Annotated in this window: 117 protein-coding genes, 1 tRNA gene and 1 pseudogene (2 of these 119 running past the window's edge); 80 read left to right on the top strand and 39 right to left on the bottom strand. The window is 59.2% G+C overall.

Annotated features, from left to right (window positions below; genetic code table 11):
- Positions 1-270 carry the 3' end of an acireductone dioxygenase gene (locus ACF8MC_RS09590; protein ID WP_015376726.1) on the top strand. Its footprint begins 273 nt before the window's first position, so only the last 270 of its 543 coding nucleotides appear in the window; the start codon falls outside the window, past its left edge; it ends in the stop codon at positions 268-270.
- A gap of 17 nt (positions 271-287) precedes the next feature.
- On the opposite strand, the gene mtnA is transcribed toward ACF8MC_RS09590, so the two are convergent.
- Positions 288-1,316, bottom strand: coding sequence for an S-methyl-5-thioribose-1-phosphate isomerase (gene mtnA / locus ACF8MC_RS09585; protein ID WP_164105759.1), 1,029 nt, complete (start codon positions 1,314-1,316; stop codon positions 288-290).
- A gap of 146 nt (positions 1,317-1,462) precedes the next feature.
- Here mtnA and mtnK point away from each other — a divergent pair, with 146 nt between their 5' ends.
- Positions 1,463-2,662: an S-methyl-5-thioribose kinase gene (gene mtnK, locus ACF8MC_RS09580; RefSeq protein ID WP_074027412.1), complete on the top strand. Its 1,200-nt coding sequence runs from the start codon at positions 1,463-1,465 to the stop codon at positions 2,660-2,662.
- 73 nt (positions 2,663-2,735) lie between these two features.
- Here mtnK and ACF8MC_RS09575 read toward each other — a convergent pair whose 3' ends face one another.
- On the bottom strand, positions 2,736-2,888 hold the full coding sequence (locus tag ACF8MC_RS09575) for a Hok/Gef family protein (RefSeq protein ID WP_004930217.1): 153 nt from the start codon (positions 2,886-2,888) through the stop codon (positions 2,736-2,738).
- 284 nt (positions 2,889-3,172) lie between these two features.
- Positions 3,173-5,629, bottom strand: a complete 2,457-nt coding sequence (fadE, locus tag ACF8MC_RS09570; protein WP_164105760.1) for an acyl-CoA dehydrogenase FadE — start codon at positions 5,627-5,629, stop codon at positions 3,173-3,175.
- 246 nt (positions 5,630-5,875) lie between these two features.
- On the opposite strand from fadE, the gene lpcA reads away from it, so the two are divergent.
- Both lpcA and ACF8MC_RS09560 read left to right on the top strand, forming a co-directional pair.
- Entirely contained in the window at positions 5,876-6,457 is a 582-nt protein-coding gene (gene lpcA / locus ACF8MC_RS09565; RefSeq protein ID WP_004930220.1) for a D-sedoheptulose 7-phosphate isomerase, read from the top strand.
- Positions 6,458-6,554: 97 nt separating this feature from the next.
- A complete protein-coding gene (locus tag ACF8MC_RS09560) occupies positions 6,555-7,358 on the top strand; it encodes a class II glutamine amidotransferase (protein ID WP_019454310.1) in 804 nt (267 codons plus the stop codon).
- Here the strand turns inward: ACF8MC_RS09560 and dpaA are convergent.
- The gene (dpaA, locus tag ACF8MC_RS09555) at positions 7,293-8,063 is read right to left on the bottom strand and encodes a peptidoglycan meso-diaminopimelic acid protein amidase (protein WP_033637205.1); all 771 of its coding nucleotides are present in this window, start codon (positions 8,061-8,063) and stop codon (positions 7,293-7,295) included. The genes ACF8MC_RS09560 and dpaA overlap by 66 nt on opposite strands.
- 552 nt (positions 8,064-8,615) lie before the next feature.
- On the opposite strand from dpaA, the gene ACF8MC_RS09550 reads away from it, so the two are divergent.
- The 8 genes from ACF8MC_RS09550 to nqrM are packed head-to-tail and all read left to right on the top strand — an operon-like array spanning position 8,616 to position 15,722.
- Positions 8,616-9,965 (top strand): Na(+)-translocating NADH-quinone reductase subunit A, encoded by a 1,350-nt coding sequence (locus tag ACF8MC_RS09550; RefSeq protein WP_039567060.1) that lies wholly within the window; start codon positions 8,616-8,618, stop codon positions 9,963-9,965.
- A gap of 3 nt (positions 9,966-9,968) precedes the next feature.
- Entirely contained in the window at positions 9,969-11,210 is a 1,242-nt protein-coding gene (locus ACF8MC_RS09545; RefSeq protein WP_033637208.1) for an NADH:ubiquinone reductase (Na(+)-transporting) subunit B, read from the top strand.
- The gene (locus ACF8MC_RS09540) at positions 11,200-11,991 is read left to right on the top strand and encodes a Na(+)-translocating NADH-quinone reductase subunit C (RefSeq protein ID WP_049196495.1); all 792 of its coding nucleotides are present in this window, start codon (positions 11,200-11,202) and stop codon (positions 11,989-11,991) included. Before ACF8MC_RS09545 ends, ACF8MC_RS09540 begins: the two co-directional genes overlap by 11 nt.
- On the top strand, positions 11,984-12,613 hold the full coding sequence (locus tag ACF8MC_RS09535; RefSeq protein WP_033653338.1) for an NADH:ubiquinone reductase (Na(+)-transporting) subunit D: 630 nt from the start codon (positions 11,984-11,986) through the stop codon (positions 12,611-12,613). The genes ACF8MC_RS09540 and ACF8MC_RS09535 overlap by 8 nt, the downstream gene beginning before the upstream one ends.
- A gap of 6 nt (positions 12,614-12,619) precedes the next feature.
- A complete protein-coding gene (gene nqrE, locus ACF8MC_RS09530; RefSeq protein ID WP_004930235.1) occupies positions 12,620-13,216 on the top strand; it encodes an NADH:ubiquinone reductase (Na(+)-transporting) subunit E in 597 nt (198 codons plus the stop codon).
- Between the two features lie 15 nt (positions 13,217-13,231).
- Positions 13,232-14,455: an NADH:ubiquinone reductase (Na(+)-transporting) subunit F gene (nqrF, locus tag ACF8MC_RS09525; RefSeq protein WP_033637209.1), complete on the top strand. Its 1,224-nt coding sequence runs from the start codon at positions 13,232-13,234 to the stop codon at positions 14,453-14,455.
- A complete protein-coding gene (locus ACF8MC_RS09520) occupies positions 14,456-15,487 on the top strand; it encodes an FAD:protein FMN transferase (RefSeq protein ID WP_047569185.1) in 1,032 nt (343 codons plus the stop codon).
- Positions 15,488-15,494: 7 nt separating this feature from the next.
- Complete coding sequence (gene nqrM, locus ACF8MC_RS09515) at positions 15,495-15,722, top strand: (Na+)-NQR maturation NqrM (protein WP_004930244.1); 228 nt, start codon at positions 15,495-15,497, stop codon at positions 15,720-15,722.
- A 32-nt stretch (positions 15,723-15,754) separates the two neighbouring features.
- Here the strand turns inward: nqrM and ACF8MC_RS09510 are convergent, their stop codons facing one another.
- The 3 genes from ACF8MC_RS09510 to ACF8MC_RS09500 form a co-directional block, all read right to left on the bottom strand.
- Entirely contained in the window at positions 15,755-15,976 is a 222-nt protein-coding gene (locus ACF8MC_RS09510; RefSeq protein ID WP_049196489.1) for a hypothetical protein, read from the bottom strand.
- A complete protein-coding gene (locus tag ACF8MC_RS09505; protein ID WP_164105761.1) occupies positions 15,973-16,491 on the bottom strand; it encodes a type VI secretion system amidase effector protein Tae4 in 519 nt (172 codons plus the stop codon). Before ACF8MC_RS09505 ends, ACF8MC_RS09510 begins: the two co-directional genes overlap by 4 nt.
- Positions 16,492-16,879: 388 nt before the next feature.
- A complete protein-coding gene (locus ACF8MC_RS09500; protein ID WP_049196488.1) occupies positions 16,880-17,776 on the bottom strand; it encodes a glycerophosphodiester phosphodiesterase family protein in 897 nt (298 codons plus the stop codon).
- 183 nt (positions 17,777-17,959) lie between these two features.
- Here ACF8MC_RS09500 and dinB point away from each other — a divergent pair, with 183 nt between their 5' ends.
- Positions 17,960-19,021 carry a DNA polymerase IV gene (gene dinB, locus ACF8MC_RS09495; RefSeq protein WP_103774566.1) on the top strand — a complete coding sequence of 354 codons (1,062 nt, stop codon included), beginning with the start codon at positions 17,960-17,962 and terminating at the stop codon, positions 19,019-19,021.
- Positions 19,022-19,063: 42 nt separating this feature from the next.
- On the opposite strand, the gene pepD is transcribed toward dinB, so the two are convergent.
- Entirely contained in the window at positions 19,064-20,524 is a 1,461-nt protein-coding gene (pepD, locus tag ACF8MC_RS09490; RefSeq protein ID WP_033649935.1) for a beta-Ala-His dipeptidase, read from the bottom strand.
- Positions 20,525-20,863: 339 nt separating this feature from the next.
- Between pepD and gpt the strand changes: the two genes are divergently transcribed.
- The 13 genes from gpt (at position 20,864) to ACF8MC_RS09425 (ending at position 31,998) form a co-directional block, all read left to right on the top strand.
- Positions 20,864-21,322 carry a xanthine phosphoribosyltransferase gene (gene gpt, locus ACF8MC_RS09485; RefSeq protein ID WP_033637215.1) on the top strand — a complete coding sequence of 153 codons (459 nt, stop codon included), beginning with the start codon at positions 20,864-20,866 and terminating at the stop codon, positions 21,320-21,322.
- A gap of 141 nt (positions 21,323-21,463) precedes the next feature.
- Positions 21,464-22,711 (top strand): esterase FrsA, encoded by a 1,248-nt coding sequence (frsA, locus tag ACF8MC_RS09480; protein WP_033653332.1) that lies wholly within the window; start codon positions 21,464-21,466, stop codon positions 22,709-22,711.
- 60 nt (positions 22,712-22,771) lie between these two features.
- Positions 22,772-23,173, top strand: coding sequence for a sigma factor-binding protein Crl (crl, locus tag ACF8MC_RS09475; RefSeq protein ID WP_004930258.1), 402 nt, complete (start codon positions 22,772-22,774; stop codon positions 23,171-23,173).
- A gap of 116 nt (positions 23,174-23,289) precedes the next feature.
- Entirely contained in the window at positions 23,290-24,393 is a 1,104-nt protein-coding gene (gene proB, locus ACF8MC_RS09470; protein WP_033637217.1) for a glutamate 5-kinase, read from the top strand.
- A gap of 13 nt (positions 24,394-24,406) precedes the next feature.
- Entirely contained in the window at positions 24,407-25,660 is a 1,254-nt protein-coding gene (gene proA, locus ACF8MC_RS09465; RefSeq protein ID WP_015376739.1) for a glutamate-5-semialdehyde dehydrogenase, read from the top strand.
- Positions 25,661-25,841: 181 nt separating this feature from the next.
- Positions 25,842-25,917: transfer RNA gene (locus tag ACF8MC_RS09460), tRNA-Thr, on the top strand.
- A 162-nt stretch (positions 25,918-26,079) separates the two neighbouring features.
- A complete protein-coding gene (locus tag ACF8MC_RS09455) occupies positions 26,080-27,270 on the top strand; it encodes an integrase arm-type DNA-binding domain-containing protein (RefSeq protein WP_033649938.1) in 1,191 nt (396 codons plus the stop codon).
- Between the two features lie 735 nt (positions 27,271-28,005).
- Positions 28,006-28,269: an AlpA family transcriptional regulator gene (locus tag ACF8MC_RS09450; RefSeq protein WP_033649939.1), complete on the top strand. Its 264-nt coding sequence runs from the start codon at positions 28,006-28,008 to the stop codon at positions 28,267-28,269.
- A complete protein-coding gene (locus ACF8MC_RS09445; RefSeq protein ID WP_033649940.1) occupies positions 28,266-28,511 on the top strand; it encodes a hypothetical protein in 246 nt (81 codons plus the stop codon). Before ACF8MC_RS09450 ends, ACF8MC_RS09445 begins: the two co-directional genes overlap by 4 nt.
- 5 nt (positions 28,512-28,516) lie before the next feature.
- A complete protein-coding gene (locus ACF8MC_RS09440; RefSeq protein WP_071998180.1) occupies positions 28,517-29,062 on the top strand; it encodes a host cell division inhibitor Icd-like protein in 546 nt (181 codons plus the stop codon).
- Positions 29,059-29,322 carry a hypothetical protein gene (locus ACF8MC_RS09435; protein ID WP_085286334.1) on the top strand — a complete coding sequence of 88 codons (264 nt, stop codon included), beginning with the start codon at positions 29,059-29,061 and terminating at the stop codon, positions 29,320-29,322. The genes ACF8MC_RS09440 and ACF8MC_RS09435 overlap by 4 nt, the downstream gene beginning before the upstream one ends.
- Positions 29,319-29,654 (top strand): DUF5375 family protein, encoded by a 336-nt coding sequence (locus ACF8MC_RS09430; RefSeq protein WP_164105762.1) that lies wholly within the window; start codon positions 29,319-29,321, stop codon positions 29,652-29,654. Before ACF8MC_RS09435 ends, ACF8MC_RS09430 begins: the two co-directional genes overlap by 4 nt.
- 10 nt (positions 29,655-29,664) lie before the next feature.
- Positions 29,665-31,998 (top strand): primase-helicase zinc-binding domain-containing protein, encoded by a 2,334-nt coding sequence (locus ACF8MC_RS09425; RefSeq protein ID WP_164105763.1) that lies wholly within the window; start codon positions 29,665-29,667, stop codon positions 31,996-31,998.
- Between the two features lie 344 nt (positions 31,999-32,342).
- Here ACF8MC_RS09425 and ACF8MC_RS09420 read toward each other — a convergent pair whose 3' ends face one another.
- The 7 genes from ACF8MC_RS09420 to ACF8MC_RS09390 form a co-directional block, all read right to left on the bottom strand.
- Entirely contained in the window at positions 32,343-33,449 is a 1,107-nt protein-coding gene (locus ACF8MC_RS09420) for an SAVED domain-containing protein (protein ID WP_033647427.1), read from the bottom strand.
- Position 33,450: 1 nt separating this feature from the next.
- Positions 33,451-34,005, bottom strand: coding sequence for a 3'-5' exonuclease (locus ACF8MC_RS09415; RefSeq protein ID WP_033647425.1), 555 nt, complete (start codon positions 34,003-34,005; stop codon positions 33,451-33,453).
- Positions 33,995-34,474, bottom strand: coding sequence for a hypothetical protein (locus ACF8MC_RS09410; protein ID WP_225845534.1), 480 nt, complete (start codon positions 34,472-34,474; stop codon positions 33,995-33,997). The genes ACF8MC_RS09415 and ACF8MC_RS09410 overlap by 11 nt, the downstream gene beginning before the upstream one ends.
- Position 34,475: 1 nt before the next feature.
- Positions 34,476-35,702, bottom strand: a complete 1,227-nt coding sequence (locus ACF8MC_RS09405) for a nucleotidyltransferase (protein WP_033647422.1) — start codon at positions 35,700-35,702, stop codon at positions 34,476-34,478.
- Positions 35,703-35,836: 134 nt separating this feature from the next.
- The gene (locus tag ACF8MC_RS09400; protein ID WP_033647420.1) at positions 35,837-36,121 is read right to left on the bottom strand and encodes a DUF3892 domain-containing protein; all 285 of its coding nucleotides are present in this window, start codon (positions 36,119-36,121) and stop codon (positions 35,837-35,839) included.
- A gap of 643 nt (positions 36,122-36,764) precedes the next feature.
- Positions 36,765-37,232 (bottom strand): hypothetical protein, encoded by a 468-nt coding sequence (locus ACF8MC_RS09395; protein ID WP_033647520.1) that lies wholly within the window; start codon positions 37,230-37,232, stop codon positions 36,765-36,767.
- On the bottom strand, positions 37,229-38,032 hold the full coding sequence (locus tag ACF8MC_RS09390; protein ID WP_071998123.1) for a winged helix-turn-helix domain-containing protein: 804 nt from the start codon (positions 38,030-38,032) through the stop codon (positions 37,229-37,231). Before ACF8MC_RS09390 ends, ACF8MC_RS09395 begins: the two co-directional genes overlap by 4 nt.
- A gap of 385 nt (positions 38,033-38,417) precedes the next feature.
- Between ACF8MC_RS09390 and ACF8MC_RS09385 the strand changes: the two genes are divergently transcribed.
- From ACF8MC_RS09385 to ACF8MC_RS09350, 8 genes are all read left to right on the top strand, one after another.
- Positions 38,418-38,942 carry a fimbrial protein gene (locus tag ACF8MC_RS09385; RefSeq protein ID WP_033647419.1) on the top strand — a complete coding sequence of 175 codons (525 nt, stop codon included), beginning with the start codon at positions 38,418-38,420 and terminating at the stop codon, positions 38,940-38,942.
- 89 nt (positions 38,943-39,031) lie between these two features.
- Positions 39,032-39,577, top strand: coding sequence for a fimbrial protein (locus ACF8MC_RS09380; RefSeq protein ID WP_033647418.1), 546 nt, complete (start codon positions 39,032-39,034; stop codon positions 39,575-39,577).
- Between the two features lie 53 nt (positions 39,578-39,630).
- Positions 39,631-42,177: an outer membrane usher protein gene (locus ACF8MC_RS09375; RefSeq protein ID WP_164105764.1), complete on the top strand. Its 2,547-nt coding sequence runs from the start codon at positions 39,631-39,633 to the stop codon at positions 42,175-42,177.
- A gap of 7 nt (positions 42,178-42,184) precedes the next feature.
- On the top strand, positions 42,185-42,934 hold the full coding sequence (locus ACF8MC_RS09370) for a fimbria/pilus periplasmic chaperone (RefSeq protein ID WP_033647415.1): 750 nt from the start codon (positions 42,185-42,187) through the stop codon (positions 42,932-42,934).
- Positions 42,935-42,963: 29 nt separating this feature from the next.
- Positions 42,964-43,617: a fimbrial protein gene (locus ACF8MC_RS09365; protein ID WP_033647414.1), complete on the top strand. Its 654-nt coding sequence runs from the start codon at positions 42,964-42,966 to the stop codon at positions 43,615-43,617.
- A gap of 10 nt (positions 43,618-43,627) precedes the next feature.
- Entirely contained in the window at positions 43,628-44,122 is a 495-nt protein-coding gene (locus tag ACF8MC_RS09360) for a fimbrial protein (RefSeq protein ID WP_033647413.1), read from the top strand.
- A gap of 14 nt (positions 44,123-44,136) precedes the next feature.
- A complete protein-coding gene (locus ACF8MC_RS09355; protein WP_033647412.1) occupies positions 44,137-44,613 on the top strand; it encodes a fimbrial protein in 477 nt (158 codons plus the stop codon).
- Between the two features lie 14 nt (positions 44,614-44,627).
- Positions 44,628-45,155, top strand: coding sequence for a fimbrial protein (locus ACF8MC_RS09350; RefSeq protein WP_080281280.1), 528 nt, complete (start codon positions 44,628-44,630; stop codon positions 45,153-45,155).
- Between the two features lie 141 nt (positions 45,156-45,296).
- On the opposite strand, the gene ACF8MC_RS09345 is transcribed toward ACF8MC_RS09350, so the two are convergent.
- Entirely contained in the window at positions 45,297-45,677 is a 381-nt protein-coding gene (locus tag ACF8MC_RS09345; protein WP_154231750.1) for a hypothetical protein, read from the bottom strand.
- 194 nt (positions 45,678-45,871) lie between these two features.
- On the opposite strand from ACF8MC_RS09345, the gene ACF8MC_RS09340 reads away from it, so the two are divergent.
- The 4 genes from ACF8MC_RS09340 (at position 45,872) to ACF8MC_RS09325 (ending at position 48,753) form a co-directional block, all read left to right on the top strand.
- A complete protein-coding gene (locus ACF8MC_RS09340; protein ID WP_139818294.1) occupies positions 45,872-46,843 on the top strand; it encodes a hypothetical protein in 972 nt (323 codons plus the stop codon).
- Between the two features lie 201 nt (positions 46,844-47,044).
- On the top strand, positions 47,045-47,344 hold the full coding sequence (locus ACF8MC_RS09335; RefSeq protein ID WP_050438927.1) for an O-antigen ligase family protein: 300 nt from the start codon (positions 47,045-47,047) through the stop codon (positions 47,342-47,344).
- A 314-nt stretch (positions 47,345-47,658) separates the two neighbouring features.
- Positions 47,659-47,838, top strand: a complete 180-nt coding sequence (locus ACF8MC_RS09330; protein ID WP_139818293.1) for a hypothetical protein — start codon at positions 47,659-47,661, stop codon at positions 47,836-47,838.
- Positions 47,839-48,195: 357 nt separating this feature from the next.
- Entirely contained in the window at positions 48,196-48,753 is a 558-nt protein-coding gene (locus ACF8MC_RS09325) for a LuxR C-terminal-related transcriptional regulator (RefSeq protein WP_033647409.1), read from the top strand.
- Between the two features lie 839 nt (positions 48,754-49,592).
- Here the strand turns inward: ACF8MC_RS09325 and ACF8MC_RS09320 are convergent.
- Both ACF8MC_RS09320 and ACF8MC_RS09315 read right to left on the bottom strand, forming a co-directional pair.
- Positions 49,593-50,720, bottom strand: coding sequence for an MFS transporter (locus tag ACF8MC_RS09320; protein ID WP_047569141.1), 1,128 nt, complete (start codon positions 50,718-50,720; stop codon positions 49,593-49,595).
- Positions 50,721-50,860: 140 nt separating this feature from the next.
- Positions 50,861-51,997 (bottom strand): alpha/beta hydrolase, encoded by a 1,137-nt coding sequence (locus tag ACF8MC_RS09315; protein WP_033647518.1) that lies wholly within the window; start codon positions 51,995-51,997, stop codon positions 50,861-50,863.
- A gap of 187 nt (positions 51,998-52,184) precedes the next feature.
- Here ACF8MC_RS09315 and ACF8MC_RS09310 point away from each other — a divergent pair, with 187 nt between their 5' ends.
- Positions 52,185-53,069, top strand: a complete 885-nt coding sequence (locus ACF8MC_RS09310) for a LysR family transcriptional regulator (protein WP_033647407.1) — start codon at positions 52,185-52,187, stop codon at positions 53,067-53,069.
- A 615-nt stretch (positions 53,070-53,684) separates the two neighbouring features.
- Positions 53,685-53,903 carry a TM2 domain-containing protein gene (locus ACF8MC_RS09305; RefSeq protein ID WP_164105072.1) on the top strand — a complete coding sequence of 73 codons (219 nt, stop codon included), beginning with the start codon at positions 53,685-53,687 and terminating at the stop codon, positions 53,901-53,903.
- Positions 53,904-53,953: 50 nt separating this feature from the next.
- On the opposite strand, the gene ACF8MC_RS09300 is transcribed toward ACF8MC_RS09305, so the two are convergent.
- Positions 53,954-54,484: a hypothetical protein gene (locus ACF8MC_RS09300; protein WP_039567038.1), complete on the bottom strand. Its 531-nt coding sequence runs from the start codon at positions 54,482-54,484 to the stop codon at positions 53,954-53,956.
- A gap of 486 nt (positions 54,485-54,970) precedes the next feature.
- Between ACF8MC_RS09300 and ACF8MC_RS09295 the strand changes: the two genes are divergently transcribed.
- Positions 54,971-56,086: a hypothetical protein gene (locus ACF8MC_RS09295; protein WP_239506346.1), complete on the top strand. Its 1,116-nt coding sequence runs from the start codon at positions 54,971-54,973 to the stop codon at positions 56,084-56,086.
- A gap of 3 nt (positions 56,087-56,089) precedes the next feature.
- Here the strand turns inward: ACF8MC_RS09295 and ACF8MC_RS09290 are convergent, their stop codons facing one another.
- The 6 genes from ACF8MC_RS09290 to ACF8MC_RS09265 form a co-directional block, all read right to left on the bottom strand.
- Entirely contained in the window at positions 56,090-56,794 is a 705-nt protein-coding gene (locus ACF8MC_RS09290) for a hypothetical protein (RefSeq protein ID WP_164105071.1), read from the bottom strand.
- Positions 56,795-56,810: 16 nt separating this feature from the next.
- On the bottom strand, positions 56,811-57,986 hold the full coding sequence (locus ACF8MC_RS09285) for a hypothetical protein (RefSeq protein WP_164105070.1): 1,176 nt from the start codon (positions 57,984-57,986) through the stop codon (positions 56,811-56,813).
- Complete coding sequence (locus ACF8MC_RS09280; RefSeq protein ID WP_164105069.1) at positions 57,983-59,269, bottom strand: hypothetical protein; 1,287 nt, start codon at positions 59,267-59,269, stop codon at positions 57,983-57,985. The genes ACF8MC_RS09285 and ACF8MC_RS09280 overlap by 4 nt, the downstream gene beginning before the upstream one ends.
- A 54-nt stretch (positions 59,270-59,323) precedes the next feature.
- A complete protein-coding gene (cybB, locus tag ACF8MC_RS09275) occupies positions 59,324-59,848 on the bottom strand; it encodes a cytochrome b561 (protein ID WP_079656961.1) in 525 nt (174 codons plus the stop codon).
- 278 nt (positions 59,849-60,126) lie between these two features.
- Positions 60,127-61,728 (bottom strand): ABC transporter substrate-binding protein, encoded by a 1,602-nt coding sequence (locus ACF8MC_RS09270; protein ID WP_164105068.1) that lies wholly within the window; start codon positions 61,726-61,728, stop codon positions 60,127-60,129.
- Positions 61,729-61,856: 128 nt separating this feature from the next.
- Entirely contained in the window at positions 61,857-62,237 is a 381-nt protein-coding gene (locus tag ACF8MC_RS09265; RefSeq protein WP_047569126.1) for a helix-turn-helix domain-containing protein, read from the bottom strand.
- Positions 62,238-62,321: 84 nt separating this feature from the next.
- On the opposite strand from ACF8MC_RS09265, the gene ACF8MC_RS09260 reads away from it, so the two are divergent.
- The gene (locus tag ACF8MC_RS09260; RefSeq protein ID WP_060456773.1) at positions 62,322-63,089 is read left to right on the top strand and encodes an NAD(P)H-dependent oxidoreductase; all 768 of its coding nucleotides are present in this window, start codon (positions 62,322-62,324) and stop codon (positions 63,087-63,089) included.
- Here the strand turns inward: ACF8MC_RS09260 and ACF8MC_RS09255 are convergent.
- Positions 63,086-63,334, bottom strand: a complete 249-nt coding sequence (locus ACF8MC_RS09255) for a hypothetical protein (RefSeq protein ID WP_019454278.1) — start codon at positions 63,332-63,334, stop codon at positions 63,086-63,088. The two genes, ACF8MC_RS09260 and ACF8MC_RS09255, sit on opposite strands and share 4 nt — an antisense overlap.
- Before the next feature lie 193 nt (positions 63,335-63,527).
- On the opposite strand from ACF8MC_RS09255, the gene ACF8MC_RS09250 reads away from it, so the two are divergent.
- The 3 genes from ACF8MC_RS09250 to feaR all read left to right on the top strand — a co-directional run bounded on the left by ACF8MC_RS09250 (position 63,528) and on the right by feaR (position 65,720).
- On the top strand, positions 63,528-63,932 hold the full coding sequence (locus tag ACF8MC_RS09250) for an Exc2 family lipoprotein (RefSeq protein ID WP_049196454.1): 405 nt from the start codon (positions 63,528-63,530) through the stop codon (positions 63,930-63,932).
- 107 nt (positions 63,933-64,039) lie between these two features.
- A complete protein-coding gene (locus ACF8MC_RS09245) occupies positions 64,040-64,681 on the top strand; it encodes a DsbA family protein (RefSeq protein ID WP_041033539.1) in 642 nt (213 codons plus the stop codon).
- A gap of 139 nt (positions 64,682-64,820) precedes the next feature.
- Positions 64,821-65,720, top strand: coding sequence for a transcriptional regulator FeaR (gene feaR, locus ACF8MC_RS09240; RefSeq protein ID WP_060429514.1), 900 nt, complete (start codon positions 64,821-64,823; stop codon positions 65,718-65,720).
- 33 nt (positions 65,721-65,753) lie between these two features.
- Here feaR and ACF8MC_RS09235 read toward each other — a convergent pair whose 3' ends face one another.
- Positions 65,754-67,253 (bottom strand): aldehyde dehydrogenase family protein, encoded by a 1,500-nt coding sequence (locus ACF8MC_RS09235; protein WP_033653317.1) that lies wholly within the window; start codon positions 67,251-67,253, stop codon positions 65,754-65,756.
- A 159-nt stretch (positions 67,254-67,412) separates the two neighbouring features.
- Positions 67,413-68,051, bottom strand: coding sequence for a leucine efflux protein LeuE (gene leuE, locus ACF8MC_RS09230; protein ID WP_016928933.1), 639 nt, complete (start codon positions 68,049-68,051; stop codon positions 67,413-67,415).
- Between the two features lie 237 nt (positions 68,052-68,288).
- On the opposite strand from leuE, the gene ada reads away from it, so the two are divergent.
- A complete protein-coding gene (gene ada / locus ACF8MC_RS09225; protein ID WP_047569114.1) occupies positions 68,289-69,344 on the top strand; it encodes a bifunctional DNA-binding transcriptional regulator/O6-methylguanine-DNA methyltransferase Ada in 1,056 nt (351 codons plus the stop codon).
- Positions 69,341-70,054, top strand: coding sequence for a 2OG-Fe(II) oxygenase (locus ACF8MC_RS09220; protein WP_164105067.1), 714 nt, complete (start codon positions 69,341-69,343; stop codon positions 70,052-70,054). The genes ada and ACF8MC_RS09220 overlap by 4 nt, the downstream gene beginning before the upstream one ends.
- Here the strand turns inward: ACF8MC_RS09220 and tehB are convergent.
- Complete coding sequence (gene tehB, locus ACF8MC_RS09215) at positions 70,049-70,912, bottom strand: SAM-dependent methyltransferase TehB (RefSeq protein WP_164105066.1); 864 nt, start codon at positions 70,910-70,912, stop codon at positions 70,049-70,051. The two genes, ACF8MC_RS09220 and tehB, sit on opposite strands and share 6 nt — an antisense overlap.
- Before the next feature lie 177 nt (positions 70,913-71,089).
- Here tehB and ACF8MC_RS09210 point away from each other — a divergent pair, with 177 nt between their 5' ends.
- Positions 71,090-72,193: a DUF1615 domain-containing protein gene (locus tag ACF8MC_RS09210; RefSeq protein ID WP_048321304.1), complete on the top strand. Its 1,104-nt coding sequence runs from the start codon at positions 71,090-71,092 to the stop codon at positions 72,191-72,193.
- Between the two features lie 53 nt (positions 72,194-72,246).
- Here ACF8MC_RS09210 and ACF8MC_RS09205 read toward each other — a convergent pair whose 3' ends face one another.
- Positions 72,247-73,926 carry an alpha-keto acid decarboxylase family protein gene (locus tag ACF8MC_RS09205; protein ID WP_164105065.1) on the bottom strand — a complete coding sequence of 560 codons (1,680 nt, stop codon included), beginning with the start codon at positions 73,924-73,926 and terminating at the stop codon, positions 72,247-72,249.
- Between the two features lie 674 nt (positions 73,927-74,600).
- Between ACF8MC_RS09205 and ACF8MC_RS09200 the strand changes: the two genes are divergently transcribed.
- The 4 genes from ACF8MC_RS09200 to ACF8MC_RS09185 all read left to right on the top strand — a co-directional run bounded on the left by ACF8MC_RS09200 (position 74,601) and on the right by ACF8MC_RS09185 (position 76,756).
- On the top strand, positions 74,601-75,029 hold the full coding sequence (locus ACF8MC_RS09200) for a universal stress protein (RefSeq protein ID WP_033647383.1): 429 nt from the start codon (positions 74,601-74,603) through the stop codon (positions 75,027-75,029).
- Between the two features lie 207 nt (positions 75,030-75,236).
- The gene (gene pagP / locus ACF8MC_RS09195) at positions 75,237-75,827 is read left to right on the top strand and encodes a lipid IV(A) palmitoyltransferase PagP (protein WP_025301698.1); all 591 of its coding nucleotides are present in this window, start codon (positions 75,237-75,239) and stop codon (positions 75,825-75,827) included.
- Between the two features lie 126 nt (positions 75,828-75,953).
- On the top strand, positions 75,954-76,442 hold the full coding sequence (locus ACF8MC_RS09190; RefSeq protein WP_015376789.1) for a DUF2501 domain-containing protein: 489 nt from the start codon (positions 75,954-75,956) through the stop codon (positions 76,440-76,442).
- A 50-nt stretch (positions 76,443-76,492) separates the two neighbouring features.
- On the top strand, positions 76,493-76,756 hold the full coding sequence (locus tag ACF8MC_RS09185) for a DUF333 domain-containing protein (protein WP_164105064.1): 264 nt from the start codon (positions 76,493-76,495) through the stop codon (positions 76,754-76,756).
- 29 nt (positions 76,757-76,785) lie between these two features.
- Here the strand turns inward: ACF8MC_RS09185 and ACF8MC_RS09180 are convergent, their stop codons facing one another.
- On the bottom strand, positions 76,786-77,310 hold the full coding sequence (locus ACF8MC_RS09180; RefSeq protein WP_223307172.1) for a hypothetical protein: 525 nt from the start codon (positions 77,308-77,310) through the stop codon (positions 76,786-76,788).
- Complete coding sequence (locus ACF8MC_RS09175; RefSeq protein WP_225845530.1) at positions 77,252-77,542, bottom strand: hypothetical protein; 291 nt, start codon at positions 77,540-77,542, stop codon at positions 77,252-77,254. Before ACF8MC_RS09175 ends, ACF8MC_RS09180 begins: the two co-directional genes overlap by 59 nt.
- Positions 77,543-77,575: 33 nt before the next feature.
- On the opposite strand from ACF8MC_RS09175, the gene ACF8MC_RS09170 reads away from it, so the two are divergent.
- The gene (locus ACF8MC_RS09170; protein ID WP_033647381.1) at positions 77,576-78,358 is read left to right on the top strand and encodes a DeoR/GlpR family DNA-binding transcription regulator; all 783 of its coding nucleotides are present in this window, start codon (positions 77,576-77,578) and stop codon (positions 78,356-78,358) included.
- Positions 78,359-78,360: 2 nt separating this feature from the next.
- Positions 78,361-78,744: a VOC family protein gene (locus ACF8MC_RS09165; protein WP_033647378.1), complete on the top strand. Its 384-nt coding sequence runs from the start codon at positions 78,361-78,363 to the stop codon at positions 78,742-78,744.
- On the opposite strand, the gene ACF8MC_RS09160 is transcribed toward ACF8MC_RS09165, so the two are convergent.
- Positions 78,745-79,653, bottom strand: coding sequence for a LysR family transcriptional regulator (locus tag ACF8MC_RS09160; protein WP_033637243.1), 909 nt, complete (start codon positions 79,651-79,653; stop codon positions 78,745-78,747).
- Between the two features lie 125 nt (positions 79,654-79,778).
- Here ACF8MC_RS09160 and ACF8MC_RS09155 point away from each other — a divergent pair, with 125 nt between their 5' ends.
- The 6 genes and pseudogenes from ACF8MC_RS09155 (at position 79,779) to ACF8MC_RS09130 (ending at position 84,299) form a co-directional block, all read left to right on the top strand.
- Positions 79,779-80,660, top strand: a complete 882-nt coding sequence (locus ACF8MC_RS09155; protein ID WP_033637244.1) for a pirin family protein — start codon at positions 79,779-79,781, stop codon at positions 80,658-80,660.
- Between the two features lie 117 nt (positions 80,661-80,777).
- Positions 80,778-81,388 (top strand): annotated as a pseudogene (ycaC, locus tag ACF8MC_RS09150) (isochorismate family cysteine hydrolase YcaC).
- Between the two features lie 310 nt (positions 81,389-81,698).
- A complete protein-coding gene (locus ACF8MC_RS09145; protein ID WP_033647376.1) occupies positions 81,699-82,874 on the top strand; it encodes a type I restriction endonuclease in 1,176 nt (391 codons plus the stop codon).
- A 231-nt stretch (positions 82,875-83,105) separates the two neighbouring features.
- The gene (locus ACF8MC_RS09140; RefSeq protein WP_033647375.1) at positions 83,106-83,435 is read left to right on the top strand and encodes a hypothetical protein; all 330 of its coding nucleotides are present in this window, start codon (positions 83,106-83,108) and stop codon (positions 83,433-83,435) included.
- 73 nt (positions 83,436-83,508) lie between these two features.
- Complete coding sequence (locus ACF8MC_RS09135) at positions 83,509-83,961, top strand: thiol-disulfide oxidoreductase DCC family protein (RefSeq protein ID WP_060387334.1); 453 nt, start codon at positions 83,509-83,511, stop codon at positions 83,959-83,961.
- A gap of 86 nt (positions 83,962-84,047) precedes the next feature.
- Complete coding sequence (locus ACF8MC_RS09130) at positions 84,048-84,299, top strand: hypothetical protein (protein ID WP_033647371.1); 252 nt, start codon at positions 84,048-84,050, stop codon at positions 84,297-84,299.
- Here ACF8MC_RS09130 and ACF8MC_RS09125 read toward each other — a convergent pair.
- The 3 genes from ACF8MC_RS09125 to ACF8MC_RS09115 all read right to left on the bottom strand — a co-directional run bounded on the left by ACF8MC_RS09125 (position 84,290) and on the right by ACF8MC_RS09115 (position 86,592).
- Positions 84,290-84,838 carry a GNAT family N-acetyltransferase gene (locus tag ACF8MC_RS09125; RefSeq protein ID WP_033647370.1) on the bottom strand — a complete coding sequence of 183 codons (549 nt, stop codon included), beginning with the start codon at positions 84,836-84,838 and terminating at the stop codon, positions 84,290-84,292. The genes ACF8MC_RS09130 and ACF8MC_RS09125 overlap by 10 nt on opposite strands.
- Before the next feature lie 96 nt (positions 84,839-84,934).
- Positions 84,935-85,681: a DUF2076 domain-containing protein gene (locus ACF8MC_RS09120; RefSeq protein ID WP_048321305.1), complete on the bottom strand. Its 747-nt coding sequence runs from the start codon at positions 85,679-85,681 to the stop codon at positions 84,935-84,937.
- A 125-nt stretch (positions 85,682-85,806) separates the two neighbouring features.
- Positions 85,807-86,592, bottom strand: coding sequence for a helix-turn-helix transcriptional regulator (locus ACF8MC_RS09115; RefSeq protein ID WP_033647368.1), 786 nt, complete (start codon positions 86,590-86,592; stop codon positions 85,807-85,809).
- Between the two features lie 117 nt (positions 86,593-86,709).
- Between ACF8MC_RS09115 and ACF8MC_RS09110 the strand changes: the two genes are divergently transcribed.
- Positions 86,710-87,480 (top strand): class I SAM-dependent methyltransferase, encoded by a 771-nt coding sequence (locus ACF8MC_RS09110; protein ID WP_033647366.1) that lies wholly within the window; start codon positions 86,710-86,712, stop codon positions 87,478-87,480.
- Positions 87,481-87,537: 57 nt separating this feature from the next.
- On the opposite strand, the gene aqpZ is transcribed toward ACF8MC_RS09110, so the two are convergent.
- A complete protein-coding gene (gene aqpZ, locus ACF8MC_RS09105; protein ID WP_025301712.1) occupies positions 87,538-88,233 on the bottom strand; it encodes an aquaporin Z in 696 nt (231 codons plus the stop codon).
- A gap of 426 nt (positions 88,234-88,659) precedes the next feature.
- Here aqpZ and ACF8MC_RS09100 point away from each other — a divergent pair, with 426 nt between their 5' ends.
- The 3 genes from ACF8MC_RS09100 (at position 88,660) to ACF8MC_RS09090 (ending at position 91,476) form a co-directional block, all read left to right on the top strand.
- Entirely contained in the window at positions 88,660-90,021 is a 1,362-nt protein-coding gene (locus ACF8MC_RS09100; protein ID WP_164105063.1) for an esterase-like activity of phytase family protein, read from the top strand.
- 371 nt (positions 90,022-90,392) lie between these two features.
- On the top strand, positions 90,393-90,677 hold the full coding sequence (locus tag ACF8MC_RS09095; RefSeq protein WP_033637254.1) for a YdgH/BhsA/McbA-like domain containing protein: 285 nt from the start codon (positions 90,393-90,395) through the stop codon (positions 90,675-90,677).
- Between the two features lie 241 nt (positions 90,678-90,918).
- Positions 90,919-91,476 (top strand): class I SAM-dependent methyltransferase, encoded by a 558-nt coding sequence (locus ACF8MC_RS09090; protein ID WP_164105062.1) that lies wholly within the window; start codon positions 90,919-90,921, stop codon positions 91,474-91,476.
- On the opposite strand, the gene ACF8MC_RS09085 is transcribed toward ACF8MC_RS09090, so the two are convergent.
- Positions 91,477-91,938, bottom strand: coding sequence for a GNAT family N-acetyltransferase (locus ACF8MC_RS09085; RefSeq protein ID WP_033647358.1), 462 nt, complete (start codon positions 91,936-91,938; stop codon positions 91,477-91,479).
- 216 nt (positions 91,939-92,154) lie between these two features.
- On the opposite strand from ACF8MC_RS09085, the gene ACF8MC_RS09080 reads away from it, so the two are divergent.
- The 4 genes from ACF8MC_RS09080 to aroL all read left to right on the top strand — a co-directional run bounded on the left by ACF8MC_RS09080 (position 92,155) and on the right by aroL (position 96,592).
- Positions 92,155-93,270 carry an ABC transporter substrate-binding protein gene (locus ACF8MC_RS09080; protein ID WP_164105061.1) on the top strand — a complete coding sequence of 372 codons (1,116 nt, stop codon included), beginning with the start codon at positions 92,155-92,157 and terminating at the stop codon, positions 93,268-93,270.
- Positions 93,263-95,386 (top strand): TonB-dependent siderophore receptor, encoded by a 2,124-nt coding sequence (locus tag ACF8MC_RS09075; protein ID WP_164105060.1) that lies wholly within the window; start codon positions 93,263-93,265, stop codon positions 95,384-95,386. The genes ACF8MC_RS09080 and ACF8MC_RS09075 overlap by 8 nt, the downstream gene beginning before the upstream one ends.
- A gap of 53 nt (positions 95,387-95,439) precedes the next feature.
- Entirely contained in the window at positions 95,440-95,958 is a 519-nt protein-coding gene (locus tag ACF8MC_RS09070) for a GNAT family N-acetyltransferase (protein WP_048321307.1), read from the top strand.
- 109 nt (positions 95,959-96,067) lie between these two features.
- Positions 96,068-96,592, top strand: a complete 525-nt coding sequence (gene aroL, locus ACF8MC_RS09065) for a shikimate kinase AroL (RefSeq protein WP_033637260.1) — start codon at positions 96,068-96,070, stop codon at positions 96,590-96,592.
- Between the two features lie 36 nt (positions 96,593-96,628).
- Here the strand turns inward: aroL and ACF8MC_RS09060 are convergent, their stop codons facing one another.
- On the bottom strand, positions 96,629-97,372 hold the full coding sequence (locus tag ACF8MC_RS09060) for an AraC family transcriptional regulator (RefSeq protein WP_164105059.1): 744 nt from the start codon (positions 97,370-97,372) through the stop codon (positions 96,629-96,631).
- A gap of 96 nt (positions 97,373-97,468) precedes the next feature.
- On the opposite strand from ACF8MC_RS09060, the gene ACF8MC_RS09055 reads away from it, so the two are divergent.
- The 12 genes from ACF8MC_RS09055 to ACF8MC_RS09000 all read left to right on the top strand — a co-directional run.
- Entirely contained in the window at positions 97,469-97,873 is a 405-nt protein-coding gene (locus tag ACF8MC_RS09055) for a nuclear transport factor 2 family protein (RefSeq protein ID WP_039567012.1), read from the top strand.
- 47 nt (positions 97,874-97,920) lie between these two features.
- Positions 97,921-98,121: a YaiA family protein gene (locus tag ACF8MC_RS09050; RefSeq protein ID WP_004940491.1), complete on the top strand. Its 201-nt coding sequence runs from the start codon at positions 97,921-97,923 to the stop codon at positions 98,119-98,121.
- Between the two features lie 144 nt (positions 98,122-98,265).
- Positions 98,266-98,766, top strand: a complete 501-nt coding sequence (locus ACF8MC_RS09045) for an RNA polymerase sigma factor (RefSeq protein ID WP_164105058.1) — start codon at positions 98,266-98,268, stop codon at positions 98,764-98,766.
- A 76-nt stretch (positions 98,767-98,842) separates the two neighbouring features.
- Positions 98,843-99,796, top strand: a complete 954-nt coding sequence (locus ACF8MC_RS09040; RefSeq protein WP_164105057.1) for a FecR domain-containing protein — start codon at positions 98,843-98,845, stop codon at positions 99,794-99,796.
- Between the two features lie 156 nt (positions 99,797-99,952).
- Complete coding sequence (locus tag ACF8MC_RS09035; protein ID WP_164105056.1) at positions 99,953-102,652, top strand: TonB-dependent receptor; 2,700 nt, start codon at positions 99,953-99,955, stop codon at positions 102,650-102,652.
- 78 nt (positions 102,653-102,730) lie between these two features.
- Positions 102,731-103,300 (top strand): heme acquisition protein HasA, encoded by a 570-nt coding sequence (locus ACF8MC_RS09030; RefSeq protein WP_033647344.1) that lies wholly within the window; start codon positions 102,731-102,733, stop codon positions 103,298-103,300.
- A gap of 72 nt (positions 103,301-103,372) precedes the next feature.
- Complete coding sequence (locus ACF8MC_RS09025) at positions 103,373-105,154, top strand: type I secretion system permease/ATPase (protein ID WP_033637266.1); 1,782 nt, start codon at positions 103,373-103,375, stop codon at positions 105,152-105,154.
- Positions 105,151-106,482, top strand: coding sequence for an HlyD family type I secretion periplasmic adaptor subunit (locus tag ACF8MC_RS09020; RefSeq protein ID WP_033647342.1), 1,332 nt, complete (start codon positions 105,151-105,153; stop codon positions 106,480-106,482). The genes ACF8MC_RS09025 and ACF8MC_RS09020 overlap by 4 nt, the downstream gene beginning before the upstream one ends.
- A gap of 2 nt (positions 106,483-106,484) precedes the next feature.
- Positions 106,485-107,276: an energy transducer TonB gene (locus tag ACF8MC_RS09015; protein ID WP_033653291.1), complete on the top strand. Its 792-nt coding sequence runs from the start codon at positions 106,485-106,487 to the stop codon at positions 107,274-107,276.
- A 253-nt stretch (positions 107,277-107,529) separates the two neighbouring features.
- A complete protein-coding gene (locus ACF8MC_RS09010; RefSeq protein ID WP_033647338.1) occupies positions 107,530-108,303 on the top strand; it encodes an IclR family transcriptional regulator in 774 nt (257 codons plus the stop codon).
- A gap of 219 nt (positions 108,304-108,522) precedes the next feature.
- On the top strand, positions 108,523-110,079 hold the full coding sequence (locus tag ACF8MC_RS09005) for an OPT/YSL family transporter (protein ID WP_060420419.1): 1,557 nt from the start codon (positions 108,523-108,525) through the stop codon (positions 110,077-110,079).
- Positions 110,080-110,113: 34 nt separating this feature from the next.
- On the top strand, positions 110,114-110,199 hold the beginning of the coding sequence (locus tag ACF8MC_RS09000; RefSeq protein ID WP_033647333.1) for a DUF1177 domain-containing protein. Its footprint extends 844 nt past the window's final position; only the first 86 of its 930 coding nucleotides appear in the window; the start codon lies at positions 110,114-110,116; the stop codon falls past the right edge of the window.

The raw sequence follows: 110,199 nt of genomic DNA, 5'->3' as shown, positions 1-110,199 counted from the left end.
AAATTCCTGTCCGAACATACGCACGGCGAAGATGAAGTGCGCTTTTTCGTCGAGGGCGCAGGGCTGTTTTGCCTGCATCTGGACGGCAAGATCTTCCAGATCCTGTGTGAAAAGAACGATCTGATCTCGGTGCCGGCCAACACCCGGCACTGGTTCGATATGGGCTCGGCCCCGCATTTCACCGCGATCCGGGTGTTCGACAACCCGGAAGGCTGGGTGGCGCATTTCACCGGCGACAAGATCGCCGATGCTTATCCGCGTTTGGACTGAGTGCCGATGGGCGGGCGTTAACCCAACGCCCGCTGGAAAATCCCCGCTTCAACCTGCTGCGGCGTAATCACGCCGCTGTCGAATATCCATCCGCTGATGAGCTTCGCCGGCGTGACGTCGAACGCCGGATTGTAGACCGGCGCATCGTTCGGCGCCCACTGGCAGGCGCCGAAGCTACCTGAAACGCCGGTGACTTCGGCCGCCGCGCGCTGCTCGATCGGGATGGCTGCGCCGTCCGGGCAGTGCGGATCGTGAGTGGTGTGCGGGGCGGCCACGTAGAACGGGATGCCGTGATAGTGCGCCAGCACCGCCAGGCTGTAGGTGCCAATCTTGTTGGCAACGTCGCCGTTGGCGGCGATGCGATCCGCGCCGACCCATACTGCATCGACCTGGCTCTGCGCCATCAGGCTGGCGGCCATCGAATCGCAGATCAGGCGATAGGGAATGCCCAGCTCGCCCAATTCCCAGGCGGTCAGACGGCCGCCCTGCAGCAGCGGCCGGGTTTCATCGACCCATACCTGTTGCACTTTGCCCTGCCGGTGGGCGCGCAGCAGCACGCCGATGGCGGTGCCGACGCCGGCGGTGGCCAATCCGCCGGTATTGCAGTGGGTCAGCAGGCGGCTGCCGGGCTTGACCAGCCCAGCGCCGTGATCGGCGATGCGATCGCACAATCGGCGATCCTCTTCCACCAACCGCAGCGCTTCGTTCACCATCGCCGGCGCCCAGTCAGGCTCCGCCAGCGCCAGCTTCATGCGATCCAGATTATTCATCAGGTTGACCGCCGTCGGGCGAGCGGCACGCAGCGTGTGCAGCGCCTGTTCCAGCTCGGCGCGCGGCAGACCGCGTTCCGCCAGCAGCGCCAACAGCAGGCTGGCGGACAGCCCGATCAGCGGCGCGCCGCGCACCCGCAGGCTGTGAATGTGCCCGACCAATTCCTCCACGCTGTCGCAGGCGCGCCACCGCTTTTCCTGCGGCAGGGCTTGCTGATCGAGGATCCAAAGGCGGTTGTCCTGCAGGGTCAAGCTGGTGGTGTTAAGCGCTTGCATCGGCGGTTAATTCCTTGTTGCGTGGTTATTGCATCTGAAACGCTATTCTGCCAACATGACTTCCAGATGTATAGACGTCCAAATGCTTTTACGTCTAAATAAACAGAATCGCTGGGGTCAGTGAGAGAGAACAGAGGGGTTGGGGAATGTCGCTTTATCGTACGTTTACGGCTGCCGATGCCGTTGAATATGCCCGCCAATACGGGCAGGTGGCCGATCCGCAGGCGCTGGTGAGCGCCGACGAGATCGGTGACGGCAACCTGAACCTGGTGTTCAAGATCCGCGATCGCGAAGGCGTGAGCCGGGTGATCGTCAAACAGGCGCTGCCCTACGTGCGCTGCGTGGGCGAATCCTGGCCGCTGACGCTGGATCGGGCGCGCATCGAAGCGGAAACGCTGCGGGTTCACGGCGGTTTCTGCCCGCGGCATACGGTAAAAGTCTTGCATCACGATCCCGAATTGGCGGTAATGGTGCAGGAAGATCTCTCCGATCATCGCATCTGGCGCAGTGAGCTGGTGCAGGGCAACTATCACCCGCTGGCGGCCGGGCAGTTGGCGGAATACCTGGCGCAGACGCTGTTCCACACCTCCGATTTTTATCAGTCGGCGCAGCAGAAGAAGGCGGAGGTCAGACGTTTCACTAACCCCGAACTGTGCCAGATCACCGAAGACCTGTTCTTTACCGATCCCTATATCGACCATGAGCGCAATCAGTTCGAGGTGGCGCTGTTGCCGCAGGTGCAGGCGCTGCGCGAGGATGCGCCGCTGAAGCTGGCGGTCGCCGGCCTGAAACATCGCTTTCTCAGCAAGGCGGAGGCGCTGTTGCACGGCGATATTCACAGCGGTTCGATCTTCGTGGCGGAAGGCCGGTTGAAAGCGATCGACGCCGAATTCGGCTTCTACGGCCCGATCGGTTTCGATATCGGTACTGCGTTAGGCAACCTGCTGCTCAACTATTGCGGGCTGCCGGGGCTGTTCGGGCCGCGCGACGCCGCCGCCGGGCGCGAGCAGCGCCTGCAGGATGTGCGCGAGCTGTGGCTGATCTTCGCCGATCGCTTTTTGGCTTTGTGCCATCAGCAAAGCCGGGATGCGGCGCTGGCGACGCCGGGTTACGCCGAGCTGTTCCTGCAACAGGTCTGGACCGATGCGGTCGGGTACTGCGGCACCGAACTGATTCGGCGCACCATCGGCCTGGCGCACGTCGCCGATCTGGACAGCATCGCCAACGCTGATATGCGCCTCGACTGTCAGCGCCATGCGCTGGGATTGGGGCGCACGCTGATCGTCAATGCGCCGCAGATCGAGCATATTGACGCCCTGTTGGCGCGCATTCGTCAGCAGGGCTAAAAAGGCGGATGCTCGTGGATCTTGCCTGACACCATCAGCCAACGGGCGGGGCGAACCCCGCCGTTGGGTTGCCTTACCGTTCGGATTCGTAAGCCAAAGTGGCCGCAACCTCCGAGTCTCCCAGCCTGATGCGCAGTTCGCACAGCGAACCGCGGGTTAGCCAGATGAACGCGATCAGCGTCATACAGACGATCACCAGTTTAAGTACGACCCGTTTTTGCTGCATTTTTGACCTCCCTATCCTTGCCTTGCGGCGGGTAAGAGGCTAACCTGATGTTGTTGGGCATCAGAGTGGCCTCGGGTTGATAATATCGACTCGGGGCCTTTCTCTTTCTCTCCTTTGCCAAGGCTCCGGACAGAAAGATCCAGAGCACCCGTCGCGCAGTCTACTCGAACTTCCTTCCCGTGAAATCCGCCGTTGCGCCAACCTGCGGCGCGGTGCGCAGTTTGTCATGAAAGCAAAAGAAAAAGGGGCGATGATGATCGCCCCTTGGATGCGTGAAGTGAACGTTAAGCCGCTTCGGTTTGCTGTTGGCGCTTAGACTGCGCCGCCGGCTTTTCCGGCTTGGCGGCCGCCAGCGCATCCGGCGCAAAGTCGTCCACGTTGATGGAGCGCAGGCGGCTCTCTTCGGCTTTCACCAGGATCTTCGCCTCGTCGGCGCTGATCTTGCCTTCTTCCAGCGCGCGCTCCGCCAAACGATCCAGACGGGTGAACGGCAGGTTTTTGCCGGCCGCCTTGCACAGACGCTCGTGAATCGGCTCGGCGGCCATCACGTCGGCCAGCGCCGCTTCCAGCAGGCCGATTGGGTTATGCTCGCTCGGCGTCAGGTACTGACCGCGCCCCAGACGGCTGCGGGTGGCGGAAGGCACCTGCAGGATCTTGGCCAACTGGTGATCCAGACGGTCGGACGGTGCGGTATGCACGCGGCCAAACGGGAAGACCACGAAGCGCAGCGCGCCGGCGATAAAGCTGTTCGGGAAGTTGCGCAGCAGATCATCCAGCGCCTGTTCGGCTTTATGCAGGCTGTCTTGCACGCCCCAATGCACCAGCGGCAGATCTTCTTTCTGACGGCCTTCGTCGTCAAAGCGTTTCAGCACGGCGGAAGCCAAATACATCTGGCTGAGGATGTCCCCCAGGCGAGCGGAGATGCGCTCGCGGCGCTTCAGGCTGCCGCCCAGCACGCCCATGGAAACGTCCGACAGCAACGCCAGGTTGGCGCTCAGGCGGTTCAACTGCTGATAGTAACGACGGGTCGCGTCCTTGGTCGGCGTGGCGCTGGTGCGGCCGTTGGTCAGGCCCAGCCAGAAGCTGCGTACCTTGTTGCTGCCGACGTGGCCCAGATGGCCGAACAGCGATTTATCGAAGGCGTTCAGATCGTTGTTCTGCGCCGCCGCCATTTCATCCAGCACATAAGGATGGCAGCGGATCGCGCCCTGGCCGAAGATCATCATGGTGCGGGTCAGGATGTTCGCGCCTTCCACCGTGATGGCGATCGGTGCGCCCTGATAGGCGCGAGCCAGGAAGTTGGATTCGCCCAGCATGATGCCTTTACCGCCGGCGATGTCCATGGCGTCAACGATCGACTGCTGGCCGCGGTGCGTACAGTGGTATTTGACGATGGCCGACAGCACGGCCGGCTTCTCGCCCTGCACCAGCGCATAGGTGATCAGCGAAGCGGCGGCGTCCATCACATAGGTGTTGCCGGCGATGCGCGCCAACGGCTCTTCGATGCCTTCCATCTTGCCGATGGAGATCTTGAACTGACGGCGAATGTGCGCGTAGGCGCCGGTCGCCAGGGCGATGGATTTCAGGCTGCCGGTAGAGTTGGACGGCAGGGTGATGCCGCGACCTACCGACAGACACTCAACCAGCATCCGCCAGCCCTGGCCGGCCATTTTCGGGCCGCCGATAATGTAATCGATCGGGACGAACACGTCGGTGCCGCGGGTCGGGCCGTTCTGGAACGGCACGTTCAGCGGGAAGTGGCGGTTGCCGATTTCCACGCCCGGCGTGCTGGTCGGGATCAGCGCGCAGGTGATGCCCGGGGATTCGTTGTCGCTCAGCAGGCGGTTCGGGTCATGCAGTTTGAACGCCAGGCCCAGTACGGTGGCGACCGGCGCCAGCGTGATGTAGCGCTTGTTCCAGGTCAGGCGCATGCCCAGCACCTGCTTGCCTTGCCAGTCGCCCATGCACACGGTGCCCACGTCCGGAATGGCGCCGGCATCGGAACCCGCTTCCGGGCTGGTCAGCGCGAAGCAAGGGATCTCGTCGCCGCGCGCCAGGCCCGGCAGATAGTGGTTTTTCTGTTCTTCGGTACCGTAGTGCTGCAGCAGTTCGCCCGGGCCGAGGGAGTTCGGCACGCCGACGGTGATCGCCAGGATGCCGGAAACGCCGGCCAGTTTTTGCAGCACCATCGCCTGAGCGTAAGGAGAGAATTCCAGACCGCCGTACTCTTTCTTGATGATCATCGCGAAGAAACGGTGTTCTTTCAGGTATGCCCAGAGTTCAGGCGGCAGATCGGCCAGTTCGTGGGTGATCTGGAAGTCGTTGGCCATGCGGCAGGCTTCTTCCACCGGGCCGTCGATAAACGCCTGCTCTTCTTCCGTCAGGCGCGGTTTCGGGTAGCTGTGCAGCTTGTTCCAGTCCGGCGCGCCGCGGAACAGATCGCCTTCCCACCAGGTGGTGCCGGCGTCGATCGCTTCCTTCTCGGTGGTGGACATCGGCGGCATCACTTTGCGGAAGGCGCGCAGCGCCGGCGCGGAGAGCAGGGAACGGCGCACAGAGGAAAGGTTCAGCGGCAGCAGCACGATAGCCAGCGGCAGCAACAGCCAGAAGCTCCACAGGCCGATAGCGCCCATGGCGGCGGTGTACGCCACCAGGATCAGGCTGCTGAGGGTAAGGTTCACTCGGTGGTAGAACACCACGCCGAGGAGAGCCAGGAAAACGACGATACTAAGAACCATCATAAGAAGCTCCGAAGTAGTAAGAGGTCTGACCTGTTGTGTGTATGTAATAGGTTTTAGTACAAGGCAGAATTTTTATCAATGCGTTTACAGTTTAATTACAACTCAGGTCACAAACTGACAGCACCAATCATCAAAAACCTCTCCGCTTCCTTAACCGGCGCGCTGTTTGGCTGAGAATGCTTCTCGCTGTTTCCGCGATCCGGTACACTGCGGAGCGGAAGATTTGACGATAACAAGAGGTTCCTCATGTACCACGACCTTATTCGCAGTGAACTGAACGAAGCGGCTGATACCCTGGCGAAATTTATCAATGACGACGCCAACATCGACGCCATCCAACGCGCCGCGGTGCTGCTGGCGGATTCCTTCAAAGCCGGCGGTAAAGTGATTTCCTGCGGCAACGGCGGTTCCCATTGCGACGCGATGCACTTCGCCGAAGAGCTGACCGGCCGCTACCGTGAAAACCGCCCGGGCTACCCGGCGATTGCCATCTCGGACGTGAGCCACCTGTCCTGCGTCAGCAACGACTTCGGCTATGAGTACGTGTTCTCTCGCTATGTGGAAGCGGTAGGCCGCGAAGGCGACGTGCTGCTGGGCATTTCCACCTCCGGCAATTCCGGCAACATCATCAAGGCCATCGACGCGGCGCGCGCCAAGGGGATGAAAGTGATCACCCTGACCGGCAAGGACGGCGGCAAGATGGCGGGTTCCGCCGATGTGGAAATTCGCGTGCCGCACTTCGGCTACGCCGACCGCATTCAGGAAATCCACATTAAAGCGATTCACATCTTGATTCAGCTGATCGAAAAAGAGATGGTTAAGGCTTGATAGCCTGCGGGGAGCTGCGGCTCCCCATGAATAAGACGGCGGGCGCCGCATGCTGCGCCCGTACTGCCTGTGTCAGTGTGGTTAAGGAGTGCTGGCGATGTGTGAACTGCTCGGGATGAGCGCAAACGTACCGACCGATATCTGCTTCAGCTTTACCGGCCTGGTACAGCGCGGCGGCCGCACCGGGCCGCATAAGGATGGCTGGGGCATTACCTTCTATGAAGGGAACGGTTGCCGCACATTCAAGGATCCGCAGCCGAGCTTCAACTCGCCGATCGCCCGCCTGGTGCAGGACTATCCGATCAAGTCCTGCGCGGTGGTGTCCCATATTCGCCAGGCCAATCGCGGCGAGGTGGCGCTGGAAAACACCCACCCGTTCACCCGCGAACTGTGGGGCCGCAACTGGACCTACGCGCACAACGGCCAATTGAAAGGCTATCGTCAGCTGGATACCGGCACGTTTCGCCCGGTCGGCCAGACCGACAGCGAATACGCGTTCTGCTGGCTGCTGCATCAGCTGGCGCTGAAATACCCGCGCACCCCGAGCCAATGGCCGGCGGTTTTCCGCTATATCGGCCTGTTGGCGAGCCAGCTGCGCAAGAAGGGGGTGTTCAACATGCTGTTGTCGGACGGGCGCTTCGTGATGGCCTATTGTTCCACCAACCTGTATTGGATCACGCGCCGCGCGCCGTTCGGCAAGGCGACGCTGCTCGATCAGGACGTGGAAATCGATTTTCAGCAGCAGACCACACCGAACGATGTGGTCACGGTGATCGCCACCCAACCGCTGACCGCCAACGAAACCTGGCACAAGATTGAGCCAGGCGAGTTCGCGTTATTTCACTTCGGTGAGCGGCTTGTTCTGAGCGAAGGGATTGGTGTTGGGCGTCGGGCTGGCTGACGCGTACTGCGTCATCATGCCGCCGCTGCTCATCAACGGTTGACCCAAGACGTACTGGCCATTGACCACGCCCATTGTCGGCGGCTGGTGGTTCTTCGCGAAGTAATCGTAGCCCGGCTTCAGCTGGCGCCAGAAGGCGATATAGCTGGATGACGCATGGCGCTTGAGGTTTTGCTCGGTCATGCGGAACGGGTAAATGCTGATGTTGACGCGGCTTTGGCCATAGGCGAAGGCGGCTTCGACGTAGCGATAGATCTCGTCCATATAGGTGTTGGTCATCGCGTAACAGCCAATCGATTTACATTCGCCGTGGATCATCAGATAAGCGCCGGAATAGCCCTGCGACTTATCGTAATCATTAGGGAAACCGATATTGATCGCCCGATAATACTTGCTGTCGGGTTTCAGATGGCGCGCGTCAACGCTATAAAAGCCTTCCGGACTTTTAAAGTCGCCTTCACGGCGTTTAGGACCCAGCCCGCCGGAGAAATTACAGATCGGGAACGTGTTGACCAGGCGGAATTCATTGCCCATTTTGGCATACAATTCCAGCTTGCGTTCCTCTTTGAAGATCTGAATATAGACCGGCGAACCCAATAATTGCTGTTTAACTACCGGCGCTTCGGGTACCTGCTCGCTGGCGCTGCAGGCCGTGATCATCGGCATAGAAACAAGCATCGCAAACAACAGCGCGATTTTGCTCATTATTATTCCTGCTTATATTTATTTGCCGGCGCAATGACGTTGGTCGGCATGCCACTGATATTGTTTTTACTGCTGCAAAACACCGCCAGATTACCAGCGCGTTTATTTTTAGCAATACGTGATATGTATAAAAAAACGACAAAGCTCGATAAAAGTGAAATGACCTGCAGATTTTAACGATAAGTAGTGAAAAACAGGCGAAATTTAATTGCGTTTGCTTGACCCAAGTCACGACGGAACGCAGAACAATGTTGCGAACAATGTTAATATTCCCCCTTCAATTTAACGCGCTGTGGCGATTGAAGCGGCAGGAGTTATGGCATATAACCCGGCCATTTTGATGGTTATTTGGCTACAGGCCGTTAACATATCGACCGTCGCGCTAACAACGGAAAGGGGGAATCAAGGGAATGCGCGTTACCCCAGTTTTTCACTGCGAGAAAGTTCATGTTGGGCGTGCCGTCATGCGCACTGCCCGGCAATCCTGGCATCGTCAGCACCCGCCTCTGGGGCCGGGCAGACGTGTAAACCAAACTACATCGTATAAATCCTATGATTAAGATCAGAAAAGGGTTAGATCTGCCGATAGCCGGAGCCCCGGTTCAGGCGATCCAAGACGGCCCGAACATTCAGCATGTTGCCCTGCTTGGGGAAGAGTATGTCGGAATGCGTCCCTCCATGCTGGTGCAGGAAGGCGATACCGTTAAGAAAGGCCAGGCGTTGTTCGAAGATAAGAAAAACCCCGGGGTTTTCTTCACGGCTCCCGCCAGCGGCCGCATCGCCGCGATTAACCGCGGCGAGCGGCGCGTATTGCAATCGGTGGTGATTGCGCTGGAAAACGGCGGCGATGACCAGCTCGAGTTTGCGCATTACCCGCTGGGTGAACTGGCCCAGTTGCCGCGCGAACAGGTCGAGAGCGAACTGATCGCCAGCGGCCTGTGGACCGCGCTGCGCACCCGCCCGTTCAGCAAAACGCCGAGCCCCGGCAGCGAACCGCGCGCCATTTTCGTCACCGCGATGGATACCCGGCCGTTGGCCGCCGATCCGCAGGTGATCATCGCCGAACAGCAGGCGGCGTTCAACGCCGGGCTGGTGGTGTTGGCGCGCCTGACGGCGGGCAAGGTGCACGTATGCCACGCCGCCGGCGCCTCCGTTGGCCAGCAGAGCGGCCCGCAGATCGCCTACAGCGAATTTGCCGGCCCGCATCCCGCCGGGCTGGTGGGCACCCACATTCACTTCCTCGAACCGGTCAGCCTGAAGAAAACCGTTTGGCACATCGGCTATCAGGACGTCATCGCCATCGGCACGCTGTTTACCACCGGTCAGCTCGATACCCGCCGGGTCGTGGCGCTGGCCGGGCCGCAGGTGGCGCAGCCGGCGCTGCTGCGCACCCGCCTGGGGGCCAGCCTCGATGAGCTGACCGCCGGCCGCCTGAAAAACGGCGAGAATCGGGTGATCTCAGGTTCGGTGCTGAACGGCATGCACGCCACTGGGCCGAACGCCTGGCTCGGCCGCTTCCACTCGCAGGTGTCGGTGCTGGAAGAAGGGCGCGACAAAGAGCTGTTCGGTTGGATCGTGCCTTCGCCGAACAAGTTCTCCATTACCCGCACCACGCTGGGCCACTTCCTGAAGAACAAACTGTTCGCCTTCTCGACCACCACTAATGGCGGCGAACGCGCCATGGTGCCGATCGGCAACTACGAGCGGGTGATGCCGCTGGATATTTTGCCGACGCTGCTGCTGCGCGATCTGCTGGCGGGCGACAGCGACAGCGCGCAGGCGCTGGGCTGTCTGGAGCTGGACGAGGAAGATCTGGCGCTGTGCACCTTCGTTTGCCCCGGCAAGTATGAGTACGCGCCGGTGCTGCGCGAGGTGCTGACCAAGATTGAGCAGGAAGGATAACCGATGGGCCTGAAGAATTATTTTGAGAAGATAGAGCATCACTTCACGCCGGGCGGCAAACTGGAAAAGTGGTACCCGCTGTATGAAGCGACTACCACGGTGTTTTACACCCCCGGCACGGTGACGCGCGGCGCTTCGCACGTGCGCGACGCCATCGATTTGAAACGCATGATGATCCTGGTGTGGCTGGCGGTGTTCCCGGCGATGTTCTGGGGCATGTACAACGTCGGCCAACAGGCGATCCCGGCGCTGCACCATCTGTACAGCGGCGACGAGCTGCAACAGGTGCTGGCGGGCGACTGGCATTATCGCCTGGCGCAGTGGCTCGGCGCCTCGCTGGCGGCCGACGCCGGCTGGGTCAGCAAGATGGTGCTGGGCGCCTGTTACTTCCTGCCGATCTACGCCGTGGTGTTTGTCGTCGGCGGCTTCTGGGAAGTGCTGTTCGCCATTATCCGCAAGCATGAGGTCAACGAAGGCTTCTTCGTCACCTCTATCCTGTTCGCGCTGATCGTGCCGCCGACCCTGCCGCTGTGGCAGGCCGCGCTGGGTATCACCTTCGGCGTGGTGGTGGCCAAAGAGATCTTCGGCGGCACCGGGCGCAACTTCCTCAACCCGGCGTTGGCCGGCCGCGCCTTCCTGTTCTTCGCCTACCCGGCGCAGATCTCCGGCGATCTGGTGTGGACTTCCGCGGACGGTTTCTCCGGCGCGACGCCGCTGGCGCAGTGGAGCGCAGGCGGGGCGCACAGCCTGAGCAACGTGGCCACCGGCCAGTCCATCAGTTGGATGGACGCCTTCCTCGGCAACATTCCCGGCTCCGTCGGTGAAGTCTCCACGCTGATGATCCTGATCGGCGGAGCGATTATCCTGTTCGGCCGCGTGGCCTCCTGGCGCATCGTCGCCGGCGTGATGCTCGGCATGGTGGCTTCCGCCCTGTTGTTCAACGCCATCGGTTCCGATACCAACCCGATGTTCGCCATGCCGTGGTACTGGCATCTGGTGCTGGGCGGTTTTGCCTTCGGCATGATCTTTATGGCGACCGACCCGGTTTCCGCCTCCTTCACCAACAAGGGGAAATGGTGGTACGGCATTCTGATCGGCGTGATGTGCGTGCTGATCCGGGTGGTCAACCCCGCCTATCCGGAAGGCATGATGCTGGCGATCCTGTTCGCCAACCTGTTCGCACCGCTGTTCGATTATCTGGTGGTGCAGGCCAACATCAAGCGGAGAAAAGCCCGTGGCGAATGAAGCGAAAAACGACGGCATCGGTAAAACGCTGCTGGTAGTGCTGCTGCTGTGTCTGGTGTGTTCAGTGGTGGTGGCGGGCTCCGCCGTCGGCCTGAAGTCCAAACAGCAGGAGCAAAAGCTGCTCGACAAGCAGCGCAATATTCTCGATGTAGCCGGCCTGTTGCAGCCGAAAATGGAGAGCGAGCAGGTCAAGCGCCTGTACAGCGAGCGCATCGAACCGCGCCTGGTGGATCTCAACAGCGGCGAGTTTGTCGCCGGCAAGGCGGCGTTCGATCTGGGCGCCGCGCTGCGCGACGACGCCAAAAGCGTGGCGCTGGCGGCGGGCGACGATCCGGCCGGCATCAAGCGCCGCAGCAACCAGGCGGAAATCTACCTGGTGCGCGACGAAAGCGGCCAGGTGAACAAGATTGTGCTGCCGGTATACGGCACCGGTCTGTGGTCGATGATGTACGCCTTCGTGGCGTTGGATAACGACGGCAACACGGTCAAGGGCATCACCTACTACGACCAGGGGGAAACCCCGGGGCTGGGCGGCGAGGTCGAGAACCCGTCCTGGCGCCAGCAGTGGGTCGGCAAACAGCTGTTCGACGACAACGGCCAGCCGGCGATCCGCGTGGTGAAAGGCGGCGCGCGTCAGGGGGATGTGCATGGGGTGGACGGCCTGTCCGGCGCCACGCTGACCTCCAACGGCGTGCAGCATACGTTTGATTTCTGGTTGGGCGAGCACGGCTTCGGCCCGTTCCTGAAAAAAGTTCGTGAAGGAGCGCTGAAAAATGGCTGATTCCAAAGAGATAAAGCGGGTCCTGCTGGGGCCGCTGTTCGACAATAACCCGATCGCCCTGCAGGTGTTGGGCGTCTGTTCTGCGTTGGCGGTGACCACCAAGCTGGAGACGGCGGTAGTGATGACCATTGCGGTGACGCTGGTCACGGCGTTCTCCAGCTTCTTCATCTCGCTGATCCGTCACCATATTCCCAACAGCGTGCGCATCATCGTGCAGATGGCGATCATCGCCTCGCTGGTGATCGTGGTCGATCAGCTGCTGCGCGCCTACGCGTTCGAGATCTCCAAGCAGCTGTCGGTGTTCGTTGGACTCATTATCACCAACTGTATCGTGATGGGGCGCGCCGAGGCTTACGCCATGAAGTCGCCGCCGATCGAGAGCTTTATGGACGGCATCGGCAACGGGCTGGGCTACGGGGTGATCCTGGTGCTGGTCGGTTTCCTGCGCGAGCTGATTGGCTCCGGCAAGCTGTTCGGCGTCCCGGTGCTGGAAACGGTGCAGAACGGCGGCTGGTTCCAGCCGAACGGCCTGTTCCTGCTGGCGCCGAGCGCGTTCTTCATCATCGGCCTGCTGATCTGGGTGCTGCGCACCCTGAAGCCGGCGCAGATCGAAAAGGAGTAAAGGCCGATGGAACACTATATCAGCCTGTTTGTGCGCGCGGTGTTCGTCGAGAACATGGCGCTGGCGTTCTTCCTCGGGATGTGTACCTTCCTGGCGGTCTCGAAGAAGGTCTCGACCGCCTTTGGCCTGGGCATCGCGGTGACCATCGTGCTCGGCATTTCGGTGCCGGTGAACAACCTGGTCTACAACCTGATCCTGCGCGACGGCGCGCTGGTGGAAGGCGTCGATCTGAGCTTCCTCAACTTCATCACCTTCATCGGCGTGATCGCGGCGCTGGTGCAGATTTTGGAGATGATCCTCGATCGCTTCTTCCCGTCGCTGTATAACGCGCTCGGCATCTTCCTGCCGCTCATCACCGTGAACTGCGCCATCTTCGGCGGCGTGTCCTTCATGGTGCAGCGCGACTATAACTTCGCCGAATCGGTGGTGTACGGCTTCGGCTCCGGCACCGGCTGGATGCTGGCGATCGTCGCCATGGCGGGGATCCGCGAGAAACTCAAGTATGCCAACGTGCCGGCGGGGCTGCGCGGCCTGGGCATTACCTTTATCACCACCGGACTGATGGCGCTGGGCTTCATGTCCTTCTCCGGTGTTCAGTTGTAAAGGCGGGAAGAATTTATGGAAATTATTTTAGGCGTAGCAATGTTCACCACCATCGTGATGGTGCTGGTGTTGCTGATCCTGTTCGCCAAATCGAAGCTGGTGAACACCGGCGACATCGCGGTGGAGATCAACGGCGATCTGGATAAGAGCTTCCATGCGCCGGCGGGCGACAAGCTGCTCAACGTGCTCTCCAGCCAGGGGATCTTCGTCTCCTCGGCCTGCGGCGGCGGTGGTTCCTGCGGCCAGTGCCGGGTGGTGATCAAAGAGGGCGGCGGCGATATCCTGCCGACCGAGCTCTCGCACATCAACAAGCGCGAAGCGAAAGAGGGTTGCCGCCTGGCGTGCCAGGTGAACGTGAAGCAGAACCTGAAGATCGAGCTGCCGGAAGAGATCTTCGGCGTGAAGAAATGGGAGTGCGAGGTTATCTCCAACGATAACAAAGCCACCTTTATCAAAGAGCTGAAGCTGAAGATCCCGGATGGCGAAGACGTGCCGTTCCGCGCGGGCGGCTTCATCCAGATCGAAGCGCCGGCGCACGACATCAGCTACGCCGACTTCGACGTGCCGCAGGAGTATCGCGGCGACTGGGACAAGTTCAATCTGTTCCGCTACCGCTCGACGGTGAACGACACCACGGTGCGCGCCTACTCGATGGCCAACTACCCGGAAGAGAAGGGCATCATCATGCTCAACGTGCGTATCGCCACGCCGCCGCCGAACAACCCGGACGTGCCGCCGGGCATCATGTCTTCCTATATCTGGTCGCTGAAGGCGGGTGACAAGGTGACCATCTCCGGGCCGTTCGGTGAATTCTTCGCCAAGGAGACCGACGCCGAAATGATCTTCATCGGCGGCGGCGCGGGCATGGCGCCGATGCGTTCGCACATCTTCGATCAGCTCAAACGCCTGAACTCGAAGCGCAAGATCACTTTCTGGTACGGCGCGCGTTCGCTGCGCGAGATGTTCTATGAAGACGACTTCAACCAGCTGCAGGCGGAGAACGACAACTTCACCTGGCACGTGGCGCTGTCGGATCCGCAGCCGGAAGATAACTGGACCGGCTACACCGGCTTTATCCATAATGTTCTGCTGGAGAACTATCTGAGGAATCACCCGGCGCCGGAGGACTGCGAGTTTTACATGTGCGGGCCGCCGATGATGAACGCCGCGGTGATCAAGATGCTCAAAGATCTGGGCGTCGAAGACGAGAACATCATGCTGGATGACTTTGGTGGCTAAATGCGCGCATTGGCGATGAAGAACTGGCTGACGGGTGTGGCGCTGAGCGCCACCCTGCTGCTGACCGGCTGCGGGCCGGAACAGGTGGATCTGACGGGTAAAACCATGGGCACCTCGTATTCGATCCGTTACGTGGCCGGCGACGATACGCCGTCGGCGCGCGAGATGCAGGCGGAGATCGACAAACGGCTGGAACAGGTGAACGACCAGATGTCCACCTACCGGCCGGACTCCGAGCTGAGCCGCTTCAACGCCAGCCGCGATATTGACCGGCCGTTCCCGGTTTCGCCGGCGACCGCCAAGGTGGTGCGTGAAGCGCTGCGCATCAACCGCGTGACCGATGGCGCGCTGGACGTGACCGTCGGGCCGCTGGTCAACCTGTGGGGCTTTGGCCCGGAAGGGCGGCCGGATAAAGTGCCGAGCGAGGCGGAGCTGGCGCATCGCCGCGCCTGGACCGGCGCCGAAAAACTGTCGGTGCAGGGCAGCGCCCTGGTGAAAAGCATCCCCGAGCTGTATGTCGACCTGTCGTCGATCGCCAAAGGGTACGGCGTGGACGTGGTGGCGGAGTATCTGCAATCGCAACACGTGAAAGACTACATGGTGGATATCGGCGGCGAAGTCCGCACCCGCGGGCGCAATGGCGAGCAAAAGCCGTGGCGCATCGCCATCGAGCGCCCGACCGCCGGTACGCAGCAGCAGGCGCAGCTGGTGATCCAGCCGGGGGAGATGTCGATCGCCACCTCGGGTGACTATCGCAACTACTTCGAGCAGGACGGGGTGCGCTATTCGCATACCATCGATCCGATCACCGGCCGGCCGATCAACCACCGTTTGGTGTCGATCACCGTGCTGAGCCCGGCCTGCATGACCGCTGACGGCCTGTCCACCGGCCTGAACGTGATGGGGCCGGAGCGCGGCATGGCGTTGGCCAATCTGCTCGGCATTCCGGTGTTTATGATCGTGAAAACCGCCGACGGGTTTGAGGAGCGCTATTCCGACGCGTTCAAACCCTACCTGAAAAAGCGTTCGTGAGGTTGCTATGTTGACGGTATTCGCCGCCACCTTCGTGTTGTTCCTGCTGATCGTCGGCGGGATGTCGTTGGGTTACGTGTTCAAACGCAAAAGCCTGCAGGGCAGCTGCGGCGGCATCACCGCATTGGGGATGGAGAAAGTCTGCGACTGCCCGGAGCCTTGCGATGCGCGCAAAAAGCGCGAAGCCAAAGCGGCGCAGCGGCGCGAGCAGCTGGACAAGCACCGCATTCTGTAGCTGTAGCGAAAACCCGGCCTTGGCCGGGTTTTTTATTTGGGGGAGGTATTTGATTTTGAATAGGCCAGGTTGCCGAGTATACCACCCACGAAACAGCACAACACTAGGCCAATCGCCAGCAACTCGAAGTTAGCCGACATCTGATCCTCGCCCTCAACGTGGCCAATAATCCAGTCTGAGAGAAAGGGAAAAGCCAGGAGCATAAGGCCGATACCTATTATCGCACCGGCAATAATTGCTGCTATCCGTTTCATATCACCTGCCAGAACCAGACTTCTTTTGATTTAAAGAAATCGCTAAAACGCTCATCCCAAGAAAGCCCCCATTGAATACGAAAATAGCTCGATAGTGTGGTTAAACGAGAACCGTTCCACAGATCTATATGATCTCCCGAGCGATTGCGAAAGTTTTCATTCCCTCGCTGCCAGTAATCTTTAAAAAAGATAATGCCGGTTTTGCCTTTCAGCACCCGTTCAAACTGGTTGGGTGTGACTTTTACCATGCGTCCTAGCCCCGGTATCGGTGTTCGTGCTAAGGCATTTGCCAGTTCTTCAGCACGCAAAATATGGCCCTCACTTTTCTTGTGTAGCCAACAAAAGTTCACGCCTGACAACTTACTGACATCATACCCACAATGAACCAAAGCTGCACCGATGCGTATAGCACACTGATCATCAAAGGCTTTATCACCATGGACAGTGCGGCATGGATACTCATCCCCATTGATTTGAGGATGCTTTTCCCAAAGTTTGTTAAAAGTTATCGACATATAATTCCTTTTAAATCATTCCATTATTCTCTAGCCCTCTGATGCCATAGCATATGTTGATACCCGTAGAGCTATTTAGATGACTGGAGGTGCTATTTAGAAAAGTCTAAGAAAGACAGATCGTTGGCGTGTTTCCAAAGATGGCCAGATCCTAGAGTATTGTCGTCACTAATGGTGATGTTTTGTTCGAAAAATAGACGTTGATCGCATTATGAGAAGAGGATATTTATGCACCGAATATTATGTGGCTATACGTTTTATTTTTAATATATTTAATTGATAATAAATAAAATATTAATATTGATTGATCGTGAAATCCCGGAGAAATTCCCTTCATTGGGGAGCGTGAGTATCCTTATTTCCTCAGATTTTCTCCGGTGTTCTATTGTTACTTCGCCTTGCGGAAGCTTTTTGCCTCGGCCGGTGAGTTGACCATCACGCCGTCGGCGCCCAGCGCCAGCGCCTGCTGATAATCCTGCGGCGAGTTGACGCCGAACAGGATGATGTGCGCCGGGCCCTGCGAGCGGAAACAGTCCATCGACTCTTTATCCCAGGTCAGAAACGCCTTCGAACGCCCTTCGCCGAGGGTATATTTCTCCACCACTTCCACCTCGCGCTTCAGCTCCAGCCCGTACCAGCGCGGCTGGCGGTTGTCCGGTTTGACATCGCACTGGTGCGCCATGGTGACGTTGGCCAGCAGCGTGCGGGTCTCGTCGCGGCTTTCGAAGCGCGGGATGGCCGGCGGCAGCGCCTGCAGGTATTTGGCGTCGGTGGAGTAGACGCGGATGCGGTTCAGGCTGTCGGTGCTTTCCAGCGTCGCCAGCAGCGCCCGGCCAAACTGCGCCGGATCGGCGTCCGGGGATTTGATGTCCAGATAGAAAGTCACGCGCGGGAAGGCCTTCAACACCTCATCCAGCCGCGGAATGCCGATGCCCTGGCCGCGGAACGGGTGCGCATCCCCCTTGGCGAAAGCCCAGCCGGCGTCGATCTCGGCCAGCTGCGCGGCGGTATAGGCAGAGACCGGGCCCTGTCGGTTGGTCAACGTTTTCAGATCCGAAGGGCGATACAGCACGATGACGCCGTCTTTGGATTCTTGCAGGGTGATCCAGATGGCGTCGGCGCCGTTTTTCAACGCGGTTTCGATGGCGATGCGGGTGTTTTCCGGCGCATCGGCGGTGCCGCCGCGGTGGGCGACGATCGCCGGCGCGTGACCGGCGGCGGCGCTGGCCGCCAGCGCGCTCAGCGACAGCGCGGAAGCCAGCAGCAAATGAGAAAATCTGATCATGTAGGGTACCTTTTCGTTGTCGTTGTGGTGAGCCGCACGGGATGGCGGAAATCATACTATTGAAAAATTAAGCTTTTTTAACAACGCGGAAATATCTGGCGGAAACGGCGCTTTCGTCGAACCCTGCGGCCTTGAGCTTTCGGTATCTGACTGTATACTTATACAGTGTTAATGGAGGGTGCGATGCGTAAAATCATTCATGTCGATATGGACTGTTTCTTCGCGGCGGTGGAAATGCGCGACGATCCCAGCCTGCGCGATATCCCGCTGGCGATTGGCGGCAGCGCCGATCGGCGCGGGGTGATCAGCACCGCCAACTACCCGGCGCGGCGCTACGGCGTGCACAGCGCCATGTCCACGGCGATGGCGCTCAAGCTGTGCCCGCACCTCACCCTGCTGCCGGGGCGCATAGCGGCTTACAAAGAGGCCTCGCTGCATATCCGTGAAATCTTCGCCCGCTATACCCCGCTGATCGAGCCGCTGTCGCTCGATGAAGCCTACCTCGACGTGACCGACAGCCCGCAATGCAACGGTTCGGCGACGCTGATCGCCCAGAAGATCCGCCAGGCGATCGCCGACGAGCTGAACCTCACCGCGTCGGCCGGCGTCGCGCCTATCAAGTTTCTCGCCAAAATCGCCTCCGAGATGAACAAGCCGAACGGGCAGTACGTGATCACGCCGGCGCAGGTGCCGGCGTTTTTGCAGCAGCTGCCGCTCAGCAAGATCCCCGGCGTCGGCAAGGTGACCGCCAAGCGCCTGGAAGAGGTGGGGCTTATCACCTGCGCCGACGTGCAGCAATACGATTTGGCGCAGCTGCTCAAGCGCTTCGGCAAGTTCGGCCGGGTGCTGTGGGAGCGGTGTCAGGGCATCGATCGGCGCGAAATCTCTCCTGAGCGGCTGCGCAAATCGGTGGGGGTGGAGCGCACGCTGGCGGAAGACATTCACGACTGGGAAGACTGCGAAACGCTGATTATCGACAAACTCTATCCCGAGCTGGAGATGCGGCTGCGCAAGGTGAAGCCGGATCTGCACATCGCCCGGCAGGGCGTGAAGCTGAAGTTTCAGGATTTTCAGCAAACCACCCAGGAGCACGTGTTCCCGGTGCTGAACCGGCAGGATTTGCTGGAGGTGGCGCGGCAGGCGTGGCGCGAGCGGCGCGAAGGGCGCGGCGTGCGGCTGGTGGGGCTGCATGTGACGCTGCTCGATCCGCAGCTGGAGCGGCAGCTGGCGCTGCCTTGGGAATAAAAAAGCCGGCAAGTCGCCGGCTTTTTGCGTTAAGCGCGCGGCTTATGCGCGCTCAGGGATCGCTTTCAGCAGCGAGGTCAACAGCTTCCAGTACAGACCGACGCTTTCGATATGCACTTGCTCATCCGGCGAGTGCGGGCCGGTGATGGTTGGCCCGATCGATACCATGTCCATGTTTGGATACGGTTTTTTGAACAGACCGCATTCCAGGCCGGCGTGGATCACCATGATGTTCGGCGTCTTGTCGAACAGCTCCTGATACAGCTCGCGCACCAGGTGCATCACCGGCGAGTCGGCGTCCGGCTGCCAGCCCGGGTAGCCGCCCTTCGGCGCCACCTTAGCGCCGGCCAGCTGGCCCAGCGCGGTCAGCATCTCGACCACGTAGTCTTTGCCGCTGTCGATAAGGGAACGGATCAGGCAGATGATTTCCGCTTCGTTTTCGCTGGTGGTGACCACGCCGACGTTCAGCGAGGTTTCCACCACGCCTTTTACCGCGTCGCTCATGCGGATCACGCCGTTCGGCGTACCGTTCAGCAGCGCCAGGAAGCGCTGCTGGCTGTCGGCGCTCAGCGCCTGCGAAGCGCTGGTGGTCGGCTCCAGCAGCACGGTGATGTTCTTCTCTTTGGCGGAGAGTTCGTTCTGCAGCACCGCCAGGAACTCCTGGCTCAGCGCTTTCAGCGCGTCGGCCTTGTCCGCCGGCACCGCAACCACCGCAGAGGCTTCACGCGGGATGGCGTTGCGCAGGGTGCCGCCGTTCAGATCCAGCACGCGCAGGTTCAGCGCCGCCGCATGGGCGAACAGGAAGCGCGCCAGCAGCTTGTTGGCGTTGCCCAGACCGACGTGGATCTCGGCGCCGGAGTGGCCGCCTTTCAGGCCCTTGAGGGTCAGCTTCAGGGTTTGATAACCGGCCGGCACCGCTTCGCGCTGCAGCGGCAGGGTAGTGATGAAGTCGATACCGCCGGCGCAACCCATGTAGATTTCGCCTTCTTCTTCGGAGTCGGTATTGATCAGGATATCCGCCTGCAGCCAGTTCGGCTGCAGCCCGAAGGCGCCGTCCATGCCGGCCTCTTCGGTCATGGTCAGCAGCACTTCCAGCGGGCCGTGCTCAACGCTGTCGTCGGCCAGCACCGCCAGGGCGGAGGCCATGCCGATGCCATTGTCGGCGCCCAGCGTGGTGCCGCGCGCTTTCACCCACTCGCCGGCGATATAAGGCTGGATCGGATCCTTGGCAAAGTCGTGCACGGTGTCGTTATTCTTTTGCGGCACCATGTCCAGGTGCGCCTGCAGCGCGACCGGCTTGCGATTTTCCATGCCTTTGGTGGCCGGCTTGCGCAGCAGGATATTGCCGACCCGATCGCGCTCGGCGTGCAGGTTCTTTTCTTTGGCCCAGGTGAGGATGTGCTGCGCCAGCGCTTCTTCATGATAAGAAGGGTGGGGGATAGAACAGATCTTGGCGAAAATATCCCACAGCGGCTGTGGCGAAAGCTGAGACAATTCAGACACTATAAGTCTCCTGTGACGGCAGGCTCCGACAGGACGGGCGTGCCGCGCGGTTAAGGTGAGCGGGTATCTGTGCGTCGTGGCACGATCACCAGAGAATATCACTTTATTTCCGGCGGTGCGCGCACCGTATTGTGCGGTTTAAGCGCTTGATCACACGGCTTCGCTGCGAGAACGTTCGCTTTTTCAGCATCAATCACCGAAAAGCCGCGCGGCGGAAATCGCGAGGTTTTCCTCGGTACAACTGGAATTCAACGCGGCCAGTCTCTATAATCTCGCGCAACCTTTTTTCCCCTGAACTATAAAGTAAGCCGCTTCACCAGCCGGCTGGGACACGATTCTATGAGCGAAAAATACGTTGTTACCTGGGATATGCTGCAAATGCACGCACGCAAGCTGGCGCACCGCCTGCTGCCTGCCGACAAATGGACGGGCATCATTGCCGTAAGCCGCGGCGGCCTGGTGCCGGCGGCTCTGCTGGCGCGCGAACTGGGCATCCGCCATGTGGATACCGTCTGCATTTCCAGCTACGACCATGACAACCAGCGCGAAATGAAAGTGCTCAAGCGCGCCGAAGGCGACGGTGAAGGCTTCATCGTGGTGGATGATTTGGTGGATACCGGCGGCACCGCGAAAGCGATCCGCGATATGTACCCGAAAGCGCATTTCGTCACCATCTTCGCCAAACCGGCGGGCCGTCCGCTGGTGGACGACTACGTGGTCGACATCCCGCAGGACACCTGGATCGAACAGCCGTGGGATATGGGCGTCAGCTTCGTTCCACCGATCGGCGGCCGCTAAGCCCAGCCAGTTCCAAGCAAACGCCCGGTTATGCCGGGCGTTTGCGTTATTTTGGTTTCTCCCGCCAGAGTTAGGTACACTACCTCCAGTTAAGTAGGCCTTTTGCGGCCTATCGCCAGATTTACGGAGGCTGTTGTTACCATGGCACAGGCCAACCTTTCTGAAATTCTTTTCAAGCCCAAATTCAAACACCCTGAAACCTCGACGCTGGTGCTGCGCGCGCGCAACAAAGTGAGCGCCGCCATGCATTCCGCATTGGAAGGCGACACCACCGGCAGCTGGTACCGCATGCTGAATCCGCTGCTGTGGGCCTGGCGTGGCGTCAGCCCGATCGAAATCCACGAAGTGCTGGCGCGCATCGCCGCCTCGGACGCCGAACGCAGCAATCCGCAGCGGCTGGATACCGTGGTGGGCTACCGCAACGGCAACTGGATCTACGAGTGGATCCATCAGGGCATGCAGTGGCAGCAGCGGGCGACGGAGCAGCAGGATCCGCTGCTCGGCGGCCAATACTGGCTGAAGGCCGCGAGCCTGTACAGCATCGCCGGTTACCCGCACCTGAAGGGCGACGAGCTGGCCGAACAGGCGGAGATGCTCGCCAACCGCGCGTACGAAGAGGCGGCGCTGCTGCTGCCGTATCAGTTGAAAGAGCTGGAGTTCCGCATCGAAGGCGGCGCCAGCGTCACCGGCTTCCTGCACATGCCGGAGAAGGGCGAAGCGCCGTTCCCGACGGTGCTGATGTGCGGCAGCCTCGATACGCTGCAGACCGACTATCATCGCCTGTTCCGCGACTACCTGGCGCCGCACGGCATCGCCATGCTGACGCTCGACATGCCGTCGATCGGCTCCTCCTGCAAATGGAAGCTGACGCAGGATTCCAGCTACCTGCACCAGCAGGTGCTGATCCAGCTGGCCTCGGTGCCGTGGGTGGATCATCAGCGGGTGAGCGCCTTCGGCTTCCGCTTCGGCGCCAACGTGGCGGTGCGGCTGGCCTACCTGGAGCCGCAGCGGCTGCGCGGCGTAGCCTGCCTGGGGCCGGTAGTGCATCGCCTGCTGTGCGACAGCAGCACCCAGCTGAACGTACCGGACATGTATATGGACGTGCTGGCCAGTCGCATGGGCATGGCCAACGCCTCCGACAACGTGCTGAAGGTGGAGCTGAACAGCTACTCGCTGAAAATGCAGGGGCTGCTGGGGCGCCGTTGCCCGACGCCGATGATCTCCGGCTACTGGGAGCGCGATACGCTCAGCCCGAAAGAGGAGTCGCAGCTGATCGTCACCTCCTCGGTGAGCGGCAAGCTGGTCGCCATCCCGCGCACCCCGGTTTACGACAGTTTCCACCGGGCGTTGCTGCAAATGTCCGGCTGGCTGAAGGACAAAATGCGTTAATTAGTTGCTAAATTTTAACAGTTTGTTAAAAAGAGTGGTCTACATTGAGGAGGTTAGAGAATGACGTTACCGAGTGGTCACCCTAAAAGCCGACTAATGAAACGTTTTGCCAGCTTGGGGCCGTACCTGCGTGAAGGGCAATGTGAAAACGACCGTTTTTTCTTTGATTGTTTGGCCGTCTGCGTCAATGTAAAGCCAGCTCCGGAGAAGCGCGAGTTCTGGGGCTGGTGGATGGAGCTGCAGGCGGAAGAGGCGCGCTTCACCTATTCGTACCAATTCGGCCTGTTCGACAAAGAAGGCGACTGGACGGCGCAAAACATTAAGGATGATGAAGTGAACGCCAAGCTGGAAGACACCCTGCGCGACTTCCATCGCCGCTTGGGCGAGCTGCTGGCGACCATGGAACTGGGGCTGGAACCCGCCGACGATTTCAAAGAAAAACTGATCAAACTCTCCGCCTGACCCCGTTTGACCACGTATTGTGCTGATTTCGCGTTGTGCCTGTTGGCATAACGCGTCTCTCCTGTTACAAAGACCTTTGCACTCTTCTTCTCATCATTACACACGGCAGAAATACTATGAACGGCAGCCAGACATTGGTTGTGAAATTGGGCACCAGCGTGTTGACCGGCGGATCGCTGCGTCTGAACCGCGCCCACATCGTCGAATTGGTGCGCCAGTGCGCGCAGCAACACGCCGCGGGCCACCGCATCGTCATCGTCACCTCCGGCGCCATCGCCGCCGGGCGCGAACACCTGGGCTACCCCGAGCTGCCCGCCACCATCGCTTCCAAGCAGCTGCTGGCGGCGGTGGGGCAGAGCCGCCTGATCCAGCTATGGGAACAGCTGTTTTCCATTTACGGCATCCACGTCGGGCAGATGCTGCTGACGCGCGCCGATCTGGAAGACCGCGAGCGCTTTCTCAACGCGCGCGACACCATGACGGCGCTGCTGGACAACCGCATCGTGCCGGTAATCAATGAGAACGACGCCGTCGCCACCGCCGAAATCAAGGTGGGCGACAACGATAACCTGTCGGCGCTGGCGGCCATTCTGGCCGGGGCCGACAAACTGCTGCTGCTGACCGATCAGCAGGGCCTCTACACCGCCGATCCGCGCAACAACCCGCAGGCCGAACTGATCCGTGAAGTGCACGGCATCGATGACGCGCTGCGCGCCATCGCCGGCGACAGCGTCTCCGGCCTGGGCACAGGCGGCATGGGCACCAAGCTGCAGGCGGCCGACGTGGCCTGCCGCGCCGGCATCGACGTGGTGATCGCCGCGGGCAGCAAACCGGGCGTGGTGGCGGACGTGATCGAAGGCAAACCGGTGGGCACCCGTTTCCACGCGCTGGAAACCCCGCTGGAAAACCGCAAACGCTGGATCTTCGGCGCGCCGCCGGCCGGCGAGATCACCGTCGACGATGGCGCGGTGGAAGCGATGATGGCGCGCGGCAGCTCGCTGCTGCCGAAGGGCATCCGCGACGTGAAGGGCGACTTCTCGCGCGGCGAAGTGATCCGCATCCGCAACCTGGCGGGGCGCGATCTGGCGCACGGCGTCAGCCGCTACAACAGCGACGCGATGCGCATGATCGCCGGGCACCACTCGCAGGAAATCAGCGAAATCCTCGGTTATGAATACGGTCCGGTGGCAGTGCACCGCGACGATATGATTGTCAGTTAGTTAAGGAGTGAGCATGCTGGAGCAGATGGGGAAGGCCGCCAAGCAGGCCTCCTGGCAGCTGGCGGTGCTGAGCACGGCGAAGAAGAATCAGGTGCTGTCGGTGATGGCCGACAGGCTGGAGGCCAACAGCGAAGCGATCCTGCTGGCGAACGAACAAGATATGGCGCAGGCGCGCGCCACCGGCATGAGCGAAGCGCTGCTCGATCGCCTGCTGCTGACCCCGGCGCGGCTGGCGGCGATCGCCAACGACGTGCGCCAGGTGTGCCGCCTGAACGACCCGGTCGGCCACGTGCTGGACGGCAACCTGCTGGACAGCGGGCTGAAGCTGGAGCGCCGCCGGGTGCCGCTCGGCGTGATCGGCGTGATTTACGAGGCGCGGCCCAACGTCACCATCGACGTCGCCAGCCTGTGCCTGAAAACCGGCAACGCGGTGATCCTGCGCGGCGGTAAAGAGACGCATAACACCAACCAGGCGACGGTGAAAGTGATCCAGCAGGCGCTGGAACAGTGCGGCCTGCCGGCGGCGGCGGTACAGGCGATCGACAGCCCGGATCGCGCGCTGGTGAACGAGCTGCTACGCCTGGATCGCTATGTCGACATGCTGATCCCGCGCGGCGGCGCCGGCCTGCACAAGCTGTGCCGCGAGCAATCGACCATCCCGGTGATCACCGGCGGCATCGGCGTGTGCCACACCTACGTGGATGCCGACGTCGATTTCGACAAGGCGCTGACGGTGATTGAAAACGCCAAGATCCAGCGCCCGAGCGCCTGTAACTCGCTGGAAACGCTGCTGGTGAACCGCAGCATCGCCGCCGAGTTCCTGCCGGCGCTGAGCGCCAAAATGGCGGCGGCGGGCGTGACGCTGCACGCGGCGGAAAACGCGCTGCCGCTGCTGCAGGGCGGCCCGGCGACGGTGGTGCCGGTGAACGCGGAGGATTACGACGACGAATGGCTGTCGCTGGATCTGAACGTATTGCTGGTGGACGATATCGATCAGGCCATCGACCACATCCGCACCCACGGCACCAACCACTCCGACGCGATCCTCACCCGTTCGCTGAGCAGCGCAGAGCACTTCGTGCGCGCGGTGGACTCTTCGGCGGTGTACGTCAACGCCAGCACCCGCTTCACCGACGGCGGCCAGTTCGGCCTGGGCGCGGAAGTGGCGGTGAGCACCCAGAAACTGCACGCCCGCGGCCCGATGGGCCTGGACGCGCTGACCACCTACAAGTGGATTGGCTACGGCGACGATCTGGTGCGCAGCTAAGGCCGGATTGAAGCAGTAAAGACGTCAGGGCGCAGCGTGCTGCGCCCTGAGTGTTTTTGGGGGGCACGGCAGTATCACTGCTTGCAAAACAACCAAACGCCCCGGCGGCTATTGACTCATTTCGCGCGCAGGTCTACCTTGTTCAACGCACTTCCGACTTGCCCCGCAGGCCCGGTTCGATGCCGATATAGCTCAGTTGGTAGAGCAGCGCATTCGTAATGCGAAGGTCGTAGGTTCGACTCCTATTATCGGCACCACTCCCTCTTCCTGTAACGTCCGTAGTCATCCTGAAATTTATTAAATAACAATGCATTGATTGGGTTTTATGTCCGTGACTGTCCGGCGCTGTCCTGTGGAATCCAATATCAGGTGTGTGTAGAATTGCGTGTACTTCTGTTCGGTCTTGAATTTCTATACACATGCGACTTAATAACTTACAAATCCGGAATGCTAAACCTACCTCTAAACCTTACACGTTGAGTGATGGGTTGGGCTTATCCCTTTTGGTTGAACCCAATGGCAGCAAGAGCTGGCGCTTTCGTTATCGCTTTGCCGGTAAGCCTAAGATGATTTCATTCGGCGTCTATCCTGCCGTTTCGTTGGGCGATGCTCGGTCAAAGCGCGATGAATCCAGAAAATTAGTTGCTGAGGGGCAGAACCCCAGCACAGTGCGTAAAGAGAAAAAGTTGGCGCAGCTATACGGGAATGCGAACACCTTTGAAGCGATAGCGAAGGAGTGGCATAAGTCCAAATTGGCGACGTGGTCAGAAGGCTATGCGACCGATATCATGGACGCGTTCAACATTGATATTTTCCCCTATCTGGGGCAGCGCCCCATATCAGCGATAAAGCCGCTTGAGCTACTCACAGTGCTTCGCAAAATTGAGGCGCGTGGGGCGCTTGAGAAAATGCGTAAGGTCAGACAACGCTGTGGTGAGGTCTTCCGATATGCCACGGCAACCGGGCGGGCGGAGTTCAACCCGGCCGCCGATCTCTCCAGCGTTTTGATTAGCCCAAAATCTACTCATTATCCTTTTTTATCCGTTGATGAAATCCCCGGATTTCTTGCGGAGCTGGAGGCCTACTCCGGCAGTCGGTTAGTACAACTGGCGACGAAGTTGCTGATGTTGACCGGGGTCCGGGGTATTGAGCTGCGCATGGCAAAATGGCATGAGGTTGATCTGGATAACGCGCTTTGGGAAATCCCGCAAGAGCGCATGAAAATGCGTCGAGCCCATCTCGTACCATTATCGATGCAGGCGGTGGCTATCTTGAATGAGCTGAAGACGCTTACAGGTAACTATCGCTATATTTTCTCGGGACGGAATGATGTGAACAAACCGATGAGCGAAGCGAGTATCAACCAGCTTCTCAAACGTATCGGTTATCACGGTCGGCTCACGGGCCACGGCTTCAGGCACATGATGTCCACCATTTTACATGAGCAGGACTTCAATACCGCCTGGATAGAGATACAGCTCGCGCACGTGGACAAGAATGCCATTCGCGGCACTTACAACCATGCCCAGTACCTTGAGAAGCGTCGTGACATGTTGCAGTGGTACGCCGATTTTATCGCGGGCCTTGCTCGCCAGTCTCACCGCCAATAAATCGTTAAAACCCCCTGGCGCGCAATGCTACCCCCGCCACGCCTGCGCGCTTTATGTGTCGCTTTTTATGCACCTGCATGGGAGGCCGCCGGCCGCGCCCTTGCTGGCGCGGCAGGGGATATAAAATGCATGCTCTTACATGCGAAATCATGCACCTTATGCATGCACGAGCAATTTGACACCAGCTAGCCAGGAAAAAATCCTTTTTTGATGACGAGGTGAGAGGGTGTAGCGACTGGCGTTGTCGTGCGTCACTGCAAACCGGTTGCCGAAGGCCGTTTCTAAAACGGGGGAGATGTGCCGAGCGTTGACGATAATCGTATCAGAGTGTTTTTAGTTTTATCCCTAACTCTTCATACTGTTCACAAAAATAAAAAAGAAACATAAATCAGTAGTTAGTGGGGTGAAGAGTGTCGGCTGTATCCGTTCACCCAGTGTCCACGCCTGTTCACCGGCGCTCGCGAAGCCTTTTCCTTGGCTAGCGGTGTTTGGCGGTTTTTCCCTATTAATCAACCGCCCATTCATCGCTCAGTCTTTTCGGCCGGTTTGCCAACAAAGGTCAATAAAGGCCAATATAGGCCAATATGTACACTTGATTGAAAAGTAAGCATAAAATCTGTTCCACCACACAACAACGCCTTGTTGCTACCCCGGTAAATATTCACATAATAGGGCGCTACCGAAGTTCACACAGTCCCGGCCAGCGTTGGCCGGACACAAAAAGGTAGCGTTTTTATGTTGACCGTTTCCACCCCCACTCCATCTACCCCGTCACCGGTGCTTTCTGGCGGTTACACCCCGCGCGAGCGCTTTATCCGCCTGCCGGAAGTGCTCTACACCACCGGTCTGTCCCGCTCCACCGTGTACGAGATGATGAGCCGCCGGCAGTTTCCGATACAAGTTTCCCTCGGCGGTAAAAACGTCGCCTGGCTGGCCTCCGAGGTCGAGCAGTGGATGGACGAGCGTATCGCCAACCGTCACCAGGGGGCCGCCGTATGATGAAGCTAACCTTGGGTCGCCAACATTTCACCCTTGATGAGCGTGACGCGCTGTTTGTGGCGGAAGCTATCCTGTTACAACGCAAAGAGCCTGGCGTCGTTTTGCCGGAGCACCGCAGCGAAAAACACGGCGTTATTCGTCTGGCGAGTCGCCAGGCTGAACCGCGCCTGTTCCGTGCCGGGCCGGTGCCGCTGACCTGCGCGGCTGCCGATACCCGCAACGACCAACTGACCGACTGTTGATCACTATGCGATCGATTGAACGTCCGGGGGCGTCTTACGGCTTGCCCCTACGTCCGGCCCTGCGCTATAGTCCTCCCGCTGCCGCAAAATCGGCAGCCGGGCGTGGAAACCCGTGTTTAACTATGGCGACACAACACGCGCCACGCGTGTTTTTTTATGTCGCAGCCTTAGTGCGCTCATTTTTTGCGCGGTGCATGTTATGCTACCGCAGCAGTCAATCAATGGTGGCTCAGGCGGGGCTGACTTCGGTCAGGCCGGTTTACATAGTTACCGGTATTTCCACCCCCGTCTGGGCTACCACCCATAAGCGTGGAAACTTCGGTGGTAGCTGTTATCAGCTAACTATGGAGGCTACCGCTATGGCTACGACCCTCACCCCGACTCACCCGACATTCTGCTTTTTGTTTGCGGCCGTACGCCGTTCTGCGCTGACGGCTTCGCCCCGTATCGTGCGCACCGTGGCGGATAGCGAACGCAACGCCCGCCGCCTGCTGGCCCGTGATTACGTGTTGTCCTTTGCCGGTCGTCTGCCGGTTAAGGCGGCAGCATGAACACCCTGGCCGACCACTACTACCGCGATACCCATTACCCTATCCCGCATGCCGATTTTCTGCGTCTTCAGCATGCGCACGCCACCGGCGTGCTGTTCCTCGACCTGCTGGACACTCTCGACCTCGGCGGGCAGCGCCCCGATGCCGTGCAACAGGCATCGTTTGCCTCGGTCATTGCCTTGCTGACCGACCAGCTCGGCCATGTCGTCAACACCTGTGAAACCCTAATCCTTGCCCGCATGGAGGCTACCGCCGCATGAACACTGCATCCTGTTTACCGATTGAAGTCCGTACCGCCGTTTTCCGCCGCGCCGTGGCGCAGGCCTATCTGGACACCTGCGACTTTTACCGGGTGAGCCTGGGGTACACGCTGGACGAGCTGCAGATGACGATTGCCCTGCGTCTGGAAGGGCACTTTGTGCGTCAGTACGGCGCAGAGGACGGCATGGATATGGCGTGCACCATGCTGAGCGACATGGTGCAGCCGGACGTTCTGGTGGCCGCGCCGCGCCTGACCGAGCTGGGGCAAAAGATGATGGACGAACTGTGCTGCGAGCGCCTGTCGGCGGCACAGAACGCGACCGTACACTGAGGAGAAGAGCATGAGCGCCCAGTTCGTTTCCCAGACCGTACGCACCGCCACCGGCCACTGGCCGGTGATACTCCCGGCCCTCGGCATCGCCTTGCAGCCGAACGGCAAGCCGCAGCCGTGTCCAACCTGCGGCGGCAAAGACCGCTTCCGTTTCGACAACCAGGACGGGCGCGGCACCTGGTTCTGCAATCAGTGCGGGGCCGGTGACGGCCTCAACCTGGTGGAAAAGGCCCTGTCACTGTCTGCCCGGGCTGCCGCCGAACAGGTGGCTGCCGTGATGGGAGAAAACACCAACGCTCTGCCACCGGCCGCTGAGAGCGGTCATTCACCACAAGACAAGGCTGAGGCCCAGCGCAAGGCCGCGCGACAGGCACAGGCTCTGGTGGCTGCCGCGCAGTCCCAGACCGGCAACGCCTACCTGAGCGCCAAAGGCTGGCCGGAGGCAGAAACCCTGACCTTGCACGGCAAGCCGCTGCGCGTCGGCGGTATCACCTTCCAGCCCGGTGACCTGTTGCTTCCGCTGCATAATGCCGGGGGTGAGGTGGTCAACGTGCAGCTGATTAACGCCAATGGTGACAAGCGCATGCTGGCAGGTGGGCAGGTGAAAGCCGCCTGCCACACCCTCTGCGGCCCGGACAACGCGGTTATCTGGCTCACCGAAGGCTACGCCACCGGTCTCACTGTGCACCGCCTGAGCGGTGAGACGGTGTGCGTGGCGCTGAGCGCCAACAACCTGGCGGCGGTGGCAGAGCAGCTGCGCAGCCATTACCCGGATGCACGGTTGCTGCTGGCGGCCGATAATGACCGCAGCGGCACCGGGCAGACCCGCGCCGCCGAGGCGGCCACACTCACCGGCGGCACTCCGGCACTGCCACCCACAGAGGGCGACTGGAACGACGTCTACTGTAATCAGGGAATTGAGGCCACGCGCGCGCAGCTCCGGGCGTTCAGCCAGCCGCTGCAACCCAGCCCGTTCGACACGCTGAGCGATGCCGATTTAAAAGCCATGAGTGCCAGCGAGAAAGCTGAGCTGCTGGCCGAGCACTACGGCAACACCCTGGCGGTGCCGCCGGTGGGGGAAGAGCTGTGCCGCTATACGCGCGGCGCCTGGCAGGTGCTGCCACAGCGACAGCTGAGCCGGGAGATTGCCGCACTGTTCCAGAAGGTGCGCGCGCCGTTCTCCGCCGCCGGTATCAACAGCATTCTGGACACCCTCAAACTGATGGTGCCGCAGATGGGTGACCCGGCCCGCCGGTTGATTGGTTTTCGTAACGGGGTGTTTGATACCGTCAGCGGGCAGTTTAGCGCCCACCGGCAAGAGCACTGGCTGCGCACCGTCAACAGCGTAGACTACACGCCGCCGCGCGCCGGGGAGAACCTGGCCGACCATGCACCGCACTTCTGGCAGTGGCTGACGCGGGCCGCCGGGGGCAATCACGACAAACAGGAGCGTATCCTCGCGGCGCTCTTTATGGTGCTGGCCAACCGCTACGACTGGCAGCTGTTCCTCGAAGTGACCGGGCCCGGCGGCAGCGGCAAGAGCGTAATGGCAGCCATCGCCCGGCTGCTGGCAGGTAGTGACAACACCACCTCCGCCACCATCGACAACCTGGAGTCGGCGCGCGAGCGGGCCAGCGTGGTGGGTTACTCGCTGATTATCCTGCCTGACCAGGAGAAATGGAGCGGTGACGGGGCGGGCATCAAGGCCATCACCGGCGGCGATGCGGTCGCCATCGACCCCAAATACCGCGATGCCTACGCCGCCCACATTCCGGCGGTGATACTGGCGGTGAACAACAACCCGATGCAGTTCAGCGACCGCAGTGGCGGTGTCTCCCGCAGGCGGGTGATTATTACCTTCCCGGAGACGATACCGCCGGCCGAGCGTGACCCACAGCTGCTGGACAAAATCACCGGCGAGCTGGCGGTGATTGTGCGTCACCTGATGCAGCGCTTCGCCAACCCGAACGAGGCCCGCACCTTGCTCCAGGCGCAGCAAAGTTCGGACGAGGCGCTGACTATCAAGCGCCAGGCCGACCCGCTGGTTGATTTTTGTGGCTACCTGACCGTACTGGGCACCCCGGAAGGGATGATGATAGGCAACGCCAACATTACCCCGCCGAACCCGCGCCGTTACCTGTACCACGCCTATCTGTCGTTTATGGCGGCCAGGGGCTACCAGCACGTGATGAACCTGACGGCCTTTGGCCTGGCGGTGCCGCAAACGCTGAGAGAGTATGAGAAAACACTGCTCAAGCGTAAAACCCGACTGGGCATGCAAACCAACGTGGTGTTGAGTGAAGAGTGCGAAGCGGACTGGCTGCCGAAGTGCGGGGCGGTGTGATGATGAGCAGGACGATCGGCCGGGCCGATCAATAGACCATTATTGATCTGCCGAACCCATTGGACGCTCACTCGTCGCGCCGCCTATAGTGGCAGTGAAAAATATGCAGCAACACCAGGGTATAACCCCGGCCGCAGCGCGGCCGGTATCATAACGACAAGCGCTCCCCAAACCGGCTCAGGCCGGTTTTTTTACGCCTCCCCATTGAGTCGCTGCCGGGCGGTCTGTTTATTGCTGCGATATCATCGTCGCCTGTGTAAACACGATCCAATATAGCGACGCTGCCTTCCCCTCGCCTGGAGAGTTTCTTGAGGCACGCGCTGCACCATAGGGTTGTTCTCCAGTCAGTTGAGTGGGGGCGCAGCGGGAGGCGTAACGACCACGCCCCGGCGCTGCCCCTGCGTCGGCATCATAACCCCCCAGGGATAGGCCGGCTGCTGGGCTTTCTCATACTGATAAACAATGAGCTGCGCCAGATTGCGGTGGTCATAACGGCGGCCGAAATTGAGCGCAATGCTGCTGGGGGCGGCCAAAATCACGTGGATGCGTTCGGCGCCACACGCCGTCAGCATTTTTACCTGTTCGATAAATTGCAGCGCCAGCCGGGTTTGTTTGGACAACGACCAGTGATTACCGAGCGTTGTCGCGTTCAGCGAGATATGTGACAGCGGGTAAGCGGGGAAGGTTTGACGTATGGCCGTAATGTCGGCCTGGTAGGACACCGAGACGGCCAACACGACATCTTTGGCTGCTGTGGTGACGAGGCTTTCCATCAGGGTAAAATCGGCGCGGTCGTCATCGGCATTGTTATCAATCAGCCGCCAGGCTTCTTGCGCTCTGTCCCAGTCAAAGACGCAGACCGGGCCATTGTCATCGAGAACGGCGCCAATGTAGAAGGTGAACGGAACCGGCAATTGCCCGCCATACACCAGCGTCAAGTCCTGATGGTCGATACCGTCAATCCGGGAGGCGATATTGCTGGCCAGCGTGCTGATATTGTCGTCAAAGGCCTCTTCCGGGTGACTGATTGCGCCATCTCGCACCCGCTGTGTCATATCGAGGGTTAATGCGTCTATCTTTCTGTTGAAATAACGGGATACCGTTTTATGCAGCGGCGTTGTCGCGACTTTTCGCAGTGCTCTGCCTTCTATGACCACCACCTTTTTGCGCACCGTGATTTTAGCTTCCCGGTAGGCGTCGACCAGCAGCCAGACAAATCCCCCCAGGACGATGAACGCCGCCACAAAATTGACGACAGAGTCCGTGATGACATTCCCTTCCGAGACGGTCAGTGAGAAGCGGGCGTCGCCTTTCTCCAGCGTTAACGCCTTCCCCAGCGAGTTGTTCGCACCCAGGATCCCGGCGCCCAGCAGCATGATGAGGTATTGAATTTTCCGCTGGCGGGTTTTCCAGTCGATCAGCTTGATCAGAGCATACTTTATCGTTTCCATGTCAGTGCTTCTCCCTCATGTATTCGTTTATCTTCAAAAACATCTCGGCCTGATACAGCGCATCATCCAGTGCGTTGTGACTGCCGTGATTTTTGAGATTAAATCGGGCGTCGATACGGCTGGAGCGAGTGTCCTGCCAGTCGCAGCCGGTGGCGCCCATGTACAGGGCCTTGATATCGAGAGCGGTAAAACCAAAGGGGTTATGGCCGAGATAAACGTGAAAGTAGTAATTGATGAATGACCAGTCGAACGCCGCATTGAAACCGACGAAAATCGGTTTACTCGTTGCGTCGGTGACGGACGTTAACCAATGGGCAAATTGCTGCATGGCCTCTTTCGGGTCGATACCACGCGTTATTTGGGTGTGCAGATTGAAACCGGTGACGGCCAACGCTTCGGGATCGTAATGCAGATTTAGCGGCTGCACTTCAATGTAAAAGCGTTCCGCCGGGCGGTCGATGACGCAGGCGCCAATAGAGAGCAGGCTGCACACGCCGGGTATGGGCCCGGCGGTTTCAATATCGACCGAGATAAAGCCTTCATGTTCAACGTTCATTTTTAACCTCACTGACTCGTGGGTGCTTGCCGCCGCCTTCCCAGTCGCGGGTGTACAGCCACTGTTCAAAGTAAAACAGCCAGAGCGACGCCCAGGGAATGATCGTGTCGCTGATTTTTAACTGGGCGCGCCATTCGCTGAGCCCGTTGTCGGCCTGTGAGCCAGGCAAAAACAGGCACAGCCTGGCGCCGGGGATATGTTTATCGGCGGGATACAGGTGCGGGATGGTTCGCGTACCGGCCAGCGCAAAGAGATCCGGTTCTGTCACCACGCAAATCGGCGGGGTACGCAGGCTGTATCTGACAGTGACCTTGTAGCGGCGGCTGAATAGCGAGGGCTGCAGCCACCCTTCCCAAAGCAGCGTGCGGTCGTGATTGGTAATGCGCAGCAGTTCATAAGGGCCGCTCGCTTTCAACGCGCGATATTGCTGGGCAATGCTCAGCGGTTTGCAATGATGCCGGATAACCACGTTATTCACCGTAGAAGGTATTTTTAGGCACGCCGGCATTGGCCGCCGTGCTGGCGAGGCCGGTGGCGATCAACCCGCCGGTGTTCTTATCAAGATGCAGGCTGCCTTGCTCTCTGGCTGACTGCATATGCTCCATCAGGCGTTGTCTGACGCTATCGACCGGATCTTTACCAAAGCTGTCTTCGAGACTGAGGAACAGGTTATCTTCCCCCACGCTGGCGGCGATGGTGTTAAACGTCGCCAGGGCCGCGGCATGCCAGTGGTAAAAGGCTTCGCTACGCTGAGGCCCCTCATCCTGCTCTGAGCGGTTCCACTTCTCGGCGAAGTTTTCCTCCGGCATGTGCGGGTTGTTGACCTGTATCTCTCCCTGTGTCGACACGATGAAATCCGGCATCAGTTCCAGGACGTCTAACAGAATATCCAGGTCGTTGTCGTAGGCGCGCCTGTCAGCAATGATATGGTTGTAGGCATGGCAAGCCAGCGTGGTGATGATGACTGAAATCGGGCGGCAGCGCTGATGGATATCATCCTGATCGACGGCCCATTCGTCACGGTGGCGTTTGAGAATTTGTACGATGCGATTAAGCAGTTTTTTGTCGGTACTGTCCGGCAGTGGGAGTAACGCCTCGGTGCCCACGCGGCTGGCGGAGTCCGTGAGCAGGGCAATGCGCAGCGGTTGCACGCTGGCGCTGCTCTCGAACCACTCGGCGTAACCGCTGGGGTTGGACTCCTTCCAGGCGGTTTTCGCATCAACGACCCACAGCGGCTGGCCCGGACGTTCTGCTACACCGGTGTGATCGCGGCCCGGCGTGATATCCAGATGATAATCCCCGGCATAGTTGATACGGAATCCACGGAGTAAATCGCTTAATAGGTCTTTATAAGTGTTATGTGACTCCAGTCGCTGGCGAATGGCTGATATCACGCCGGTATAATCTGCCTGGGTGGCATGGGGCAGATAACAAATCAGGTCAATATCGTATTGCTCTTCATTTTTGGGCTTAACGGTGGTGTTGAGCCGCACGCTGCCCTGCGGGTAAATAACGGCGTCTTGCAATAGCGGATCGTCGCCTTCAGAAAGGAAGGTGCCGACCCCGTTATAGGCGCTTTCGATGTTGGCATACTGGGTTTTGGTGAGATCCAGCGTTTCAATCATTTGCGATAATAAATCGGCGATACGCTGTTTTTTTCCTGAAGGCAGGCTTCTGGCGGTAGCGGAACTGTACATAGTATTTCCTTATGCTATGAGGGCCGGTGTACTGCGGGCGTGAGAACGCCACAGCGGCCAATAATAAAAAGAGGCGAAGCGATAAGTCGCGGAGGGCCAAGGCCACTGCCGTTAATTATGAAGCTTGGGTTACCTCAGGGGCATTCCGGCAGGCTGAGCAGGTTATTGGGCTGTTCGCCGTCATTTTGCGTCTTGAGGTATTTATTCCCTGCCGCGCTGGTTGAGACAATCACCCAGACGGAATGGCCATTTGCGGTGACCCAAAAACGCCAGGTGCCCGCCTCGATACCGGCAATGGCATCTGCCTGGGGCAGTGACCAGCGGGTGCCATCGGCATTGACGCCGCCGATAGCCTGAATGCGCTCATGTGCGTTTTGACGATCGGATTTTCTTATACAGGTGACTTGATTGTCTGACATAACAACTCCTTGGTTAAGGGGGGACATTTACGTAAGGCATAAACAATGGAACCGAGGTGTTTTGCGTATACCCTATGCTGAAATAGTTGCTGTAAAGGCATCGTCGTTAATGAAATGACGCTTAATAACAAAACCTTTTACGGGGCATGACTTTTAAATATACTCCATGAATTAATCATGTTTTTTGTTTTTCATAAAGTCAATGTAAGTGTGTGTTTTTTATTTTAAGTTATATAATTTTTATAATTTAATTTTTGGTGTTTAAGGTTTTCGTTTGATTTTGGCGGTGGTTTGGTTACTGGTGATGAGATTTATTTGACGTTTTGTTCTCTGCGCAACTCCAACTTTTATATCCTTATCAAGAAAATAAATTATATTTTTTAGATAACGCCACGTCTTGACGTGGTTGCTGCAGTATGGCGATAGTGTAGCGAACGTGACGATACTAACAGCCCTATCGGCAGCTGAGTGCAGATGAAAAAACGAAGCTTTCATTCTTAGTCTATGGGTATCCACTTAAAGACGATGATGAAGAGACCTCATCGGAATGAGGCCCGTAGAGGAAACACCGAACAGATGAACTGCCGATAAGCGTCGGTCATTCAGGTGATAACCGACGTTAGTTAAGCTATATGGCGGGCAACTAGTGCTCAGCGGCGCAGATGAGATAGCCGGTATTAAGGGATTTCACCAGTATCAGGTTGTCTTTCAATCGCCATATTTCAATTTGAAAATCGATACCTGGTAGTTCCGGCAAAATATCCGCCAACCAAATATCGTCGGGGGTGAGGTCGCTAGGGTGCTTAGTCACTTTAACAATATTGGCTTGATTGACGTGGTTGATCTTTTGTGGAACCAATGTGAAATAGGCGGTTCTGGAAAGTAAATAACTGTTGTTATCAGTTTTTACTTTTCCCAGTAGGGAAAAAAATCCTTCGTGTTCATTTTTCAAAAATAGGGTGATTCGCCCATCGAACAGTGTGAAATTATTGTCTTTTTCAATATGGGTTTTGTAATGCGATGTGCATTTGAATGGCTCCGCCGCACTCATGCTGAATGAAAAAAATAACAAGAAAAGTAGCGAGTTGAGTGCTAAAAGAAATCTTTTCATTTTGATGTATTTCTCTGGCTTTTGATGTTGAAGCAAGTATTGTAACGGTCGTTATCTGATTTGCTACAAACAGAAATTAGATCGGCTCGGACGGTGCGTTTACCTATCCTATCCTCAAGGTAGAAAACATCACTCGGAAAGCTTGTACAATCCACCTCTTCCCTCTTTAACACGGCATTCACTTCAGATAGAACATCATTTTTCTGAAACACCTGGCCTATGATATAAACGTTACAGTTATCAATTTTTGCTATTTTATGATAGGCATGGCTATCATTGCTGATATTTTTTAAAAAAAATATGCATAGGATAACTAAAGTAATTCCTGTCAAAACGGAATACACTTTGCGATGAGGAAATGATGTTATTTCTCGATCGCCCAGCTTTACCAGAACCGTTTTCGGGGCTGCATCTTCACTAATTTCTGATACCTTTTCCTCTTCTACTGATTCTGATGAAATAACAGCCGGATCCATAATGTCAATCTTAGATTCAAATCTGAAGCCCAGTTTTGGAATGGTTATGATCAATTCATGTTTGTAACCTAACGATGAAAATGCCTTGCGTAATTCACTGATGTAATTATTTAATCCCGCATTTGATGCTGTAAATCCATAGGTAAGCCATACATTTTCCAATAACGTATCTCGGTTAACGTTTACTCCACTGTTTTGTATTAGTGTCAGCAGTAAACGAGTGGCAGGTTTAGTCAGCCTGGTCACTATCTGCGTATTTTCATACAGGTAAAGTGTCATTTCATTTGAATCAAAAACAACGGTTTTGTTGACTATGTATTTCATTTTTATAAGTTTTATATTTGATTTCAGGTGAGTGTGTCTGTCGCTATCCTATCTATTGGGTTCGAATTTTCAAGAAAAATCTCATTATTTATGAGGCTCGCAATTTCGATTGAAAATTTATGTTTATTATCATGAATTAAGAGTCTGCAATGAATGCTTTTTTTAATCATTTTTGGAATAAAAAAATAATAAATGCATTATTAATGGTTTTTTATTTTGAATAAATATCATTATTTAGTTTATTTTGCTGATTTTGTTATTGCTGGAGTATCATCTTCACATCGCCAAATCAGGGAGGGTGTGCACTCGATGCTCTCCTTGTCGGCGAAAAAAGAAGAGTAGGACTCTTTCCTTATCAATTTTTTGTACATATGGAATTAACACAATGAAACTGAACAAAATCATGCTGGCTGCAGTAATGACTCTGGGTACTATTTCTATGGCTAACGCGGCTAACCAGGGTGGCGGTTCTGTGACCTTCAAAGGTTCCATCATTGATGCGCCATGCTCTATCGAGCCAGGCTCTCTGGATCAAACCGTTAAACTGGGTGATATCGCTTCCGCACAGCTGAAAAACGGCGGCAAGTCTACCCCGCAGGATATCCTGATCAAGCTGGTCGGTTGTGATGTGCAAACGGCTAAAACCGTAACCACCACCTTCAGCGGCACTGAGTCTGAAGCGGCTCCTGGCCTGCTGGCGATGAAAGGCTCCGCACGCGGCGCCAGCATCGCCATCAACGACATCGACGGTAAACTGCTGCCGCTGACCACCGCCAGCAAGGCACAAAAAATTGAAGACGGTCAGGCCACCCTGCGTTTCAGCGCCCACCTGCAGGGCGACGGTGCCTCTGCTGCCATCGTCCCGGGTGAGTTCAACTCTGTCGCCGACTTTACCCTGGCGTACCAGTAAGCCCACGGCGATAAATTCGCACGGTTAATTTAATTGCATGCGGGGCAACCCGCATGCTGCTTATTAACGCGTTATGTGGAGACGTGGGTATGCACTCACAGCGTGGCAAAAGGATATTGCACAGCGCGGTGCTCGTTAATCTGTTGCTGTGTTCCTCCCTGGCGCAAGCCGCCAATCAGGGGCGTGGCGAAGTGACCGTGAATGGCAGGATTATCGCCTCGGCCTGCGCCATTGATACCGAAAGTCTTGACCAGACCATCACCCTGGCGACATTGCCTGTCAGCCAGATTATTCGCGATGGTCAGAGCAAACGGCATGAGTTCAATATTAAGCTGGTGAACTGCACATTAGAAAGATTTAATCCTGCGCTGGATGACTGGCGCTATTTTGCCGTGACGTTTGACGGCAAAGACGATGCCGGATTATTTGGCATAGACGGTAATGCAAAAGGTATTGCCCTGCAAATTACCGATAAGAAGGGGAATGTCGCCATGCCGGGAGTACCCATGGCAAAAAATGACATTCAACCCGGTACGATGGAATTTAATTATGGTCTGCGGCTGATGGGCAATAACCAGGTAGTGAAAGCCGGGAGTTATTACTCCACCGTGCGCTTTAAAATGGATTACTACTGAATCTGCCTGACGCTGCCACGGCGAATTAAATAATTATTGATAAGGGTCTACGGATGTCAATTACTCCGTCATATGGCTGTATAGGGAAAATACGACCGCGGATCTTGGGGCTGTTGATCGCCTTTATTCTGGCGGGGAACGCTGTTTGCGCTGTAGCGGCTGATATTGAATTCAATACCGACGTATTGGATGTGACGGATCGCGCCAATATTGACCTGGAGCAGTTTTCCCGCGGCAACTTTATTATGCCCGGTGATTATTTGTTTACCGTGCATATCAATAAACAAACCCTGCCCGACCAGCCGGTGGTGTATTACCCGCCGGATGACGATGCCAAAGGCAGTGAAGCCTGCATTACCCCGCAGCTGGTTGAACAGCTGGGGCTGAAAGAGAGTGCTCTGCAAAAAGTCACCTGGTGGCACCAAAACCAGTGCATGAACCCTGAGAGCCTGGAGGGCATGGAGGTGCGGGGCGATTTGGGCGCGGCGGCCTTATACCTGAGTATTCCGCAGGCGTACCTGGAGTACACCGCCGAGAACTGGGACCCGCCGTCGCGCTGGGACGAAGGCATCCCCGGCCTCCTGTTTGACTACAACCTGAACGGGCAGGCTCAGCGTCAGCAAAAGCAGGGCACGCAGAGTTATAACCTCAGCGGCAACGGCACGCTGGGCGGCAACCTGGGGGCCTGGCGGCTGCGGGCCGACTGGCAGTCGCGACTGGACCGCCAGAGTGGCGCCGTAAAATCGACCCGCTCCAGCTGGGACTGGAGCCGTTACTACGCCTACCGCGCACTGCCGAAACTGGGCGCCCGGCTGACGATGGGGGAGGACTATTTAAACTCCGATATCTTTGACAGTTTCCGCTTCGCCGGCGCCAGCCTGGTGACCGACGACAACATGCTGCCGCCCAACCTGCGCGGCTATGCGCCGGAGGTGACCGGTGTGGCGCGTACCAACGCCAAGGTGGTTATCCGCCAGCAGGGGCGCGTGTTGTATGAGACCCAGGTGGCGGCGGGGCCATTTCGTATCCAGGACATCAACGACGCGGTCAGCGGCCAGCTGGACGTGCGGGTGGAGGAGCAGGACGGCAGCGTGCAGGAGTTCAAGATGGACACCGCCAGCATCCCGTACCTGACCCGTCCCGGGTCGGTGCGTTACAAGCTGGCGGCCGGCCGCCCCGCAGACTGGGAGCACCACAGCAACGGGCCGATGTTCGGCACCGGCGAGTTTTCCTGGGGCGTGAGCAACGGCTGGTCGCTGTATGGCGGCGGCGTAGCGGGCGGTGATTACAACGCGCTGGCGCTGGGGGTGGGGCGCGACCTGATGATGTTCGGCGCGCTCTCCTTCGACGTCACTCAGTCGCGTGCCAGCCTGCCGCAGGACGGCACGTTGCGCGGCGGTTCATACCGGTTGAGTTATTCCAAGCGCTTTGACGATTACGACAGTCAGGTGACCTTCGCCGGCTACCGCTTCTCGGAGCGTAATTACATGTCGATGAGCGAGTACCTGGATGCACGTACGTACGGTACGCGCCACAACAGCAGCAAGGAGATGTACACCATCACCTTTAACCAGCAGTTCCGGGACCTGGGGTTGAGTGCCTATCTCAACTACAACCACCAGACCTACTGGGACCGGCCGGCGAACGACCGTTACAACCTGACGCTGTCGCGCTATTTCGACCTGGGGCGTTTTCGGAATATCAGCCTGTCGCTGACCGGTTACCGCAACAAGTACAACGGCACCAACGACGATGGCATGTACCTGTCGCTGTCGCTGCCGTGGGGCCGCAACGGCTCGCTGAGCTACAGCGGCAGCTACAACCGCAACGATACCACCCAGCAGGTGGGGTACTACGACCGGCTCAATGAACGCGACACCTATCAGGTGAGTGCCGGCAGCGCGCGCAGCGGCGCCACCGCCAGCGGCTACTACAGCCACAGTGGTGACATCAGCCAGATGAATGCCAGCGCCAGCTATCAGGCCGGCCAATACAGTTCGTTCGGGTTATCGCTGCAGGGCGGTGCGACCGCCACCCTGAAAGGGGCGGCCCTGCACCGCAGCAGCATCAGTGGCGGTACTCGCATGCTGCTGGATACCGACGGCGTGCCGGGCATTCCTGTGCGCGGCTACAGCACGCCGACCCTGAGCAACGCGTTCGGCAAGGCGGTGGTGGTGGATGTGGGCAGCTATTACCGCAACCAGTTCAGCATCGACCTGAACACGCTGCCGGAGAACGCCGAGGTCAGCCAGAGCGTGGCGCAGGCCACGCTGACCGAAGGTGCCATCGGCTACCGCCGCTTTGAGGTGATTGCCGGTGAGAAGGCGATGGCGGTGATACGCCTGGCGGACGGCAGTGCGCCGCCGTTCGGCGCCACGGTGCGCAACGGCAAGGGACAAGAAGTGGGCATCGTCAACGACAACGGCGAGGTGTACCTGAGCGGCATCAATGCCGGTGAAGGGATGCGCGTGAGCTGGGGCGGTACCGAGCAGTGCGGCATTACCCTGCCGCAGACACTGGCGCCGGGCCAGTTGGCCAATCTGTTACTGCCTTGTGGCCCGGTGGCCGACGGCAAGGCGTTAAACACGAGTGAAGAGTAGAGAAGCAATGAAAACCAAACATGCAGTGACATTAATTGCCGGCGGCCTGGCGGGCCTGCTGGTTGCCCAGCAGACGAGCGCGGCCATCGCGCTGGATCGTACCCGTGTGATTTTCAATGGCGACGACAAGTCGGTGAGCATGAGCATCAGCAACGAGAACAAGCAACTGCCTTACCTGGCGCAGGGCTGGATTGAAGATGCCGACGGTAAAAAAATCAGCAGTCCGTTGACGGTGCTGCCGCCGGTGCAGCGGCTGGAGCCGGGTGCCAAAAGCCAGGTGAAGGTGCAGGGGTTGCCGGCGGCCAATACGTTGCCGCAGGACCGGGAAACCCTGTTCTACTTCAACCTGCGTGAAATTCCGCCGAAGAGTGACAAGCCCAACACGCTGCAGCTGGCGCTGCAAACGCGCATCAAGCTGTTCTACCGGCCGAAGGCGATTGCGGTAACCAACCCGGAATCGGTCGCACCTTGGCAGGAAAAGCTGACGCTGACCAAGCAGGGCGATGGCTATCAGGTGAATAACCCGACGCCGTATTACGTGACGCTGGTTGACGCCAGCAGCAAAAAAGGCGGCGCCAGCGCGCCGGGCTTCGAGCCGCTGATGGTGCCCCCCAAGGGCAGTGCGTCGCTGAAGGTAGCCGCGTCTGCGCTGGGCAACGCACCGGTGCTGACCTATGTCAACGACTACGGCGGTCGCCCGCAACTGACGTTTAGCTGTAACGGCGCGAGCTGCCAGGCGGTGGCAGGCAGCAAATAAGGTTCACGAAACTCACAGGTGGGGAAGCGATGCGAACAAGAACCCGGCGATGGAACGGCGGTTATTACCGTCATGAGTGGTTGTATGCCCTGGTGATTACGCTGGCGGCGCTGATGGTGCCGCTGTGCCTGACGGTGATGCTGTGGCTGCTGCCCTCGACGCGGGCGGCGGACAACTGGCAGGTGGACGGCGCCCATGGCGTACTGCATGTGCGCGGTGAGCTGACCGAAAGCGCTTGCCGGCTGGAGATGGCCTCCGCGTACCAGGCGGTCTCACTGGGGAATACCGCCACGGCGCAGCTGGCGCAGGCCGGTGACCGCGGCGTGCCGGTGAACGTGCAACTGCACCTGCGCGACTGCCTGCGCACCGCGTCGAACAACCGCGATGTGCGTACCGGCAACCGGGTGTGGAGTGCCCAGCAGCCGGCGGTGTCGGTCAGTTTTATCGCCCCGGCGGATGCTGACAACCCGGCACTGGTGAAGGTGCGCGGCGCTGCCGGGCTGGGGCTGCGCATCGCTGACGAACGCGGCAAAGACGTTCGCCTCGGCAGCCGCGGTGCGCCGCTAGCGCTGGCGGTGGGGCAACAGGCGCTGAACTATACCGTGACGCCGGAACGCACCCGTGCGCCCTTGCTGCCTGGCGCCTATGCGGCGGTGGTGGATTTTCAGCTCAGCTATGACTAGGGGAAGCAGCATGACGGCAACGTTCAGACGGTACTGGCTCGGCTGCGGAGTGGCGGCGTTACTGTTGCCTGGCCTGCTGGTGCAGGCGGCGACGACCATCAAAGTGACGGTGACCATCGTCGCCCAACCGCCCTGCGTGATTAACAACAACAACCTGATTGAAGTGAATTTCGGCAATGACGTCATGACCACCCGTATCGACGGCAGCTACAAGAAACAGCCGGTGGTGTATTCGGTGGAGTGCAAAAATGCGCCGAACAACGCGATGAAACTGCAAATCCAGGGCAACAGCGCCGGCTTTGACAGTGAGGTGCTGAAAACCAACAAGGACGGCCTGGGGGTGGCCCTGCTGCGCAATGGCAATCGGCAGCCCATCAACAGTTGGATTAACTTTACCTACCCGACGAAGCCGACGCTGGAAGCGGTGCCGGTGAAACGGGCCGGGGCGACCCTGCGCGGCGGCAAGTTTTCTGCCGGGGCAACCATGAAGGTGGAATACCAGTGAAAGGAGGGGAGGCAATGGCGCGCTATGGCTGCATTTTGCTGCTGATGGCCCTCGGTGGCCCGGCGACGGCGGCGGACAACATGCGGTTCTCCGGCGTCCTTATCGAACCGCCGCCGTGCACCATCAACGACGGCGGTGAGGTGGATGTCGACTTCGGCAACCGTGTGGGGGTCAGCAAGGTGGACGGCGTTAACTACCAGCAACCGGTGAACTACCGGATTAGCTGCACCCCGGGAGCCGGGGCCTGGAACATGACGCTGGAAGTGGTCGGTACGGCGGCGGATTACGATACGGCGGCCGTGGCGAGCAACATGGATGACCTGGCGGTTCGCCTGCTGCAAAACGGCAAGCGGTTCATCCTCAATCAGCCAATTCCTGTCAGGCTGAACGCGCCGCCGACGCTTAAGGCGGTGCCGGTGAAACGGCCGGGTGCCACGCTGAAGGAAGGGGCGTTTGAAGCGACGGCGACCCTGCTGGCGGTGTACCAATGAGGCGGAGAACGGCCATGATGAACAAGAAGGGCTGGTGTGCAGCGGCGCTGTTACTGCTGTGCAGTGTGCCGGCCGGCGCGGCGGAGAATATGCGGCTGCACGGTGCGCTGGTCGCGGAACCCTGTGTGATACCGCCGGGAGACGAGACGGTGGTGCTGGATTTTGACACGGTGATTGACAAGTACCTGTACCTGAACACCCGTACTCCCGGGCAGACGTTTGAGCTGCGCCTGGCGCAGTGCGACCTGAGCCTGGGCAAAACGGTGAGGGTGACCTTCAGCGGCGCGGAAAGTGCGGGACTGCCGGGACTGCTGGCACTGAACGGCGCCAGCCAGGCGAGTGGCATCGCCATCGGGATGGAAACCCCGCAGGGCGAGCCGTTGCCGATTAACCAGCAGGGTAAGGCACAGACGCTGGTGAGCGGTGCCAACACACTGACGGCGCGGGCCTATGTGCAGGGTGAGCCGGAAGCGCTGAAGCACAAATCCATCGAGCGCGGGCCGTTCAGTGCGGTGGCAACGTTTAGCCTGGAGTATGAATAACCGCGGGACGGCATGGCAAGCCGCCTGGCGCTGGCTGTGCCAATGTCGTCGCCATGCGCCGCCCAATGCGGATATCTGGCATCTGCGCTTTCACTGGGCGCAGCAAGAGAAGCAACTCTGGCAGCAACTGCAAAACGGGCGTTACCGACTGGCGCCGATGCAGGTATTGCGGGGGTGGTGGCCGCAGTTGGGTGCAGTGGTGCGCGCAGGATGCACTGATATTGAAGTGGACCGCGCTGCTGCCAAAACCGGCTCGTTGCCTGCATTTGCGCGGGCATGGCGGTAGCGGAAGTCCGGGAAGCTCTGGCCGGTGGAGTATACACCTTTGTCTACCGAACGGATATTCGCGGCTATTACCGACACATCCGTAAACAGCAGGTGATTAATCAACTGAAATGGCAGGTGGCCGACCCGGTGCTGTTCGATATGATGCAGCAATACGTGCATTACTGCGCCGAGGAGGGCGGTGAGTTTTATACCCCGCTCAGAGGCATCTACCGGATAGATAAAATACTGAGACATGACTCATGTGAAACATTTCCTTTATGTTGTGGTGCTAGTACTCCGGCGTAACGTATAGGGAAGCTGAGTCAACAGTAAGAACCGTGAAGTGTGGCGGCTGCACCAAATGTGCACCATTTTTCGTGAGGGTTTTAAACAACCCTCAATGTGTTTCCATCGTATATGCGAAATTCCCTCGATACAGAGATAATACTATGATTCATACCATGTCCACAGCGTTTCGGCTTTTTGCTTGTCGCTGCTTATTACCATGTGCATTTTTAATTATTCTGGGAGTTACGACTCCGTCACACGCTATGATGTGTATCAAAGATGGAGGGGGGAGCAACTGGGAAGCGGAAGATATCGGGGTGTTAGCTATCCCAGCAGATTTGCCGGTAGGCACGGTCCTGTGGACTTCTAGTACCCGAACCCGATCGGTAACATGTGATCCTGAGCTCAGTCCGGTTGGAGAGTTTGTTCATTTTTATGGTAACCCCCGAGATAAGAACATAATGAACGGCGTTGGTATGGGGATTATTTATAATGGAAGGGACTTGGGGGTTGTTTCGTCTGGACATAAGATAGCGACGGATGTGTGGGTGGCTCCAAGACAACCAAAGCGTGCGACGTATAAATTTCAAGTGTATTTAAAAAAAACAGGAAATATTTCAGGGAGTAGTGCTAGTGAAATTGCTGTATTTCAGCTTGATGGCAAGCAAGGGCTGAATGGAGGTGAGGGGAGTAATTATCGGTATATCTTGACAGGGCTTAATAATATCAAGGTAACCCATTGTTCAGTATCGATTGTTGCTCCTATGGAGCTGGATTTTGGCAGTATTTCCCCTTTGAATACTGGTGTGGTTGCGAGCCGGGACTTTAGTGTGACAGCGACTAAAAATTCGGCATGTACTGCAAATGATAAACTGGGGGTTAAGTTGGTTCTTTCACCAGTGTCGGGTGACTTATTTGATAATGATACTACTTTGGGTTTAGGGGGGGAGGTTTATTTTGGTTTAAGTGAAGGCGGTCGTAAAGTGAAATTTAACGAGCCAATTTCATTTTGGGATAACATCCAGAGTGGGAGGCAAAAAACTGTTGTTTTCAAGGGTGATATCTCGGTGAAAGATAAATTCAAACTTGGTCGTGTTAGTACGTCAATAGTTTTGAATGTAAATTATATATAATTTAAGTAGGTGTTCTTATTTCAGAGGTAATGGGGAAAAGGAAGAGGAGGGGCTACATTGGTATTTTGAGGGCTGAATTATGAAATTTCGAGGGTTTATTTCTGCTTGACGTTTGCGTTGGCGGCGTTTGTGCTGCCGTGCTTCCATCTCTCTGCGCTGAGGGGGGAACGCTGGCGACGTCGTGCTTCGGCGGTGGTACTGATGCTGCTGCCGATGGTGTTGGTGTGGTTACAATTACGCACCGGTTGGCTGGCTGGCGTTTTGGTGTTAGGCGTAGTTCTTCTGTACTTTACCCGTCGTCATCCGCGGGATGTAACGATTGCTTCAGTACTGATTGTAGGCGGTGTCATCGCCGCTGTCATGTTGCTGTGGTTGGGTAGCGATATGTGCTACGCCAGCCACGGCGGCTCCAATCAGGCACGCTACTCGATGCTGAGTTCTACGTTGGCGATGATAGCCGAGAAACCGCTGCTTGGTTGGGGGAACGGTGGCTTCGAATAAAGCTTTCAGCATTTTCGCCTGGCGCAAGGTTTATCTACTCACGGCGTGGGGATTACCCGACATCCGCATAACGAGCTGTTGCTGTGGTGGGGGGGGAGGGCGGGATTGTTGCTCTGCTGGGTATGTTGTTACTGGTGTGGGCGGGGCTGAAATTAGTTGCGCGCGCCTACTGGCGCGACAAACGGGCTTTCGCCTGCGGCAAAGCCACTTCCGGAGAAGCGTTGGGGCTGTGTATAGCTCTGTTGCCGATAGTGTTGCACTGCCAGACGTAATACCCTTTCTACCTTTCTACGCTGCATTGGTTGGTGTTTTTGATGCTGCTGGAGATGCTCGATCGTATGGTCAGCCCACGTTTAGGCAAAGGTGGAACGCTGAAACGATGGAAGTACCTAATGCTGTTGATGTCGCAGTCGGGCATGGCCGTTGCGGCTGCGGGATTGTACTGCGGTCAGATACTCACCCAAGCGGAGCGTACTGAGTTGCAGGAGATGTGACACGTAGAGGCGATGCCGGCGTGGTTAAGCTGGACACGGGCTGAAAGGGGGAAGTTTGATCGGCAACTGGCCACGCTGATGACCTTCAATCTTTCACAGGAAGAGCAGTTGTTAGAGAGCTATGTGAAGTGGACTCAAACGTATTTGAATCATCGTATAGACAGAACGTTTATGCGAATCTGCTGGTTATCTTGTACCGGCAGCAACAATTCGTGCGTGCGGACGAATTGAGACGCGAGGCGGCGCTATTATTTCCCTTTGACAGGCGTTTTGAGCGGCGTGGTTTCTAACCGGTGGGGGAATAAACATCATTCCACATTTCAGCATTGTATTTTACTGATTAGTGTATTAATCGATATGAAAAAGATTATTTTGATCAGTCAATGTCAGTTTACGTGCCTGGCGTTAAAGACTGTTTTTGAGAATAAGATAGGCTATACAATTGAGTATCTCAGCTCTGGTTATGAAATTGATAAAGAATGTGCCAATACAACAATTTTGATTCATGTAACAGATGAGAATTATTCCGAGTGGTTGGTGTTAATGAGAAGTCGGCAATTTTTCTGGTTAAGAAAAGCTATATTCATTACGCAGAAGCGCCTGGCGACACTCATGAATTATTTATCAATAAAAACACTGCGATTTATTGATGAGCGCGCAAGCGTTCAGGCATTTGAACGAGAAGTTGTCGAGGGGAGTGGGGGGGGGGCTGATATAGAAAAAGGCGAGCTGTTATCACAAGCTGAATATACCGTGCTGCGGTTCGCAGCATCAGGAATGAGTTTAACGGCAATCGCTTTCAGAACCCGAAAAAGTATCAAAACAATCAGCAGTCAAAAGATCAGTGGTTTGAGAAAAATGGGATTAGAGAATACGCCTCACTCACTGTTTAATCTGTTTAATTTATTTTACTGATAATTTAATTGTGAGCAATGGCTGCATACGAGGAATCTCGCGTCATTTTAATATGAGAGAGGTTACTATTATGTTAAGACATCAATGGGTGGCACAAAAACGCACGACTTGGTATTGCACTATATTGTTCATGCCGGAGTGGTGTATTCACCGGACGTGTTTATACAAGAAGTGCGCGAAATGGAGGGGGTATTTAGCCGTATTTTACTCGCGAAACAGGAGGGTAAACTTAAGTCTTAGCGTGGGGGACTGGAGCGTTTCTCATTGGTGGATGTGTGCGACGTTCGTCGGCGGTGTTTTTCAGCGTTAAAAATCGATGTTGAAGCGCTTATAGCGTCAGGTAAAAATTATAACGACATCTGCCCCCAAACCGGCTCGGATCTGGGCTGTGCACCCTAATGTGAACAGCGAAGTGCAGTGATAGGATAGCTATTAACGTGACAATGCATTGAAATTAAAATGTAAATTAAGAGGTGTGAACAGGTGTACAGTTTTCCCGGAAATCTTTTTTGCGACGATGGCTGGCGCGCTCCGCCGTTTGCAATCTAAACAGCGGTTTCATCCTGTGCTTGCTGTGTATATTTATAGGTGTAGAGGTTACATGTGTTTCATTAAATTCTTTTAAAATCATAGTTGTAGTTAGTTAATTTAGTTCCTATTATCGGCACCATACTCTCTTCCTACCACATCCTTGATTATCCCTAAACGCTTTGAATTACAATGAATCGATTGGTTTGTTGTCCGGTAAAAACCGGCGCGCGCGTACTTCTGTTCGGTCTTGAATTTTCGGCTAGCTTTCACTGCCATGGCTGAGAGTTCGTTTGAACAAACTGATTACGCTAGTACGTATTGCTATTTTGACGGGACGTAAGAAACGCCATCGCTACCGCACCAAGAAGTAATAAGCCACTCAAGCCAAAAGTACTTCGCCATCCCAGGCTGTCAAACATCATGCCACCTGCCGTTGAACCAAGGGCAATCGAGAGCTGAATCACCGCAACCATCAGGCCGCCTCCGGCTTCCGCATCCTCGGGCAGCGTGCGTGTAATCCATGTCCACCATCCCGTTGGCGCGGCGGTTGCCAGCATGCCCCAGAGGCCTAACAGCAACGAGACAGCCCAAACGTGATGCCCGGCAAGAATCAGGGCGATGGCAATGACAGCCATCAGCCCAGGAATGGCCATCAGCGTTAGATAGAATTTCCTATTGAGGAATGCCGGGACAACCAGCGTGCCAATAAAACCGGCTACACCGATAACCAGTAAAATTAACGACAAGCCAGAGAAATCAACCCGCGTCACCAATTCCAGAAACGGACGCACATAGGTAAATAACGCAAACTGCCCCATAAAGAACAGGCCACAAGCCAGCATGCCAATGGAGACAACAGGGCGACTGAGCAGGCGCAATACGGATCCGCGTGACGCAGGGTTATTATTGCCGTTCATACCCGGCAGACTCACGCACTGCCAGATAAAGGCAGCGGCCGCGACGGGGACCAGGCACAAGAAAGCGCCTCGCCATCCGATGGTCGCTCCAAGATAGCTACCCAGCGGCGCTGCCACTACCGTCGCCAGCGCATTGCCGGCGTTGAAAATAGCCAGCGCACGCGTAACCTGATGCTGTGGCACCAGACGAATTGCCGTTGCCGCAGACATCGACCAGAATCCACCGATCGCAATACCTATCATCGCGCGGCCTGCCATATACATCAGATAGTTGGAAGCCAGTGCGATAACGAGCCCCGACACGGCCATCAGAATCGTCATCCCCAGCAGTAAGTACTTGCGATTCACATTTCCAGCCAACGTCGAAAGCGTCAGGCTGGTCAGGACGGCCAGCGCGCCGGAGATGGCAATTCCCTGTCCCGCCAGCCCCTCCGTCACGTCTAAATCACGGGCAATCGGCGTAAGCAGGCTGACGGGCATAAATTCCGATGCAATCAGCACAAAGACGCACAGGGTCATGGCAAAAATGCCGCTCCAGTAAGCGGGCTGATTATTCGGTGATGGTGTTTGGCTAAGTGCAGACATAGTCAGATTTCACGGAAGTCAGAATAAAAGCCACCCGCGTAGACAGGCGGCTTTTAATGTTGTCAGTAGAGGGGCTATTTCAGATTGGCTTTGAAAAATTGTTCGAACTTAGCGAAAGGTATTTTACCGGCCGCATTGTCGTACAGGTCCACATGATTTGCACCGGGGACAATCACCAGCTCTTTTTCTTTACTGCCGACCGCCTTATAAGCATCTTCGGCAAAATAGCGTGAATGGGCTTTTTCACCGGTCACGATAAGCGTCGGGATAGTAATTTCGCTGGCGTAGCTCAGCAGCGGCATATTCATAAACGACAGGGGCATCGTTGCCGTCCACGCCCCGGTCGAGTTAACGGAGCGTTCGTGGAAACCGCGCGGCATGCGGTAGTAATCAAAGAACTCCTTCAGCACCGGATGCGGATCGGCCGGCAGGGTTTCTGGCAGAATGCGCTCACCCGCGCTGACCTTGCCATTGCTGTCGACGTTAATATCATGGCCACCTCGTGCGAACGTTCCGCTTTCCGCATCCTTCCAGCGTTGTTCATTCAGATACTGCAGAACGGCACGACGGTCGGCGGTCGAATAACGGTCTTTGCCATCACCTACGCCATGGCCCATCGCCCGGCTCATGTCGTACATCACGCTGGTGGCCACCGCTTTGACGCGGGTATCCATCGCGGCGTCGTTTAACGCCATGCCGCCCCAGCCGCAAATGCCGAGCAGCCCAATACGGTTGCGATCCACCTCTTTTTGCAGCCCCAAGAAATCTACCGCCGCGCTGAAATCTTCCGTGTTGATATCCGGCGAGGCGACGTTACGCGGATAGCCGCCGCTTTCCCCCGTATAAGAAGGGTCGAACGCCAGGGTAACAAATCCCTGTTCCGCCAGCGTTTGCGCATACAGGCCGCTGGATTGCTCCTTCACCGCGCCAAAAGGCCCGCTGACGGCAATCGCCGCCAGCTTGCGATCGCCACGATCTTTGGGGAGATAAAGGTCGCCCACTAAGGTGATCCCATATCGATTCTGAAACGAGACCTTACGATGATCGACTTTCTGGCTCTCGGCGAACGTCTTGTCCCATTTATCGATCATCGAAACAGGAGCATTCGGATTGACTGAATCAGCATAACTCATTGTCGTGACTCCACTTAATGATGCGAATAACAGCATGGCAGGCATTGCGGTTTTTAGCGTGCGGGTGAAGGCTTTCATAAAAATCCCCATGAAAAACAAGATAGAGAGACAGGTTTCCTACGGACAACGCTGCTGTGCTTTGTTTTGATGGGCTCATTATAGTGAGCAGAATTAATGCTGATTAGAGGGAGATAATTGCTAAGATTAATACCATATTGTTATAAATTAATGTTGAGACTGGCGTCATTCTTGGGGGAGTAAATCAATGGCAAAAAGGGAGAACTACAACGAGCTCTACCTGTTTATGCAGGTGGTACGGGAAGGCAGTTTTACCGCTGCGGCTCACAGGCTTGGCCTGGCTCAATCGGGGATAAGCCGTTCTGTTCGCGAGCTTGAAGAAAGGTTAGGTGTCCAGCTACTGGTGCGCACCACGCGTAAGCTATCGCTGACGCAAGCGGGTGAGCAGCTCTATCAGAAAACGGAGTCCGGATTTGATACCTTAGATCTTGGGCTTGCGACACTGGCGCATTATCGTGAGACCCCTTCCGGCACGGTCCGCATCAATGCCAGCCAGCACGCGATTGATAAATGCCTGCTGCCAAAGCTTGCGGTATTTAAACAGCGCTATCCTGATATCAGGCTCGAACTCATGAATGAGAGCCGGTTTGTCGATATTATCGAGGAAAGATTCGATGCAGGCGTCCGTCTTGGGCCTGAAGTAGGCCAGGGTATGGTCGCGGTGCGCATTACGCCCGATATGGAGATGGCGATTGTGGGGACTCCTGAACATTTTCGTCGTTACGGTTTTCCACAAAATCCTGCAGATTTAAAGACACATCCCTGTATCGCCTATCAGCTTGCCGACGGCAGCCTATACCAGTGGGAACTCCATCAGGATGATAAAAAAATCACTCATCGGCCGGAAGGGCAATGGGCCTTATCTGACAGCTATATGGAGGCAGAAGCCGCTCGGCTGGGCCTGGGGCTGGCCTATGTTCCTGTCGAGTTGGTTGCCGATGATTTAGAGCGTGGGGTGCTAATCAGGGTATTACAGCGTTACAGCCTGCGAATGGAAGGGTTATTTCTTTATTATCCCCATCGCAATGTATCCCCCGCCCTAAGAATGGTCATTGAGACATTGAAAATTTGAGAGTTGCGATGGCCGCTCCTGCACTGTGCAGGATGGACGGCAAAGCCGCTTGTATAAAGCAGACTTAGTTGACATCAAAATGAATGATGGAAATGAGGTAAACCGATTGGCGAAATACAACGCCGTATGAAGGACGATGCGTCGGGCGATAGGGGCGATCAATATGTAATGGCTGAGCGGCCTGGCCTATTAGATGCTCACTTGCCACACCGGCTTTGACGCCATTGGTTCAAATAGGCGAACCCTGGTGTACGGTAGGGTGATGGCTGTTAATCGGATAATTAATTGAATTAAATACTAAATTCCGATTGCCAACAGAGAGTGCAATTTTCCTGTCACTCTTTTTTGCAGCGGATTAAATATGGCGCTGTTAATAACTTATGCCTCAGGGATAGTACGGAGGGATAGCGCATAGTCAAATCAATGCGATCTCCCATTTGTCTACCGTTTCGCCGGTTAAACAACCGTTTAATTAATTACTGTTATAATTACTCCCGTTGAGCCTTGCAGGAGTGAATGTTTTTCTCCGTAAGCATTGCGATGCGGCGCTCTCTGGAGCGGCATCCGTTTTTTGGACATGCCGGTGGTTCGGTGAGAAGTAAGGAGAAGTGTACTATGAGCAGAAAAGACAAGCTCGCGGGGGCCCTGCTGGCCATCTTCCTGGGTGGGCTGGGCATTCACAAGTTTTACTTAGGGATGAAGTGGTGGGGGCTGTTCTACCTGCTGTTCTGCTGGACGGGGATCCCGGCGATTGTCGGCTTTATCGAAGGCATTATTTATCTGTTCCAATCGGAAGAGAAGTTCAACCAGAAATATAATCCTGGTCTGATTTAATGCTTTGCTGACGGCGCTTCCTGTTAAGGGAAGCGCCGTTTTTCATTCTGTTATTGTTTCTTCATCATCTTGCCGCGCATCTCTTCGCTCATCATTTTATTCGAGCTGGAGATCACGCAGTTATATTGCTTGCCTTGGTTAATGACCATAAAGGTGCTGACCGGATTTTTAAAATCCTTGTCGATGGTGAAATAAATATAAGCCTGCGGCAATGCGGCCGGTTTAAAGGCGCCGAAGGCATACACATCCGCCAGGCCCAGCGCGGAGAGATCGACCGTCAGTTCCATCGGCTGTTTGTCGTTTGGCGATGGGAACATCGATTTAGCCGACATCATCATGGTGCTGCTGTTGATGGTGTAATCGGTTTTGACCTTCATGCCCATATATTTCGATTCCGGCATGGAAAGTTCTTTTTTGCAGGCTGCGTCGTGCTGCGGCGCCGGGCTGCCGTTTTCCATCACGGCGTGCACGTGTTCCAGCGTCACTTCCGCGTTGCCGGTGGTAGGCTGCGCATCGGCCGCGTAAGCCGCGCCGCTGAAGGCGGCCACAGAGGTAAGGATAATGCCTGTAACGATTTTCATTGTCGCTCTCCGGAATGCTAATAATGATATTAATTGCGGTGTGTAGCCTATTGGCCTGATAAAACGCAAAGTTACTCGTTCCGTGAAGATCAAATATCCTCGGAATTTTTATAGTAAATAGTGTTTCACCCACGCGGTGCGCGAGGTTGGTTTAATTATCTTGAGGGCCTTGCTCTTCTGTCTTTCAGTATGTTTACCTGCATATAAAGAGTATGTCTAAACATAGTCAATGTTTAGAATATGCACAAATTATTGCGGTTTTTTCCCGTTTTAATCCTTTGCCTTTTAATACGGGTTTAAATATTGTATTGAGATACAGAGAGTTATCTTTTCTACGTTAAAATCACTCAGTGAAGCGTTATTTATGTGATCTTCATGGTCACAGAAATAACGCTGAAATTATTGCCTTTCTATTTAACGGCTAATTATTCATGGCATAGGCTTCAACCCTGCTAACCGCCTGCGCTAGAATCAGGCGGTTTGCTCTTGAAAAAGGATATCGCCATGGCCGCCTGGGCCTTTTTGATCGTCGGTTGGCTGTTGATTTGGCGGGATTACCCGATTTTCGGCGCGTTGTGCATCGCGCTGTTCGCCGTGCTGCAATGGGCGAAATACGCCGCAAAAGGCGCGCAAGACCCCGAAGAGGCCGCAGAGTGGCGCAAGACCGACTGGCGTTCGCAGCCGATTGAAATGACGCACGCCGGCGACAGTGACCGGCAGATTGGCGGCGTGGGGGAGCTGGGCATGGGCGGCCCCAGTTTTTGGACGCTGCTGCTGCGCGACGGAGCGATTGTGCATGGCGCCTGTGCGGCGCCGCAGGACGTGGACGGCGGCAGGTTGCGCCTGATCCCGACCCGCAGCCGCGAGGGCGAAGGGCTGACGGTGTACGAGCCTGCCGCCCGGGCGATGTACGCGCTGCCTGCGCTGACCGATCGTGAGCTGGAAGCAGTGGCCGGCGGTTCCGCCGAGGCGCTGGCGCGGCTGCGGGCGAGCTGTCGGCAGGCGGCGGCCACGCCGCTGCGTCAGGTGCGCGGTCTGTGGGTGCCGCAGTGGGCAGAGGATCCGGCGGATCGTCTGGAGATCGCCTTGCCCAGTGGCCGCGCGCTGGCGGCGCGCTCGACGTTACCGGCGGATTTGCGCCATGCGGACGATCCTGCCGCGCTGCTGCACGCGCCGCCTTATGAGCTGTTGCTGGATAACCGGCCGACCGATCGCTTGGTGTGCGATCTCGAACGCGTGGCGGAATCGCCGACGGGCGACGGCTTGAGCGTCGGCGGCTGCCAGTTCCGCGGCGAGCATATCGTCGACGGTCTGTACCATCTGTACTTCGCCGGCGAGTGGTTCAGCCTGCTCTCCTACGCGCACAAACCGGCGGGCGGGCGCGGTTCGGACACCACCTTTTTTGTCGAGCGGGTCGAGCCGCAAGACGGCGGCGTATTCGTGATTGAATGGGATGCCTACAGCGTGGGGCCCGACGGGCGTGCGCCGCGCGTAGCGGCGCCGCCGGTATTGGTTATCGCGGTAAGCTGGCAGGACGCGCCGCTGCGGCTGCCCACGGCCAATAACCGCGTGACCGTGCGCTTGCCCAACGCCATGGCGTAAGGCTTAAGGCAGCACCCTGACTTCGCCGTTGTGCAAGGTCAGCACGGCGATCGGGCTGCCGGGGAAGCACACCCTAAAGATCCAGTCGCTGGGCCGAAACGCCGCCGCAGGCAGCCCGGCCTGCCACTCTTCCCACTGCGGGGCCGGCTTATCCGGCGGTAAAGAGAAAGAGACCAGCCAACCCGCTTCGCAGCGCACCCTTTGGCCGCTCGGGCGGGTGAAGGTGTGCGCGCTCGCCAGCTCCATTACCGGCGGTAAAACCTCGAAGGCAATGATCGGCACGCCGGCCACGCTCTGCGGCCGAGGAAAACGCACGGCGGTCACGCCGTCCATCGTGATGGGGCTGTCTTCGGTGCCGGGCAGGCGCGGCTCCTGCCGGTTTACCCAGCTGCCTTTCGTCAGCGTGATTTCACCGAACGGTTTGGCTTCGTCGAGCGTCAGGTAGCTGCGCCGATTCCAGCGTTCTTCCGCCCGCTGGCTCTTGAGATCCTGGATGGCGATGTCGATCAGCATCAGCACGAACGCCACCGGGTAGATCGCCAGCGCCGAGGCCAGCAGATAGCCGCCCCAGGAAAGCGGCGGACGTGGGCGGCCGCAGCGGGCAGAAGCGTAGCGCCAGCCCCACCAGGCGAGCAGGATGCCGGCGAGCAGCAGCGCCAACAACAGCGCCACCAGCCCTGCAACGCCGGCGCCATAACCTAACAGCATGGCAAGTTCCTCATGTTCACGGCGTGGTGGAACGGTAGCGAACGAAGTAGGGCAGCGCCGGGGGCTCCCCGTCATCGCCATAGTGGCTTTCCGGTTCGATCACGGTTTGGCGTGCGTCGTCGCGCCCGTTGTAGCGGTACTCCAACGGCTGGCGGTAGCGCACGTCGGATGAGCGCAGATCGAAAATCAGCGAAAGGCGCGCATCGCCGTTATCCGTTTGGGTGACCAGCTTGTCGTTGCCTGCCCACAGCTGATACAGCGATTTATCGCCGGTCTCCAGCAGCACCTTCAACTGCCCGTCGGATTGATAACGCAGGAGCTGATACAGCCCTCTTTCCAGCGTCTGTGCGATCAGGTAGATGCCGCCATCCGGGGCCTGCGCGCTTTCCGTCACGCGCACCGTGAGCCAATGCGGTTCGGCCACCTCGCCGGTTTTGCCGTTAACGGCGATGTGCAAGGCGCCGGAGCCGAGCACCGGATTCATCCAGAACAGCACGCGATCGCCGTCAACGGCGGTAAAGATCTCGGGTATGGATTTGCGCTTGCCGGAGGCGTAAGCCGTCGGTGAGTCCTCCTCGCCGCGCTCAAAACCCAGCAGCTGTCGCGCTTCCAACAGCGCCGGCAGATCCAGCGTTTGCCGCCAATGGGCGCCAAAGTCCGGGCTGTAGAATACGCCTTCGGTGCTGATGAGATACAGCGCGCGTTTACCCGGCAGCGCCACCAGTTTGCCGCCGATAAAGGAAGGCCGGTTGTCGTCGCCCTCCGGCCAGGGGATCAGCGCCCCGATGGTGCCCTGTTTCACATCGACCAGCCGGCGCCCCTTGGACAGAAAAAGCACGCACTCCTGCCCGCCGCAAACCGCATCGTGGATAGACTCGTCGAGTTCCCCCAGCATCTGCAATCCCTGCGGGCCGCTGAACAACACCTGGCTGAGATAGTCGGCCGCCCAGCCGTAAAAGCTATTGTAGGCCCCGCGCTCACTCCTTTTGCTGATGAGCAGCAGGGCGCCGTCCTGCGCCGGGTAGCTGTGGATGAGATCGTAATGGGCTATCGTCGGCAATGCTTCGTCGCTCTGGATCCATTGCCACTGCGCATAGCGTTGTTCAGGGGCGAGGAAATAGACACCCAGCGCGCTGGCCAAAAACAGCGTCAGGATAATAAGGGGTCTTTTATAAAGCGCTAACGTCATCATTTCAGCTCCGTCACCTGTTCCTGCCGCCATAGCCTGCGGCGCAGATTGCGCAGGTATTTGAACGTTTTAAACGTGCGGTGCTGGTCAAAAGAGTAAAGGCGGCAGATCTGGGCGAAGCCCTCGATCAACAGCGCCAGGCCGCTGACCATCAGCATCATTAAGAGAAGAATCGGTGGCAATTCGCTGCCGAGACGCTGCAGGGTCCAGGCATCCAGGTAAAAGCCCGCCGGGGTATCGGCGTTATCCGCCACCGCCAGGCCGAGCACAAAGCACGTCACGATCGCGCCGAGAATGAAGACAACGCGCGCGCACAGGTTAAGGCCGGATTCGGTGAAGTAGCGGCGGCCGCCGATGAGGTAGGTCTGGCGATCGCGGTGGTTGATGATCCCACGCACCGTAGGCAACTCGGGGACGGTGTCGTTCTCGCAATACAGCACCTGCAGCGGATCGCCTTTGGCGATGAAAAGCGGATGTTGCCGACGAAATACCGGATGCAGTTTGGTATTGGGGACGTTGAGCGCACGGGTCGTCAACGCGAAGTGCGTCTCCTTCTGGCGCCACGCATAGGTGTCCAAATACTGCACCTGCCGCGGGATCTCATAGTGGCGGAGTTCGTAGCTCAGGGCGTTGACCGTCTCGATGCCGGAGGTCTCGACGCCGTCGGGGAGGGGGACGTCGGTTTGCTGCGCTGCGGGCACTGACGTGGCGTCTGCACTGACGGCCCGGTATTTGATGCCGGGGATTTTCAGGCTGAGCGATCCGGGCGGCGTGACGTCTTGCCCCTGCAGCACGCGATCCAGCGCCTTGAGCAGGCGCCTGCGGCCGCGATGCCCGATCAGCAGCAGCTCCGAACCGACGAACAGCACCATGCCGATGCCGACAAGGCCGGCGATTACGGCGATAAAGAACAGAACGATGGTCAGCCAGGAATCTTCCCCGTCCATGATGAAAAAGGCTGCCGGAAAACCGCCGGCCAGCGCCGCGCCCAGCACCAGCAGGGCGAAGTATTTCAGCTTGTATTTCAGCGTTCTGTCGGGCTCCAGCCGGCCTTTTGTCTCGTGCAGCAGCCAGTGCAGCCAGTAGCTGCCGTCCTGCAGGCGATGGGCGCCGATCTTCACCCGATCGCCGGCGGCGAGCGTGGCCAGCAGATTTTCGCTGTCGCTGAAGTCGTCACGGTAAAAAAAGAACGTTTGGCCGGCGGCGATGATCCTCACCAGATTGTCCGGCGCCGTCTGTTGGCAGGCACATTGTTCGACGGTCACATTAAAAAATTGGGTTTGCATGTCATTCCCTGTCGGCGGGCGTGGCCCGAAAATTCATCCCTGGCGCCAAATTATTCAGCGCTTTTTCATCAACGGCAGCATGCGCACCAGCGCATTGTCCTTGACGATGTAGTGGTGAAACAGCGCGGCGGCGGCATGCAGGCCGATCAGCCAGTAGCCGAATGACGCCAGCGTTTTGTGCCAGCCGATAATCATCCGCGCCTGCGGCCGATCGGCCACGTCGGCGAACGGCATCGGCAGGCCGAACAGATACCACTCCTTGCCGCCCAGATAGCGCGAATACACCCCCAGCACCGGCAGCGTCAACAGCAGCAGGTAAATCAGGGTGTGCGTCAGGTGCGCCAGGCCGGTTTGCCACTTCGGCGGTTTGGGCGCGATGGCGGGCGAAGGGTGGCGCCAACGCAGGAACAGGCGGGCGATCATCAGCGCGAACACCGTTACGCCGCAGCTGAAGTGGGTGACAACCAGCACGTACCAGGGGGCGCTGCCCGGTTCGGCAAAGCCGCGCAGCTCGATGGTGACGCAGGTGATGACCAGCAGGATAGCCACCAGCCAGTGCAGGCGAATTTGCCACGGCATGTAGGTGTTCTGCACCGGGTTGCCTTTTGATGTTAAAGGGTCTGTGCGCCGATGGTAACGAAATGTTACAGGTGAGGAAAGCGCCCGTGTGCAGTTTAAGCAAAATGCCAGGGGTTAAACCACTTATTAAGCTATGAATTTAGTGGGTTAAGTGCCTGGCGGCAGAGGAGGCAGTTGGCATCGTAAGTTGTGAAGCTAATGGACGATAGATTCAGAGGCTGGCAGCTTAATAAGTGGCGAAGCAAATAGCGCCGCAGCCCTCGCGGCGGCGCCCGGGATCAGTTCAATTTGGCCTTGGCGAAATCGCTGCCGTTCACGTCCACCACATAGCCGCTCAGGTTGCTGCGGGTGGCGTAGAACACTTTGCCGGTGGCCAGCGGCAGCCACGGCGCCTGTTTGGCGAAGATCACCTGCGCCTGTTGATACAGCTTGGCGCGCGCCTGTGGCTGGTTCTCCAGAATCGCCTGCTGGATCAGCCGGTCGTAATCCTTATCGCACCAGCGCGCCACGTTGGCGCCGCTCTGCACCCCGGCGCAGCCGAGCAGGGTGGCGAAGTTGTCCGGATCGCCGTTGTCCGACACCCAGCCGTACAGCGCGCTCTGCTGTTCGCCTTTGCGCAACCCGGCCAGATACTGGCCCCACTCCCAGGTGACGATCTTGGCTTTCACGCCCACCTTCGCCCAGTCGCTCTGGATCATCTCGGCGATGCGCTTCGAGTTCGGGTTGTAGGGGCGCTGCACCGGCATCGACCAGATGTCGGTCTCAAAGCCCTGCTCCAGCCCGGCCTGCTTCAGCAGCTCGCGCGCCTTCTGCGGATCGTAGGCGTATTCCGGCAGTTGATCGTTGTAGCCCAGCATGCCCGGCGGCAGCAGTGAGTTGGCCGGCGTGCCGCTGTCTTTGAACACCGCGGCGACGATCGCTTTCTTGTCCACCGCGTAGCTCAGCGCCTGGCGCACCAGCAGGTTGTCGAACGGTTTTTTCTGGGTGTTGAACGCCAGATAGCCGACGTTCAGCCCGGTGATGTCGTGCAGCTGCAGGTTGCCGTCGGCCTTGATGGCGGCGAACTGTTCCGGCAGCGGCGCGGGGATGATCTGGCATTCGTTGGTTTTCAGTTTGGCCAGCCGGGTTTGCGGATCCGGCGTAATCGAGAAGATCAGATGCTTGCTGGCCACTTCGCCCTGCCAGTAGTGCGGGTTGGCGATGTAGCGGATCAGCGAATCCTGTTTGTACTGCTGCAGCGCGAACGGCCCGGTGCCGATCGGCCAGTTGTCGACGTATTCCAGCGTGCCTTTTTTCAGCATCGCGTCGGCGTATTCGGCGGACAGGATCGAGGCGAAATCCATCGCCCAGTCGGCGACGAAGGCGGCGTTGGGCTGGCTCAGCGTGAAGCGCACGTGATGCTCGTCCACCGCCTCCACCTTGGCGATCAGCTTGTCCAGGCCCATGTCGGTGAAGTATTCATAGTTGCCGCCGGAGACCTTGTGATACGGGTTAGCGGGATCCTTCTGCCGCATCACGGTGAACACCACGTCTTCGGCGTTGAAATCGCGCGTTGGGGTGAAGTATTTGTTGCTGTTGAATTTCACGCCCTGGCGCAGGGTAAAGGTGTAGGTCTTGCCGTCCGGGCTGACGCTCCACTCGGTGGCCAGCGAAGGGGCGGGGGTTTTATCGCTTTCGCGCAGCGTCACCAAGCGGTTGTACAGCACCTGCGAGGTGGCGATAAAGGTCGGCCCGGAGCTGGCGAGCTGCGGGTTGAACGATTCCGGCGAGGCGACGGTGCAGTACACCAGCGCATCGGAAGCGGCCAGCGCGCCGCCCGCCGACAACAGGCCGCAGCCAGCCAGCACCAATCCGGCGATAGGGTGTTTTAAAAACGTCAAGGCAAGATCCTCAGGTGGGGGGGGCCGTTAGCGGCGAATTGATTTAACTATAGATAACGGATGGCGCGACGGGTAACAAGCACCTCAGCTGCGCATTCTGTGCGCCCCGCGTTGCCAGGCAAACCGCTTTAATCGGCCGCGCGCTTGCGGTCTGCATCATAGCGCTCGCGGGCGGCGTCCAACTCGGGGAAATGGTATTCCGCCCACCTGTCGAGTGCCGTCAGCGTCTCGACCAGCGAGCAGGCGACGGCGCTGAGCCGGTATTCCACATGCGCCTGATTCCTTTCACTTAAATCCAAGCGTTCGAGCAGCCCGTTGCGTTCCAACTGGCGCAGCGTTTGCGTCAGCACCTTCTGTGAAATGCCGTCGATGCGGCGCAGCAGTTCGCCGTTGCGCATCGGCCGCTGCGCCAGCGCGGGCAGGATCAGCATCACCCACTTGCCGGAAATCAGCGCCAGCGCATCGCGCGCGGAGCATTTACTCGAATAGACGTCGCCGGGATAGGCCATGGGGGGTTACCTTCAGGTGCGTAATTGCCAAGGGTGCGATAAAGCCACAGCATAGCAGCACCACCTTACAGCGGGAGACACAGGATGAACGTGCTGATTGTGCTGGCTCACCCCGAGCCGCATTCTTTCAATGCCCATTTGGCCGAACAGGCGCGGCAGGCCTGGCTGGCGCAGGGGCACCAGGTGAAGACGGTCGATCTGTATCAGGAGGGGTTTGATCCGCGTGAAGGCGCAGACCATTACCCCAGCAGAAAGCAGGCGGACAGATTTGATGCGATGCAGGAGCAGCGCCATCACTGGACGACTCAGGCGCTGCCGGCGGAGATCCGGCGGCATATCGAGCTGCTGCGCTGGGCGGACACGCTGGTGCTGCAGTTCCCTTTCTGGTGGTTCGGTGCGCCGGCCATCCTCAAGGGCTGGATGGATCGGGTGTTCGTTTACGGTGGGATCTACGACAGCCGCCACCGCCATGAAAACGGCGTGATGCGCGGCAAACGGGCGCTGCTGACCGTCACCGCCGGCGCCTCCGCTCAGGCCTGCGCGCCGAACGGGCGCGACGGCGATATGCGGCTGATGCTGTGGCCGATCATGCATGCGTTGCACTATATCGGCTTTAGCGTGCTGGAGCCGTTCCTGGTTTATGGCGTGCGCGGCGGGCTGACGGGCGAGGCGCTGCAGGCGCAGAACGCCGCTTTGGCGCAGGTGACGCAGGCGTATCGGGCTGGCTTAGGCGATCTTGCCGCCTGGCCGGCGGTGCGGTTCAACCGCAATGACGATTTTGACGCCGATCTGGCGCTGAAGCCCGGTGCGCCGGTCTATAGCCCGTTCGTGCGCCACCGCGATCCGGTTTAGAAACCGGCCTTCAGCAGTTCCTCGCGCAAGTCGTCGATAATCGCCGGTTCGATGTCGGGGAACTGCTGCTGAATATCGGCGATGGCTTCGGCCACGCTCGGGCCGGCAAAGGTGCCGGAGAAGGGCAGCAGCGGCAGATTGGCGTCGCTGTCCGGCAGTTCGCCGCGGATAGTGCCGGTGATCATGCCCGCTTTTTTTTCCGCCGTGAGGTCGTACTCCCCCACGTTTTTGTCGATCGGTTTCATTGGCCGCCTCGCTGTCGGTGAGTGTTTACCCTGTTCGGTTAAAGCATAGTGTTTCAGGCAATGAATACCAATCAATGTATATAATATTAATATAAAACAATGTGATGCGTATTTTGTCGTTTGACGTTTACCGGGGGCCGGCGCTATGCTCTTGGCGCTAAAGGAACCTTCCTCACTGACAGGGACAGACGACATGAAAAGACTGAAAAGCGCGGCGCTGTTGTTGCCGCTGTTGGCGCTCAGCGCCTGCACCCACCACCTCAGCAGCGCGGAGCGGCATGCCAAGCACTACGTTTATCAAACGCGCGACGACTTCGACCCGCAATTCCGCACCGATGTGAACGGCAGCATTAAAAACGCCGTGCCGATGTTCGAACAGTTCTACCAGCAGGGGAAAAAGGATCGCGCGGCGGGCGTGGCGCGCAGCGAGGCGCAGAAAAAGGCCGATTATCTGGCCAGCCCGGAATTCCTGCAGAACATGGAACACAAAACCATTTTCATCAATCGCGCCTACAGCGGCTCCGACAATCCTAAACGCCGTCAGGTGCTGTCGCAGGAAGCGGTGGGCGCCTACTGGGACGGTTACGAAGGCCGCTGACTGAATCCCACATAAACAGAAGGTAATAAAAACTGGCCTTCTGCCGGTTATTTGATTATAAAAACCGCCGCTAAGGACGATGTTCATAATCGAAACCAGGAGTGTTTATGTTGGCAAACGTTAAGCGTTCGTTCGCCGCCGCCGTCGTATTGATGTTGGCGCTGCCCGCGGTTCAGGCCGCGGATTACCGTGCGGGCGAGCAATACACCCGGCTGGATAAGCCGGTAGCCGCCGCGCCTGCGGTGGTGGAGTTCTTCTCCTTCTACTGCGGCCCTTGCTATCAGTTCGCCGAGACCTACCGGGTAGGCAGCACCGTGGCGCAGGCGCTGCCCGCCGGTGAGAAAGTCACCAAGTATCACGTCAGCCTGATGGGCAAATTGGGCAATGAGCTGACCGAAGCCTGGGCGGTGGCGACGGTGCTGGGCGTGGAAGACAAGATTGAAGGGGCGATGTTCGACGCGGTGCAGAAACAGCGCGCCGTCAATAGCGCCGAAGATATTCAGCGGGTGTTCACGGCGGCCGGCATCGATGCCGCCACCTATGAAAACGCGCGCCACAGCCTGCTGGTCAAAGGGTTGATCGCCAAGCAGAACGAAGCGGTGAAGGCGTTCGAGGTGCGCGGCACCCCGTCGTTCTACGTAGCCGGTAAATACAAGATAGACAATGCCGGCATGGCCAGCACCAGCGTTGAAGGCTACGCCAAAGAGTACGCGGCGGTGGTGCGGCATCTGTTGGATACGCAGCCTTAAGGCGATTCCTCCTCCGGCGCCCGATGATCTGTGATCGCGGCGCCAAATCCCCGGCTCGCCATTGATTGTGTGTTAACGGATTGTTATGGTGGTTTTCTGTTCAACGGCGCAGCACCGCTGCTGTTTGAAGGGAGAGATCATGACGGCATTGGCAACGCTCCGGGACGTCGGCTTCGAAGAGTGGCTGGGCAAAATCAACACCGCCTGCGGCAGATTCTGCGCAAAAACGCTGGGGCCGGGCTTCAGCGGGGCGATGCAGGAATTCCGCGCCCATGCGCTGCGCCTGAGCGTGGTCGACGTGTCTCAAGCCCGGCTGTACCGCACGCCGCGCGAGATCGCCCGCAGCGACGGCGCGCACTTTTTTACCGTCTTCCAGCTGCGCGGCAGCGCGTTGATGGAGCAGGGCGAGAGCCAGACGGTGCTCTCTCCCGGCGACATCACGCTGATCGACGCCTCACGGCCCAGCAGCTTTACCTTCCAGCGCGATTCGCGCCAAATCTCCCTGTTGTTGCCGCGCGGCTGCCTGCCGGTGCCGCCGCCTTGCGCCCAGCGTCTCGGGGCAGAGCTCAGCGCGGTGCGCCTCAGCCGCCAGCTGGTGCTGAGCAGCATGCAGGATCCTCAACTCGCCGCGGCGGAAAGCGAGGCGGTGCTGAATGCGCTGGCGGCGCTGCTGCGCCCGGCGCTGGCGCTCGAACAGGCGCGCCCGGAGGGGCAACAGCCGGTTTTCGACAAGGCGCTGGCGTTGATCGACAGGCATATTCAGTCGCCGCAGCTGCGCCCGGAATGGGTGGCGGCCGAGTTGGGGGTGTCGCTGCGCAGCCTGTATCGGCTGTTCGCCCGTCAGGGGCTGGTGGTGGCGCAGTACATCAGGAACCGCCGGCTGGATCTGTGCGCGCAGGCGCTGCGCAGCGCCGCCGGGCAGGAGAAGCTGGCCGGAATCGGCCTCGACTGGGGTTTTGCCGATCACAGCCATTTCTCGACCGCTTTCAAGCAGCGTTTCGGCATGTCGCCGAGCGAGTACCGTCGGCAGTATCAGTAAGTCAGGGCGCGGGCCAGGCCCGCGCCGCTTCACTCAATAGCGGATGCAGACCGATTTCGACTCGGTGTAAGCGTCCAGCCAATCCGGGCCGAAATCACGGCCGCTGCCCGACTGTTTGAACCCGCCGAACGGCATGTTAGGGTCGATCAGCGTATGGGTGTTGACCCACACGGTGCCGGCCTGAATGCGCGGCGTCAGCGCCATCGCCTGCTGCAGGCTGGTGGTCCACAGGCTGGCAGTCAGCCCGAAGTCGGTGTCGTTGGCCTTGCTCAGCGCCTCTTCGGCGCTCGCCACCCGAATCAGGTTGACCACCGGACCGAACACTTCCTCGCGCGTCAGGTTCAGCCTGTCGTCCGGGTTGATCACCAGCGTCGGCGGAATGTAGAAGCCGTTGGCATCCGGCCCGGCCGCGCCGCCGATAAGCTCGGCGTTTTTCGCCCGGGCGTCGTCCAGGTAGGCCGCCACCTTGTCGCGGTGCGCGAGCGACACCAGCGGGTTGATTTGCGCGCCGGTATCCATGCCCGGCCCGACCGACAGCGATTTCACCGCCTGTTCGAAACCGGCCACCAGCTGGTCATAAATCGGCGCTTCGATATAAATCCGCGAGCTGGCGGCGCACACCTGCCCCTGATTGAGGAAGCTGCCGAGCATCAGGCCTTCGATCACCTGCTGCGGATCGGCATCTTTCAGCACGATGGCCGGGTTTTTGCCGCCCAGCTCCAGCGTCACGCGGGTCAGGCGATCCGCCGCCGCGCGCGCGATGCTTTTGCCCACCGGCGTGGAGCCGGTAAAGCTGACTTTGGCGATCAGCGGATGTTCGGTCAGCGCCTTGCCGCACACGGTGCCGCGGCCGGTGACCACGTTGAACACGCCCGGCGGCACGCCGGCTTCGCTCGCCAGTTCGGCGATGCGCAGCAGGGTGAGCGGGGTGGTTTCCGACGGCTTGATGACGATGGAGCAGCCCGCCGCCAGCGCCGGCATCACTTTCCACATGCCGATCATCAGCGGGAAGTTCCAGGGCACGATGCCGGCGACCACGCCGATCGGCTCTTTACGGGTATAAACCTGATATTTAGCGCCCGGCGGCATCGGAATGGAGACGTCCAGCGTCTGGCCGGTGATTTTGGTCGCCAGCCCGGCGGTGTAGCGCATCCAGTTCAGGGTGCTGCCGACTTCGAAAGCGCGGGCGATGTTGATGGACTTGCCCTGTTCCAGGGTTTCCAGCTGCGCCAGCTCCTCGGCGTGCTGTTCCACCAGATCGGCGAAGCGCAGCAGGATGCGTTCTCGTTCTACCGGCAGACGCTGCGCCCAGACGCCTTCGCTGAAGGCTTTGTGGGCGGACTGCACCGCCAGCGCGACGTCGTGTTCGTTGGCGTCGGCGGTGGTGGCGATCTGCTGCCCATTGGCGGGGTTATACACCGCCAGGCGGCCTTCCGCGGCGGACGCGCGCCACTGGCCGTCGATATACAGCCCATGCTGACGATCGAGAAAACGCGACACGCTATCCAGCACGGCTACGGTATTGTCAGACATACATCCTCCGATCAGGCTCATCAGGTTATCGTTAACCCTGCAAGTCTAGATCAGCGGGAAAGCGGCGGCTTTGGTCTGCCTGACATTCGGTTTGCCCTGCGTGTCATTTTGCCGTGACGGAAGGGTAAACCGCGGCCGGCGGGCGCCGGCCGGGAGGGATCACGAGCTCAGGGTCGCCAGACGGGTAGCGAAGCCGAGGAACAGCAGGCCGATGAGGCCGTTGCCGAGCTTCGCCAGGCCTTTCTTGTGGTTGAAGAAATGCGCCAGCATCGCGCCGGAGAAGATCAGCGTGCTCATGTAGATAAAGCTGACGGCTTCGAGGATCAGCGCCAAAATGGTGAACGACAGTCCGGTGTGCGCGTAGTTGAAGTCGATGAACTGCACGAAGAACGACACGTAAAACAAGATAGCTTTCGGGTTGGTCAGGCTCAGCGTCAGCGATTTGCGCAGAATGCTGTGGCCGCCTTCAATCTGCTGCTGTTGCGCCTGCGCCTTCTGCACGAAGGTGGCGTAGAGGATTTTTGCGCCGAGGAACAGCAGGTAAATCGCGCCGAGAAAACGCACCAGGGTAAACAGGAACGGCGTGGTGCGGATCAGCGAAGCCACGCCGATATAGGCGCAGAAGATCAGGATCGCATCGCCGATGAACACGCCGAGCGCCGCGGTGTAGCCGGCGCGCACGCCGCGCGATACGCCGGTTTTCAGTACGTACAGCGTATTCGGCCCCGGCAGAATGATGATGAAGACCACTCCGGCCAAATAGGTCCATAAATTCAGGACGCCAAAACTCTCTAACACAATAACCTCTCCATGCGCGCAACTAACAGGCAAAAACACTGGCCACGCCCGTGACCGGCCGCGATCCTAACGCTGTGCAACCGGGTTGGCAACGTAATAAACTTCATGTTGTTGGTTAAAAATTGTCGAAACATTGTTGAAAACGTCGGCGCCGAATTAAAAAGCAAGAGCCGACGTGTTTCGCCAACGGCCCGTCACTATGCTGGTTAACATCGAAACCGCAGTGAGGAACGGATGATGAAAAACGTAATCGACAGCGCCGACCCGCGCTGGCTGGCGATCGTCAGCCGCGATAAACACGCCGACGGCCGCTTTATCTATGCGGTGAAAACCACCGGCGTGTATTGCTCGCCTTCTTGCCCGTCACGCCAGCCGAACCGGCAAAACGTGGAACTGTTCGACGATGCCGAGCAGGCGGAGGCGGCGGGTTATCGGCCCTGCAAACGCTGCCGCCAGGGGCTGACGCCGTTGACAGAGCAGCATGCGCGGCAGATAGCCGAGGCCTGCCGCTATATCGAACGGGCGGAGAAAGCGCCGTCGCTGCAGGCGCTGGCGCGTCACGTCGGGTTGAGCCAATACCATTTCCACCGGCTGTTCAAAGCGATCACCGGCCTGACGCCGAAAGGCTATGCCGACGCGCAGCGCAGCCAACGGCTGCGCACCGGTCTTACGCAGCAGGAGACGGTGACCGACGCGATTTTCGACGCCGGCTATGGCGCCAACGGCCGCTTCTACCGGCAAGCCAACGCCGCGCTCGGCATGACGCCGAAGGCCTACCGGGCGGGCGGCAAAGGCATGCGCATCCATTTCGCCGTCGGGCGCTGTTCGCTGGGTGAGATCCTGGCGGCGCAGAGCGAGGTGGGCATCTGCGCCATTCTGCTGGGGGACGATGCGCAGCGGTTGGTGCAGGATCTGCAGGACAAGTTCCCTAATGCCGAGCTGATCGGCGGCGATGCGCAGTATGAAGCGCTGATGGCGCAGGTGGTGGGGTTGATTGAAGCGCCGGAGAACGGGTTGGCGCTGCCGCTGGATATTCGCGGCACCGCGTTTCAACAGCGGGTCTGGCAAGCGCTGCAGACGATACCGGTCGGCGAAACTGTCAGCTATGCCGACATCGCCCGGCGCATCGGCGCGCCCAAAGCGGTGCGCGCGGTGGCCGGCGCCTGCGCCGCCAACGTGCTGGCGGTGGCGATCCCCTGTCACCGGGTGGTGCGCAACGACGGCGCTTTGTCCGGCTATCGCTGGGGCGTCGAGCGCAAGAAAGCCTTGCTGGAAAAAGAGGCGCAGCGATGAGCCGCTCGCTGGCGGCGCGGCTGGCCGAATTGGACTGGGCGGCAATCGAACGCGAACTCGATGCGCAGGGCTGTGCGCGGTTGCCTGGCGTGCTCAGCCAAAACCTGTGCCGCGAGCTGGCGGCGCTTTACCCGCAGGATGCGCATTTTCGCAGCCGCATCGTGATGGCGAAGCACGGTTTTGGCCGCGGCGAGTACCGCTATTTCGCCTATCCGCTGCCGCTTCCGGTGGCCGAGGCGCGCAGCCTGATGTATGCGCGGCTGGCGCCGGTAGCCAACCGCTGGAATACCTTATTGTGCCTGGCGGCGCGCTATCCCGCCGAACACGAAGCCTACCTGGCCGAATGCCACCGGGCCGGCCAACGGCGGCCGACGCCGCTGCTGTTGCGTTACGAAGCGGGGGATTACAACTGCCTGCATCAGGATCTGTACGGCGAGCGGGTGTTTCCGCTGCAAGTGGCGTTTTTGCTCTCCGCACCCGAACGGGACTTCACCGGCGGCGAATTCGTGTTGACCGAACAGCGGCCGCGGATGCAGAGCCGGCCGGAGGTGGTGCCGCTACAGCAGGGCGACGCGGTGGTGTTCGCCGTGCATCATCGCCCGATGGCGGGGGCTAAAGGCTATTATCGGGTCAATCTGCGCCACGGCGTCAGCCGGGTACGTTCCGGCCAACGCCACACGCTGGGGGTGATCTTTCACGACGCGCTATAGCTTGCGCGCCAGCAGGGTGGCGAAGCGCAGCGAGATACGGTTGCCGGCGGCATCGGTCTTATGCAACTGGCCGACGTCCTCGTTGTATTTGAGGATCTCCCAGTCGCGATAATAATGCTGCAGTTCACCCGGGCTAAAAGTGAACGGGAACGGCAGCGGGCAGGGATAATCCTCGGTATCCATCGCCGCCACGATCAGGTTATGGCCGCCGCGCACGGTGCTGTCCTGCATGTTTTGCACGATATGCGGAATTTGCTGGCGTTCGAGAAACATCATCACCACGGTGGACAGGATGAAGTCGTATTCGCCGCTGAAGCGGTGGGTATTGAGATCCTGCACTCCGGCGCTCAGGCGGGTCAGCTGCTCGGCGTCGATGATCTGATTGAGGCGGTCTATCGACGGCGCGTGCTTGTCCCAGGCGGTGACGTCGAAACCTTTCAGATTGAGATAGAGCGAATTGCGGCCGCCGCCGCAGCCCAGATCCAGCGCCTTGCCCGGCGCGATGCGCGCCGCCGCCTCGATCACTTCGGAGTGGGTGCGCGTCAGTTCGTATTTCTTGTGGTAGTAATCTTCCGCCGTGCAGTAAAACGCCAGCCGGCAGGTCATGTCGTCCGAGAAGGAAACGATGCGATGCCACTGCTGCGGTGCGATAAACGGCGGCTGGCTTTCGGGGCTGAACTGCCAGGTCTCGGTGGTGGCGCCGTCCTCGGTCATCATGGCGAACGTCAGGCTGCCGCTCAGTACGGTGAGCTTCGCCCAGGTGCCGCTCTGGGTGTTGTGGCGCTGGCGGAAGGCCTCCGGCAGCGTGTCGCTGTTCCATTCCGGCAGGGTTTTATAGCAAAGCAGCTGCTGCTCCATAAGGGGCTCCTCTGGCTGGGCAAGCAAAGTGATTTATATGATGTATGTAAAATACATCTTTATCGAGCGTTTGAACATAGCGGCCTGACGGAAAGGCGTGGCATATCTTTATACTGGATTGTGCACGGCGGCTGGGCTAATTTCAGTGCTGTTCATGTCATCACGTTCAGGGAAAAGATGCCGATACCTCGTTTATTCCACCCGATATCCTTCCGTTTGCTGAGCCTGGCCGCGCTGCTGGCGTTGGCGGGCTGTACCAGCAAAACCACCACCACGGCGCCGACGGCGCGCCCCGCCGACGTCAAAGCCCGGCTGCTGACGCTGATCCCGGCCAACGCCGGCGATCGTCAGGGCTGGGCCACCGATATTACCGCCGCCTTCGCCGCGCAGGGCATCGAGCCGAGCGATGAGAACCTGTGTTCGGTGCTGGCGGTGACCGAACAGGAGTCGACGTTCCGGGCTAACCCGCAGGTGCCGGGGCTGCCGAAGATCGCCTGGAAGGAGATCGACCGCCGCGCCGATCAGATGCACATCCCGAACTTTTTGGTACACACCGCGTTGAAGATCTCGTCGTCGAACGGGCAGAGCTACAGCGAGCGGCTGGATAAGGTGCGCACCGAGAAGGATCTGAGTGATATCTTCGATGACATGATCGACCGCGTGCCGATGGGGCAGAAGCTGTTCGGCCATTTAAACCCGGTACATACCGGTGGCCCGATGCAGGTGAGCATCGCCTTCGCCGAGGCGCACGCCAAAGGGTACCCTTATCCGGTCGACGGCTCGATTCGCCGCGAAGTTTTCAGCCGGCGCGGCGGCATGTACTTCGGCATTATGCATTTGCTGGGATATCCGGCCGATTACAGCCGGCCGATTTATCGCTTTGCCGACTTCAACGCCGGCTGGTACGCCAGCCGCAACGCGGCGTTCCAAAACGCGGTCAGCCGGGCGAGCGCCATTCCGCTGGCGCTGGACGGCGATCTTATCGACTTCGGCAGCGACAAGCCCGGCTCGACCGAGCTGGCGGTGCGCACGCTCGGCAAGCGCCTGAACATGAGCGACAGCGCCATTCGCCGGGCGCTGGAGAAAGGCGAGACGGCCGACTTTGCCGACACCGATCTGTATACGAAGGTCTTTGCGCTGGCGGGCGGCAAGCTGCCGCGCGAGATGCTGCCGGGTATCCAGTTGGAAAGCCCGAAAATCACCCGCAAGCTGACCACCGCCTGGTTCGCCAAGCGGGTGGATGAACGCCGCCAGCGCTGCATGGCGCGCGCCGGCGGGTAACCCAAAAGAAAACGCCGCCGGTGGCCTGAAACCACCGGCGGCGCGATCGCGCATCAGGCGCTGCGGCGCGGGTTGGTCAGGCCGAAGTTAAAGCTGTTGCAGCGGTTGCAGAACTCTTTCATCACCGGCGGCGTGTCCATCATCGGCACTTTCACCTCGATAAACGCCAGCCGATCCTGCCGCGAGGCGCGTTCCAGGGCCATTTCCAGCTGTTGCGTGGTTTCCACCGCCACGCTGAACGGCTGCGCCTGGGTATTCAATACCGCCGGCAGTTTGGCGTAGTCCCACGGGCCGATGTCGTTGTAGGACGAGTTTTCGCCGAGGATATACCGCTCGATGGTGTAACCGTCGTTGTTGATCAGGAAGATGATCGGCTTTTGCTCGCAGCGCAGCAGGGTAGACACTTCCTGCGCGGTGAGCTGGAAGGAGCCGTCGCCGATGAACAGCAGGTGACGGCGCTCAGGCGCCGCCATCAGGGTGCCGAGCAGCGCCGGCAGGGTATAGCCGATCGAGCCCCAGATCGGTTGGTTGACCACCTTGACGCCGCCCGGCATGCGCATGCCGCCGATGGCGGCGCCCGAGGTGCCGTTTTCCACCACCACCACGTCATCTGCCCGGATAAATCGCTGGATCCGTTGCCACAGATAGGCCTGGTCGATGGGGGCGTCGCTCGGCGTCGCCAGCTTTTCACGCGGATCGGGCAGCGGCGCCAGGGGCTGTACCGGCGCGTCTTCACTCAGATCCAGCAGCGCCTGCAGCAGATCCGCCGTCGCCACCGCCGGGTAGGAGGTGTTGTCCAGCTTCAGCGAGAACGGCTGGATATCTACCTGAGCGGCGGCGGGAATTTGCTGCGAGAAATAGCCGGTAGTGGAGTCCACCAGACGCACGCCGAAGCTCAGCACGCAGTCCGAGTGGGCCATGCGTTCATACAGTTCGGGGCGCGACAGGTTGCCGCTGTAGCCACCCATCCAACCGGCGGTATCTTCCGGAATGATGCATTTGGCGGTCGGCATATTGGTCAGCGGAATGGCAAAGCGGTGAGCGACCTCGATCACCAACCGCTGCAGCTGATAGCGATCCACCATTTGGTCGACCAACATGATCGGGCGCTGCGCGCGTTTTATTTTGGTTAACAGCGCCATCGCCGCTAATTGCACATTATATTTATCGCTGGCCGGCAACTGCGGCGCCGCTGCGGCTGCGGTGATTTCAATTTCGACGTCGCAAATATCGGAAGGCAGCTGTAAATACACCGGTTTCTTCTCTATCCAGGCGCGGGAAATAACGCGCGGAATTTCCTGCGCGGCATTTTCCGGCGTAATCAAGGCTTGAGCAACGGTGAATTGTTTAAAACAGTTCATGACGTTGTCGAAATTGCCGTCGCCCAGAGTATGGTGCAATAGCTGATGATTCTTCATCGCGTGCAGCGGCGGCGTGCCGGCGATGCAGACCACCGGCGAGGATTCGGCATAGGCACCGGCGATGCCGGACAGCGCGGCCAGATCGCCGACGCCGTAGGTGACGATCAGCGCGCCGGCGCCCTTCATTCGGGCATAGCCGTCGGCGGCGTAGGCGGCGTTCAATTCATTGCAGTTGCCGATAAACGCCAGCCGGTCATCGCTTTCCAGCAGCTCCAGCAGGCTGAGGTTATAGTCGCCGGGCACGCCGTAAATACGATCGACGTTCAGGGCGTGAAGCTGTTGCAGAATGAATGACCCGATAGTTATTTTCATTGATTGCTCCGGATTATTTATCTTTATTTTGTCAGGCGAAAATCAGCAAAAATAAATTGCTGGCGATGTTGTGTCGTTAGCATTAACAGTTATTTAAAGCGTCGGCTTGTTCAAGAGACTGTGGGCAGGCGGTAAATAGGCGGTTTGTATTCGGCGCTTTACGCGATTGGGAAATACATAAAAAGTAGGGTTATCGTGTATTGGGAGGAGGCGGTATTTTTCATTGGCGGTATATCGACAGAAAAGCGGCGGCGCATTGGCATTTATCATGATGCAGGGCGAATCATCCGGTACTTTTGACGCCGCGTTAAATCCCATTGAGCGACACAACGCTTTTTGCCTGGGAAAGAAAAACCGAAGCTGACGTGAAGGGGGATTTTGGTGATCCGCCGCACGCTTATTTCATGAAACCATCACGCAACCAATTAAAAACAAAAAATTAACAACAATCGTTTTTTATTCGTCGGTTTCCGTCAGCTTTGCTTTACGGGGGCGGCGGTGCGCGCCACGTCGGGCCGGCGTTAAAATACGCCGTTGCGGGCGCTAAGATAACGTGGTGGCCATCACATTCCGTGGGAAGTGATACGTAAACTTTTCTCCACGTGCGCGCAGATGGCGTATACCTACCAAAGAGGGCGGTGCCCCAGTGGCACTGACTGACGGGGGAAAGAGCGATGAAAAGCTATCGACATATTCTGGTACTGATTCACGATGAGCGCGATGGGCTGCCGTTGCTGCGTCAAACGGTGGCGATGGTGCGCGGGCTGCCGATCGCCATCACCGTCGGCCACCTTAACGCCGACTATGCGGAGCTGGAGTACGGCAGCGATGCGCTGGTCAAAGATCGCCAGGCGCAGGAGGTGATCGCCGCCAAGGCGATGCTGAGCCGGTTGGTGAGCGCCGTCGATGCGCCGGTTGCGGTCAAGGAAATCGTCACCATCCGGCGCTTTAAGGACGTCAACGATTTCATTCATCAGGCCGGCATCGATCTGGTGGTGGTCGGGCACCAAAACCGCCTGTTCGGCCTCTATTCCTCATATTCTCTGGAATTTGTGAACCGTCTCGATGTCGATGTGTTGGTCAAGCATCTTGCCCGCGAGTAGCGTGCGACAAAGCGGACTTTTCCCACGGCTTTGCCGCCTTAAAGGCGATAGCATGCGGATATTGGTACAATTTGTTATGAATTATTGGGCATTTTCCGATGCTAAACTTAACCAAAGCACAACGGGCGTTGGATAAATTAGATACAGCTTGATCTTGCCTGGGCTATCGGTAAAAATCTGCGGCCGTATTTTTACAGGAGCTTTACGATGTTTCTCAAACGGACTCTTTTGGCATGTTCTCTGGCGTTGATATTTCCTGCACTGCCTTCTTACGCTGAGGTTGGTACAGAAAGTGGCAATACCGCGCAGGCTGAAAAACCGGGTCTATGGCAGCGTTTTACCGATAACGTGGCGGAGACCTGGAACAACTCGCCTAACCACGATCTCTATATCCCGGCCATTACCTGGCACAACCGTTGGACTTACGATGATGAACATATCGATAAGTACAACGAACGCCCGTGGGGCGCCGGTTACGGCATCTCCCGCTACGACAGCGACGGCGACTGGCACGGCATCTACATCATGGCGTTCAAGGACTCCTTCAACAAGTGGGAGCCGATCGGCGGCTACGCCTACGAGAAGATCTGGCGCCCGCTGGATGACAAGGATTTCCGCCTGGGGCTGGGTTTCACCGCCAGCGTCACCGCGCGCGACAACTGGAAATACATTCCCATCCCGGCGCCGCTGCCGCTGGCCTCTATCGGCTATCAGCGGCTGACGTTCCAGGCGACCTACATTCCCGGCACCTATAACAACGGCAACGTGTTCTTCGCTTGGCTGCGCTGGCAGTTCTAAACTTCCTGAATTCCGAAAAACGGCGCGGCGGCGAGATTAAAGGAACTTGTCGCCGCCAGCGGCGTCGGAAGGGTATCCCGGCGCGCTGCGCCGATTGCATGCCGTTATTACAGGAGTTTCACCACTATGATCACCAAACATCGTTTACTGCTGGCTTTGGCGCTGTCCGCTACCCTGGCCAGCGGCGCCACCCAGGCCGCCGGGCTGATGGATTCCCTCAGCAGCGCGGCGGGCGAACTGAGCAAGTCGGGCGGCGACAGCAGTGGCGGCATGTCGCTCTCCTCGTTGACCGGCCTGCTGAACGGTGGCGACAAGGCGTTGAGCTCCAGCAGCATGACCAATGCCGCCGGCATCCTGCAGTACTGCGTGAAAAACAACGTGCTGTCGGCTAACGGCGCCGAAGGGGTGAAAGATCAGCTGCTCAGCAAGCTGGGCATCACCAGCACCGAAAACGCCAAGAGCCAGGATTATCAGCAGGGCCTGGGCGGCTTGCTGCAGACCGGCGAAGGCAAGAGCCTGGATCTGAACAGCCTGGGCACCTCGCAGATCACCGAGAAGGTGAAGCAAAAAGCCTGCGATCTGGTGCTGAAACAGGGCAAATCCTTTATTTCATGATAAGTGAACGGCGGAGCGCTCCGCCGTTCTTTTTTGCATAAGCTGGAAAAATGAAAAAAACGTTGATGCTTTCCCTGTTGGCAGGGATGACGATGTTGCAGGGGTGTTCCGTGAAATCCAACAATGTGCCACCGCCGCCGCAGGTGAAACCGATCGGCATGGCGAACCCGGCCGACGTGTACTGCACCCAAATCGGCGGCAAGCTGAACGCCAAAGAGAACGCGGCGGGACAGTATTCCACCTGCACCTTGCCGAGTGGGCAGGAAATTGAAAGCTGGGAGCTGTTCCGCCGCGATCATCCGGTGAAAAAGTAACCCTATGCGGCGCCGGTTCCGGCGCCCGATCAGAATTGGCGATCGCCTATCGACTGCAGTTGCAGGCTGCCGTCTTTTTGTAGCGTCAGCGGCATGCGCCAATCGCGCTGTTTATCCAGGTTGAATGGCCGGGAGCGGAACATGCAGCCGGTCTTGATGTTCTTGATTTTCATCACGTGTTCCGCGTCCGCATTGATTTTCACCTCGAAGCTGCCGGCGGGCGGAATAAAGACTTCCGCCAGCTGCTGCGGCGCCGTCGGCGTTTCCAGCTTGACCAGCACCGCAAAATCGTTGCCCTGATTATCCAGCGTCAGCCGATGCAGACCGGCCGTGGGCAGCCGCGTCGGCTGATGCAGATAACCCGCTGAGGCGGGCCACGGCTGCCCGGCATTGTCATGCAGCGGCCCGCCGCACTGTTCACGCGCCTCGCGCAGCGGCATTTCGCGCTTTATTGCGCGGTTGTAATCGGCGGGGGCGGCGAGGCTGAACTCGTCGTCATATTGGTGGGCGCGCAGATAGCGCTTGGCGCCGAGCACCCCAACGGCGACCAGCATGAAGAATAAAAATATCCTCAGGCGATTTTTGAAAATCAGCCCGAACAGCTTCCCGGGGAGTTGAAACAGCCACCTTGCGATCGTCAATAACATCGTTTTCCCTTAGCGTCCAAGCCGTTACGTCTGCGGTAACTTCGCTTGCCTCAGTATAGCCAACATCCCGCAGGCGAAAATCCTGCCCGGCGATTTTTCTTTCGCTCACGGTTGTACGTTTATGTTTGTTTGTGTACATTTGTGATCACTTTAGCGTCACCGGATTGACACGATGTCCAAACTGCTACCGAATGAGCGCCACCAGGCCATTCTCGACACGCTTCGCCAACAGGGGCGGGTGCTGGCGCTGGAGATGGCGCAGCGGCTGAATACCACCGAAGCCACCATCCGCCGCGATCTGCGCCAGCTGGCGGCGCAGAATCTGTGCAAACGCATCTATGGCGGCGCGCTGGCGCCGACGCCGGCCGAGGGGCCCGTTGCGGCGCGCATGGCGCTCAGCGGCGATGAGAAGCTGGCGCTGGCGCAGACCGCGCTGGGGTTGATCGGTGAAGAACAACTGATCTTCCTCGACGCCGGCAGCACCCATCTGTATCTGGCGGATCTGTTGCCACGCGATCGGCGTTTGACGGTGGTGACCAATGCGTTGAGCATCGCCGGCAAAATGCTGGAACGGCCGGGGCTCCGCACCATTCTGATCGGCGGCGAGCTGGATGCGCAGGTTGGCGGCTGCGTGGACGCCAAAGCCGCGGAAGAGATAGACGGTTTCCATTTCGATCTGGTGTTCACCGGCATCTGCGCCTACGACCCGGACGGCGGCTTTTCCGCGCTGAGCTACCAGGACGCCACGTTCAAAAAGCGGCTGCTGACGCGTGCCGGCAGCGTAGCGGTGCTGTGTACCCGCGACAAACTCAATACCTACGCCCCTTACCCCTTCCTGCCCGCCGGGCGGGTGGATCATCTGGTGACGGCGCGCGGCGCGCACCCGCAGCTCGAGCTGCAGGTGGCGCAGGGCGGCGGCCAGGTTTGGCACAGCGATTTACCGACCGGAGAATGATGATGAAAATAGCCCATGTAGCCCTGTGGACCCGCGACATCGACGCGCAGCTGGCGTTCTGGCAGCGCTATTTCAACGCTGAGGCGGGCGAGGAGTACGTCAGCCGCAACCGGCCGGGGTTTGTTTCCCGCTTCGTCAGCCTGGCGGCCGGGCCGACGCTGGAGATCATGCGCGTGCCGACGCTGTTGCCGGCGCAGGCCCAGGAAGAGCGGGTGGGCTGGGCGCACATCGCGCTGTCGCTGGGGGATGAGCGGCAGGTCGATCGGTTGGCGCAGCGCGCGCAGCAGGAGGGCATCCTGCAGTCCGCGCCGCGCTGGACCGGCGACGGCTTCTACGAGGCCGTCATCCGCGATCCGGACGGCAACGCGATTGAAATCACCGCCTGATCACTCCTCTTCGATGCTGGTGAACTGCTCGCCCAGATAATCGAGCAGCAGCCTTACCGCCGGCAGCAGCCCGCGGCGCGACGGGTAAACCGCATGCACCACGCCGCCCTGCGGCTGCCAGCCGGGCAGCAGCTGGACCAGTTCGCCGCGCAGCATGTCGTCGCGCATCATCATCGCCGGCAGCTGAACGATGCCGGCGCCGGCGATGGCGGCGGTGCGCAGCATCAGCATGTCGTCGGTGACCAGCCGCGGCGTGTGTTCCCACTCCACCCGTTCACCCTGCGGGCCGGTCAGCCGCCATTGGTGCTGAGCGCGCGCGGGGCCGAGATCGAGCGTCGGGTATTTACGCAGGTCTTCCGGCGCGTGCGCCGGTCCGAGGGTGCGCACCAGCGCCGGGCTGGCGGCGACGCACCAGGTGCGCTGCGCCAGGATCTTCAGCACCAGATCGCTGTCTTCCAGCGGCGGCGGCCGCACGCGGATCGCCAGATCCAACCCTTCCCCCACCACGTCCACCCGGCGGTTGGTGGCCTCCAGATGCACCGTCACCTTCGGATAGTCGGCCATAAAGGCCGCCACCATGCTGCCGACGCGGGTGTGCAGGATCGCCACCGGGCAGGACATGCGCACCGTGCCGCAGGGCTCGGCGCGCGTCTGTTCGATCGCCTGCTGCGCCGCTTCCGCTTCCACCAGCATCGCCTTGCAGTGCGCGTAATAGTTTTGGCCGACCTCGGTCACCGAGAAACGCCGCGTCGAGCGCTGGATCAGGCGCACGCCCAGGCGCTCTTCCAGCAGCGCCACGCGGCGGCTGAGCTTGGATTTGGGAATGCCCAACGCCCGGCCGGCGGGGGCGAATCCTTGGTGATCGACCACGCTGGCGAAGAAAAACAGATCGTTCAGATCGGTCAGCATCCTATCCCTTATCGTTCTACCAGTAGAACGCTGAGTGTACATCTTGCCTACTACTGCAGCAAACCCCGACGGATTAAACTTCTGCCATCAACTTAAGGCCGTGAGGCCTGAAACGGGAGTTCAAGATGAAAAAAATCCTCGGTATTCACAACAGCCCGGAAGCACATTGGGTCGGTAACGGTTTCCTGGTGAATTCGCTGTTCTCTTATAACGATTTGGGGGCGGAAATGAGCCCGTTCCTGCTGCTGGATCACGCGGCGCCAACCAAATTCCGCTCTGCCTCCGGCACCCGCGGCGTGGGTCAGCATCCGCATCGCGGGTTTGAAACGGTGACCATCGTCTATCAGGGCGAAGTGGAACACCGCGACTCGACCGGCAGCGGCGGGGTGATTGGCCCCGGCGACGTCCAGTGGATGACCGCCGCCTCCGGCATTCTGCACGAAGAGTTCCATTCGCGGGAGTTCTCGCGCAAGGGCGGCACCATGGAAATGGTGCAGCTGTGGGTCAACCTGCCGGCCAAGGACAAAATGGCCGAGCCGGGTTACCAGACGCTGCTGAACGCCGATATTCCGGTGGTTCCGCTGGCGGACGGCGCAGGGCAGGTGCGGGTGATCGCCGGGGACTTCGGCGGCCACGCCGGCCCGGCACGCACCTTTAGCCCGCTCAACGTGTGGGATATGAAGCTGAATGCCGGCCACACCACCACGCTGACGGTGAAAGAAGGCCATACGCTGGCGTTGGTGATGCTGCACGGCGCGATCCTGGTCAACGGCGAAGAGGTGGTGCGCGAAACCCAAATGGTGCGTTTCGACCGTGCGGGGGATTCGATCACTATCGAAGCCAACAACGACGTCGCGCTGCTGGTGCTGAGCGGCGAACCGATCGATGAGCCTATCGTCGGCTACGGCCCGTTCGTCATGAACAGCGACGCGGAAATCCAGCAGGCGTTCCGCGACTTCAACAGCGGCAAGTTCGGCAGCATGAACGCCGAAGCGAGCGCCGGCTGACCGCAGGCGCCCGAGCCGGGAAGCGTTCCCCGGCTCAGGCGCTACACTTAGACCTCTGCGCCCCGTCCCAGCGGCGGGGCGCTTCATCCGCAACATCAACCCCACAGGAGTAAAACCATGACTGCAAATTACAAGCGCCTCGACAAGGACCAGGCCGCCGTATTGCTGGTGGATCATCAGGCAGGGCTGCTTTCGCTGGTGCGCGATATCGATCCCGATCGGTTTAAAAACAACGTGCTGGCGCTGGGTGATTTAGCGAAGTACTTCAATCTGCCGACCATTCTGACCACCAGTTTCGAAAACGGCCCCAACGGCCCGCTGGTACCGGAATTGAAGGCCCAATTCCCCGATGCTCCGTTCATTCCCCGCCCCGGCCAAATCAACGCTTGGGACAACGACGACTTCGTCAAGGCGGTAAAAGCCAGATCATCGCCGGCGTGGTGACCGAAGTGTGCGTGGCATTCCCGGCGCTGTCTGCGCTCAATGAAGGCTTTGAGGTCTTTGTGGTGACCGACGCCTCCGGCACCTTCAATGAGCTGACGCGTCAGTCGGCCTGGAGCCGCATGGAAGCCGCCGGCGCGCAGTTGATGACCTGGTTCGGCGTCGCCTGCGAACTGCACCGCGACTGGCGCAACGACATCGAAGGCCTGGGCACGCTGTTCTCCAACCATATCCCGGACTACCGCAATCTGATGACCAGCTATAACACGCTGACGAACGGTAAGTAACGCGCGCGATAGATGGGCAGTATTCCCTGCCCATCATTTGTCGCTGGATTCTGTATAAGTACCAATAATGGTTCACTCGCTATAAATTCCCATCTGTTAATACTTATCTCTTTTTTATTGTGATCGGCTGTAGGTCTTCGTGTTCCTATTTTGATTAAGGCTATTTGTTCTGCTATATAACTAATAATTAATGCTAATTCTATTAAATATTGACGGGGTTCTATTTAAGAACACCGCTTTGTTGCAAGAAAAGCACTTTTGAACGTGTGATTTAAGACTACAGCGATTTAACACAGCAGAGGGATGGTTGATGAATGCATTCAGAGATAAGCTTAAGGCCCATGTTCTTCATGTGGCCTCTGTTGGCCAGCATTGCAATACTGAGGAAACGACTAAGCAGGCATTAATTTTGCCGTTATTAGAAACCTTAGGCTTTCATCCGTATGACCCCACTAAGGTGAAGGCAGAGTATGGTGCTGATTTTCCAGGTGTTAAAGTGGGTGAGCGCGTTGATTACGCCCTTTTTTGCCATGCGGTTCCCGTCATGTTCATCGAGGCGAAGTCTTTCAATCAAAATCTGTCAAACCATAGTCCCCAGCTATCTCGCTATTTTAATGCGACACCAGAGGTCACGGTTTCTGCAATAACTAATGGAAAAGAATGGCGATTTTTCACCGATCTGAAAGATAAGAACATCATGGATGATTCGCCATTCCTGAAAATAGATTTTAATAATCTAAACGATTCTGATATTGATCAGCTTTATAGATTTAGACACGACCAATTTCAGCCTGAAGCGCTGCGAACGTTAGCTGAAGAAAGTATCTATCTGACTTCATTTACAAAAACTATCAGCGCCAGCCTTCGAGACGTTGATTCAGATTTTGTTCGTTATGTGGCAAGTCGCTCTAACGTTCAGCGTCAGCTAAACCAACGTTTTTTGGACACAATAACGCCATTGGTTCGTTTGGCTGTTGAAAAAGCAGTGAGTGCGATGGTCGTTTCTGGTCTGTCAGTGACGTCGGAAAGTGTTGTAACGTCTGAGTCACCAGATGAAGGTGAAACGCAAAACAGACCCGACCCGCTCGCCCCGATCGTTGACCCCGAGAATAGTAAAATAGTGACGACCTTTGCAGAAAGGTGCCTGTTTGACAATGTGGCGATGATCTTGGGCACTGAGGCAGAGCTGGTTGCGAAAGATACCGAAAGCTATTACAGCATCCTCTTTCAAGGGAAGACGACGCGTTGGATTCTGCGTTATTTCGACAATAAGCAACGCCCAACCATTTTGCTTCCGCTTGAGATAGACGATGCCAGGCAGGCTGAGATAACTCGCGCCGGCCTGGAGTTGGCAGCAGGGGGGCATATCATTATCGACCGCCCGGAAAATATTTTGCGGCTAACGGGGTTGATCGTTGATTCTTACCAATATTGTATTAATGACGAAAACTTTAGGCAGAAGAGAAAAGATAAGCAGGAAAGCTAGCCTGTATCCCCATTAAGTGGTTGATTGGAAAATTAAAGCCTTCCACACAGGGTTGTATGCGCCGTGTGGAAGGATGGAAAAATCGGAGTGCTTCCAAATCTTCTATTTTCATTAAGTTAGACGCGGGATGTAAGCAAAACGTAGCGGGGCGAAAAGGTAGCGAAAAGCGGCTTTCTCATTAGCCGGGAGCGGGGTAGCGTAATCCCGAACCCGGCAAATGAGGCTAATTCAATGAAACAAGCAATCAAGATCCTGGCGCTGCCCTGCATGGGCATGGCGCTGTTGTTCAGCGCGAGCGCGATATCTGCCCCCGAGGCGCCTGCGGCCAAAGCGGTGCCGCCCGCGGCGGATGAGCCGATGCGCATGCCGCCTTTCCCGGGCGGCCACCCGCCCAAGCCGGGGTTCTGCCACGGCGGCGAACTGTTCTGCGCCACCTCGGTCAGCGACAATCCGGTGGAAACCATCAATAAACTGACGGCGGTGATCCCGGCGGGCAGCGCCAAACATTACGAGGTGCGCGTCGCGGTGGTCGCCGTGCCGGACGCCCCGCCTGCGCGTTAACGGGCCGTCATCCCGCTCTGGTTCGCACGCTCAAGGCGCGTTAGGCTAAGGCGTGCGTTTAACGGGAGGCGGAATGACCCCTTTATCACCATTGCCCTATCTCCAGCCCGGCGATCGCGCGCTGTTGTTCGACGGCGAATGCAATCTGTGTCACGGGCTGGTGAGGTATCTTATTCGCGCCGATCGGCAGCGGTGCATTCTGTTGGCGACGGTGCAATCCGTCGAAGGGCAGGCGATCCTGCAGGCGTTGGGGCTGCCGACCGATCGTTTCGATTCCGTGGCCTATGTTGAGCAGGGGTGCTATTGGCTGCGTTCGGCTGCGCTGTTCCAGGCGCTGCGCCAATTGGGGGGGCCGTACCGCGTGCTGGCGCTGGCGCGTTACCTGCCGCCGCGGCTGGCGGACAAGGTCTACGACGCGGTCGCCGGCAATCGCTACCGGCTGTTTGGCCGCAACGACGGCACCGGCCTGCCGGGCGCCGATCAGCCCGGGCGCTATCTGCCCCGGCGGCGGGAACCGCCGGCCTGAGCTTTACGCTTCTTTACCATCCAACTGCTTGAAATATCAACATTCCAGCCCCATATAATGGAACGTTCAGCCAACAAGGAGCGCGTATGGGAATCAGTGAAGAAGAACACATCCGCCGTTTGACCCAGGAGAAGAGCGACATGGGCAATACGGCGAAGTGGGTGGCGATCGTTTCCGCCGTGTACTTTGCCTTGATGGTGTTTTACGGCCACCCGATCGGCGTGTTGGCGATGTCGGGCGCGGTGTTCATCGTCTCTACCACCACCTGGCTGAAAAAGCGTCAGAAGGTCAAATCTTACCGCATGGCGTTGGCTAAAATCAGCGACGATCAGCCCTGATAGTCGCCGCGCTTTAGCGTATACACCAGGCTCGGCGCCGCGCCGGGCACGTCATCCAGCGTATCCACACGCTGCATGCCGATCTTTTCCAGCACCCGCCACGAAGCCTGATTCTCCGCGCGCACAATGGCGGAAATCTCACCCAGACCCAGCCCGACAAACCCGTATTGCAGTGAAGCCCGCGCCATCTCGGTGGCCAGCCCCATGCCCCAGACGCGGGTGTCGAAGCGATAGCCGAGGTTCACGGTGCGCTGCGCGCCGAGCGGTTTCCAAGACAACCCGCCAAACCCGATAACCCAATCCGGCCGTTCGCGCAGGGCGAGCGCCCAGGAGCCGTAGCCGTGTTGCCGCCAGCCGGTGAGCCGCTCCTGCAGCGCCGAAGCGGCCTGCGCTTCGCTGGTGAGCGGGCCGGCGGGGTTGAAAAGCTGGGTTTGCGGATCGCCAAAGATGGCGTAGAAACGTTCGAGGTCCGCCATCACCGGCGGCCGCATCTGCAGGCGTTCGCTGAAGTACGGGGCTGAAGGATTAAAGCTCGGCATCGTTTCTCCCGGCCGGATAAATAAACAGCGTTCACTGTAGTCCAGATCGGCGAAACGGGAAATCCCCCCTCTGCGGGTGAGAGGGGGAGAGAGGCATTACAGGAAGGAATCGTCGTCGTCGTTGTAATCGTCGTCGGCGTAGTCCTGGTCGTCCTGGTAGTTGGCGTTCTGGAAGCCGTTGTCCTGATTCAGGAAGCTGCCGCCGTCGCCGCTGTTGAAGGTATCAAGGTTGTTGGAGGCGTCGAAATTGCGCATCGCGCTGTCGTCCAGCGGCGCCGGGGTTTCTTCGATAATGTTCACGATTTCCTGCGGCTGCGAATGGCGGAACATGCCGGTCAGCATGTCGGCCAATACCACGCCGCCGGCGACGCCCGCCGCCGTTTGCAAGGCGCCTCCCAGGAAGCCGCCGGCGCGTGAAGGCGCCGCCTGCTGCGGTTGGGCGTAGGCTGGCTGCTGTGGCTGCGCGTAGCCCCCCTGCTGCGCGTTGTTCCAGGCCGCCGTATTTTGCTGCTGCGCCTGATACTGTTCACGCGGGCTAGGCGTATTGCGGCTGCCGCCGCCGAACAGGCCGGCCAGGAAACCGCCGCTGCTCTGTTGGCCGTTGGCGGTTTGCTGCAGCTGCGCAACCTGGGTTTCCAGCTCTTTGACCCGCTGGTCCATCTGCTTGAGCGCCGCTTCCTGAATGATCATCGCCTGCGCCATGTAATAAGGGGCGGAAGGCTGCTCGCGAATATGCTGATTGATTTGCTGTTCTGCCTGGAGATCCCGTGGGCCCGTCTTGGTCTCGGCTTCTTTCAGGCGGCCAAACAGACCATCGATAAGGCGTTGTTCTTCGGATTGCATAGGCGTACCTCGGGAGATAAATAACGGTGCTGGATGATCGTTGTCATCGGTAACAATCACCCTAGCGCGTTTACATGAACCAATAAATAAATGACGGGTAAACCTGTCTATGAATTTGTTACCAATTACGGCAGCGGGATCAGCATCACCAGCTTCAGGCCGCCGTGCTCCGCCGGGTGGAAGGTGAGCTGGCGATAGCGCAGCGCGCCTTGCTGAGGGTGCTCGAACGCGCGCTCGCCGCCTTCGCGCGCCATCACGTCATGCTGTTTCCACCAGTGATTAAAGTCCGCGCTGTTGTGCGTCATGCTGCGCACGAAGGCGCGCATCTCTTCGGTGTTTTGATGGTGGCTGGTTTCGGCACGGAATTCGGCCACCACGCGGCGGGCACGTTCTTCCCAATCGCTGACCAGCGTTTTCGCCAGCGGGTGGAAGAACATGAAGTGCAGCAGGTTGGGGCTGTTGGCCACATCCAGCCAGCCGCTGAACAGCGCCGCCGCCTGCGGGTTCCAGGCGACGACGTTCCAGGTCACGTCCAGCAGGTAACAGGGCACCGTCATCTGGTGCACGCTTTGCAGCACCGCGTCGTTGGCGGTTTCGCGGTGAGTTTCCTGCTCGGGGTCGGCGACGCGCGCCAGGGTAAACAGGTAGTGGCGTTCGGCGGGGCCGAGCCGCAGCGCCTTGGCGATGCGCGCCAGCGTGAAGGGGGAAATGGACACCTCGCGCCCCTGTTCGATCCAGGTATACCAGGTGGCGCTGATGCCGCTGATTTGCGCCAGCTCTTCGCGCCGCAGGCCGCTGGTGCGGCGGCGTGAGGAACTGGGCAGGCCGAGCATTTCCGGCGTGATGCGTTCGCGGTGTGCGCGCAGAAACGCGCCGAGGGCCTTTGGCCCGGATAAGGCTTCTGATGACATAGCGTGGTACCTATTTATACCAGGATAACTGCTCATATTGTACCCGTATAGTAGCCTGATTATAGTAGCCGAAAGTCTTCAGGCACAGGCGCAAGCCGGATAATAACGGGAGCAAACATGAGCATCAGCAACAGCCATAAAAACGCGGTAGACCGGCAGTTCGGCGAGCAGGCCAACGCCTACTTAACCAGCGCGGTACACGCGCAGGGCAAGGATTTGCAGCGCCTTGCACAGTTACTGGAACCGCATGCCGGCGCGCGCTTGCTCGATCTGGGCTGCGGCGCCGGGCATGCCAGCTTCACGGCGGCGGCCAGGGTGGCACAGGTGGTGGCCTACGATCTGTCGGCGCAGATGCTGGCGGTGGTGGAGCAGGCGGCGGCGGAAAAAGGCCTGAACAACATTCAGCTGCAGCAGGGCGTGGCGGAGTCTTTGCCGTTTGAGGACGCCGGCTTCGATCTGGTCATCAGCCGCTATTCGGCGCACCACTGGCACGACGTCGGCCAGGCGCTGCGTGAGGTCAGGCGGGTACTCAAGCCGGGCGGCAGAGCGATCTTTATGGACGTGGTCTCGCCGGGGCATCCGCTGTTGGATATCTATCTGCAAACCGTGGAAGTGCTGCGCGACACCTCACACGTGCGCAACTATGCGCCGGGCGAGTGGCTGACGTTGCTGACCGAAGCCGGGCTGGTGGTGCGCGAGGTGACGTCGGATCGGTTGATGCTGGAGTTTGGCAGTTGGGTGGCGCGTATGCGCACGCCGGCGCATTTCGTTACCGCGATCCGCGCGCTGCAGCAAAGCGTGTCGCAGGAGGTGGCGGCGCATTTCGCCATTCAGCCGGACGGCACCTTTACCAGCGATATCATGATGTTTGAAGTGACGAAGGGCTGAAAGCAACGGGGCAGCCGATGAAGGCTGCCCCGCGAAACGCTATCGGCTGCGATGCGCTTATTTTTTATCTTCCAGCAGGCAGCGGTAGATAAGGCCGCCGATAATGCCGCCGACCAGCGGCACCAGCCAGAATACCCACAGCTGCTGCAGCGCCCAGGTGCCCTGGAAGATCGCTACGCCGGTGCTGCGCGCCGGGTTGACGGAGGTGTTGGTCACCGGGATGCTGATCAGGTGGATCAGGGTCAGCGTCAGGCCGATCGCCAGCGGGGCGAAGCCTGCCGGCGCGCGTTTGTCGGTCACGCCATGAATAACGATCAGGAAGAAGGCGGTCAGCACCAGCTCAATCACGATAGCTGATTGCAGAGAATAACCGCCCGGAGAGTGTTCGCCGTAACCGTTGGAGGCGAAACCGCCTGCGGTGGCGTCGAAACCGGCTTTGCCGCTGGCGATCAAATACAGTACCGCCGCTGCGGCGATACCGCCGATCACCTGTGCGATCACGTAAGGGATCACGTCTTTCGCCGCGAAACGGCCGCCGGCGAATAAGCCGACGGTGATCGCCGGGTTAAAGTGCCCGCCGGAAATATGGCCGACGGCATAGGCCATCGTCACCACGGTCAGACCGAAAGCGAGCGCGACGCCGAGGAAACCAATACCCAGCTGTGGGAATGCCGCTGCTAATACTGCGCTACCACAACCACCAAACACCAACCAAAATGTGCCAAAAAATTCGGCAAAAAGTCGCTTTGACATAGATTCCATCCTGCGGAATTGACTAACGGGCGTTAGCACTAAAAACTATAGAACAGCTTTTTCAGTTCATGCAGATATTCTATAGAATTTTCTTAATGCACCTTGAATAACGGCGGTATTAAATCCTCGGCATTTTATTTTGTCTATGAGAAAAACGCCGTTTTTTCCCGTGCCGGCGCGCGTTTGCCGATTTTTTTATCTTTGCCATAAGAATTTACCCTAAGCGAAATGGCACGCTATTTTCGGGCGATTTTTTCCAGCGGTTTTCCCCATTCAATACGCTCAGGTTAATTGCTAATTTCTATTTGCCAGCCAACCTTATTACCGATTGTGCATTTGACGAATGGCCTGTTGTCATCTAAGTGTCATGCTAAATTAATATCTTCTTCTGCCTGATAACGCTTCATTCAACCTCGGGTAAAAACCATGAAAATAAAATCGCTCTCCCTGCTGTTGGCTTCACTGTTTCCTGTATTCACCTACGCTGCCGACATTGAGGTGGCGCGTTATGTGGTCGGCTTTCCCGGCGGGGAACGCGTCGCGTATCAGGGGGCGTTCGCCAAGAATTTCCCGCAGGGGCTGCCGGTGGGGATCGGCTCAGGGCTGACGTTCAACAGCAAGCAGGGCGACGATCTGGTGCTGACGACGCTGACCGATCGCGGCCCGAATGCCGATGCCCCTGCGGTGGGCAAGCAAGAAGCCAAGATTTTCGCCAATCCGCAATTCGTGCCCCTGTTGATGGACATTCGTATTGGCGGCGGCAAGGCCGTGGCCGAGAATGCGCGGCCCTTGCATGACGAAAAAGGGCCGATCAGCGGGCTGCCGCTGCCGGGCGAGCTGATTGGTTCCACGAACGAAGTGGCGTTGAATGACGCGCTGCAACCGCTGTCCGGCGATCGCCGCGGGTTGGATACCGAAGGCATCATCGGTGACGGCAACGGCGGCTATTGGCTGTGTGACGAGTACGGCCCGTTTCTGATCCATATCGACGGCAAAGGCAAAATTCTCGCCAAATATGGCCCAACGCCGCAGGCCGGCGAGCAGGCGGTGGCGAGTGGGTTGCCGAACATCCTGAAGTGGCGCCAGCCCAACCGCGGTTTTGAGGGGCTGACCCGAATGCCGGATGGGCGCATTCTGGCGGCGGTGCAGAGCACGCTGGATGTCGAGGGTAAAAGCAAAAACAAGGCGCAGTTTATCCGGCTGGTGAGCTTCGATCCGCGCAGTGGCAAAACCGCCATGTACGGCTATCCCATCGATATCGACAGCTATAAAAAAGCCAAAGACGCCAAGATTGGCGATGTGGTGGCGTTGGACAACCAGCGCGTCCTGTTGATTGAACAGGGAAGCGATAAAGATAAGACGATGATCAACAAGATCTATCTGGTGGATCTCGCGCAGGCCAGCGATCTGAGCGCGTTTGACGACCAGGGGAAAGCGCTGGAGTTCGACGATGCGAAAGAGCTCGCCAAACGCGGCGTGAAGCTGGCGCAGAAACGGGAAGTGGCGGATCTGCGCCAGTTGGGCTGGCGCCAGGAGAAAGCCGAAGGGTTGGCGCTGATCGACGATCGCACGCTGGCGGTGATCAACGACAACGATTTCGGCTTGCAGGCCAAGCTGGTGGATGCGTCGCCAAAGAGCAAGAAAATCGGCGACTACCAGTTGGAGAAAGAAGGGCGGCTGAGCCTCGACGGCGACAAGACCGACGCCCGCATCGAATTGCGCCCGCTGGAGCAGCCGGAGTCGCTGAGCGAGCTCTGGGTGCTCACCTTGCCGCACCCCTTGAAGTGACCGATATCGGGGGCGATAGCGCCCCCTTTTGCTTCAGGCTTTCGCGTGCCGCTGCGGCGTTCTGCCGCGCGAGATGCTCTCCCACATCGCCAAAATCAGCGTAGCTCAGCGCGCCTCGGCGGGGAAAAAATCTTAAATAGCGGCGGCGCGCGTTCTTTCTTTCGTCCTGTCTTTAATTGTTCATCAAATAGGGGTAAGGTGAAGCCTGTAAAGTCATTCCTGCCTGAAAATACATACTCGCTCTCACTTCCTCCTTATTCTCCTCACAATGATTGATGTTCTTTACGTTGCGTGACGTCCGTTTTCATTGGCTAGCGGATAATTAACATCACTGACAACGAGCTAATAAACAAGAACACCTGGAGTCAATCATGAAACTTATCCCAAGCATCGCAGCCGTATTGATCGCCGCCGCTTCCTTCTCCACTTTCGCCGCGCCGCTGTCGTCGGTGAAACAGGTCAACAGCGAGCAGGCCGCCAATCTGCAAAGCGTCGGCGTAGTGTCGGTTTCCGGCATTAGCGGCTCACCGCATGACGCCATCACCGCCCTGAAAGAAAAAGCCGCGGCGGGTGGCGCCAGCCATTACCGCATTATCGGTCTGGATACCCCCGGGGATTCCAGCAACTGGCGCGGCAATGCGGAAATTTATCGCTAAGCGTTGGTTTTTTTCACCCTCTGGCCGCGGCAGTGCGGTCAATAAAATAAACGGTCGTAATAATTATCTGAACAGCCGGGGCATAGCGGCTTATTTTCAGGTCATTATTACGACCGTTTTTCTTTTTCCACCGCGGCTGAGGTTGCACTTTTTTACAACTGTGTCCGCCGCTTTCGGAATCATGTTAATGATTACTTAAGAAATTCGGCTCACATTGAGGGCTTAACCCAAGGAGGCCTCAATGTTAAATGCGACCCGGCTGCAACTGATGAATCACTTCGCTTACCTGCAGCAATTTATGGCTTCGCCGCGCACCGTCGGCACGCTGGCGCCTTCTTCTCCGTGGCTGTGCCAGGCGATGTTGAATCAGATTGAATGGATCCGGGCGTTGTCGATCGCGGAGCTGGGCGCGGCGGACGGCGTACTGACCAAACGCATTCTGGGGCGGATGCGCGCCGATGCGGCGCTGGAGGCTTTCGAGATCCAACCCCATTTCGTGCATCGGCTGCGCGGAATAGACGATCGGCGGCTGCAGGTGATGGCCCATTCGGCAACCCGGATGGCCACGGATTACGACGTGGTGTTTTCCTGCCTGCCGTTGCTGTCGATCCCGGTCAGGATCAGCGTGCGCATTCTTCAGCAGGCCCGGCAGCGGCTGCTGGCGCGCAACGGCACGCTGGTGCTGTTCCAGTACAGTCACCTGTCGGAAAAATTGCTGTCGCGCTATTTTCACTGGAAGCGCCTGCGGGTGGTGCGCAACTTCCCGCCGGCGCTGGTGTATGTCTGTACGCCGCGTTAGCTACAGCGTTTTCTCCATCACCACCACGTCTTCGTCATACTGCCGCCGGCGTTCCAGAGGCTGCCAACCCCAGCCGGCGTACAGCGCTTCCGATTTATCGGTGATGAGATGCAAGACCGAGTGATGGCGCTGCCGCGCCGCCTCGACGATGGCCATTTCCAGACGGTGGGCGATGCCCTTGCGGCGGTGATCGGGATGCACGAAAACGCCGGCCAGCCACGGGGTGAGATCCTGGCGCTGATGATCGTCGCTGGGCCACAGGCTGGCCATGCCCACCGGGCGATCGCCGTCGATCATCATCAATGTCAGGTGATCGTCGCTCGGCCGGCTGCATTGGGCGAAGCGCAGCTGGGTGCGCTCCAGCGTTCCGCCGCGCTGTGAGCCCCACTGGCCGAAGGCCCAGGCGGCGCACACATCGGCAAACTGCGGGCACTCCGACAGCGGAATGATGCGTTGAGTCATGGTGATCTCCCGGTTTTTTGCTGTTTCTCCGTTCTATTTAACCGACTTTTCCGCCATTTTTTTAACTTTTTAAAGCCGCTCTTTCAGCGGTTTCGCGGTGTTTCGGCGCGCGCCCGGCGCCGTTTCCCGGATTTCTTTTGGCAATTGCGGCGCAGGATTGCAAGTGCTAATGAGAGTGATTATCATGCGCACACTATTCCCCGTGTCGGTTCAATCATGCGCAATTCCCTCATTTTACTGCTGCTTTCCCTGTGCTTTGGCGTGTTTTCCGCTCAGGCGAAGACGGTGACCGATATCACAGGCCGCCAGGTCGTGGTGCCGGACAACCCGCAGCGCATCGTGGTGGGGGAGAGCCGCATGCTGTATACGCTGGCGCTGCTGGAGCCGGGCAACCCGGCGCAGCGCATCGTCGGCTGGCCGGCGGATCTGGCGCGGTTCGACGCGCAAAGCTGGCAGCTCTATACGCAGAAGTTCCCGCAGATCGCCGCGATCCCCATTATCAGCGGCAATAATTTCCGCCAGGTCAACATCGAAAGCCTGCTGCAGCTGAAGCCGGATCTGGTGATCCTGGCGCGCTACGCGCGTGAAGACGGCGACAACGATCTGCTGGTTTCCGCGCTGAACAAGGCCGGCGTGGCGGTGATCTACGTCGATCTGCGCATCGATTTGCTGAATAACACCGTGCCGAGCGTGCGGCTGCTGGGCGAAGTGCTCAATCGCCGGCAGCGCGCCGAGCAGTTCATCGCGTTTTATCAGCAGCATATGGTGGTGATCCGGCAACGGCTGGCGGGCTATCAGGGGCCGAAGCCCAAAGTGGTGCTGCACCTGCATCTGGGGCGGCGCGACACCTGCTGCACTACCGCCGCGCACGGCAATCTCGGCGATCTGCTGACCTTCGCCGGCGGCGACAACATCGCCAACGCCAGCGTCAAAGGGGTGTATGGCGAGCTGAACCCGGAAACCATTCTGAGCGCCAATCCCGACGTTTACCTCGCCACCGGCATGGCCGGCCCGCAGGGCAAACGGCTGTCCGATCTGCGCCTCGGGCCGCAGGTCAGCCAACAGGACGCCGCCGACAGCTTCCGCCGGCTGATCGCCAAACAGCCAATGCTGGCCAGCCTGCAGGCGGTGAAAAACCATCGCGCCTGGAGCGTCTGGCACAATTTTTACCTCAGCCCGTACCACGTGGTGCTGGTCGAGATGTTCGCCAAAGCGTTTTACCCGGATCTGTTCGCCGACATTAACCCGCAGCAGACCTTCCAACAGCTGTATCAGCAGTTTTTGCCGTTACCTTTTTCAGGGACCTATTGGAGTCAGTTAGATAATGAATAACAACAAGCGCGGCTGGTGGTGCGCGTTGCCTTTGGCGGCCTGCGCGACATCGCCGACGTGGGCGGCGGAAAAAGCCGCATCGAAAGAAGAAAGCCTGGTGGTGATTGGCCGCAAAGACGCCGACGGCGTGCAGAGCTATCAGCCGTTGACCAGCGTCACCGGCACCCGCAGCGAAACCAGCCTGCTGAACGTGCCGCAGGCGATCGACGTGGTGCCGCAGCAGGTGATTACCGATCAGGCGGTCAGCAGCCTGGACGAAGCGCTGTACAACGTCAGCGGCATTACCCAGGCCAATACGCTGGGCGGCACCCAGGACGCGGTCATGAAACGCGGCTTCGGCGACAACCGCGACGGCTCGATTCTGCGCGACGGCGTGCGCTCGGTGCAGGCGCGCAATTTCACGCCGACCACCGAGCGGGTGGAGGTGCTCAAGGGGCCGGCCTCGATGCTGTACGGCATGGGCGAGCCGGGCGGGATGATCAACATGATCACCAAAAAGCCCCAGCTGCAGCAGCATACCCACGTGGAAGGCTGGGGCAGCAGCTTCAACGGCGGCGGCGGCCAGCTTGACGTTACCGGGCCGCTCGGCACGTCGGGGTTCGCCTATCGCATGATCGTCGATCACGATGAAACCGATTACTGGCGCAACTTTGGCCGCAATCGCCAGACGGTGATCGCGCCGTCGTTGATGTGGTACGGCGAGAACACCACCGTACGCTTGGCCTATGAACATATGGAATATCTGGTGCCGTTCGATCGCGGCACCATTATCGATTCGCGCACCGGCAAACCGGTGAATACGCCGCGCGATCGCCGTTTCGACGAAGCCTATAACGCTACCCGCGGCGATCAGGACAGCGTTACCCTGCAGATCGATCAAACGCTCAACGAGCGCTGGAAAAGCTCACTGACCTACGCCTACAGCCGCAACAGCTACAGCGACAACCAGGCGCGCGCCACGGCGCTGAACCCGGAGAGCGGCGTGTTGAGCCGCCAGGCCGACGCGACCGCCAACGCCGTCAGCCACGCCAACGCGGTGCAGTTGACGCTCAATGGCGACGTGGACTGGGGCAGCATCAACCACCAGATGCTGTTCGGCTTCGATTTTGAAGATAACCGTACCTACCGCGGCGACATGATCCGCGGTAAAAAGAACAGCGATTTCAATATCTATCATCCGGTATACGGCCTGATGCCGCCGTCGACCGCGGTCAGCGCCAAAGACAGCGACCAGCGGGAAAACCTCACCAGCTACGGCTGGTTTATGCAGGATTCCATCCAGCTGACCGATAAATGGCTGGTGATGGGCGGGCTGCGTTACGACGCTTTCGACGTCTATGCCGGCAAGGGGCGGCCGTTCCAGACCAATACCGACAGCTCGGACAGCAAGCTGGTGCCGCGCGCCGGGGTGGTCTACAAGCTGACGCCTTATGTGTCGCTGTACAGCAGCTATACCGAGTCGTTCAAGCCGAACTCTTCCATCGCCACCCAAATTGGTTCGCTGCCGCCGGAGCAGGGCAAGTCGTGGGAAGTCGGCGGCAAGCTGGCGCTGCCGAACGGCGTTACCGGCACGCTGGCGCTGTTTGACATCACCAAGCGCAACGTGATGGTCAGTGAGCTGGTGGAGGGCGAAACCGTGACGCGCACCGCCGGGCGCGTGCGTTCGCAGGGCGTGGAGCTGGACGTGGCCGGTAATCTCACCGACTCGCTGAGCCTGATCGGTTCCTATGCGTATACCGACGCGCGGGTGGTGGACGATCCGGACAACAAGGGGAAAGAGATGACCAACGTGGCGCGCCACACCGCCTCGCTGTTCCTGACCCAGAATCTGGGCAGCCCGGGCCTGTACAGCGGCGATGAGGTGCGCATCGGCGCCGGCGCGCGTTACGTGGGCCGCCGCCCGGGTGACGCCGCCAACAGCTTCTACCTAGATAATTACGCCGTTGCCGATGCGTTCGCCGCTTATACCATGCCGATCAACGGCTATCGGGTGAAATGGCAGCTGAACGTGAAGAACCTGTTCGATAAAACCTACTACCCGTCCAGCGGTGGCAACCTGCGCGTGGCGGTGGGGGAACCGCGTGAGGTGGTGCTGCGCGGCAGTGTCGATTTCTAAGCCACGGGCGGTGAAATTTGCTTAAATAACCGCCCCAACGTTAAGGAGAACCCATGAGCCTGCAGATTCGTTTGGCGCAGCAGCGGGATATCGTGCACTTGATGGCGGTTGAACGTTCGGCGGCGCAGCTGTTTCGCCAGCAGCCGGAATGGCGCTTTATCGCCGAAGGCGAGGTGATGGCCCCGCAGCAGCATGCCGCATTTATCGCCGAGCGCCGTGAATGGCTGGCGGAAAGCGACAACGGCGAGTGCGCCGGTTTTATTGCCGTGCAGGCTCAGGGGGAAGATTGGCACATCGCCGAATTGTCGGTCGCCGGCACCTGGCAGCGGCAGGGCGTCGGCCGTCGCCTGATCGGCGCGGTGGCGCAAGAGGCCAAACGGCACGGTGCGGGCCGCCTGACGCTCACCACTTTCATTGAGGTGCCGTGGAATGCGCCTTACTACCGGCGGCTGGGATTCCGGCCGCTCGACGACGCGCGGCTCACGGCTGCTCTGCGGCGGCACCTGGATGAGGATCTGGCGCACGGCTTTGCCGCAGGCAGTCGCTGTGCCATGGAATTTACACTATCGTAAATATTGAAATACAGAGCGGGCAGGGTATGATGCTGCCACCACGCCATCGCACCCGCTCGGTATTTTGGTATGCAATGCACTCAAGTCACCGCATAAGGGACAACCCGTAATGACACAAACCCTGTTCATGATAGGCGCTCGCGGAGCCGGCAAGACCACGGTAGGCAGCGCATTGGCGTTGGCGTTGGGCTATCAGTTCGTCGATACCGATCTGTTTATGCAGCAGGCGGCGCAGATGAGCGTGGCGGAAATGGTCGAGCGCGAGGGCTGGCTGGGGTTCCGCCGCCGCGAGACCATCGCGTTGCAAACCGTGACCAAGCCGTCAACTATAGTTGCCACCGGCGGTGGGGCGATCCTGGCGGAGGAGAACCGTCAGTTTATGCGCCAGCATGGCACCGTTATCTACCTGCGCGCGCCGGCCAGCGTGTTGGCGCAGCGGTTGGAAGAGTACCCGGAAGATGCGCAGCGCCCGACGCTCACCGGCAGGCCGATCGCCGAGGAGATGCTCGAGGTGCTGGCGGCGCGCGAAGCGCTGTATCAGGACGCCGCGCATTACGTGATAGACGGCGCCGCCGATCCGCAGCGGGTGGTGGAACAAATCCTCGCGGTGCTGCCGCGTGAGACGGTGAAGTAACCCTTTCTTCTCTTCGGGCGCCGGGCGCCCGTTTTCCTATTCCGTTTGCCGAGCCGGCGCAAAGTACGTCCCGGGCGTGACGCCGAAGCGGCGACGAAAGGCGGCGATATAGGCGCTGACGTTGTCATAGCCACAGGCGTCGGCCACCTCGCCGACCGCTTTGCCGCGTGATAATCCCTCCAGTGAACGCAATACCCGCGCCTGCTGGCGCCACAACGCGAAGCTGATGCCGGTTTCCTGCAGAAAGCGGCGGCTCAGGGTGCGCGGGCTGAGCCCGGCCCAAATGGCCCAGTCGCGCTGGCTGCGCGGGCTGGCGGGATCGTTCAGCAGCGCCCGGGCGATGTTCAGCAACCGGGCGTCCTGCGGCAGCGGCAATTGTAACGGCGCGCGGCTTGCCGCGTGCATTTCGTCCAGCAGCACCTGCAGCAGCCGCCGTTGCGGCGCACTCAGCGGGCCGGCGGGGAACTGCGCGATGCGCTCCACCAGGGCCTGCAAAAGCGCAGAGGCCGTGAACAGCTGCGGCAGCGGCGGCATCTCCGGCACGCTTTCCACCGGCAGATACAGACTCCAGCCCGCCACGTCGCCGCAGGCCAGCGCCTGATGGGCGCATCCCGGCGGCAGCCAGCCCAGCGTACCGCCGGTGATCGCCCATTGCCGGCCCGGGAGCTCCATTGCCAGCATGCCGCGCGTCAAGAGATAGATCTGGCCGCCTTCGTGCCGGTGCCAGGGCGTCAGGTGCTTTTTTTCATGCTGAAGGCGTTGGCTGCGGATCTGCGTCATATTGGCCGTTTAACGTTATTGAAAGTCTTGATGTGGTTATTATGCCATCGCCTGGCCGGGATAGGATCGCCGTTCACCCTATTTCGGAGAAACCTGATGACTCAACTTACCCCACTGAACCTGGTGCTTGATACGCTGCAGCAGGTCGTCGCCAGCCCGGAGCACCGGCCAACGCAGCTCGCCGCCCGTTTCAGCGCAGACTACCGCCAGCAGGTGGATGGCAAGGTGCTGAACTTCGAGCAGTTTGAGCAACACATGGCGCTGCTGAAGCGGCAAACCCGGCGCATGACGCTGAGCGTGATCGCGGCGGCGGAGCGGGGCGAGGCGGTGCTGACCCACCATCTGGTCGAGGTGGAAAAGCGCGACGGCTCCTGCAGCCGCGTGCGGGTGCTGGCGCACTTCACCGTGCGTGAAGGCCGCATTTGCGCCTGCGACGAACTGACCGAGCTGCTGGCGGGCTCGCCCGGCGATCGCGATCTTGGCTCGCGCGTGTCGGAATGAGGGCGGCTGCTATACTTGCTACTGTGTGAAACACACGGGAGAACGGCATGCGCGAAAATGATCAACCTGCTTATCCACGGAGCGCCCGCGTCGTAGAGGTGTTTCGGGGCGATCCGAACCTGCATCTGCGCCGTTTTGAAGTGCGCACCGACGACATTGAGCCGAATACGCTGCTCAGTGAACATGAAACCGAGCAGGAAGCGCTCGACGCCAAGCATCGCTATGAGGACGAGGCGTTAGAGCTCTGACCTGCAGCCCAGCGGAAACCGGCGCCAGGCCGGTTTCCCGTTTATCCCCGCCTTAGCACATATTTCCCAGAACAATATTGATAATGATAATCATTTATGTGATTTTTATCGCCCCTATTGGGTGTTTCACTTCTGGGAAAAGAGATGTCCAATTCCGAGTTGCAGGCGCTGTTTCTGCGCCATATGCGGCCGCTGCAAGCCTATTTGAACGCCAAACTGCGCGACCCTCAGCTGGCTGCGGACTTGGCGCAGGAAAGTTTTACCCGCCTGACCGAGCAGTATCCGCAGGGTAATATTCTCGATATCGAGGCCTACCTGTACAAAACCGCCAAAAACCTGATGCTCGACCATCTGCGCCAGCAGCAGCGGCGGCAGACCGAAGCGGTCGAAGACGACGTTCTGGCGCAGTATCCCTCCGGTGAACCGGCGCTTGAACAACTGGCGATCGATAGTCAATTGCTGCAGCTGTTGCAACAGGCGCTGGCGGGGATGCCGCCGCGCACGCAGCAGATTTTCCGCCTTAACCGGCTCGATGGCCTGACCCAGGCGCAGGTGGCGGCGCAGCTGGGCGTGTCGCTCAGCACGGTGGAAAAACACCTGGCCAGCGCGCTCGAGCGGCTGATGGCGCGGATGGAAGAACAATAATGGCAATTTTTTTACGGGTTTATCCGCGCTCAGACGTCTTAACCTATAACCAGAAAAAACAGAGGTCTATGCCATTATGAAACCGCTAACCGCACAGGCGCGACAGCAGGCGGCCGCCTGGGCCGTGAGCCTGGCCGAAGGGGCGTTGCCGGCCGATCGGCGGCGAGCGCTGGACGCCTGGCTGGCCGCCGATCCGCAGCATCCGGCGGCGCTGCGTCAGGCTCGACTGCTGTGGACGACGCTGGGGCAACTGCCGCCAGAGCAGCGGCAGGCGTTACAACCGCAGGTGGCGGCGCTGAAAACGCCATCTCACCATCGATGGCCCCGCTGGGCGGTGGCGGCGGCGGTGGCGATCGCCGTTTCCTTCGGCGTTTATCGCGGGCCGGATCTGTGGATCGGCATGCAGGCGGATTATCAAACCGTTCGCGGCGAGGTGCGCGAAGTGGCATTGCCGGACGGCAGCCGGGTGGCGCTGGACAGCGGCAGCGCGATCGCACTGGCGTATTCCGCAGGCGAACGCAAGGTGCGGCTGCTGAGCGGCGCCGCCTATTTTATCGTCGCGCCGTTAGGTGGGGCGGAAAGCCGCCCATTCAGGGTGGAGGCGGAAAACGGCGTCACGCAGGCGCTGGGCACCGAGTTCAGCGTGGCGCGCACCGAACGGGGCGTGGACGTCAGCGTGCATCAGCACAGCGTGCGGGTGACGCTTGAGCGCGGCGAGCGCTCGCTGGTGGTCGCGCAACGCCAGGCGGCGCATTACCGCAACGGGCAGCTGCAGCTGACGCGGCAAACGGCCGGCGATGACGCCTGGCGGCGCGGCTGGCTGGTGATCGACCGCCAACCGCTGCCGCAGGCGCTCGCGCAGCTCAACCGCTATCGCGCGGCCCGCATCGTGGCGGTCAATCCCGCGCTAAGAGCGCGCACGGTGAGCGGCGTGTTTGCGCTCAATAAACTCGACGACGGCGTCGGCGCCATTCGTCAGGAACTCTCCGCCCGCCAACTGAATCTCCCTGGCATCACGCTGCTTTACTGAGCGGCGCAGGCGGGCCGGGATGCCCGTTTCGCCGCTATTTTCACTTTCTGTAAAAAATCTTTACGGGTTTTTGCCTCCCGGAACGTCCTTATGTTTAAACGAGATTGATTTCCATTATCACTTGGTTTGGCATTCTTTCGGGTGGAACACACACGCATGTTTATTCACAAGGGAACCACGCCGGCCGGCCGATTGGCCACGGCGGTACGCGCCGCGCTGGCGGCGATGATGCTGACTCAGCCGGCTGTGGCGCTCGCTGCCCAGGCTGAGGCGAACGGCGCGCAGGCTGCACAGCAAAAGCATTTCAACGTTGCGGCACAGCCGCTGCAGAGCGCCATGTTGCGCTTCGCCGAGCAGGCCGGCATGCAGGTATTTTTCGACGAGGTGAAGCTCGACGGCATGCAGGCGGCGGCGCTGAACGGCAGCATGAGCGTTGAACAGGGCCTGCGGCGCTTGATCGGCGGCAATCCGGTGGCTTTCCGCCTGCAGCCGCAGGGGCAGATCGTATTGAGCCGGCTGCCGGCGGCGAACGGCGACGGCGGCGCGCTGGCGCTGGACAGCCTGACGGTGCTGGGCGCCGGCGGCATCAACGCTAACGATTGGGTTTACGACGAACCGCGCTCGGTCAGCGTCATCAGCCGCGAACAGATGGACAACCGCCCGGCGCGACATGCGGCCGATATTCTGGAGCAGACGACGGGGGCCTATTCCAGCGTCAGCCAGCAAGATCCGGCGCTATCGGTCAACATCCGCGGCATACAAGACTACGGCCGGGTGAACATGAACATCGACGGCATGCGGCAGAATTTTCAAAAGAGCGGCCATGGCCAGCGTAACGGCACCATGTACATCGATTCCGAACTGCTGTCCGGCGTAACCATCGACAAGGGCACCACCGGCGGTATGGGCAGCGCCGGCACGCTCGGCGGCATCGCCACCTTCAATACCGTCAGCGCGAGCGATTTCCTGGCGCCGGGCAAAGAGCTGGGCGGCAAGCTGCACGCCAGCACCGGCGATAACGGCACCCACTTCATCGGCAGCGGCATACTGGCATTGGGCAACGAAACCGGCGATATCCTGCTGGCCGCCAGCGAACGCCACCTCGGCGACTATTGGCCCGGCAACAAGGGCGACATCGGCAACATTCGCATCAATAACGACACCGGCAATTACGATCGCTACGCCGAGAGCATCAAGAACAACAAAATCCCCGACACTAATTACCGCATGCACTCGCGGCTGGCCAAGGTGGGCTGGAATCTGCCCGCCAACCAACGCCTGCAGCTGAGCTATCTGCAGACCCAGACCGCGTCGCCGATCGCCGGCACCTTGACCAACCTGGGCACCCGGCCGCCCTATGAGCTGGGCTGGAAGCGCACCGGTTACAGCGACGTGATGGCGCGCAACGCGGCGTTCGACTACAGCCTGGCACCGGAAGGCGTCGACTGGCTCGATTTTCAGGCCAAGCTGTATTACGTCGATACTCAGGACGACAGCGACACCTACAGCACCAGCTCGCTGCTGGACAACGGCTACGCGACGCGCACCCGCCTGCGCACCTATGGCGCGCAGGCGCAAAACACCTCGCGTTTCAGCCTGGCGCCGGGGCATGACTTCCGCGCCAACTACGGGCTGGAGTTCTATTACGACAAAGCGACCAGCGACTCTTCCCGTGAGGGTATGGAAGGGGTGACGCCGGCCGGCAACCGTTCGGTCGGCAGCCTGTTCGCCAACCTGACCTACGACTACGACGGCTGGCTGACGCTGGAGGGCGGGCTGCGTTACGACCGCTATCGCCTGCGCGGCCAGACCGGCCTGAGCTATCCGGATTTGGCCAAGGATGGGCAACGCTACACGATTGACAATCCTTGCAAAGCGTTGCGTCTGACCGGCTGTTCAACCACTACCCGCGAAGATTGGGACGTGGATCGCGATCAGGGCAAGCTGTCGCCGACGCTGGCGGTGGCGGTGCGCCCCGGCGTGGAGTGGCTTGAGCTGTATACCACCTACGGCAAATCCTGGCGGCCGCCGGCGATCACCGAAACGCTGACTAACGGCAGCGCACACAGTTCTTCCACGCAATACCCCAACCCGTTCCTGCAGCCCGAGCGCTCGCGCGCCTGGGAAGTCGGGTTCAACGTGCAGCAGCCGGATCTGTGGTTTGAGGGCGATCGGTTGGTGGCCAAGGTGGCCTACTTCGACACCAAAGTGGATAACTACATCAACTTGGCGATAGACCGCAATAAACCGGGGCTGGTGCAGCCGAGCATCGGCAATGCCGCTTACGTCAACAACCTGTCTAAAACCCGCTTCCGCGGGCTGGAGTACCAGCTCAACTATGACGCCGGGGTGTTCTACGCCGACCTGACCTACACCCACATGATCGGCAAAAACGAGTTCTGCTCGAACAAGGCCTGGTTGGGAGGGCGTCTGCGCTACGGCGACGGATCGCGCCGCGGCAACTTCTATGTTGAGCCGGATGCCGCTTCCAATGACTTCGTCACGTGTGACGGGGGGACGCAGTTCGGCTCCGCCGCCTACCTGCCGGGCGATCGCGGCTCGGTGACGCTGGGCGGCCGCGCCTTCGATCGCAAGCTGGACGCCGGGGTGACCGTGCGCTTTGCGCCGGGCTATCAGGACAGCTCGGTGCCATCCAACTATCCGTACCTGGCCGACTGGCCGAAGTACACCCTGTTCGATCTGTACGCCAGCTACAAGCTGACCGACAGCCTGACGCTGCGCGGCTCGGTGGAGAACCTGACCAACCGCGCCTACGTCGTCAGCTATGGGGAGACGCTGGCCAATACCCTGGGGCGCGGCCGCACCGTGCAGGGCGGGGTGGAATACCGTTTTTAAGCAGTAAAAGGGCGTTGCTCATCCTTGAGCACAAGGGCTGCCTCGCAAGGGGCGCCGTTCATCAATGGAGATAGAGAAATGGCATTTTCAGTTAACTATGACAGCAGCTTTGGCGGTTACAGCATTCATGACTATCTGGGCCAATGGGCTTCGACATTCGGTGATATCAACCATACCAACGGCAATGTCGTCGAAGGCTCAAACAGCGGTGGCTTCTACGGCGGCCGGTTGTCCGGTAGCCAATACGCCGTGACCAGTACGGACAACCATGTCACGTCGGTCGTGGCGGGTGGCAACCTGACCTACACGCTGTTCAATGAACCGGCGCATACCCTGTACGGCCAGCTGGATTCCCTGTCGTTCGGCGACGGTTTGAGCGGTGGCGATACATCACCGTACAGCATTCAGGTGCCTGACGTCAGCTTTGGCGGCCTGAACCTCAGCAGCCTGCAGGCGCAGGGCCACGATGGCGTGGTGCACCAGGTGGTGTACGGCCTGATGTCCGGCGATACCGGCGCGCTGGAAACTGCGCTGAACGGCATCCTCGACGACTACGGTCTGAGCGTCAACTCCACCTTCGATCAGGTGGCGGCGGCGACGGCGGTGGGCGTGCAGCACGCCGACAGCCCGGAACTGTTGGCGGCCTGATCGCGGCCGTTTGCCCGCCGGCGCCGCGCGCCCCGGCGGGCATTTTCTCGTTTTTAGCCGATGGAAAACGCCATGAAAAACGCCGTCAGGCGCGGAGAAGTGATGAGCGTGCTGGCCGCATACCGGCGCGGATTTTGGGGCATCGCGCTGTTTACCGCGGTGATCAACCTGCTGATGCTGGCACCGGCGCTGTACATGCTGCAGGTCTACGATCGCGTGTTGCCGTCGGGCAACCGCATGACGCTGGCGATGCTGACCCTGATGGTGGTCGGCCTTTACCTGTTTATGGGGCTGCTGGAGTGGGTGCGCAGCCAGGTGGTGATCCGCCTCGGCGCCCAGATGGATATGCGCCTGAATCAGCGGGTCTACGACGCCGCCTTCGAAACCAACCTGAAAACCGGCAACCCGCTGGCGGGGCAGGCGCTGAACGATCTGACCAACCTGCGCCAGTTCGCCACCGGCAATGCGCTGTTCGCCTTTTTCGATGCGCCCTGGTTCCCGGTTTATCTGCTGGTGGTTTTTCTGCTCCACCCCTGGCTTGGCGCGTTGGCCAGCGCCGGGGTGATCGTGCTGGTGCTGCTGGCCTGGCTCAACCAACGGGTGTCGCAGGCGCCGCTCGCGGAGGCCGGCCGGGTCGCGCTGAGCGCCACGCAGCAGGCCAACGGCAACCTGCGCAATGCGGAGGCCATCGCCGCCATGGGGATGCTGACCGACTTGCGCCTGCGCTGGCTGCGGCAGCATCAGCAGTTCCTGCTGTTGCAGAACCGCGCCAGCGAGAAAATCGCCGCCGTCACCGCCTGGTCGAAAACCGTGCGGCTGGCGCTGCAGTCGCTGATGTTGGGCTGCGGCGCGCTGCTGGCGGTCAACGGCGACATTACGCCGGGCATGATGATCGCCGGATCGATCCTGATCGGCAGGGTGCTGGGGCCGATCGATCAGCTGATCGGCGCCTGGAAGCAGTGGTCGTCGGCGCGCCAGTCCCTGCAGCGGCTGGAGGTGATGCTGGCCGCCAACCCGCCGCAGGCGGCGAGCCTGCCGCTGCCTGCGCCCAGCGGCACATTGGCCGTGAATCAGTTGACCGCCAGCGCGCCGGGCGGGAGCGCGCCGGTGTTGCACGGCGTTAGTTTTCGTCTGGAGGCCGGGGAGGTGCTGGGCGTCATTGGCGCGTCCGGCTCCGGCAAAACGCTGCTGATGCGCCAACTGGTCGGCGCGCTGACGCCGCTCAGCGGCGACGTGCGGCTGGATGGTGCGGATCTTCGGCAGTGGGACAAACAGCAACTGGGGCCGCATATCGGCTACTTGCCGCAGGATATCCAGCTGTTCGCCGGCACCCTGACGGAAAATATCGCCCGCTTTGGCCAGGTTGACGCCGAGAAGGTGGTGGCCGCCGCCGCGCTGGCCGGCGTGCACCAACTGATCCTGCATTTGCCCAAAGGGTATGAAACCGAGCTGGGCGAGGGCGGCAGCGGCCTGTCCGGCGGCCAGCGTCAGCGGGTGGCGCTGGCGCGCGCGCTGTATGGTTCTCCGGCGTTGGTGGTATTGGACGAACCGAACGCCAACCTCGATCGCGAAGGGGAAGAGGCGCTGCAGCGGGCGATCGAAGCGCTGAAAAAGCGCGGCACCACCATCGTGTTGGTGACCCACAAACCGGCGATCCTGGCGACGACCGACAGATTGCTGGTGCTGGCCGCCGGCCAGGTGCAGCACTTCGGCCCCAGCGACGCCATCCTGAAAAAACTGCCTGGTTTTACGCCCGCGGCCGTACCGGCCAACGCCGGCCGCAGCAGCGGCGGCGGTTTCAACGTCAACTACGCCAATTTTGCCAAAACGGCCAGCGGTGAACGAAAAGTATGAGCAATCAGAGTGTGATCCCCGGCGATATCGACGCGCTTTCCCGGCAGTTCGACGAAGGGCGCCACCTGCGGCTCGGTGGTTGGCTGGTGCTGTTGGGGTTTGGCGGTTTCCTGCTGTGGGGGCTGTTGGCGCCGTTGGATAAGGGCGTGCCGGTCTCCGGCAGCGTGGTGGTGGCCGGCAACCGCAAGGCGGTGCAGCACCCGAGCGGCGGCGTGGTGTCGCAAATTCAGGTGCATGAGGGCGACCGGGTCAGCGCCGGGCAGGTGCTGCTGCTGATGGATACCGTCGACAGCCGCACCCAGCGCGATGCGCTGCGCAGCCAGCAGTTGAGCAACGCCGCGCAGCGGGCGCGGCTGCAGGCCGAGCGCGACGGCCTGCAGGCGATCGCTTTCCCGGCATTGCTGCAGGCGCGGCGGGAGGAGCCGGAGGTGATGTCGTTGATGCTGTTGCAACAGCAGCTGTTCACCAGCCGCCGCGCGGCGTTGCAGAGCGAACTGGCGGCGATCGCGGAGAGCATTGCCGGATCGCAGGCGATGCTGGAAGGGATCCGGCAGTCTTACGCCAGCAAGCAGCGGCAAAAGGCCATGTTGCAGGAGCAACTGAGCGGCATGCGCAAGCTGGCGGCGCAAGGGTATGTGGCGCGCAACCGGCTGCTGGATCTGGAAGGGCAGTATGCGCAGATCGACGGCCAGGCGTCCGAAGACACCGGCAATATCGGCCGCCTGGGGCGCCAGATCCTGGAACTGAAGCTGCGGGCGATCCAGCGGCGGGAAGAGTATCAAAAAGAGGTCAGCAGCCAATTGGCCGAGGTGCGGATGAAGCTGGACGAGCTGGATAACCGCCTGGCCAAGGCGGAGGCCGATCTGGGCCATACGCAGGTGAAAGCGCCGGTGGCGGGCACGGTGGTGGGGCTGAGCGTATTCACCGAAGGCGGCGTGATCGGCGCCGGTCAGCAGCTGATGGAGATCGTGCCCAGCGATCGGGGGCTGCAGGTGGAGGCGCGTATCCCGGTCGAGCTGATCGACAAGGTGCAGGTGGGCTTGCCGGTCGAGCTGTTGTTCTCGGCGTTTAACCAAAGCACCACGCCGCGCGTCGAGGGCGAAGTGACGCTGGTCGGGGCCGATCGCCTGACCGACGAGAAAAGCGGTGCGCCCTATTACAGCGTGCGCGCCAAGGTCAGCGAAGCGGGTCTGCAGCGGTTGAACGGGTTGGAAATCCGCCCGGGGATGCCGGTCGAAGGGTTCATCCGCACCGGCGAGCGTTCGATGATGAACTACCTGTTCAAACCGCTGACCGATCGCCTTCATCTGGCGCTGACGGAAGAGTGAGCATGTCGGTTTCGCCGCTGCCTTTCGCCGCGCCCGGTGATGCCATGCCCTGGCGCCGTTGCCTGGTGCTGGTGCTGGCGCTGCACCTGCTGGCCGCGGCGCTGCTCTGGCCCTGGCGAGACAAGGCCGAGCCGCCGTGGGTGCCGCCGCCGGCGGTCATGGTGGTGATGGCCGCCGCACCGCAGGCTCCGGCCGAGGTAAAACAACCGCCGGGGCAAAGGACGCCGCCGCCTCAGGTTGAACCGCCGGCGCCGCCGGAACCCTTGCCGACGGTGAAGGTGCCTGAAGCCGTACGGCCGAACATCGCCGTACCGCCGAAGCAGAAAAAATCGCCCAAGCCGGTGAAGAAAATCCCCCTGCCGCGCACGCCGCCGCAGGAGAAAACGATCGCGCCGCCGAGAATTCAGGAGCAAAGCGTCGGCGCGCCGCCGCCGGGCCGGGCGGATAAAGCGGCCGCGCCGCAAACCCGCCTGACGCCCTATGCACAGGCGGGGGAAGATAGCTGGCGCAGCCGCATCAACGGCCGCCTTAATCGCTTTAAGCGTTATCCCAAAGACGCCTTGCGGCTGAAGCGCCAGGGCGTCGGGCAGGTGCGTTTCACCCTGGACAGGCAGGGCCATGTGTTGGCGGTGACGCTGGTCAGCAGCGCCGGGTTGCCGTCGCTGGATCGCGAAATCCAGGCGCTGGTCAAGCGCGCTTCGCCGTTGCCTACGCCGCCGGCGGACGCCTACGTCAACGGCACGGTGGAATTGACGTTGCCGATCGATTTCAGTTTGCGCGGCGCAAGTTTTTGAGCCGCGACAATATCTCTCCCTGATAAAATCATTTTTCAGCAGCTTGTCCTGCCATTCATTATTTTCAAAGCGTATCGTTATTTTATTTGGCGCGGCGGAGTTGGCGTTCTGCGCGATATTTTCATTTAAAAAGCACGAATGCCTTTTATTTTACGGCTGACAAAAAATAAACAGCTTGACGCTGCGTAGTTCGGGTTTTAGTTTTTAATTATAAAATAGGAACTGAGTTCCATATAGTGGAACAAGGCGGATCATGACAACGCTGGAAAATGCCGCTGCGGTATTAAAACTCTTTTCTCAACAACGCGTGATGCATGGCCAACCGGGCATTGCATTCAGCGACGTGGTAGATCAATTGGCGCTGCCGAAAAGCACGGTATCGCGCCTGCTGCAGAGCATGGAAAATCAGGGCATGCTGGAGCGCGATCCCGATAGCCGGCGTTACCGCATCGGCGCGCTGTTGCTGGCGGCATCCAGCCACTACCTGTCGATGCCGCTGGTGGACAACCTGGCGGCCAGCATGGCGCAGCTGTGCCGCCAGACGGCGTGTACCGGCTACCTCTCGGTGCTGGAGGGGCAGGAGATCATGGTGATGCGCATGTTCCCCGGCCGCCACTTTTTGCAGGTGGTCACCCCGGCGGGCTACCGTTCACCGGCGGCGGAAACCTCGGTTGGTCGGGCGATACTGGCGCGTGAAAGCGACGAGCAGGTTCGGGCGCGTTACGCCGGCGGTTACCGGGCGGCTTCGCCCAATGCGCCGCAAACGCTGGATGCGCTGCTGCAGAAGTTGCAGCAGGTGAGGCGCCAGGGCTGGTCGCTGGCGCGCAATGAAACCTTGAACGGCATCAGTTCGCTGGCGACCGCGCTGGTGAACAAGCACGGCAGCGAGACGGTGGGGCTGTGTCTGTCCTTCCCTTCGCAGGGCGAGGAACAGCCGTTTGTACCGGAAGTTCTGGCCGAATTAACCGCAGTCAGCCGCCAACTGGCGGAAAAATATGGCGATGATTATTGGCAGCAGATCAACTAACGCGCCGGAGCTATAACGTTTCATCATCATTAACGAGCGCCGACACCAGGGAACTCATTAATTATATTTCACCGTATTTTATTGGTGAGAAACAGACGGGCTAAATAAGAAAATAATCACGTTATGACGCCGGCAGTTCCAAATAATGGAACTGTCGCGGCGAACTATCGTCGGGCGTTATTTCCGGCATGCGGCAGGAAATATTCAGGGATACCAAGCATGAAATCAAATAATCCGCTAAAAGAGGCCGGCACGCTGTTGGTCATGGCGCTGCTTTCGGTGGTGGGGGCGATCATCGGCGTTCAGCTGATCACCACGCTGGGCGTGACGCCCAACACCTCGATCATCGGTGCGCTGATCGCCATGCTGCTGGCACGCATTCCGCTGCAAATGTTTCAACGCTACCGCTCGGTGCACACCCAGAACCTGGCGCAGACGGTGATCTCCTCAGCCACCTTCGGCGCGGCCAACTGCCTGCTGATGCCGATTGCGGTGCCTTACGTGATGGGACAACCGCAGCTTATTCTGCCGATGTTCTGCGGCGTGGCGGCGGCGATGCTGCTCGACGCCTATCTGCTTTATCGCCTGTTCGATACCAAAGTGTTCCCCGCCGCCAATGCCTGGCCGCCGGGCGTCGCCGCCGCGGAGGCGATTAAAGCCGGCGATCGCGGCGGCAAGCAGGCCTGGCTTTTGGTGGTGGGCGTAGGGGTGGGCATCGCCGGATCAATGCTCAAGATCCCCATGGCGGCCTTCGGCACCGCCTTTATCGGCAATATCTGGGCGCTGAGCATGTTCGGCGTCGGGCTATTGCTGCGGGCCTACGCCGAGCCGGTGGCCGGTTTCGATATCAATGCCCATTTTATTCCGCACGGCGTGATGGTCGGCGCCGGCCTGGTGGCGCTGATCCAGGTCGCGCAGGTGATCCGCAGCCGCCGCGCCGATAGCGCCGGTTATACCCAACCGGACAGCGCGGTAAGCAAAGCGCTCGGCCTGGGGGCGGTCGGCTACATCGCCATCGCCGCGTTTTTGGCTCTGGTCGGCGGGCTGTTTAGCGAGATGTCGCTGCCGATGCTGGCGCTGTTCGTGATTTACGCGGCGTTCGCCGCTTTCGTTCATGAGCTGATCGTCGGTATCGCCGCCATGCACTCCGGCTGGTTTCCGGCGTTCGCGGTGGCGTTGATCACCCTGATCGTCGGTATCCTGATCGGTTTCCCACCGCTGGCGCTGTGCATCCTGACCGGCTTTACCGCCGCTACCGGGCCGGCCTTCGCCGACATGGGCTTTGACTTGAAAGCCGGCTTCATCCTGCGCGGCTACGGCGAGGATCTGCGGCAGGAACTGCTGGGGCGCCGCATTCAGCTGTTTGCGGCGCTGATCGCCTTCCTCATCGCCATTCCGGTGGTTTACCTCTCTTACCACAGCTATTTCCTGCAGGACCTGATCCCGCCGGTCGCGCGCGTTTACGCCAAGACCATCGAGGCCGGTGCGCAGCCGGGCATCGCCTGGAGCCTTTTGATCTGGGCGATCCCCGGCGCCGTGGTGCAGCTGATCGGCGGCCCCAAGCGCCAGCTCGGCGTGCTGCTGGCAACCGGCCTGCTGATCAACAACGCCTTGGCTGGGTGGGCGGTGCTGGTGGGCATCGCGTTGCGCGTGGCGATCCTGCGCCGTTGGGGCGATCGCGGCCGCACGCCGATGGAGATCATGGCGGCCGGGTTTATCGCCGGCGACGCGCTCTACAACTTCTTCAGCTCGATTTTTTCCAGCAAGGGCAAATAGCCCCTACCGATGACATTGGTGAGGTAAAACGACCATGAGTTTGCAACAAACGCTGCAGGTTTTTGAATTGATTGATAGCGCATTCGTCAGCGGCCAGGACGTCGTCGATCTGTTTGCGCC

The sequence above is a fragment of the Serratia sp. LACPHL-BACT-2024-00286 genome, assembly GCF_043109535.1.
In the GTDB taxonomy this organism is placed as follows: Bacteria; Pseudomonadota; Gammaproteobacteria; order Enterobacterales; family Enterobacteriaceae; genus Serratia; species Serratia sarumanii.
Note: the sequence above shows the minus strand (reverse complement) of the source record. Positions and strands in the feature narration are given on the sequence as shown.

Bases quoted from the DNA above. Each gene is read 5' to 3' on its own strand.
- ACF8MC_RS09405 (WP_033647422.1), bottom strand. From the start codon at position 35,702: ATGTACAGTTCCGCTACCGCCAGAAGCCTGCCTTCAGGAAAAAAACAG.
- ACF8MC_RS09095 (WP_033637254.1), top strand. From the start codon at position 90,393: ATGAAACTTATCCCAAGCATCGCAGCCGTATTGATCGCCGCCGCTTCC.
- ACF8MC_RS09145 (WP_033647376.1), top strand. From the start codon at position 81,699: ATGAATGCATTCAGAGATAAGCTTAAGGCCCATGTTCTTCATGTGGCC.
- ACF8MC_RS09280 (WP_164105069.1), bottom strand. From the start codon at position 59,269: ATGCAAACCCAATTTTTTAATGTGACCGTCGAACAATGTGCCTGCCAA.
- ACF8MC_RS09445 (WP_033649940.1), top strand. From the start codon at position 28,266: ATGATGAAGCTAACCTTGGGTCGCCAACATTTCACCCTTGATGAGCGT.
- ACF8MC_RS09370 (WP_033647415.1), top strand. From the start codon at position 42,185: ATGAAAACCAAACATGCAGTGACATTAATTGCCGGCGGCCTGGCGGGC.
- ACF8MC_RS09235 (WP_033653317.1), bottom strand. From the start codon at position 67,253: ATGTCTGACAATACCGTAGCCGTGCTGGATAGCGTGTCGCGTTTTCTC.
- ACF8MC_RS09320 (WP_047569141.1), bottom strand. From the start codon at position 50,720: ATGACCCTGTGCGTCTTTGTGCTGATTGCATCGGAATTTATGCCCGTC.
- proA (WP_015376739.1), top strand. From the start codon at position 24,407: ATGCTGGAGCAGATGGGGAAGGCCGCCAAGCAGGCCTCCTGGCAGCTG.
- ACF8MC_RS09505 (WP_164105761.1), bottom strand. From the start codon at position 16,491: ATGTCGATAACTTTTAACAAACTTTGGGAAAAGCATCCTCAAATCAAT.
- ACF8MC_RS09075 (WP_164105060.1), top strand. From the start codon at position 93,263: ATGAATAACAACAAGCGCGGCTGGTGGTGCGCGTTGCCTTTGGCGGCC.
- ACF8MC_RS09220 (WP_164105067.1), top strand. From the start codon at position 69,341: ATGAGCCGCTCGCTGGCGGCGCGGCTGGCCGAATTGGACTGGGCGGCA.
- ACF8MC_RS09510 (WP_049196489.1), bottom strand. From the start codon at position 15,976: ATGAAACGGATAGCAGCAATTATTGCCGGTGCGATAATAGGTATCGGC.
- ada (WP_047569114.1), top strand. From the start codon at position 68,289: ATGAAAAACGTAATCGACAGCGCCGACCCGCGCTGGCTGGCGATCGTC.
- nqrE (WP_004930235.1), top strand. From the start codon at position 12,620: ATGGAACACTATATCAGCCTGTTTGTGCGCGCGGTGTTCGTCGAGAAC.
- ACF8MC_RS09255 (WP_019454278.1), bottom strand. From the start codon at position 63,334: ATGAAACCGATCGACAAAAACGTGGGGGAGTACGACCTCACGGCGGAA.
- ACF8MC_RS09190 (WP_015376789.1), top strand. From the start codon at position 75,954: ATGATCACCAAACATCGTTTACTGCTGGCTTTGGCGCTGTCCGCTACC.
- ACF8MC_RS09250 (WP_049196454.1), top strand. From the start codon at position 63,528: ATGAAAAGACTGAAAAGCGCGGCGCTGTTGTTGCCGCTGTTGGCGCTC.
- ACF8MC_RS09535 (WP_033653338.1), top strand. From the start codon at position 11,984: ATGGCTGATTCCAAAGAGATAAAGCGGGTCCTGCTGGGGCCGCTGTTC.
- cybB (WP_079656961.1), bottom strand. From the start codon at position 59,848: ATGCCGTGGCAAATTCGCCTGCACTGGCTGGTGGCTATCCTGCTGGTC.
- ACF8MC_RS09400 (WP_033647420.1), bottom strand. From the start codon at position 36,121: ATGTCAGACAATCAAGTCACCTGTATAAGAAAATCCGATCGTCAAAAC.
- aroL (WP_033637260.1), top strand. From the start codon at position 96,068: ATGACACAAACCCTGTTCATGATAGGCGCTCGCGGAGCCGGCAAGACC.
- mtnA (WP_164105759.1), bottom strand. From the start codon at position 1,316: ATGCAAGCGCTTAACACCACCAGCTTGACCCTGCAGGACAACCGCCTT.
- ACF8MC_RS09345 (WP_154231750.1), bottom strand. From the start codon at position 45,677: ATGTCTCAGTATTTTATCTATCCGGTAGATGCCTCTGAGCGGGGTATA.
- dinB (WP_103774566.1), top strand. From the start codon at position 17,960: ATGCGTAAAATCATTCATGTCGATATGGACTGTTTCTTCGCGGCGGTG.
- ACF8MC_RS09015 (WP_033653291.1), top strand. From the start codon at position 106,485: ATGTCGGTTTCGCCGCTGCCTTTCGCCGCGCCCGGTGATGCCATGCCC.
- ACF8MC_RS09390 (WP_071998123.1), bottom strand. From the start codon at position 38,032: ATGAAATACATAGTCAACAAAACCGTTGTTTTTGATTCAAATGAAATG.
- ACF8MC_RS09520 (WP_047569185.1), top strand. From the start codon at position 14,456: ATGCGCGCATTGGCGATGAAGAACTGGCTGACGGGTGTGGCGCTGAGC.
- ACF8MC_RS09050 (WP_004940491.1), top strand. From the start codon at position 97,921: ATGCGCGAAAATGATCAACCTGCTTATCCACGGAGCGCCCGCGTCGTA.
- ACF8MC_RS09140 (WP_033647375.1), top strand. From the start codon at position 83,106: ATGAAACAAGCAATCAAGATCCTGGCGCTGCCCTGCATGGGCATGGCG.
- ACF8MC_RS09305 (WP_164105072.1), top strand. From the start codon at position 53,685: ATGAGCAGAAAAGACAAGCTCGCGGGGGCCCTGCTGGCCATCTTCCTG.
- ACF8MC_RS09025 (WP_033637266.1), top strand. From the start codon at position 103,373: ATGAAAAACGCCGTCAGGCGCGGAGAAGTGATGAGCGTGCTGGCCGCA.
- ACF8MC_RS09155 (WP_033637244.1), top strand. From the start codon at position 79,779: ATGAAAAAAATCCTCGGTATTCACAACAGCCCGGAAGCACATTGGGTC.
- pagP (WP_025301698.1), top strand. From the start codon at position 75,237: ATGTTTCTCAAACGGACTCTTTTGGCATGTTCTCTGGCGTTGATATTT.
- ACF8MC_RS09335 (WP_050438927.1), top strand. From the start codon at position 47,045: ATGCTGCTGCCGATGGTGTTGGTGTGGTTACAATTACGCACCGGTTGG.
- ACF8MC_RS09500 (WP_049196488.1), bottom strand. From the start codon at position 17,776: ATGATCAGATTTTCTCATTTGCTGCTGGCTTCCGCGCTGTCGCTGAGC.
- ACF8MC_RS09175 (WP_225845530.1), bottom strand. From the start codon at position 77,542: ATGTACACAAACAAACATAAACGTACAACCGTGAGCGAAAGAAAAATC.
- ACF8MC_RS09165 (WP_033647378.1), top strand. From the start codon at position 78,361: ATGAAAATAGCCCATGTAGCCCTGTGGACCCGCGACATCGACGCGCAG.
- ACF8MC_RS09180 (WP_223307172.1), bottom strand. From the start codon at position 77,310: ATGCTGGTCGCCGTTGGGGTGCTCGGCGCCAAGCGCTATCTGCGCGCC.
- ACF8MC_RS09545 (WP_033637208.1), top strand. From the start codon at position 9,969: ATGGGCCTGAAGAATTATTTTGAGAAGATAGAGCATCACTTCACGCCG.
- proB (WP_033637217.1), top strand. From the start codon at position 23,290: ATGAACGGCAGCCAGACATTGGTTGTGAAATTGGGCACCAGCGTGTTG.
- ACF8MC_RS09560 (WP_019454310.1), top strand. From the start codon at position 6,555: ATGTGTGAACTGCTCGGGATGAGCGCAAACGTACCGACCGATATCTGC.
- ACF8MC_RS09450 (WP_033649939.1), top strand. From the start codon at position 28,006: ATGTTGACCGTTTCCACCCCCACTCCATCTACCCCGTCACCGGTGCTT.
- ACF8MC_RS09245 (WP_041033539.1), top strand. From the start codon at position 64,040: ATGTTGGCAAACGTTAAGCGTTCGTTCGCCGCCGCCGTCGTATTGATG.
- ACF8MC_RS09170 (WP_033647381.1), top strand. From the start codon at position 77,576: ATGTCCAAACTGCTACCGAATGAGCGCCACCAGGCCATTCTCGACACG.
- ACF8MC_RS09425 (WP_164105763.1), top strand. From the start codon at position 29,665: ATGAGCGCCCAGTTCGTTTCCCAGACCGTACGCACCGCCACCGGCCAC.
- ACF8MC_RS09265 (WP_047569126.1), bottom strand. From the start codon at position 62,237: ATGGCCTATCCCGGCGACGTCTATTCGAGTAAATGCTCCGCGCGCGAT.
- ACF8MC_RS09415 (WP_033647425.1), bottom strand. From the start codon at position 34,005: ATGAACGTTGAACATGAAGGCTTTATCTCGGTCGATATTGAAACCGCC.
- ACF8MC_RS09290 (WP_164105071.1), bottom strand. From the start codon at position 56,794: ATGCTGTTAGGTTATGGCGCCGGCGTTGCAGGGCTGGTGGCGCTGTTG.
- ACF8MC_RS09185 (WP_164105064.1), top strand. From the start codon at position 76,493: ATGAAAAAAACGTTGATGCTTTCCCTGTTGGCAGGGATGACGATGTTG.
- ACF8MC_RS09135 (WP_060387334.1), top strand. From the start codon at position 83,509: ATGACCCCTTTATCACCATTGCCCTATCTCCAGCCCGGCGATCGCGCG.
- ACF8MC_RS09340 (WP_139818294.1), top strand. From the start codon at position 45,872: ATGATTCATACCATGTCCACAGCGTTTCGGCTTTTTGCTTGTCGCTGC.
- ACF8MC_RS09310 (WP_033647407.1), top strand. From the start codon at position 52,185: ATGGCAAAAAGGGAGAACTACAACGAGCTCTACCTGTTTATGCAGGTG.
- ACF8MC_RS09430 (WP_164105762.1), top strand. From the start codon at position 29,319: ATGAACACTGCATCCTGTTTACCGATTGAAGTCCGTACCGCCGTTTTC.
- ACF8MC_RS09575 (WP_004930217.1), bottom strand. From the start codon at position 2,888: ATGCAGCAAAAACGGGTCGTACTTAAACTGGTGATCGTCTGTATGACG.
- ACF8MC_RS09100 (WP_164105063.1), top strand. From the start codon at position 88,660: ATGAAAATAAAATCGCTCTCCCTGCTGTTGGCTTCACTGTTTCCTGTA.
- aqpZ (WP_025301712.1), bottom strand. From the start codon at position 88,233: ATGTCAAAGCGACTTTTTGCCGAATTTTTTGGCACATTTTGGTTGGTG.
- ACF8MC_RS09125 (WP_033647370.1), bottom strand. From the start codon at position 84,838: ATGCCGAGCTTTAATCCTTCAGCCCCGTACTTCAGCGAACGCCTGCAG.
- ACF8MC_RS09200 (WP_033647383.1), top strand. From the start codon at position 74,601: ATGAAAAGCTATCGACATATTCTGGTACTGATTCACGATGAGCGCGAT.
- ACF8MC_RS09120 (WP_048321305.1), bottom strand. From the start codon at position 85,681: ATGCAATCCGAAGAACAACGCCTTATCGATGGTCTGTTTGGCCGCCTG.
- ACF8MC_RS09420 (WP_033647427.1), bottom strand. From the start codon at position 33,449: ATGGAAACGATAAAGTATGCTCTGATCAAGCTGATCGACTGGAAAACC.
- ACF8MC_RS09550 (WP_039567060.1), top strand. From the start codon at position 8,616: ATGATTAAGATCAGAAAAGGGTTAGATCTGCCGATAGCCGGAGCCCCG.
- ACF8MC_RS09380 (WP_033647418.1), top strand. From the start codon at position 39,032: ATGCACTCACAGCGTGGCAAAAGGATATTGCACAGCGCGGTGCTCGTT.
- ACF8MC_RS09210 (WP_048321304.1), top strand. From the start codon at position 71,090: ATGCCGATACCTCGTTTATTCCACCCGATATCCTTCCGTTTGCTGAGC.
- feaR (WP_060429514.1), top strand. From the start codon at position 64,821: ATGACGGCATTGGCAACGCTCCGGGACGTCGGCTTCGAAGAGTGGCTG.
- ACF8MC_RS09285 (WP_164105070.1), bottom strand. From the start codon at position 57,986: ATGATGACGTTAGCGCTTTATAAAAGACCCCTTATTATCCTGACGCTG.
- frsA (WP_033653332.1), top strand. From the start codon at position 21,464: ATGGCACAGGCCAACCTTTCTGAAATTCTTTTCAAGCCCAAATTCAAA.
- ACF8MC_RS09365 (WP_033647414.1), top strand. From the start codon at position 42,964: ATGCGAACAAGAACCCGGCGATGGAACGGCGGTTATTACCGTCATGAG.
- ACF8MC_RS09070 (WP_048321307.1), top strand. From the start codon at position 95,440: ATGAGCCTGCAGATTCGTTTGGCGCAGCAGCGGGATATCGTGCACTTG.
- lpcA (WP_004930220.1), top strand. From the start codon at position 5,876: ATGTACCACGACCTTATTCGCAGTGAACTGAACGAAGCGGCTGATACC.
- ACF8MC_RS09315 (WP_033647518.1), bottom strand. From the start codon at position 51,997: ATGAAAGCCTTCACCCGCACGCTAAAAACCGCAATGCCTGCCATGCTG.
- ACF8MC_RS09350 (WP_080281280.1), top strand. From the start codon at position 44,628: ATGATGAACAAGAAGGGCTGGTGTGCAGCGGCGCTGTTACTGCTGTGC.
- ACF8MC_RS09440 (WP_071998180.1), top strand. From the start codon at position 28,517: ATGCGATCGATTGAACGTCCGGGGGCGTCTTACGGCTTGCCCCTACGT.
- ACF8MC_RS09160 (WP_033637243.1), bottom strand. From the start codon at position 79,653: ATGCTGACCGATCTGAACGATCTGTTTTTCTTCGCCAGCGTGGTCGAT.
- fadE (WP_164105760.1), bottom strand. From the start codon at position 5,629: ATGATGGTTCTTAGTATCGTCGTTTTCCTGGCTCTCCTCGGCGTGGTG.
- dpaA (WP_033637205.1), bottom strand. From the start codon at position 8,063: ATGAGCAAAATCGCGCTGTTGTTTGCGATGCTTGTTTCTATGCCGATG.
- ACF8MC_RS09205 (WP_164105065.1), bottom strand. From the start codon at position 73,926: ATGAAAATAACTATCGGGTCATTCATTCTGCAACAGCTTCACGCCCTG.
- ACF8MC_RS09455 (WP_033649938.1), top strand. From the start codon at position 26,080: ATGCGACTTAATAACTTACAAATCCGGAATGCTAAACCTACCTCTAAA.
- ACF8MC_RS09055 (WP_039567012.1), top strand. From the start codon at position 97,469: ATGACTCAACTTACCCCACTGAACCTGGTGCTTGATACGCTGCAGCAG.
- ACF8MC_RS09330 (WP_139818293.1), top strand. From the start codon at position 47,659: ATGCTGCTGGAGATGCTCGATCGTATGGTCAGCCCACGTTTAGGCAAA.
- ACF8MC_RS09090 (WP_164105062.1), top strand. From the start codon at position 90,919: ATGTTAAATGCGACCCGGCTGCAACTGATGAATCACTTCGCTTACCTG.
- ACF8MC_RS09355 (WP_033647412.1), top strand. From the start codon at position 44,137: ATGGCGCGCTATGGCTGCATTTTGCTGCTGATGGCCCTCGGTGGCCCG.
- ACF8MC_RS09005 (WP_060420419.1), top strand. From the start codon at position 108,523: ATGAAATCAAATAATCCGCTAAAAGAGGCCGGCACGCTGTTGGTCATG.
- ACF8MC_RS09375 (WP_164105764.1), top strand. From the start codon at position 39,631: ATGTCAATTACTCCGTCATATGGCTGTATAGGGAAAATACGACCGCGG.
- ACF8MC_RS09115 (WP_033647368.1), bottom strand. From the start codon at position 86,592: ATGTCATCAGAAGCCTTATCCGGGCCAAAGGCCCTCGGCGCGTTTCTG.
- ACF8MC_RS09080 (WP_164105061.1), top strand. From the start codon at position 92,155: ATGCGCAATTCCCTCATTTTACTGCTGCTTTCCCTGTGCTTTGGCGTG.
- ACF8MC_RS09030 (WP_033647344.1), top strand. From the start codon at position 102,731: ATGGCATTTTCAGTTAACTATGACAGCAGCTTTGGCGGTTACAGCATT.
- ACF8MC_RS09130 (WP_033647371.1), top strand. From the start codon at position 84,048: ATGGGAATCAGTGAAGAAGAACACATCCGCCGTTTGACCCAGGAGAAG.
- ACF8MC_RS09035 (WP_164105056.1), top strand. From the start codon at position 99,953: ATGTTTATTCACAAGGGAACCACGCCGGCCGGCCGATTGGCCACGGCG.
- ACF8MC_RS09435 (WP_085286334.1), top strand. From the start codon at position 29,059: ATGAACACCCTGGCCGACCACTACTACCGCGATACCCATTACCCTATC.
- ACF8MC_RS09385 (WP_033647419.1), top strand. From the start codon at position 38,418: ATGAAACTGAACAAAATCATGCTGGCTGCAGTAATGACTCTGGGTACT.
- ACF8MC_RS09060 (WP_164105059.1), bottom strand. From the start codon at position 97,372: ATGACGCAGATCCGCAGCCAACGCCTTCAGCATGAAAAAAAGCACCTG.
- ACF8MC_RS09300 (WP_039567038.1), bottom strand. From the start codon at position 54,484: ATGAAAATCGTTACAGGCATTATCCTTACCTCTGTGGCCGCCTTCAGC.
- ACF8MC_RS09360 (WP_033647413.1), top strand. From the start codon at position 43,628: ATGACGGCAACGTTCAGACGGTACTGGCTCGGCTGCGGAGTGGCGGCG.
- gpt (WP_033637215.1), top strand. From the start codon at position 20,864: ATGAGCGAAAAATACGTTGTTACCTGGGATATGCTGCAAATGCACGCA.
- tehB (WP_164105066.1), bottom strand. From the start codon at position 70,912: ATGGAGCAGCAGCTGCTTTGCTATAAAACCCTGCCGGAATGGAACAGC.
- ACF8MC_RS09260 (WP_060456773.1), top strand. From the start codon at position 62,322: ATGAACGTGCTGATTGTGCTGGCTCACCCCGAGCCGCATTCTTTCAAT.
- ACF8MC_RS09395 (WP_033647520.1), bottom strand. From the start codon at position 37,232: ATGAAAAGATTTCTTTTAGCACTCAACTCGCTACTTTTCTTGTTATTT.
- nqrF (WP_033637209.1), top strand. From the start codon at position 13,232: ATGGAAATTATTTTAGGCGTAGCAATGTTCACCACCATCGTGATGGTG.
- ACF8MC_RS09020 (WP_033647342.1), top strand. From the start codon at position 105,151: ATGAGCAATCAGAGTGTGATCCCCGGCGATATCGACGCGCTTTCCCGG.
- nqrM (WP_004930244.1), top strand. From the start codon at position 15,495: ATGTTGACGGTATTCGCCGCCACCTTCGTGTTGTTCCTGCTGATCGTC.
- ACF8MC_RS09045 (WP_164105058.1), top strand. From the start codon at position 98,266: ATGTCCAATTCCGAGTTGCAGGCGCTGTTTCTGCGCCATATGCGGCCG.
- mtnK (WP_074027412.1), top strand. From the start codon at position 1,463: ATGTCGCTTTATCGTACGTTTACGGCTGCCGATGCCGTTGAATATGCC.
- ACF8MC_RS09010 (WP_033647338.1), top strand. From the start codon at position 107,530: ATGACAACGCTGGAAAATGCCGCTGCGGTATTAAAACTCTTTTCTCAA.
- crl (WP_004930258.1), top strand. From the start codon at position 22,772: ATGACGTTACCGAGTGGTCACCCTAAAAGCCGACTAATGAAACGTTTT.
- ACF8MC_RS09110 (WP_033647366.1), top strand. From the start codon at position 86,710: ATGAGCATCAGCAACAGCCATAAAAACGCGGTAGACCGGCAGTTCGGC.
- ACF8MC_RS09325 (WP_033647409.1), top strand. From the start codon at position 48,196: ATGAAAAAGATTATTTTGATCAGTCAATGTCAGTTTACGTGCCTGGCG.
- ACF8MC_RS09085 (WP_033647358.1), bottom strand. From the start codon at position 91,938: ATGACTCAACGCATCATTCCGCTGTCGGAGTGCCCGCAGTTTGCCGAT.
- ACF8MC_RS09040 (WP_164105057.1), top strand. From the start codon at position 98,843: ATGAAACCGCTAACCGCACAGGCGCGACAGCAGGCGGCCGCCTGGGCC.